Source organism: Amycolatopsis sp. NPDC048633 (assembly GCF_040650695.1).
In the GTDB taxonomy this organism is placed as follows: Bacteria; Actinomycetota; Actinomycetes; order Mycobacteriales; family Pseudonocardiaceae; genus Amycolatopsis.
Genome location: NZ_JBEZHS010000003.1, coordinates 334920 through 439685, shown reverse-complemented (window position 1 = coordinate 439685; position 104766 = coordinate 334920). Strand labels below are relative to the sequence as shown.

Genomic DNA, 104766 nt, shown 5'->3' with positions numbered 1-104766 from the left:
TCGGCGGCCGCCTGGGGCAGCACGCCCATCATGACGAACTCGGTGGTCCCGATGCCGAAAGCTCCGATGGCGAGCGCGAGCAGCGCGACGGGCACAACACTCCTCTTCCCAGACAAGTAAAGGATTACTCGACGAAATGAAAACTGGTCTCCGGGTCCTCAAGCGAGCCGGCAGTCGGACCGCTCTCGCGCGATCCGACTGCCCACGGTTCACTTGGTCAAGAGGACTACGCGCCCGCGTACCTCGCCCTGCTCCAGGCGGCGGTGCGTGTCTGCAGCGTCCGACAGGCCGCGACGCTCGATCCGGTGCGGACGCAAACCACCCTCCGCGAACCGGCGGTTCAGGGTCACCGCAGCGGCTGCGAGTTCGGAAGCCTTCGCGTTCGAGATGGCGAACCCGACCACCGATCGATCGTGCATGTACAGGTCACCCGCAGGCAGCACGGGACGGCTGCGTGCACCGGCGAGCAGGACGATCCGCCCACGCGGGGCCAGCAGCCCCACTGCGGCCTCCAGGTCGTTCCGGCCCGAGGCGTCGATGAAGAGGTCCACCGGCCCGGCGGACGCAAGCTTGGCGGAAAGGTTCTCGTCGCGGTAGTCGAACACCTCGGCCGCGCCCAGTTCGAGGCACCGATCGTGGTCGCGGGGGGAAGCGGTCGCGATGACCTTGGCCCCCTCTGCGACCGCGAGCTCGATCAGCGCCGAGCCGACGTTTCCGCCGCCGCCTGCAACGAGCACAGACTCACCGGCCGCGAGCCCGCCGTGGGTGACCAGCGCCAGGTACGCCGTCGCCGCCGGGTGCACCATCGCGACGACGTCGAGCGGATCAGCGCCCTCCGGCTTGCGGTAGAGGCGATCGGCCGGGACCACGGCACGCTCGACGGCCGCACCCTGCCGGCCACCGTGGCCGAGGCTGTTGCTCCAGACCCACTCACCGGCCTTGAACCCGGCGGCGTCGGAGCTCACGCGACCGACGATGTCACGGCCGAGAGCCAGTGGCAGCGGTACGGGCGTCACGTACAGCCCGGACCGGACGAACGTGTCGACCGGATTCGCCGAGGTCGCCACGACGTCGACCAGGACTTCTCCGAGGCCCGCTGCCGGCTCGGGCAATTCCCCGAACCGGATCTCGTCTACGCTGCCTAGTCGCTCGACATAAGCCGCACGCACGTTTCTCCTCCTTGAGAGCGCCCAGCGCCCGTCGGTTCAGTATCGGCTCAGGCCATCGTCACGAGCATCAGCGCCATGCAGAGCGCCATCAACCCGTCAGTACCGGCGCCGAGGGTTCGGATCACCGGACCGAACGTCCACGCGGCGCCGATCGCGCGAGCCAGGAACGTCAGGCCCGTCACCACGAACAGGACGACCAGCACGACGGCCACGGTGGTCACATCGGCCGGGACCGAGTCGCGGGGCATCGACATCTCGGGCATGGGGTGCATGCCGCCCATCGCGCGAGGCATCACGAACACCATCCACGCCATCGCCGCCATCATGACCACGTGGTGAGCTGCCACCCCGCGCCCTCCGTGGTCGTCGTGTGCCGCCCCGGCGACGGACACGGTCACGAACCACACGGCTGCGAGTGCGAAGAAGACTATCTGCGGTACCCGGGCGACGCTCATCGTCGCCGGCCACGCCATGGCCACCATCGCCACGGACATCACAACGTGCAGCAGATCGCCCATACGGTCGCGGAAACTGACCCGATTCAGGCCGCGATACGCACACAACGCGCCTGTCAGCCCGCACAACGCGGTGACGACCCAGCGCAATCCGACCGCCGTGATCATGCAAGCACCTTCACCCGAGCGCCTCGGCGAAGTGAAACGCCGTGATGTCCAACCGGTGACGGAGGTAGAAGCGGTGCGCGGCGGTGTTCGAGACACCGGAGTCGAGCTCGAGACGAGCGCACCCCGCGCGACGCCCCCGGGCTTCGAGCTCCCTCAGCAGGCCGGCGCCAACCCCCTGCGACCGCGTGGCCTCGTCGGTGACGAGGTCGTCGACGAACAGGAGTCGGCCTCGGCTGGTGACCAGCACGCGGTACCCGGCGGCAGCAAGCGGTCGTCCGGCCGGCGAGTAGGCGACCAGGTAGCGCAGACCCTGGCGGTAGCCGTCGGTGAGCAGCTCCTCGAACAGCTCCTTGGTCAACCCGGGTCGGAGCCGCTGCAGGAGCGGCCACAGGTCCGCGGTCGGCTGCGGATCGCCGCCCGGGTCGAGTTCCCGGATGACCAGTTCGGCCCTGTTCATGCCCACTGCGTCCTTCCTCCTGCCCACCACCGTTCGGATGGGATGTCGCTGCGTCCGCGGGGCGCGTCTCGACGCGGACGCAGCGACAAGTCACATTCGGGTCAGTCCCGACCCGCGAACTCGAGCTTGCTCGCGAGAAGGGCCGGATTGGTGAACATCACCTCATGCGACCCTTCGAGCGTCACGAGGCGGAACACCCCGAGCCGGCGGGCGTTGGCCAGGTATCCGTGCTTGGGGTCGCCCGGCGGCAGGGCCGAGTCTTCGTTGCACAGCACGTAGCTGCGAGGAATTCCGGTCAAGCTGTAGAACACAGTGAGATCGAGCTTCTCGACCGTCGGGTTCAGCGGCTCCGGAGTGAGCATGCCGTAGGTCTCCTGGGCTCGCGCCAGGTCGGCGTCGCCGACGAACGCGTCCCGCCACACCTCGAACGGCAGCATCACCGAGTTGTCACCCGACTGCTTGGCCAAGATCGGGAACAGCTCCTGGTACGCGGGCGGCGCCATATCCAGCACGCTCGACCCGTTCTCGGGGACGAACGCGTTCAAGAAGACCAGCCGCCGCACCCGCTCCGGCATGCGTTCGGCGACCCTGGCGATCACACTCCCGCCCCAGCTGTGGCCCACCAGCACGAAGTCGGTGAGATTGTGGCTCTCGACGTAATCGGTCACCGACGCCACGCAGTCGTCGTGGTTCACGTCCCGGGAGACCCCGGTTCCGTGGCCGGCGACGGTCGGGCTGTGCACTTCGTGCCCGAGCTTCTCCAGGTGCTCGGCGACATCCGCCCAGTGCGACCCGTCGTGCCACGAGCCGTGCACGAGAACGAACAAAGACATTCCAGCTCCTTCAGCGGGACGGGCTACTGCACCGGGTTCAGGATGTTGCTTCGACGAGGCCGTACTTGCCGAGCCACGCCTTGCGGACGTCCGGCTCCGACATGTGGTCGACCGTGTACGCGGGCGACAAGAGCTCGGCCACCTCGCTGACCGCGATCTTCACCGCGTGGTTGCACGGCTGGCTGTCACCATGCGTCGCCCACAGCCACTCGCGGACGAACTCGAAGTCCGGTTCGCCCGGCGAGAGGATCTCGGCCGTCCCCCGGGCACGGATGCCCTTGCGAGCGATGAAGTCCACGATGTTGACCTCGATCGCGGGCTGGTGCCTCAGGTTCTCCACGGTCTGCGGCGAGGCGATGTCCATGAAGATCAGGTGGTCGGGGTCCAGCACCCGCACCGAGCCCTTGGGCGAGACGTTGGGAGTCCCGTCGGGACGGACGGTGGCGACGAACATCAGTTTCGCGTTCTCGATGACTTCGGTCGCTTCTTGACTGATCTTGGGCACGGTACACACCTCTTAACGTTTCGCTCCGGACCTGCAAGACAGTAACCATGTTCTTGCCCAGCGGAACTTGGAATTCTTCTGAGCAGAACTTGATGGTTACCGGCAGGATCCGTGGTCGGCGCCGAGCTCGTCGACTGCCTCATCCCACGTTAGCCAGCAGCCACCGAATTCACCTGGTCCACTTCGGAGCACGTCCGCTGGACCGATTCACCTGACCCGCCGGTGTTCTGCACACAAGAATTGCCCGTCCCGCTGCGCGGACGCATGGTTAGTGTCTGTGGTCAACGCCACTGCCACGTGCGACGAAGATCGTCGGGCCGCACCACCAGCAAGAAAATGACCCATACCAAGCAGAACACGAATGAACTGAACCATGACCACGGCAATCCTGGATCCCGGAGATCCAGGATCGTGCGGGTCGCGCTATCAGCGGCCGGCCAAGCAAGTATCCACCTCCCCCGACTGAATCGAGGATTCCTGTGACCGAGCGCATCAACTACTCCGCCGTCGCGCCGGAGGCCTACAAGTCGATGCTGGCCATGCAGAAGTACCTGGCCACGTCCTCGATCGACTACAACCTCCACGAGCTCATCAAGATCCGTGTGGCGCAGATCAACGGCTGCGCCTACTGCGTCGACGTCCACACACGCGACGCCCGGAAGCACGGGGAGGAGGAGAGCCGGATCTACGCGCTCTCGGTGTGGCGCGAGTCGCCGGCCTTCACCGAGCAGGAACGCGCCGCGCTCGAACTCGCCGAGACCATGACGCTCATCGCGGGCCAGGGCGTCCCGATCGAGACGTGGGAGCTTGCCAACAAGTTCTTCGACGAGAAGCAGGTCGCGGACCTGATCCTCGCCATCATCACCATCAACGCGTTCACCCGCCTGGCCATCACGACCGGCATGGTCCCCGGCCAGTCCAAGCCGGTCCTCTCGAAGTAGCCGCGCGCGAGCCGGACTCTGACTCCAACGAAGGAATCGCCATGTCTATCTCCGCCGCAGGACGAACGACCAGCCCCGAGACGATCAGCATATCGAAAGAGCGGCGAACATCGCGCGCGGCTTTCTACGGCCTCCTCGTCGACTACTGGGAGATCATGCTCCCGGTGATCGCCCTGGGACCGGCGATGGTGTACTTCATCCCGGCCACGCTCTCGCCGCAGACGAAGTCGACGCTCACCTTCCTGACGTTCGCCGCCGCGTTCCTCGGCCGCCCGCTCGGCAGCGTGATCTTCGGCCACCTCGCCGACACGCTCGGCCGGCGACGCACGACAGTCGTGTGCTCGATCGGCATGGGGTTCGCGGTCCTGCTCGTAGCCGTCCTCCCGGGCTACGACGCCGTCGGCCTCTGGGGCCTTGCCGGCGTCCTGCTCCTGCGGCTCCTGGGCGGAGTCTTCATGGGCGGCCAGTACACGGGCGCGAACCCGCTGGCCATGGAATCGGCGGCGAAGTCACGCCGCGGCATCGTCGGCGGATTCATCGCCTCCGCCTGGCCGGTCGCCTACGTCGCGGTGTCCCTGCTGACGGCACTGCTCGTCGCCATCTTCCCGAGCGGGTCCTCTACCTCGGCGTACGCCACCTGGGGCTGGCGGATTCCGTTCGTCGTCGGCGCGGTGATGGCGTTCGTCCTGTTCGCCTACGCCAGGAAAACCGCCGAGTCGGAGGCCTGGGTCGCCAACAAGGCCAGGGAAGAGCAGAAGACGGCACGACCGCGGTCACCCCTGCGAGAACTCTTCCGCGGTGACAACCTGCGCAGCCTCGGCCAGGTCTACCTGCTCATGACCGGCATCTGGTTCGCCATCCAGATGCTCACCGTCGCCCCATCCGGTCTCCTGATCTCCTACCTGCGCATCCCGAGCCAGACCGTCATCTGGGGGATCCTCGTGGCGAACTTGTTCCTGTTCCCCACTTACCTGCTGCTCGGCGTGCTGGGACAGCGGTTCGGGCGCCGGAAGACCTTGATCGTCTTCGGTGTTCTCACGGGAACGGTGTCCGTCGGCTCGGTGATCGGCATGCTCCGGACGATCAGCGACGGCGGGCCGTTCTGGCTGGCGATGGTCTTCTTCACCGTCGCCCTGTGCATCAGCGTCTCGCCGAACGCCGTGCTGATCCCCTACATCTGCGAGCGGTTCCACGTCGGCGTACGCGCGTCGGGGTACGGCATCGGCTTCACACTGGCGGTGATCATCCCGGGCCTGTACTCCTTCATCCTCATCGGACTCGGGAAGTTCATGCGCTACGAGTACGGCGTCGTGGTCCTGCTCGCGGTGGGTGCCGTGTGCACGGTAGCCGGCGCGATGCTCGGCCCGGAGACCAAGGATGTCGACCTGGGTACCGCGGAAGAGTAAAGCGTGATTCGCCGGCTCGGGCCGTCGACCGTCCGGTCCAACCGGGACGGTCGACGGCCTGAACGCGCACTACGCGTTGTTCGCGTCTTCGAGGTCCCGGGCGATGTTCTCGGCCGTCGCGGTCAGGTGGCCGACCCACTCGGGCAGGCGGTCCCGCCGGAAGCGGGCAGTGGGCATGGCGAGGGAGAGGCCTGCCGGGACCGCGCCGGCCGAACCCGCGATGCCGCAGCCGATCGCCGTCAGTCCGACCTCCGTGCGCTGGTCATTCAATGCGAAGCCCTGGCGGCGCACTCGGCGCAGGTCTCGAACCAGCGACTCGACGTCGTCGACTTCCGATTCGGCGTGTCCGTAGAGGTTCCTGATCGCCTCCGCGTCGAGCATCGCCAGGACAGCCCGCCCTCCGGAAGCCAGGTGAGCGGGCAGCATGCGTCCCTCACGATCGCCGACGCGCAGGACCTGATCGCACTCGGCGGTGGCCACGAACCGGGCCTGGTCACCCAGGACGACGATAAGGTTGCTGCTCTCCCGGGTTCGCTCGGTGAGGTTTTCCAGGTGCGGCAACGCGATCCGGCGAAGGTCCGCGACAGGCTCCGCGACCGTCGGCTTGCGCAGGACCGAGCCGGCGACGTAACGCCGATCCTCGTCCTGTTCGGCGAAGTCCCGGTAGACGAGCATCGCCAGGAGCCGGTGCGCGGTCGACCGCGCGACGCCGAGCCGCTCGGCGGCCTCCGTCAGACGCAGGGGGCCTTCCTGCTGCAGAATCGTCGCCAAGTGGAGCGCGTGGTCGACGGACTCGATCCCATAGGCCGGCTTGTTCTTCACAACAGAACTATAGCTCCCGCACAACAGAACTTGTCTAGCGTCGCAATCATGACAGCAACGGCAGAACACCACCCGGTCTCCCCGGTGAGGCTGCGCGCGACCGCCGGCCCCGGGCAGCCGGAACCCACTCCCGACCTCGAAGACCTCTACCGCGGCTTCGAACAGGAGCTGCTGGTCCCGCTCTGGACGGAGATCGGCGACCTGATGCCCACCAGCCCGGCGCCGCAGGCGCGCGGACACTTGTGGCGATGGGCGAACCTGCTCCGTCTCGCGGAGCGCTCCGGCGACCTAGTGCCGGTCGGCCGCGGTGGTGAACGTCGCGCGATCGCGCTGGCCAACCCGGGACTCGGCGGCGCGCCGTTCGCGACACCCACCTTGTGGGCTGCGATCCAGTATCTCAAGCCGAAGGAAGACGCCCCCGTCCACCGCCACACCCAGAACGCCTTCCGTTTCGTGCTGGAGGGCGAAGGCGTCTGGACCGTCGTCGACGGCGACCCGGTCGCGATGCGGCGCGGCGACTTCCTGCTCACGCCCGGCTGGCACTTCCACGGTCATCACAACCAGGCCGACTTCCCCATGGCGTGGCTCGATGGACTGGACATTCCGTTCGCGTACCAGACCGGATCGACGTTCTTCGAAGACGGGCCGGAGCAGGTCAGCGACCATTCGACGCCGGACAGGTCTCGCGCCGAGCGCCTGTGGGCCCACCCCGGGTTGCGGCCGGTGTCGCAGCCGGGCCCGCAGACCAGCTCCCCCATCGCGGCTTACCGCTGGGAGCACACCGACGCCGCCCTGACCGAGCAGCTCGACCTCGAGACCGAAGGACACCCAGGCATCGTCGAGCCGGGGCACGCGGCCGTCCGGTTCACCAACCCGACTACGGGCGGCGACGTCATGCCGACCATCCGCGCCGAAATGCACCGGTTGCGGGCCGGCACGACCACCGCACGTCGGCGCGAGGTCGGCTCCGCCGTCTGGCAGGTGTTCGACGGCACCGGCACCGTCCAGGTCGACGATCGCAGCTGGCACGTCGGACGCGGCGACCTGGTCGCGGTGCCCTCCTGGCAGCAGCTGACGATCGGCGCCGAGACTGGCCTGGACCTGTTCCGGTTCGCCGACACGCCGATCTTCGAGCGCCTCAATGCAGACCGTGTCCAGGTGGAAGGGGCTCCGTCGTGAAGCTCGCGACCCTACGTACTCCGGCGGGCACCCGAGCTGTCCGGATCGAGGCCGGCACCGCGACCGAGATCGGCTTCTCCGACGTCGGCGCCCTGCTGGCCGAACCCGGCTGGCACGAACTGGCCGCGGCCGGCGACGGCCCCCGGCATGACCTCACCTCGGCCGATCTCGCCCCGGTGCTCCCGCGGCCGGGCAAGATCTTCTGCGTCGGGCTGAACTACCGGACCCACATCCTCGAGATGGGGCGTGAGCTGCCGGAGTACCCGACCCTGTTCGCGAAGTTCCCCGAAGCCCTGGTCGGCCCGGCGGACCCCATCTGTCTCGACGACGCTTCGGCGACGGTCGACTGGGAAGCCGAACTCGCCGTAGTCGTCGGTGCGCCGGTGCGACGCGCCACCACCGAGGACGCCGACGCCGCGATCGCCGGGTTCGCCGTGCTCAACGACGTCACGATGCGGGACTGGCAGTACCGGTCCGTGGAGTGGCTCCAGGGCAAGACCTTCGAAGACTCGACACCCTTCGGACCGTTCCTGGTCACCCCGGACGAGCTGCCTGGTGGCACCCGCCCGGAGCTCCAGCTTGCATGCTCAGTCGACGGCGAGACCGTGCAGTCAGCGAACACCGCCGATCTCGTGTTCGACCCGGTGGCGCTGGTCGCCTACATCTCGACGATCCTCACCCTGCAGCCCGGGGACGTCATCGCGACCGGGACACCCGGCGGTGTCGGGCACGCCCGCGACCCGCGGCGGTACCTCACCGACGGCGCCGAGCTCGTGACCGAGATCGAAGGGCTGGGCAGTCAGCGCAACACGGCCAGGCTGAGTGCCGCGGTGCCGACATGACCCTCGTACCGGACGCGCGGGACTGGGTCCGCGCAGGCACCGATCTCCTGCTCGGCGGCCTGGTGCGGCTGAACGACGCCGACCTTCACCAACCGTGCGCACTGCCCGGCTGGACGCGTCGCCAGCTGCTCGCCCACGTGGCGTCGAACGCGGAGGCGCTCCGCCGGCTGCTCACCTGGGCCAGCACCGGAGTCGAGACTCCGATGTACGCCTCGCCGGCCGAGCGGAACGCGGCCATCCAGTCCGGTGCGACCCGTGCCGATCTGCGGCACTGGGTCGCCACGTCAGCCGTCGAGCTGGCGGACTCGGCGGCCGCGATGTCCGTGGAGGCGTGGTCCGCCGAGGTCGTCACGGCGCAGGGCCGCGTCGTCCCGGCCGAGGAAACCTGGTGGATGCGGGCGCGCGAGGTGTGCGTCCACGCCGTCGACCTCGATGTCGGCACGACGTTCGCCGACCTGCCCGGCGGGTTCCTCGCCGCGCTGCTCGACGACATCGCTGCCTGGCGTTCGTCACGACCGGGGCCCGCGGTCCTGCTCACCACCCCGGACACCCACCACGAGATCACCGGCGACGGCACGCCGGTCAAGGTCGACCTCCCGCTCGCAACGGCCGCCGCCTGGCTCTCCGGACGTCACCGCGAGGTCGGCCTTCCCACCCTTCCGAGCTGGCTGTGAGGAGACGACAGTGACTCACTCGATCGTGCAAGCGGACACCAAGCCGGACGTCGATGCCGTCGTTGTCGGCGGCGGCATCGGCGGACTCGGCACCGCCCTGGCCCTGACCCGGTCCGGCTACTCCGTGCGCGTGCTGGAACAGGCCTCGGAGTTCGGTGAGGTCGGAGCCGGCCTGCAGATGGCTCCGAACGCCACCCGCATCCTTCGCGACTGGGATCTGCTCGACGAAGTCACGGACCTCGGGGTCGTACCGCGGCGGCTCGTCATGCGCGACGCGCTCGACGGCGACGTGCTCACACATCTCGACCTCGCCGAAGCCGGCCGGCGCTACGGTGCCCCGTACGTCGTCATCCACCGAAGCGACCTGCACGCGATCCTGGTGCGAGCTTGCCGTGCCGCAGGCGTCGACCTCGTTACCGATGCCTGCGTCGTAGACGTGCAGAACGATGCGGACGGAGCGACCGCGATCGGCGAAAACCGCCGCGACGCCGGCCGGGTGGTGGTCGCGGCCGATGGCCTCAAGTCGCGGCTGCGCGGCCGGCTCAGCGCGGATGAACCGATCAGTTCCGCCTATGTCGCCTACCGCGGCGCCGTTCCGCTCGACGAGGTGCTCGACACCAGCGGTATCGCGCTCGAAGACGTCACCGTCTACGTCGGACCGGGCTGCCACCTCGTGCAGTACCCGTTGCGCCGCGGCAAGATGCTCAACCAGGTGGCGGTCTTCCAATCCCCCAAGGCCCTCGCCGGCGACGACGACTGGGGTACCCCTGACGAGCTCGACACCGCCTTCGCCGCCACCTGTGCCCCGGTGCGCGCGGGCCTGCCGCACCTCTGGCGGGACCGGTGGTGGCGGATGTACGACCGCGAGCCGATCTCCTCTTGGGTCGACGGCCGCCTCGCCCTGACCGGAGACGCCGCCCACCCGATGCTCCAGTACCTCGCACAGGGTGCCTGCCAGGCCCTCGAGGATGCAGCCGGACTCGCCGAGCAAGCGGAGAAGTACGGCAAGGACGACCACGGGAGCACGGACTGGAACTCGGCGTTGCGCGACTACGCCGCGGAAAGGACCGTGCGCACCGCGCGCGTCCAGCGCACCGCCCGGCAATGGGGCGACCTCTGGCACTGCGACGGTCTCTTCCGCGCAACCCGGAATGCGCTCCTTCGCGACCGCGCCGAAGACGACTACCGCTACCTGGACTGGCTCTACGGCCGCGACGTTTGAGTGACCTGAGTCACTCAACGGGCCGACCTGTCACGCCAGAACTGCGCTGCGCCGTCGTCCATCTGCCCCCATGGCACAACGAAAAGGAGAACCACCGTGCCGGAACGCTTGCTGATGGCGAAGGTCGCACCGGAGGCGTACAAGAAGGTCTTCGAGCTGCACGCCTACTCCCAGAAGACTGTCGATCCCGCCCTGCTCGAACTGATCAAGCTTCGCGCGTCCATGCTCAACGGCTGTTCCTACTGCGTCGACCTGCACAGCAAGGACGCGCTCAAAGCCGGCGAGTCCTCCCAGCGCCTGTTCGCCGTCTCGGTCTGGCCCGAGTCGCCGTTCTTCACGACTGGAGAACGCGCCGCCTTGGCCTTGACCGACGCTGTCACCAAGATCGGTGAGGCCGGCGTTCCGGACGACGTGTGGGACGCGGCCGGCGAGATTTGGTCGGACAAGGAGGTCGCTGACATCGTGATGGCCATCATCATGATCAACGCCTTCAACCGTATCGCGATCAGCACCCACCAGTTCCCGACCCTGGACGCGTGAACACCACCACCGCACAACTCCGGGCGGCTCGCGACGAGCGGGCCGCCCGGAGCGTCGTTTCCTACACTGGCGCCGTGAAATCCGACACGGAAAGCGCCAGTTCGGTCTTCGAGGAACACCGGCCGGTACTCCTCGGGGTCGCCTACCGGATTCTCGGCAGCCTCGCCGACGCTGAAGACGTCGTTCAGGAAACCTGGCTGCGGTGGTCAGGCGCCGACCGCTCGGTCGTCGAGGTCCCGCGCCAGTTCCTGATCAAGGTCGTGTCCCGGCTGGCGATCGACCGCCTGCGCCTCGCGCACCGGTGGCGGGAAACCTACGTCGGCACTTGGCTGCCCGAACCCGTGCACACCCAGGCGGAGCACCCACTCGGCCCCGCCGAGAGCGCCGCGCAACGCGACACCCTTTCGCTGGGCACCCTCCGGCTCATGCACCGGCTCTCCGCGCCTGAGCGCGCCGTCTTCGTGCTCCGCGAGGCTTTTGAGCTGCCGTACGAAGAGATCGGCCAAATCCTCGGGCTCAACGAAGCCCACGCACGACAGCTCCACCGGCGCGGCTCCGCGCACCTGACCTCGGGCCGCGACCGGTTCGGCGACGACCCTGACGTGCGCCGCGAACTCGTCGACCGGTTCGTCGCTGCTGCCCGCACCGGTGACCGGCGTAGCCTGCAGGGGCTCCTTGCCCAGGACGTGACGTTGTGGGGCGATGGCGGCGGCAAGGCCCGTGCCGCTCTACGACCAGTCTCCGGTGCGGACCGGGTCGGGCGGTTCGTCGTCGGCACGATCGACAAGTACTCCGACGTCGAGTTCCGGACGACCGAGGTCAACGGACAGACCGCACTGCTGGTCAAGCTCGCTTCGCACTGGCAGGTCTGCTCTTTCGAAGTCCGTGACGGGCTGATCACCGGGATCCAGTGGATGTCCAATCCGGACAAGCTCAGCCGAATCAACCCGATCGAGTGAATCTTGAATACTTGAAGGGCACCCCGCGACCACCGCGGGGTGCCCTTCGTCGATCTCGGCTACTTGCGCAAGTGGCTATCGAGCCAGGCGATGACGTCGTCAGCGGCGCCACCCTCACTTCGAGGCGCGAGCACACCGTAGTGGTCCTTGCCCGGGTAGAGCTTGAACTCGGCCGGGGTGCCGGCCGCCCGGGCGTTGCGGACCGCCTGGTACGTCACGGCCTTCTTGATCGACGGGTCGGCAGTGCCCTGCAGCAGCAGCATCGGGCCCGGTGTCTTGCCCCGTGGCACCGACTGCTCGTCCAGCCAGTCCTGCAGCTTCAGCGCAGCGATGTCGTTCTGCGGCACGAACTGCCAGTCGGTCAACTTGTCCCCGAAGTTTTGGGAGAACTCGTTCCAGATGTCGGTCGTGCACTCCTGCGCCACCTTCGGCAGCATGGCCAGCGCCTGCTTGCCGAGCAGCTGGTCGAACTGCAGTTCCGGGTGGACAGTCTTCAAGCCGTCCAGGGCCAGCAGGTAGAAACCTCGGTCTATTGGGCCGGGGTTTCCCCACATGTAAGCCGCCGCGACGTTCGTCACCGGGGCAAGGCCCACCGTGCCGCGGAAGTCCAGGCCTCGGCCATAGGTCTGTGCCATCTCGCCGGCTGCGATGGCGGCCTGGCCACCCTGCGAGTGCCCCAGATCGACATACTTCCGCGAAAGCGTCGGCTCGGCCTCGATTGCTGCGCGAACGGCGTCGATCACGCCGCGCCCTTCGCTGTCCGCGACGATGTATGGGTGCTCGCCCGGAGTCCCCAGGCCTTCATAGTCGGTTGCCGCGACCGCGTAGCCGGCCTTCAGCATCTGCGCGACGAAACTGCCGTAGCCGTAGAGGTCGATCTTGCCGTTCTGGTTCGGCACGCTCGACGGCGCGCACATGTCACTGATGCCGCTTGATCCGTGCGCGAACGACACGACCGGCCACCCGTCCTTCGGGGCTCGACCCTTCGGGGTGAAGAACGCCCCGCTCACCACGACGTCCCGGCCGGCCACTGACCGCGATCGATAGGTGATCCGGTCGGCTCGTGCCGACACTGAAGCCAGCACCGCATCGAGGTTGGCGATCGGCTTGTCCGACAACAGTTTTCCGGCGCCGTCCGGGCCGACCACCGACTGGGTGACCGCTGCGGTGGCGACCGCGGGTTCGGTTCCATAGTGGACGGCCACGGGGGCGGCAACGGCGGCGACAGCCACTGCTGCGACAGCTCCGCGCCGAACTTTGTTCCTTCGCATGATGTTCCTCCTTCGTTGTCGCAGTGAAGACGGGACGGCACCAGCCAGGCGTGACGCCTTTTTCCGTGAGGGCGAACACATCCGTGAATGGACCACCCCACCGGAAATCAAGTGGACCACGTCCGTCCACGGTCGCGCGGTTAGCGTGGAGATGTGCGCCATTCCCCCACAATCAGGACAGCTTGGGTCCCGTTTCCGCTCGAAGAGTTCGATGACCTTCCCGCGGATCTCGACTACGTGACGTGGGACGGCCGGCCGGACCTTCCGTCCGATCCGGAGCGAGCTGACTTCTACGCGCACCCGTTGATCCAGGATCCCGAGGTGATCACCCGACCGCTGAAGCGGATGAACCGGCTCAGCGCGGTGCAGGCGCTCAGTTCGGGCACGGACCACCTCGTGCCGCTGCTGCGACAACTACCCCGGCCGGTCACCCTCTGCAACGCGGGTGACGTCCACAGCGGAAGTACCGCGGAACTGGCGCTCACCCTCATCCTGGCTTCGTTGCGCGGCATCCCCGGCTTCGTCCGGGCGCAGGACCGCGAGTTGTGGCACCAGGAGCTCCGGCCCTCCCTCACCGGCGCACACGTGCTGATCATCGGTTACGGCGCCGTGGGCTCCGCTCTGGAGGAACTGCTGGTCCCGTTCGAATGTTCGGTGTCACGCGTCGCACGCGGACGTCGGCAAGCCCTTCACGGCATCGTTCACTCCACTTCCCGGCTACCCGAACTCATTCTCGGAGCCGACGTGGTCGTGCTCGCCACCGCAGCGACCCGGGAAACCCACCACCTCGTGGACCACAGCCTGCTCTCCCGCATGAAACCAGGCGCGCTCCTGGTCAACGTGTCCCGCGGGACCGTGGTCGACACCGAGGCACTGAACACGGCACTGGCTGACGGACGGATCACCGCTGCCCTCGACGTCACCGATCCCGAGCCCCTGCCGCCGGGGCACCCTCTGTGGTTCGCGCCCGGCGCCGTCGTCACCCCGCACGTCGGCGCGTTCACCTCCACGTTGCGGTCACGCGTCCGAACTCTGATCCAGGGCCAGCTCTGGCGGTTCGCGCGGAACGAACCGTTGCGGAACACCGTGTCGTACGCGGGCACTTGAGCCGAGAAAGGACATCCCATGGCAGCTTCAGCCGTCGAAGTCGCGCGATCACTCATTCCACTGCTCTCCGCCGAGGCAGGCACCACCGACCAAAATCGCCGCATCACCGAGAAGAGTGAAGGGGCGATGCGAGACGCTGGTCTCCTCCGCCTCGGCACGCCGACGCGGTGGGGCGGGCGGGGAGCCGATCTCCGGACCGCGGTCGAGGTATGCCTCGAGCTGGCCCGCGGCTGCGCGGCGAGCTCGTGGATCGCCGGCATCGCCTACGGCGGGAACCTCTTCGCCGGCCAGCTCGCCGAGCCGGTCCGCGAAGAGCTCTGGGGAACCGACCCTGATGCCTTCGTGTGCGGCACGGCGAACCCGGCGGGCACCGTGACCCGAACGTCGACGGGACTCGTGCTCGACGGGGAGTGGCCGTGGATCTCGGGCATCCACCACGCAGGATGGACCCTGCTCGGCATCGCCTGGGACGAGGACGGACGGACGGAACGGGGCATGGCGCTGGTCCCGACCGCAAAACTGGAAACCATCGACGTCTGGCACGTTGCCGGGATGCGCGGCACGGGGAGCAACACGGCCGTCGCGGCGGACCTGGCCGTCACCGACGACTGGGTGGTCTCCCTCTCCGTGATGGCGGACGGCGTCTACCGGAGGCACCACCCGGAGGAGGCGCGGGTGACCTTCTACCTGTCCATAAACCTGCCGCTCGTCGGGACCTGCGTCGGCATCGCCGAAGCCGCGCTGGAAAAGGTGGTCGGCGCGGCCGCGCGGGGTAAGAAGCTGAGTTCGCCGTTGTACGCCACGGTCGCCGAGTCGCCGGCCCACCAGGTGAACGTCGCCAACGCCGCGGTCCTGATCGACACCGCACGGCTGCACCTGGCGCACGCAGCGGACGAAGTCGACGCTCATGCCCGCGCCGGCAACCGCCCGGACGTCGACGCTCGCGCCCGGCTGAGGATGAGCGCGAGCTACTCCACCCGGTGCGCCCGCGATGCGGTCGGCCTGTTGCTCGACACGGCCGGCGCGGGCAGCTTCGCGGATAGCTCATCCCTTCAACGCGCCTGGCGGGACATCGAGACCGCGTCCCGGCACGCTGCGTTCAGCATGCCGAACCACGCCGAGATGTACGGCCGTGTGTTGCTCGGTGCCGAGCTGCCGCAGAGCCCGGCCCTGTGAGGGCGATGATGGACGATCAGGTCGCTTTGGTCACCGGCGCGGGCCGCGGTCTGGGCGCCGCGATCGCAACCCGGCTGCACGAAACAGGCATGCGAGTGGCCCTGCTCGATCGCGACGGGATTTCCGTTCGCGCCGCGGCCACGGAGCTCGACCCCAGCGGCACCACGGCCCTCGCGATCAGCGCCGACGTGGGTGACGTCGCCTCGCTTGAAGCGGCCGTCCAACACGTCAGCTCGACATGGCACTCACCAGACGTCTTGGTCAACAACGCGGCCCGGACGGTGGCGGGATCCGTGTGGGACATCCCGCTGGACGAGTGGGACAGCGTGTTCGCCACCAACGTGCGCAGCGTGTTCGCGTTGACCCGGCTCTGTGCTGCTTCCATGCGTGAACGCGGCTGGGGACGGATTGTGAACCTCGGTTCTCTTGCCGGTCAGCAGGGCGGCTCGGTCGCCGGAGCACACTACTCGGCGGCAAAGGCCGGTGTACTCACGCTGACGAAGGTCTTCGCCCGGGAGCTCGCCTCGTCTGGCGTGACGGTCAACGCGGTGGCGCCGGCGGCCGTGTGGTCACCGGTCATGGACGAACTCCCCGCGGACGCCGTGGACGAACTCGCGGCCACGATCCCGGTCCGCCGGCTGGGCGACCCCGGCGAGGTCGCCGAGCTGGTCGCCTACCTCGTCAGCGACTCGGCCGGGTACGTCACCGGAGCGACCTTTGACATCAACGGCGGATTGTTCATGCGCTGATCGGAGCAGGACATCTCGGCAGCGGCTCGCTGCACCCTTCGAGAGACTACCGCCCGGCTTAGATGGCTCTCCCCAGCTCAGGCACGACGGCAGTGCGGCACGGTCGTCCGGTGGTTAGTCGTGCGCGTCGGGCCCAGGTGGCCCTGACCACTGAGGCTGATACGCCAGGTTACGAGCCAATGCGAGGCCAATTCCATTGGCGTTGCTCATCCGCCGCTGAGGTAGGGGAAATTCTTGTTCGCTGGCTCTCCTGAAGAGCTGCTGGTAGATGTCGTCGACGGTGAGGAGTTCACCGAGGCCTGGGATGCCTTCACGGAGGACCTCGATGAGTGATCCGGTGAATTGCGTGTAGCTGCTGTCAGCTGGTGCAAATGCAGCGCGGTTACTGCTCGTTGATGTGATCACATAAGTGGCGGGGATCGCAGTGAGACCATCCAATGGCCCCATAGCTTCCAACGCTCGACCCGAGAAGCAGCTGTCCAGGATTACAACAGACCTATGTGCTCGACTGTTCGAGATCAAGTCCCTGACCGTCTCATACGGGGCGGCAGTGAAAGTCCGGTCGGCCTTGGTCTCAGGGGTGGCTAATAGCAATTCTCCTTTCTGGGAGACAAGCCCGTGTCCGGAAAAGTAGACAAGCAACGTGTCGGAGGCGCGCTCTGATGCTCTTTGCACTGACTCAAATAGCTGGAGTGTGCTGGGATTGTGCAGCGTAGTGATGTTCTCGTTGAGAAACACGCCCCCAGGCTCAGCAAGAAGACGATGGAGTTCGTCGGTGCCAGCTGTGACGACCGGAAGGTCGGGAAGATACGTGTCGTAATACCGGGAGACCCCAGCGAGAACGACCTGGGAGGTCCTAAGGTCGGGTAGAACTGGGCTACGGCTTCGCAATTGGGGGCCGCTGACGGAAGCTGATCCCTCGCGGTAGGTTCGCCTCTCAGCTGCGTAGTTGACAGCGCCATGATCGGCGGTGCCGGTCGGCGGCTTAGCGCTGTTGACCAGATCAGATGAGCTAGGGCGGTTGCCCGGAGGCAACTGGGTCATCCCGGTCCCCGGCGGAGTCGGCAGGTCGAGCAGGTGAGCCCGGGTGGCTGGACGCCAGAGCTGGTCGAGCTCGTCCAAGAGCGCGTCCTCGTCTACGCGTCGGTGCCGGTTTCGATTATTGAGGAACTTTACGAGCTCGAATAGCAGATCGCCGTTCGTAGGCAGCTTGCGTCCCGCCAGTAGGGCATGGATGGTTGTATGGCTGCAGCGGACCTCGCCATTGGTCGCTTTGAGCACGCCGTCTGCGATGTCTCGAGTGGAGGGCTCTCCTGCAAGTTGATGAAGCCCGTGCAAGAAGAGCAGCAGCTCCTGATGAGGCCCCTTGGGCAGGTCCGGGAACCGAAGTCGACGAGGCACGGGGTTCTCCGTTCGCCCATGGAGCCTGTTGGAAACCAATGTAAACCTTTGGCAGCCTCCACGCTAGCCGGGCTGACCATGGGAGGGTCCTCAAACATCAGCCCAGAGAGGGTTGCGACCATGGCCAGCCACTCACAGTCGAGCGCGAGGCAGCCTCGGTCTGATGTCTCGGCGAGGCAGATCGGCCGGGAGTCTGGTCCCGCCCCGCTCACAGGTCACTCGGCCATCGTCGGCCCCGCTCCAAAAGATACATCCCGCGACACTGACGCCCAGGATGAACGGTGTCCGACCTGCCAGTCCCCCAAGTGTCTGGCCCTCGTCCGCGCGGGCGAGCCTCCTGCGGATTGGAAGGACCTCGTGCACCGCCTCGCCATGTTGTTTTGCAGTGGCCACTGGACGTGGCATAAGACCGCGAACCTGGTAGTGACCTCGAGCTGTCTGGCTCTGCTGTTCTATGCCTGCGCGGGGAACAGGATCCCACTGGTGATTGAGTATCTGGGCGCATCTCCCTTTCGCTGGGGGTCGGTCTCAGGTTGCTGCGTGCTCGCATCCGCAGTTGGGCTCTGGCGCGTGCGCCGACGACGAGTTGCCACCGACGATCGGGAACGTCACAGCCGGTTCCACTAGCAAGCCAACAAGCGGACAACTACGAGCCCGCGGTATCACAGCCGTGTTCTCCAAGCTTGCCGATCAAGCCGCATGCCAGAAACACCGGGCTCCTGCAGTTGTCACCCAGCGGCGTTCGACCAGATCGCCTGCCGGGCCGCAACGTTGTCGAACCTGCTCAGACAATGGTGCGGTCTGACCACCAATTGCGAGAGTTCGGGTCATCATCTGCCGCGATCCTCTTCCTCACCGTGGTCGCCTGGAACAAGGCATAGTCATATACGCCCTAGCCCCGAGCGATGTACCGCTCGAGATCGTCGAGGTTCTCCCTCACCACCGCGAAGGCGTCCTCGACACTCGCGACGGCCGATCCACGCCCGTCCGGACGGCGTAGCCCGGCGACAGCCGTCTCCGCGAGCTGCTCCGAGACGGCTTTGACGTCGTCACCAGGCCTGATCCACCAGGCGACCCAGTTGCACATACCGAGCACGCCCAGCGCGGCCGTCCGGGCGTCGACCGGCCGGAACTCACCCTGCGCGATCCCGGCTTCGATGACCTCGACGAATGCGGCCAAGAGTCCGCGCCGGCCGTCCCGGTGGGTCTGCGCCACGACCTCAGGCAGGTCACCCTCCGACATCACCAGCAACCGGAACTGCCCGGCGTGCTGGGCGACCCACGCTGCGGTGCTGCCGGCCAAGGTCAGCAGTTTCGCCGCGGCGTCGAGGTCGTCGCGGCGGACCACCGCGGCGGCGTTCGCGACGCCCATCTCGGTGGTGTCGCGCACCAGATTCGTCAACAGCTCCTCCTTGCTGCTGACGTAGTGGTAGAGCGCCGGACGCGTCATGCCGAGTGCGCTCGCGATGTCGTTGAGTGTCGTCTTCACGAACCCGCGCTCGGCGAACAGCCGAGTCGCGTTTTCGTAGATCTCGTTGAGCACCAGTGCCCGGCGCCCGGAGTCGACCGGGCGCTGGGTCTCGGCCGTGCTGTCGTTCGACGCGTCCATGCCGGTCAGGATAAGACCGGCGGCACGAGCTGCTCTGCCGCCGACCCGCCGGCGAACCACCCGCGGATCACCTTCTTGTCGACCTTGCCCACCGCCGTGCTGGGCAGCTCGTCCACGAGATGCAGCGACTCGGGCCACTTGAACTTGGCGACCCCGCGGCCCTCGAGGTAGGTGCGGATGGAGTCCAGGTCCACATCGGTGCCCGGCACCGGCACGACAACCGCGCAACCCCGCTGGCCCAGCCGCTTGTCGGGCACGGGAACGACGGCGACCGAAGCGATCTGCGGGTGACCGTTCAGCAGGCCCTCCAGCTCATCGACATTGATCTTCTCACCGCCGCGGTCGATGACGTCCTTGATGCGCCCCTCGATCGAGAAGCAGCGGTAGCCGTCTTCAATCCTCGCGACGCCGAGGTCACCGGTGCGGTAGTACCCATCGCTGGTGAAGGCCCGCCGATTGTGCGCCTCGGTCTTCTCGGCTTGGCCCGGTTCGCGGGCGTCGTAGTAGGCCGTGATCGTGTATGGGCCACGAACGCACAGTTCGCCGAGCTCGCCGTCGGCCAGGCGCTCTTCGGAGGCCGGATCGAGGACGAGAACTTCGTCCAGCGGGCTGATCGGCACGCCCACGGAGTTACGGCGGGCCGCGCCGGGCGCATCGAGCGGAGTGGCCACGAACATCCCCTCCGCCATGCCGTAGAGCTGGCCGGCCCAGATCCCGCCTTCGTCGAACGCCTCGTACATGCCCAGCGGCGGGCGGGCGCCGGACATGACGACCCGGCGGATCGTTCCCGACGCCACCATGAGCGGGATCAGCGGAATGAGCGGGGCGCCGGCGATCATGTCCGTGATGCGCTCATGGGTGAGTGCGGAGACGACCACCTGGCCAACAGGAGTGAGCAGCACGCAGGTACCGCCCACGGAGTGTGGCGCATGCAGGGCGCACACGACGCCGGCGTTGTGGATGATCGGCGCGCCGTGAGCGACTCGGACCGTCTCGTCCCAGCCCAGTACGTCGGCGTAGGCACGCGCGTTGTACCAGTACTCGTGATGGCGTCGTGGGATGAGTTTCGGCGTTCCGGTCGTGCCGCCGGACAGCTGCAGCACAGCTACCCCGTCCGGATCCAGAGCCTGCTGCACTGCGTCGACCCGGGCACGCGCGGCGGCGGCGTCGCCTTCGACGAGGTCTTCCAGCCGCATCCCGGCCGATCCCGCCGAGGCACCGACGGTGACCAACAGCTTCAGCTGCGGGATGCGCCGTGCGGTCTCCTCCGCGAAGGCGATCATGTCGAAGTCATCGCTGGATTCGACGATGTGCACCGAGGCACCCGACCGCATGGCGATCTCCTCGATCTCGTGACGGCGGTGCGCCGCAAGCGTGCAGACCGGCACCAGCCCGGCCTTGAGCACCCCGTACCAGGCGAGGACCGTCTCCAGGCGGTTGGTGAGCTGGAGCAGGGCGCGGTCACCGGGCGCGGCGCCCGCGCTCAGCAGTCCCGCGGCGATCAAGTCGGTGGCGCGCGAAAGTTCGGCGTAGGTCATCCGGTTCTCGCCCGCAACGACGGCCTCCCGGCCGGCGTGGGTGTCGGCGACCGCCTGCCACTCCTGGATCAGGGTGCGGTCGGTCCACATGCCCTCCGCCCGGAACTGGTCGGCGAGCGGGTGCACGGCGGTGTGCGTGGTGGTCATGGCGTCTCCTCGGCTTCAAGGATGTGGCAGGACGACGGAGGTGTCAGGTCAGGTGGACAAGGTCGGTGCGGCCACTGAGCACCGCACCGACGGCGACGCTGCGCAGGGCGCGGGGCAGGTCGATTCCCACCGGAACGGCGAGCTCGAGGCGGACGCGTTCGGCGAGACCGAGCCGGGCGTGCACGGCGGCGGGTGTATCGGGCCCGGTGAGCCACGCCCCGTCGGCGCCGTCGGCCACCAGCTCCTTGATCGCCTCGAGAGCGACCTGGGCCGTGACGGTCAGGGGAAGATGGAAGAGGGCGACCGACACGCCGTTTTCCGCGCACCAGCCGACGCGATCGGCCGTCTCCACGAGCCGCCGCGGCAGCGCACTGGTTCCGGCAGCCGGCAGGGGCGCGCCCAACACCGCCGCGGCGAGCCGCTCGGGGTCCGCCGCATCGGCCGGCGTGACGTCGATGCCGAGGCCGACAGCCGCGGCGATGACGGCCTCGGGCCGGCTCGAGGCGAACTGTTCGACCGATACGTTGCCCGAACGCGTCATGAACGAGGTGACGAGCACCGCGGCCGGGAGGCCGATCCGGCGGGGGAAGTCCTTCCACCACTGCTGGCTGCGCTCAGCGATCGCCTGGAGCCGCTCGACGCGGGGTCGCCGCCGCCGTTCGTACTCGGCGAAAGCCTCGGCAAGATCCGGGATCCCGGTGACGGCGTCCGCAAGCGCGATGGCGTCTTCGAGCGCCAGCTTGGTGCCCGAGCCGATCGAGTAGTGCGCGGTGTGCGCGGCGTCCCCGAGGAGTACGACGTTTCCGTGCGACCACCGTCCGGCCCGGACCGTCGCGAACTGCTGCCATCGAGTGGCGTTGCCGAGCAACCGCGAACCGCCCAGGACCTGCGCGAACGCCGCGGACAGGAAGTCGAGGCTCTCCTCGTCGGACTCCCCTGTCGCGACCTCGCGGTCGAACCCGGCTGCCCGCCACGTGGCCTCGTCGGTCTCGATGAGGAATGTGCTGTGTTCATCGTCGTAGGGGTAGCTGTGTGCGACGAACGTGCCGTAGTCGGTGGTCGCGGCCGTGAACGTCGCCGCCGGGAGTGCGAAGCGCGCGCCGCACCACAGGTAGCGCACGTCGTCGACGCGAACCTCCGCCGCCAGTTCGACACCGAGCTTGTCCCGGATTCGGCTGCGCACGCCGTCAGCGGCGACCACCACATCAGCGTCGACGTCGGTCAACTCGGCGTGACGCATGACGATCCGTACACCGGCATCTTCGGCATGGGCCCGGAGCAAGCCCAGCAGGGTGGCTCGCCCGATCGCGATGTCGGCGCCGGATCCGGCCATCCGGAAGGCGTCGCCGACCAGCATGTCCATCCGGCCACCGCGATGCCCGGCCGCCTGGATCGTCTCGGCCGATTCGGGATCGGCTGCAGCCAGCGCTCGCAGGGTGGTCTCGGTCAACCCGACGCCGAAGCCGAACGTGTCCGCCGCGGCGTTGTGCTCGTAGACGGTGACGCGCCACTCCGGCTTGGCTCGCTTGATCAGCCGCGCGACGTAGAGGCCGCCCGGCCCGCCGCCGACGACGGCGATGTGTCGTGATGTCACGTTCCGGCTCCTCGAGGGTTTGACGCTCTTGACTCAAGAGTCGCATACTTGCCTCACGAGTCACCAGCCCCGGTTTCACCTCAGGAGGACCCATGTCCGACCAGCGGCATTCCGTCCGCGGCGTCGACCACGTCGCGTTTCCGACCTTCGACCCGGCGGGGACCGTCCGGTTCTACCGGGACGTCCTCGGCTTCCCGGTCGTCCACTCGATCTGCGCAGCCGGCTGGGGTCCGGCTGATCACCCGGACTTCATCCACTTCTTCTTCGACATCGGCAACGACGACAGGATCGCGTTCTTCTACTACTTCGGGCTCGAACCTTCGGTAGCCGGCGAAGGCGCAAAGGGCGACTCCTACGCCCGCTTCGACGAGGAGGTTCCCGACTTCTTCGTCAACTCGCGGCACCTGGCGATCCACGTGGACAGCGAAGAAGACCTCCTCGAGTACCGGAACCGGATGGATGCCAGCGAGTGGCGCTGTGAAGCCCGGATCCAGCACGAGACGATCGAGTCGATCTACACCCACGACCCGAACGGCTACCTCGTCGAAATCACTCGCGCGATGCGCCCGGTGTTGCCGCAGGAGGACCTCGACGCCACCCTCACCATCGACGCGCTGCTCGACATCCTCGACGGGCCGAACCAACCCACCCTGGCCGGCCTCATGACCCGCAAGGCCGAGCTGATAGTGCAGCGCGCCGAGGCGTGGCAGAACACTCAGCCTGCGGGGGCACCCCGATGACCTGCCTCTACGTACTGGACGTTCCGGAGAACACGCCCTTGGTCGAGCTGAGCAGAGAGCAGGACGACCTCAAGGTGCGCCCCGTAGGTCCTTATTGGGAGATCACGTCCGACGGGCCGATCGTGATCGACCGGCGAGCCACCGGCATGCGTCATGCCGTCTGGTACTCGTGCGTCGCGGGAATCACCCGGTCGCGCATCGCACAGTGGGACAAGAACGCGCTCCGGCTGGAGGAATCATGACCCGCGAGGTCACCACGAGCCTCCACGCGCTGGGCACGGCCGACGGCGCCGGAGTCACGGGCGTTCTCCGTGTGCCCGAGGGCGCCACGACCGTGACGACCCTGATGCACCCCCGCCAGGATTTCACCCACCACCCTTTAGTGCCCGGGCTGCTCGCCCACGGCGTAGCGGTGTGGACTCAGGGCGCGCGATCGGTCAACGACGACATCGCCCTGGTCCACGAGCAGGCCTTGTTGGACTTTGCCGCCGGCCAGAGGTTCCTGCGTGACCGCGGTTTCAGCTCGGTCGTCACCGTCGGACACTCCGGCGGCGCGGCATTGTCGGCGTTCTACCACCAGCAAGCCGGGCTGGCCGCGGGAGAACGGCTGGCCACGACTCCGGCCGGCCGCGAGACCGGCTTCGCTCGCGCGGAGATGCCGTTGCCTGACGGTGTCGTTTTCGTGGCCCCGCACCCGGGGCAGGGCCACCTGCTCATGCGGTTGATCGACCCGTCCGTCACCGACGAGGCAGACCCCCTCGCCCGGGATCCTGAACTCGACCCGTACTCGACCGTCAACGGATTCGCGGATCCCCCGGGCAAGACGGTGTACGACCTGGAGTTCGTGGCTCGCTACCGCGCGGCGCAACGAGACCGGGTCGCACGGCTCGACGCGATCGCACTCGAGCGGGTCGGCCAGGCGGCTGCCGCGCGACGCCGATGGATGGACACGCGGAACGCCGAGCACCGGCGGGTGGCCGACGCACCGCGCCTGCTGACCGTCTACCGCACGGACGCCGACCTTCGATCCGTCGACCTCACGATCGACCCGAACGATCGCCCGTACGGATCCCTGTTCAAGCAGCGGCCGGACCTGAGCAACTTCGGCCTGCCCGGCTTCGGCCGGATCACCACGCCTGATGCCTGGCTCTCGACCTGGTCCGGCCTTTCCACCAACGCCAGCATGATCGGGTGCGCGCCCGGCGTCACGGTACCGGCATTGCTGATCGAACTCACCGGCGACCAGGCCTGTTTCCCCGCCGACATCCGGGAGATGGCCGACGCCATGGGCTCCCGCGAGCTGACCGTTGCGCGAGTGGAAGGCACCCACTTCGGCGGCCCGATCACGCCGGGCCGCCCCTCGGGTATCCAGCTGGCCACGAAAGAGATCTCGGCGTGGCTGGAGAAGTTCTTCCCCGCTGTCTGATCAGGCGACCTGGATCGAACGGATCGAGTTGTTCCCGACCATCCGGTCGATGGCCGTGATCGTCGTTTCAGGGCGGTCCGCCGCCCCGAGCGTCAGCAGCAGCGGAACGAAGTGTTCAGCCGTGGGATGGGCGACATCGGCACAGGGCGCCTTGACCCGGTAGTCGGCGAGAGTGTCGACATCTCCCCTGCCGAGGGCTTCCGCAGCCCACGCGTCGAAGTCCCGCATGGGCCCTGCGAGTTCGGGCCTGCGCAAGGCCTCGAAGCTGTGGGTCATGAAGCCGGAGCCGATGACGAGCACCCCTTCTTCGCGCAGGGACCGAAGGCGCTGTCCGAGTGAGAACAGGGCGACCGGGTCGAGGCTGGGCATGCTGAGCTGGACCACCGGCACGTCAGCCGCGGGATACATGGCCATGAGCGGGATGAACGCGCCGTGATCGAGCCCGCGACGGGCGTGCTGGTGCACCTCTGCCGTCTCGGCCAGCTTTCCGACGACCCGCCGAGCGAGAGCGGTCGCGTCCGGCGTCGGGTAGAGCAGCTTGTAGTACAGGGGATGGAACCCGGTGAAGTCGTAGTAGAGCGGGGTGCCGATGGCCGGGTTGGTGACAGCGAGCGGCGCGTCTTCCCAATGCGCGGAAACGATGACGACACCTCGCGGCTTGGGCATGGACTGCGCCCAGGTGAACAGGTCATCCAGCCAGACCGGGTCGTCGAGGGTGGGCGGGGCCCCGTGGCTGACGAACAGGGCTGGGAGGGCCCCGTCGTCGCTCGTCCAAAGGCGCTGCGCGTAGGCCTCAGGCAGGACACGGGACACCAGCGCGCGGTAGGCGCCGGCCGGGCTCTCCGGGTAGTGCGGGTCGTAGGGCATGGGGTGTTCCCTTTCTCATGAGATGAACGAATCAGCCGGCGACGACGAGCGCGTGACGGAACCAGCCCGCGTCCGAAACCGACGAGAGCAGCCGCTCAGCGACGTCGGAGCGCGTGACCGAGGTCCGCAGGCGGAGCGTGGCCGACGCGGGAACCACGCTGGTCCGGCCGGCGGCGCGCCCGTTCGTCAGCCGGACCGCGTGCACGACCGTCCAATCGAGCTCGGAAGCTCGCAGCAGCTCCTCAGCGGTCGCCTTGTCCCGCAGCATCTCGCCCATGCTCAGTGCCGAGACGAGCTTCGCCACACCGCTCAACCGCGCGCGGAGCACCGCGAACGACGACAGCACCACGACGCGGCGCACGCCGCTCTGATCGGCTCCGGCGATGATGGCGCGGGTAGCGTCCGTCATGACGCTGCCTTTCGCCGCACCCAGCGTGCTGATCACCACGTCCATCCCCGCCATCGCGTTCCCGACGTCATGGGGATCCGTCGCCTGCCCCGTCACGACCTCCAGGTCCGGATGCGTGAGCGACAGCTTCTCGGGCGAACGCACCAGCACCCGGACGCGGTGGCCGGCGGCGAGCGCCTGGTCGACGAGCAGAGCGCCGGTCGCGCCGGTGGCGCCGAGCACCAACATCTTCATGACAGCCTCCTTGACTTGCAACTTTAAGTCAGAATACGGAGGCATGACTTAAAGTTGCAAGTCATCAGAACCGTGTCTCAGTTCACGCTTTAACTCACATGCGCTAAGATTCCCGCCATGACGAAGGCATCGACGACACCGGAAAGTCGAGACGACGGCGAAGAAATTCGCTGGCTCACCGCGGAGGAACGACGAGCTTGGTTCGCCCTCGCCAGCCTTGTCTCCCGGCTCGACTCGGCTCTGGACACCCAGCTCCGGCGCGACTCCGGGATCAACCATTTCGACTACGTGGTGCTTGCCACGCTGTCGGACGCTCCCGACCGGACGATGCGCATGAGCGACCTCGCGTCCCTCTCTTCCGGCAGCCTTCCCCGTCTGTCCCAGGTGGCGGCCCGCTTGGAGAGCCGCGGGTGGCTGCGCCGGACACCCGACCCCACCAACGGCCGGTACACACTGGCCGTGCTCACCGACGCAGGCCAGGCGATCGTCATCGGCGCCGCTCCCGGTCACGTCCGCGAGGTCCGACGGCTCGTCTTCGACCCCCTCACCAAGGCCCAGGTGCAGCAGCTCGCCGCGATCGGCCAGCGCATCGCCCGAACGATCGATCCCGCGGACCACTGGCTGGCCCGGTCGACGGAGGCCCCGCAGCCCACCGGTGAATGAGGCCCGATTGGGCTGCCATCCCACAACCGAGCACCGGATTTGCGTCGCCGTCGCGGCTTCGAAGAATTGCCGGGGAGAATTTCATACGTTGCCTGTCGTCATTGTCACTGTGCATTGTCACTCACCGTCGAGGCGGCTCAGGATGACGTCATGAATGGACTGCAGCTTCCCGAAGGCGTGGGGCTCACCGCGCTGTTCGCCGCTTACGCTCGCGCGCAGGAGACCCGCCGCACCGATCGGCTGTTCGCTGATCCGCTGGCCGAGGAGTTCGTCGTGCGCGCCCTGGGCGTCAACGCGGAAGGCAGATCCCTCCCCCGGCTCGGTCCGGCTCGGGAAGACGACTCATCGCACCTCTGGAACGGGCTCTACAGCCTGTTCTCGGCCCGCACGGGCTTCTACGACAGCTACCTCCTCGACCGGGTGACGGCGGACTGCCGACAGATCGTCCTGCTCGGCGCCGGACTCGACACGAGGGCGTTCCGCCTTTCGCTCCCTGTCGACACTGTCGTCTACGAGGTCGACACGCCCGGGGTTCTGACCTTCAAGGACAAGGTGCTGGCCGACGTCGGCGCAGAAGCCGCGATCCGGCGGGTCCCGGTCGAGACCGATCTGCGCGACGACTGGCCCCGCGAGCTGCTGGCGGCCGGTTTCGCCCCGAAGACCCCGACAACCTGGCTGGCCGAGGGCCTCCTGATGTACTTTCAGCCGGCGGAGACCGACCGGTTCCTCGACGAGATCGGCAAGCTCTCCGCCCCTGGCAGCTCACTGGCGGGCGAGTACCTCACCCGTCGCACCCGTCTGACCGACATCCCGATCTCCGACGACAGCGACCGCGCGGTCGCGACCGTCTTCGTCTCGTCCGACCAGGGAGGACCGGAGCTCTGGCCGCCGTCCGAGTGGCTCAGGGCCCACGGCTGGACCGGCGACGGCCCGGATCTCGTGGACGAGCTGAACATCGCCGGACGCCCCGTCCCGGAGCTGTTCAATCCACACAAGCCAGACGCTCTGCGACTGCGCCTCTTCAGCGCGGCCCTGAACCCACGCGACGATCGGCCAGGCACCGCCAACAGGTAGGTAGCTCCTGACACTCGCACGTCGAGAACGGCAACCTCCTGGTCAGCGTTCGCGCGCGCGATGCTGCGCTGCGACGTGGCGCGCGGCGTCGATGAACGCGAGGCACGCGGGGTCGGTCTCGTCCGAGTGCCAGGCCAGAGCCACCCGGCTGGGCGGCAGGCCGGTCAGCGGGACGTACTCCACTCCCGGTCGCGGGAAGTAGACGACGGCCGCGGCGGTCGTCAGGGTGATCGCCCGGCCCGCCGCCACCGCGAGCAGTTCCTCGTCGACGTCGCCGACCTCGATGAGGCGTGGCGCGGGCCGGTCGCCGCGCACGGTGCCCGCGTACCAGAACTCGGCCCACACGGGATCGGCGGTGCGTCGGACGACGACAGCCTCGTCGAGCAGTTCAGCCACGTCGATGCTTTCGCGGCCGGCAAGCGGGTGTTCCGAGGGAAGTCCTGCCACGCGCGACTCTGAGAGCAAGGGCAGGAGCCGCAAGCCGCGCGAACGGAACGGCGGGCGGACGAAAGCGAGCTGGACGTTCCGGCTCTGCAAACCCGCTGAAGGATCTTCCCAGCCATGCCGGCGCAACTCGACGTCCACACCTGGGTTCCGGGTGCGGAACCGGTCGACGATGGCCGCGGTCAGCTCCCCCGCAGCCACCCCGTAGAACCCGATCCGCAGCACCCTGCCGTGTGCAGATTGCCGACACTCCCGCTCAGCGTCGCCCATCAGGCGCAGGATCTCCCGTGCGCGCTCGGCGAAGCGTGCACCCGCCTCCGTGCAAGACACCGATCGGGTCGTCCGTTGGAACAGGGCGACGTCAAGGTGCCGCTCGATCGCTTTGATTCGCGCGGACAACGACGGCTGTGACATGTGCAACTGTTCCGCTGCGCGGGAGAAGTTGAGCGTGTCGGCCACCGCCACCACGTACCGAAGGTGCCGCGCCTCGAGATTCATAACCACACGCTACTGAATCCTTTGCGTTCGGTCTTTCCCTTGTGGACCTTTCCACTCTTAATGTCGACCTCGAACATGAGGGAGAACCATGACTACTTCCACCACGAGCGGCGCTCGGATATCGGCGCACGTTCACCATCCCGATGACAAGCCCGCGAAATGGCAGCTGGCCGTGTTGTCGTTCATCGGGCTCTACCCGCTTGTGATGCTGGCTTCCTGGGTCAGCTCGGCCTGGCTGCCGCAGCTCATGCTGCCGGAACGGACGCTGCTGGTGATCGCCCTCGTGGTCCCGACGATGACGTACCTGGTCAATCCCCTGCTGCACCGCCTCGCTCATCCATGGCTGCATCGCGCTCGTCATGCCGCCCGACCGCCCGCAGCGCACGGCTTCTCGCCGGACAAGGAGTCCTGATGTCCTGGTTGCACCAAGCGCATCGCCAGCTGGAGCACGCTCCGCACCGCCAGCCGGTTTGGACCGCTGCCACCGTCTTCGCCCGCATGACCCTGTCTCCGGGATTCCTGTCGGCCGTGGCCGACCGGCTGGGCGTCTGGGGGCCGGCCGACACCGGATCGGTCACCTGGGGAGACTTCGCATCCTTCATCGAATACACGCAGAAACTCGCGCCTTACTTGCCCATCGGGGTGGTCCAACTCACCGCGTGGGTCGCGACGGCCGTGGAGCTGGTCCTGGGCTTGAGCTTGCTGGCCGGCGTGGCCATGCGGTGGTCGGCTTGGGCCGCGACTGGACTTCTGCTCGTGTTCGCGCTGTCGATGGGCATCTTCGTCGACTGGGAAGCACCGCTGAGCGCCTCGGTCTTCCCTGCCTGCGCCGCGGCCGCCCTGCTCGCCCTCGCACCCGTACGCACCTTCGCGCTCAGCCTCGACCGGCTTCGCACCGCGAAACGAGAAGCCCAGCCGATCGAGATGGCCTGACCAGTACACCCCACGCGAGCAGACCGAGCCGCTGGAGCCATTCGGCGCGGGCTCGGTCCACACCGACAGCACCTTCAGCGCGCTCTGCGCAGTTCGAGGTGTCAGCCGGGACCGTGCGCGCCGGTCATGTGCGCGGCGAGGTCCTCCGGCATGACGAATGACGACGGAGGCGGTGGGCCCCAGCTGTAAAGGCTCTTGGCGCCCTCCCACACCCCCGGCTCCCACGATGATTCGTCCACGATGCAGTCGAGGTCCGAGTAGTACTCGGAGAAGTTGCCCGCTGGGTCCTTCAAGTACCAGAAGAAGTTCGACCCGACGAAGTGGCGGCCGAGTCCCCAGATGTGCCGGCCCGGGTCCTTCTCCAGCATCGCCGCCGCACCGCGACCGACCTCGTCCACGTCGTCGACCTGCCAGGAGGTGTGGTGCAGGAAGTTCACCGGGGCCTGCTGGACGAGGATGTTGTGGTGGTCGGTCGAGCACCGCATGAAGACCGCGATCGAAGGTACGACATCGGAGATCTTCAGGCCGATGCCATGGGTGAAGAACTTCTGAGTGGCGGCCTGGTCCGTCGAACCGATCACCAAGTGCCCGAGTTTCCGCGGCCGCACCCGTTTGTTCCGCAGGCCCCCCGGCGCCCGCGAGGTTCCGCGGTCGGCCCGGCCCGGCCCGTTGTACAGGACGGCCGGAGCCGGCACCTGCACGAGGGGCGACATCACCTGGACCACGGCGCGGAAGCCCGCGATCGGCTCCACAGCTTCGACGCGGCCGTCGCTCACCGCGCAGGCCACACCGATGTCCAGGACTTGGCGGGCCACCCGCTCGATGTCGTCCTGGTACTCGGCGCCGAAGACGATTTCGGTGACCTTGCGCCGAGGCGCGTAGACGAGCCGCAGCTGCTCGCCGCCGTCCGTGGTGGCGAAGCGGTGGTCGCCGAGGTGAACGAGGCCGAATTCCTCGTAGTACGCCGTGGTTTCGTCGACGTTAGGGACGCCGATGGTGACAGATCCCAGCCGGTGTAGCGCCATACCCTCGTTACCTTCGAACCAGGTCCGATACGGTCAATGCTCACCGTTGCGGCGCGCTCGCTCGACTGCCGCCGTCTCTTCGACAGGATCCGGCGTCAGCAACGACCCTGGCACGGCGTGCCCGGCTGCGCCCAGCTGATTCATCCGCTTGGGCACCGTTGCGCCCTGGTACTCCAGCGGAATCGGATGACCGTGGTCGTCGACCTCACCCAGCGGCTGGTGGATCTCAAGGTACCCGCCGGAAGGCAGACGTGTGATGATGCCCGTCTCGACGCCGTGGTCCAGCACCTCCCGGTCCGCGCGCTGCAGGCCGATACAGATCCGGTACGTGACGAAATACATCAGCGGTGGCACGACCAGTATGCCGATCCGGCCCGCCCACGTCGTCGCGTTCAGCGAGATGTCGAACTGGTCGGCGATGATGTCGTTGAACCCGGATAGCTCGGCGACCATGAACAACCCAAACGCCATCATGCCGAGTGACGTCCGCACGGGTGCGTCGCGCGGCCGCTGCAGAATGTTGTGGTGCGCGGTGTCCTTGGAGAGCCGCCGCTCGATCCACGGATAGGTCAGCAGCAGGGTGAACAACAACGGCATGCCGATGGCACCGGGGAAGAACACGGCCGGGATCGTGTAGTTCCCGAGGTAGACCTCCCAGGCGGGCCAGATTCGCAGCAACCCGTCCGCCCAAGCCAAGTACCAGTCCGGTTGCGAACCGGCCGACACCTGCGACGGATTGTACGGCCCGAGGTTCCAGATGGGGTTGATCTGGAACAGTCCGGCGAGTAAAGCGAGTACGCCCGTGACGATCACGAAGAAGGCAGCCGCCTTCAGTGCGAAGGCGGGGAAGATGCGGATGCCGACGACATTCGTTTCCTTGCGCTTCACACCGGGAAACTGCGTGTGCTTCTGGTACCAGACGATTCCCAGGTGCGCCGCGATCAACGCGAGCATGATGCCGGGCAGGATCAGGATGTGGATCGTGTAGAGCCGCGGGATGATCTGGTTGCCGGGAAACTCGCCGCCGAACAGTCCCCAGTGGATCCACGTGCCGATCACCGGGACCGAGAGGATGATCCCGGAAAGGGTGGCGCGGATGCCGGTGCCGGACAGCAGGTCGTCCGGGAGCGAGTAGCCGAAGAAGCCCTCGAACATGCCGAGGATCAGCAGGGTGGCGCCGATCGCCCAGGTCCCCTCGCGTGGACGGCGGAACGCGCCGGTGAAGAAGACGCGGCACATGTGGACCGACATGGCGGCGACGAAGATGAGCGCGGACCAGTGGTGCAGCTGGCGCATGAACAGGCCACCGCGGACCTCGAACGAGATGTCCAGCGTGCTCTGGAACGCACGCGACATCTCCAGGCCCTGCATGTTCGTGAACGTGCCGTGGTAGACGACCTCCTCCATCGAGGGATCGAAGAACAGGGTCAGGTAGATCCCCGTCAGCAGCAGCACGATGAATGCGTACAGCCCGATCTCGCCGAGCAGGAACGACCAGTGCGTCGGGAACGCCTTGTTGAACTGGTGCCGCAGCCCCTTCGAGACCCGGTAGCGCTGGTCGACCCAGTTCGCGGCGGCACCTGCGGCCTCCAGTGCGTGCGGGTCGCCCTTCGTCGGCGTAGTCAACGAGCTCATGAGATCCGCACCCTCCTGCGGAGGACGGCGTAGGCCAGCGCGGTGCCGAAGAGCTCCAAGATCGCCAGCAGGACGGCCGTGAGGTCGAACGGCATCGCCCAGCTGCCCGCGGTCGCGGAGTGGACGTGCCGGATGTTGTCTTCGGTGTCGGCGAGGAAATGGAAGTAGGCGCCGAAGATGAACGCACCGGCCATCGAGATGACCAGGAGCACGGCGCCCGCGCGGCCAGGATGCCGGTAGTGGCGGTAGCTCCCGTACAGGGACATCACGATGACAGCGGACGCGTACACCAGCTGCCCGATGTCCGACGCGACTGATCCACCGAGGTGCGCGACTCCGTGCAGGCCCGCGAGGACGAACTGGACGATGACCACGGCGAGCATCAGGCGGTCGATCCTCGCGACCAGTGGCGGGTCCTTCACCACGGCCTTGCCGTTGATCCGGGGTACGACCCCGGAGCCGTGTTCGGTCATCGGTTGTCCTTTCGAGCAGCCATCAGCTGCGGGCGTACGCGCGGCGCGCCACGTCGGCGATCGTCGGCGCGTGAAGCTCCGCCTCGGCTTTCACGTCCGCGATGGTCTGCGAGGCCAGAGACCTGCGCCACGCCAGTTCAGCGCGCTGCATCGCCCCGTTCACCGCGCAGGGGTGGCGGAACGAGGTCTCATCCCAGCCGACCCCCATACCGCGCCGGCGGATCTCCGTGCACTGGAAGAGCGGCTCCGGTCCCTCGATCGCCGTGACCACGTCCATCAAGGTGATCTTCTCGGCGGGTCGCGCGAGCCGGAAACCCCCGCGCGCGCCGGGGAGTGACTCGAGAAGCCCCGCTTTGACCAGGGTCTGCAGTTGCTTGTTCAGGTAGGCCTGCGGCAGTTCGTAGCTGGCCGACAGCCGCGCCGAGGGGACGGGTTCACCGCCCTCGACCCAGGCGAGCGAGAGGAGCACGTGCACGGCCCACTCCACGCCCTGGTTCATCTTCATGAACCTGGATATTAAAGATCCTGGATAACAGGTGTCAATATTACGACGCCCACCAGAGTGACACAAAGACAACTATGCAGTGACCGGCGTCATGGGAACCACTCGATCGGGCGACCTGCCGGGAACGCGGCTGCCAGCCGGGATGCCGGCAGCCGCGTCGCACTACCGGAAGTCACGCTCCCGGCCCGTCCGAGACGGCGGACGGATGCGGAGCCAGCGGCGTGACTTCAATACGCATGTACTTGAACAACGGAAGGTTCCACAGCAGCTCGTGCAACTCGGCGTTGCCCTCGACGTCGAACACGCTGAGGTTCGAGTACTCGCCGACCACCCGCCACAGGTGTACCCACTGGCCAGTGCGCTGCAGCTCCTGACTGTAGGCCTTCTCGGTGGCGAGAAGCTCCTCTCGGAAGCGAGGATCGAGGTCCAGCGGCAGGTCGACGGCCATCCGCACGGCGAACAGCATCCCGACCTCAGGCGGGGTCGAGGACGAAGTCGTAGCGGACCTGCTCGCCGCCACCGTCGGCCGGCGTCGGGTCCAGGATCAGCGCGTCCTTGACCGCGGACGCGATGTCGTCCTTGACGTGCTCGCCACCGTTGAAGTATAGCTGTGTGGTGATCAGCTGGTGGCCCGGCGCCGAAACCTTGACGTGCAGGTGGGCCGGTCGCCACGCGTGCCACCCGGCGGCGGAGATCAGCGCGCCGGTCGCTCCGTCCGTCGGGATCTGGTAGGGCGCCGGGTGGAGGGTGTCGATGGCGTATTTGCCCTCGGCGTCGGTGCTGAACCGGCCGCGGAGGTTCCATTCCGGGATGCCGGGGGCGAACTGCGAGTACAGGCCAGCGTCGTCAGCCTGCCAGAAGTCCACCTCGGCACCCGCGATCGGCTGACCGCCGACACTGCGGACCTGGCCGAAGAACTTCAGCCGCACACCGGGCTCGTCCGCACGCATCGGCAGCGGGCCCGCCGAACCGAACTCGGGAGCACCCTCGACGTAGTAGGGGCCTTCGATGCTGCCCGCGGTCCCCTCCCGGCTCGCGCTGGCCACGTCCTCCACCTCGTGCTCGAGGAACACATCGAGGAACAGCGGCCACTCGCCGTCCGCGCCGACTCGGATCATCCACGCCTTGAACGCGTTGTACTCGTCGTAGGTGACCCCGTGCTTCCGGATGACATCCCGCAGGGCGGCGAGCGCGTCGGACGCGATGGCGTTGACGCGCGCCCGGTCTGTCGCGGCACCGGCCTTCGCGCGTTCCTGGAAGGTCTTGGTCGCCGACGCGCCCGAGCCCGCGGCGGTGGGTGATGCAACCTCGGTCATGACATTTCCTCTCTTCGTGGTGGCAGGAATCAGTCCTGGCGGTAGTGGGCGAGCTTGGCCTCGTCGAGCTGGATGCCGAGGCCATGACCTTCGGGGACGCGGAGCTCACCGTGCTCGATCCGCAAGGGCTCGGCGAGCAGGTCGTCGGTCATGTCCAGGAAGTTCGACAGCTCGCCCGCCCGCCGGGAGGAGAGCTCGAACGCCGCACCGAACACCGCGGCGCACAGGGAGCCGATCTGGCCGTCGATCTGGTTGCCCATGACGACCTCGACGCCGAGCCCGGCACACTGGCTGAGCACTCGCTGCGAGTAGGTGAACCCGGTACGGGCCGTCTTGATGCTGATGCCGTGTGCGGCCTCCGCGAGGAGCTCGCGGGTGACCTCACCGGGCCGGGTGACGCTTTCGTCGGCGTAGAGCGGGATTCGGCTCTGGCGCGCGAGCCAGCGTCGGCCCAGCACGTCGTCGGCGGGGCACAGCTCTTCGGCGAACAGCAGACCGATGTCTTCGAGCGCCCTGAGCGCGGCCGCGGACTCGGACGCCGTCCACCCGCGGTTGCCGTCGATGTAGAGCTCGACTCCGTCTCCGAGCGCGGCACGCAGCGCTCGGCAGACGTCGACGTCGAGTTGGAAGGGCCGGCGCCCGACCTTCACCTTGAACGTCGTTACGCCGTACGTCTCGCGGATCCGCTCCGCTTCGTCGACCATCTCCCCCGGCTGTGCGAACCCGACCATGTGGCTTACGCGCATGCGATCGGTGTAGCCGCCGAGCAACTCGGTCACCGATACACCGAGGCTCTGTCCGATGAGGTCCCACAGGGCCATGTCGACCGCACTCTTCGCGGCCGGATTGCCGACCGTGCGATCGAGCTTGGCGTGCACGGCCTCCCTCGCGAGCGGGGAAATCCCGGTCAGCTGCGGAGCGAAGATCGTTTCGATCACCGCTTTGATCGAGCTCTGGGTCTCCCCGTAGGTGAAGGGCCGCGGTGGCGCCTCGGCCGTGCCGACCAGTCCCGTGTCGGTGTGGACTCGCACGAGGATGTGCTCGGCCGCGTCCACCTCGCCACTCGCGAACCGCAGCGGTTTGCGATAGGGAATGGCGAAGGGGATGGCTTCGACTCTGGTGACTTTCACTGATTACCTCTCTGGCTGCCGGATCAGCGCCGGATCAGGGGGCTGCGCACGACGTTGGCGCCCGCGGCGCGGTCGGCCGAGTCGAAGAAGTCCTCCCGGTAGATGTCCCGCGGGAACAGCCGGGCCTTCATCAAGGCCTTCATCGTGTCCTGGACCATGGCCGGGCTGCCGCAGATGTAGGCGACGTGGCCGCCGGCCCGGGGATAGTCCTCGGCGAGCAACGCGGGGACGCGCCCCGACCTGCCTTCCCACTCCTCCTGAGACAGGGCTGGCCGGTAGGTGAACCAGTCGTTGCTCGCGGCCAGGCCCTCGAAGAACTCACAGTCGTAGAGGTCGGCTTTTGTGCTCACGCCGTGGTAGAGGGTGACCTGGTGCTCGCCGCCGTTCTCGGCGATGTGCTTGACCATCGACTTGAGTGGAGCGAGACCAGTGCCCGAACCCAGGAGGAGGATCGGCTGCGTGCGCATCGGCCGGAATGAGAACCGTCCGTACGGCCCGGACAGCGTGACCTCGTCGCCGGCACTCAAGGTCGAGAACACCCACCGCTCGGTGGCGACTCCGTTCTCCGATCGCTTCAGGTGCAGCTCGATCCGGTTGCCGTCGGTCGGGGTGCTCGCGATCGAGTACGGCCGCTGGTGTCCACCCGGCACGTTGAGCAGGACGTACTGCCCGGGGTTGAACGAAAGCGGCTCATCGAGCACGAGCACCAGACGCCGGACGTCGCGGGCGACCTCCTCGAGGGTGTCCACCCGGCCGCGAAAGTCGCGTACCGGGTGGACACCGACACCCTCGTCCATGTCGACCTCGCCCTCGACCACCACGTCGCTGCGCGGTTGGGCCACGCAGATCAGGGCCGCACCCTCGTCCCGTTCGCTCTCCAGCAACGCATAGGGCGAGGCGTCACCGAGGTCGACTTCGCCGTCGAGGATCTGGGCCTTGCAGGTGCCGCACGTGCCGTGAGTGCACGCGTGCGGTAGCCAGATTCCTTCTCGTAGACAGGCGTCGAGCACCGTCTGGTCCTCACGGCACGGGACGTCGACGCCGAGCGGTTCGACGCGAATGGTGTGGGTCGTCACGAAGTGTCTCCGTTCAGGCGGTGAACTTCAGCAGCGTCTTGTGGCCGATGCCGAGTTCGGACAGCGACTTGTCGCCAGGTTCACCGAGCGGCTGCCCGTCGACCTGCCAGTCGCGCACGGCCTCCGGCTCGAAGTCCGGATCCGACGCGGCCCACGGCCCGACGACGTTCTGCACGAACTCCGGGAAGGGCGTCGCCTTCGGAACGCGGAAGCAGGCGGCCGAGCAGAACAGCGGGTTGCCTTCCCAGTGCACGTAGACGAGTTGGTCGTCGCCGAAGAGCTCGGATCGGTCGGCAGAGGGGAACTCGTAGTCGTAGAGCGCCTTCACAGCCATATCAGACTCCCTGTTCCACGCCGCCGTTGTGCCAATCTGCCCACGACTTCTGGTCGGGTGAGCCCTTGTACTCGCCGTTGTCGCCGTCCTGGATCCCGTACCACTCCAGAACCTCCGGGACCGATGGGCCACCGCAGTTGCCCTGGTAAATCTGGTGCACCGGCAGCCATGCCTGCACGTACTTCTCGGGCTCCCGCTCAAATATCCACTGGCACCCGTCGCTGCAGGTGTGGAACTTCTCACCGCGGAACTCGCTGACGCGGAAGGAGATCTTCCCCGGGTCGTCCTTCTCCGTGAACGCCATCGGGACCTGGCAAATCTGGCACAGCTGCGGCAGGCCCTGGAAGAACGTCCGGCCGCCGCCGGCCTCGATCCGGTGGTGTTTTTCCCAAACCGGCCGGTAGTGCTGGTCGAAGGTTTCCGGGTACTGCTCGGAGAGCCAGCGCATGTGGGACTCACTCGGCGCCTGCGTGGTGAAGGACGCGGCGAAGGAGAAGTTGTGGAGGACCTTGTAGACCTCGTGTGAGAGCTTGTCCTTCTCGGCGATGGCGTCCTGAACGTGCTTGGGCGGACGGATGCCGTAGAACTCCAGGTCCGGGAAGAGCCCACCGAGCATCTGGTCCTCGAAGTAGAGCTCGAACGCCTCCTTCCAGCTCATCACCGGCTTCGGCAGCATGTAGTCCATCATCCCGGCGACCAGCGCGGACATCCGGTACGCCCGCCAGAACCACTTGTCGATCCATTCCTGGATGATCGGCACGTTGCCTTCGTCCTGCTCCAGCAGGAACTTGATGGCCTCCAGGCCGAGCGTCATGTGCCGGCTTTCGTCGGACTGGGCCGAGAAACCGAACGACATCGTCGGCATGTCGCCGTTGAAGCTGGCACCGCTCATGAACGGGACGAAGAGCAGATTGGTGAGGAGGTACTCGAAGCTGAAGGAGATCGAGATGAGGAACTCGAAGGGGCCCGCCGTGATCGCGTCGTCGAACAGCGACTTGGGCACCGACAGGTACCAGACCCGGTCGTGCATCTTCGACCAACTGTGGAAACCGCCGTAGTACTTGTTGTAGCTGCTGATCGTGTGGATCTGCGTCTGGCAGTGCCGGAGCTCGTCCACGCTCTGGCACAGCGCGGCGAAGCGCGGCGCCGGCCCCTCGAGGAATCGGGCGAGGTAGGCGAAGTGCCGGTGCGCGGCGTACTCCAGCGGCGTCACCCCCTGGATGAACAGCCGGATGGCGTTGAGGTAGCTGGCATCGGCCAGACCCAGGTGCCCCTGGCTCTGAGCGAAGCCGTCCATCACAGCGTAGAGCCGCTTGTCCTTTTCGGCCTGGTACTTGTAGTAGGCGTCCACCGTGAGCCGGAACGGGTCTTCCCAGCCGTCCCAGTCGTGGACCTTGATGCCCTCGTAGCTGGTGTGCGGGAAGAGCTCCTCCTTCGTGACGTAGCTCGGTTCCCAGTCCAGATCACGGGTGAGCAGCGAGTAGCGTTCCTTGAGCGGCAGCTTGCGGCGCGGTGCGGTCTGAGTCATTTCCTAGTGCTCCCACTTCACGATGATCCGGTCGTCGTCCCATTCCGAGAGGTTCCCGGCGAAGGACACGATGGCCAGCTGGAACTCGCCGGTCTCCCATTCCCGGCCGAGCTCGCGCTCGACGGTCTCGCGGTTGATGACGATCTGTCCGGCGGCCTGGATCTTGACCAGTCCCGGCAGGTGCCGGACGGTCAGCTCCGGGTTGTCCGCTCGGATGGCCGCGACGAGCGCCCGGTTCTCCTCGGACTCCTGGATGTCGATGCCGACTTGGCGCAGGGTCTGGCTCACGCCGCACCTCCGGTGACCTGGGCCCAGCGCTGCTCGGCCGTGGTGGTCGTCCGGGCGAGTGCGGCGACGGTGCCGGCCTCCGGCAGCTGGTTGTCCACCACACGGGCCAGCTCGGTGGCGGCTTCGTGGGCGAGCGGGTTCCAGGTGGCCACGATGCGGGCGAGGTGCTCACGGTTCGCCTCGCCGTGCTGCTCGTCGCTCGCCCACGCCGAGATCAGCGCGTCGAGCCACTTCCGCTGGTCCTTGAACCAGGCGTGGAAGTACTGAGTGAACAGGCTGTACGCGCCGGCGCCACCGGCGAGCGCGACCTCGTCGAGCTCCCGGTACAGCACGGGGTAGACCAGCGAGTCGACGAGATCGACCGCGACCAATCCCTCGGCCCAGTCCGCCGTCGCCATCGCTTCTTCGGTGAACCGGCGCAGGGGTTGCAGCGGATCGCTCTCCAGCCACTCCCGTTTGGCGACCTGCAGCAGGTCACCGGTTCCCGCCGCCAGGGCGATCCCGACTCGCGAGAGCATCTGCGCGTTGCCGATGCGGTCGAACGCGGCGAAAGTGCAGCATTGCTCCAGCGAGGTTCCATAGGCGAACCGCGCCCCGCCGACGCTCACCATCTGCGCGCCCGATTCGAAGTGCCGCAGCGGCAGGACCACCGACGACAGCACCGTGCGCCACGCCGACGGAAGCTTTGCGAGCAGCTCACGCTCTTCGAGGTAGCTCAGCTGCTTGTTGAACTCGTCGTGGAGCGCGGCGCGGTTGGTGACGTACGGCGTGTAGTAGAACTGCCGCGGGTCCGTGTAGCTGTAGGGGTCGCTCAGCTTCAGCGCGCTGTAGTCGGCGTCGTAGATCTCGCGGGTCGGGTCCCAGGTGGGCCGGTAGTGAAAGTTCTCCCTCGGCTGGACGTCGAGGGTGGCTTCCAGGTAACGGCTGGCCGGCTGGTCCCCCAGCCGGTCGATCACGTTCTGGTAGGTCTGCCGCTTCGGCTCGATGACCTGATAGCGGAGTTCGTATTGCATGGGTCCTCTTCCGGGTCAGTGGTGCACGGGAGCAGTCAGCAGGCTCAGCAGGAGCGCCCGGAGTTCTTCTCCGCCGGCCAGCCGCTTGGGTTCGGGATCGAGCTGGTCACCGATCATCAGTTGGGCGACGCCTTCGCGGCCGGCGATCGCGGTCCGGATGCGCGCGCGACGATCCGCGAAGCCGACGGTGAACGCGAGCTCGCCGTCGCCGCTGTCGTCGACCAGGCTGAAGACCTCACCACGCTCGCGGAGGATCGCGTTCGCCTCGGAGACCATCTGCTCGGCGAGGGAGCGGATGATCACCTGTTCGTCGGTGGCTTCGGCCACCGAGCGCGCGGTGGCCGGTTCGGTGGCCGGCTCGGGAGATTCCTCCCCGTCCAGCAACGACTGGACCTCCAGCATGAACGGGGTCACGGCTCCTCCTCGAGTCCGGGAACGAATGAATTCGCTGTTTCCTGATTCAATCCGACGGATTGCGAATGCGGAAGTACCAGGATCGGCAGAATCGATACGAAGGACGTACGAGTCAGCGCGGCCCGCCGACGAGCGAGTGGGTGCGCGAGAGCACCTTGGCGACGTGAGGCGAGCAGTCTCCTTCGCGCACTGCTACTGCCAGCTCGACCTCGCGGGTCGTGCCGGCCAGCGGCCGGTACTGGGCCCCGGTGATCTGCAGGTGCCGCACGGACGCCGGCACGAGTGCCACACCCACACCGGCCGCCACGAACGAGACCAGCGTCGCCGTCTCGCCCACTTCCTGCACCACGGACGGTACGAAGCCGGCGTACTGGCACGCGTCGAACACGGCGTCGTACACCACGGACCGGTGGCGAGACGGGTAGCAGACGAACGGCTCGTCGCGAAGGTCCGCCAGCCGCACCGTGGCGCGTTCGGTCAGCGGGTGATGCGCGGGCAACGCCGCGATCAGAGGCTCGCGGCGCAGCACGCGGACCACCAGTCCGGGTTCCCGGACTGGTGGTCGGAGGAAGCCGATGTCGAGCGACTCCTCCACCAGCATCGCGACCTGGACCGGGGTGAGCATCTCTCCCTTCAGGTCCAGCTCGATGCCCGGCATCTCCTGGCGCAGCACCCTGGCCAGGGAGGGCAACAGCTCGTAGGTCGCCGAGCCGGTGAACCCGATCGCGACCCGCCCGACCTCGCCGGCAGCTATCCGGCCGGCTTCGACCCCGGCCGCCTCCACTGCAGCGAGGACGGCACGGGCCCGGTCGAGGTACTGCCGGCCGGCCGAAGTGAGCTGCACCCGGCGAGTGGTGCGGATCAGCAGCTCGACACCGAGCTCGGTCTCGAGCTGTTTGATCTGGTGGGACAGCGGAGGCTGCGCCATGTGTAGCCGGTCCGCCGCCCGCCCGAAATGGCACTCCTCGGCGACGGCGACGAAGTACCGGAGATGCCGCAGCTCCATCGGACTTCGCCGTCAGCCGGCGAGCTGCTCTTCAGGTTCGTAGTCCGGGAATTCCGCCTGCGGACCCGCCTGGTTCAACAGTTCCACCGGATCGTCGACCGGCGGGTAGATCCATTCCGTGTTGATGGTGTTCTTGAGGTGCTTGGCCTGCTGTTCCGTCATCTGCACCTCCCGGTCCCAGCCCGAAGTCACGACGGCGCCGGCTGGGCCGAGTGCGAGGCAAGTGACGTACGGCGCCGGCTGGAACGTGACGAGCTGCTCGCCGAGGAGGTCCGCGGCCACGTTGTGCCCGGCGAACTTGCCTTGCGGAAGAGCGTGCTGGCAGCTCTGCATGACGACGCGCCCTTCGGCGGGCGAGACGGCCGCGGCGGTGTCTCCGGCGGCGTACACGTCCGCGAGCCCACGCACCCGCAGGTATTCGTCGACGTCGAGGCGGCCGAGCCGATCCCGTTGTCCGGGGATGGCGGCCGTGAGCGGGCTGGCCGTCATGCCCGCCGTCCACACGACGGTGGCAGCAGGGAGCGTGGTGCCGTCCGAGAGCTGCACCTTGTCGCGGGCAACCTCTTCGACGCTGACGCCGAGCCGTACTTCGACCCCGAGATCGGCCAGCGCCTTCTCGATCGCGGGCCGGGGTCCCTCCCCGAGTTCGGGCCCGACGACATCCAGGCGCTCGACGAGCACGACCCGGATCTGTTCCCGGGGTGCGAGCTCTTCGAGACGGCCGACGAGCTCCGTCGCGATCTCGAGGCCGGTGAAGCCGGCACCCACGACCACCGCCGTGTACTGGCCGCGCTCCGCTGACCGTTCGGGCAGGCGGCGCAGGTGTGCCTCCAACGTCGCCGCGCCGGTCATGGTGTCGATGTCGAAGAGGTGCTCCGCGCCCGGGAACTTCGGGCGGACGACCTGGCTGCCCGACGCGAGCACCAGCCGGTCGTAGTGGATTCGGTCCGTCGTGCCGTCTCGCCGGATCGCGGTGACGTGCCGGTAGGCGGTGTCGATGTCGGTCACCGTTCCGGCGATCCGGCGCACCCCGATCGGTCCCAGCACCCGGTCGAGCGGCACTCGCATCCGATCCGGGTCGGCTTCGTAGAGACGTGGGCGGATGACCATGTCATCACCCGCGCTGATCACGGTGATCTGCAGGTCTCGCTCGGACAGTCCGCGTTCTTGGCGCAGCTTCGCCGCGCTCGCCGCACTCCACACCCCGGCGAACCCGCCACCGACAATCAGGATATTTGACATCCAGGTTCTCCTTCCAAACCGGCCCTGGCTCCACGGCCGACGAGCTGGAACACTAGGAACCTGGATATTTGATGTCAAGGTTTCACCGGTCGTCCGACCAGGTGACAACTGCCTGGATCGAATCAGGTGCCAAGCCGGGAGCACACCATGAAACTGACCACGATCCGTGCCGGGACCGGCACGCGAGCGGCTCGCGTCGAACCTGACGGGACACTGGTCGAACTCGCTTCGCCCGACGTCGGCGCCCTGATCAGCCTCCCGGAATGGCGCACCGTAGCGAGCGCTTCCGGCGGAGCTCGGCACGAAGCCATGCTGAGCGTTCGAGCTCCGATCATCCCTCGACCGGGAAAGATCATCCGGGTCGACTTCGGCCCCTGCCTCGCGGCAGCCTCCATCGAAGGCCGGGGACCTCTCGTCGGCTCCAAGGATGATGTCGTCCTCGCTCAGGGTTCGGTTGCGGCCGGCTGGAACGCGCGACTTGCCGTGGTGATCGGTTCGCGACTGCGGTCAACCGCGCGAGTCGATGCCGAAGCGGCGATCGCCGGTTTTTCGTTGCTGACCGACGTCAACGCCCACGTCCCACACGGCTGCGACCCCGAGGCTCCGCGACGGCAGTCGTCGTCGTTTGGGCCGACGCTGGTCACGCCGGACGACCTGCCGGGCGGTCTCCGGCCACAGCTGTCGCTGCGGGCCCACATCGAAGGTCACCTCGTCCGGGAAGCGAACGTGGCGGCCGTGACCTTCGATCCGGTCGCCGCGGTCCGACACGTCTCGCAACTCGTGCACCTCGAGCCGGGAGACGTGATCGCACTCGCTGCTTGCAGCGAAGCTTGGCGTCACGGAAGTCCGACCCAATCTGACAACAACTCCGTGCTGGAAGTCGAACTCGACGGTATCGGCTTCCAGGAGAACGCGATCCGCCTCAGATCCGCCCTTGTTCCAGCAGCTCGGCACCCGAGTCGGTCAAGCTGAGCGGGCGCCCCGCGGTCTCCGCGAGGTGACCGGAGCTCACCAGGTCCGCGCAGGCCTCTGCGATCCAGAGCGGCACGGCGCGCCCATCATCGGTCACCAGCCGTTCATATCGACGGAGCGTCCCTCGTGCGGCCCGGCGCAGGGCCAGCCACGGGACGAGCCCAGCCGAGGTCGCCGCCGGAATCACCACCCCGATCGTCCACCCGTTGCCGAGAAGGACAACGCACGAGCGGACGCCAGGAGCACTGCCTGCGCAGGCAGTTCGAGAGGCACCGACCGGTCGGTCCAGCGCCACAAGCCGAGCAGCTCGGTCTCCGGGCTCGGAAGGACCACCGAGGCCTCATCGCCGACGACGTTGACCCCGATCGGGAGCAAATTACGAGCGTTGTCCGGCCCTACGCTTCCCGGGCCGGTGAGGAACGTCCACCGCTTCCCGCCAGGGTGCGCCACAGCCGGCGCCGGAAGGCTCTGCAAGCGCAAGGCGACGGCGACGCGGTGCGCAAGGTCGGCGGGCATGGTGACCGCGCCGACGAGCCCATCCAGGCGAACGACGATCCGGCTACCGTGGACCACCCGCGCCGGTAACCCGCACACGGTCGAGTAGTGCCTGCACCGTTCGATCGCGGTACTCCCCGCATCGAGCGGGATGGAGCCGACCTCGACGGACACGTCAACCAGTCCCTTCAGGAGCCCACGTCACCCACATCGAATTCATGGATATTAGACATCCAGGATATTTGTGGTCAAGGATTACCGAAGACTGGACCATGAGGTTGTTACCAGGTAACCATTTGTGACGAGAACCCGGATGGGTGATGTCCCGAATCATACCCGGCGGAGGTAACCTCAGCTCATGATTCTCAAACCTGGCACCGGCAACACCTACGAAAACCTGCTGACCCAGACGCCGCCGTTCGTACCCGAAGGCGCACACTTCATGGTGGGCGTCGTCACCGTCCCCCCAGGCGACCCTGGCGCCGGCCCTCACCGCCACTCGGGCCCCGTGTTCGGCTATGTCCTCGAAGGCGAAATCCTCTTCGAGCTCGAGGGTCAGGAGCCGTACCCGATCAAGGCCGGCGAGGCGTTCTGGGAGCCCGGTGGCGAAGTCGTGCACTACCAGGCCGGCAACCTGCGCGACGACATCGCGAGCAAGTTCGTCGTCTGCATGGTCTGCGCGCCCGACATCCCGATGCTGACCTTCCTCGAGGACGACGAGATCCGTGAACGGGACCACCTGCGCCACCCGTCGGCCCGCCAGGCGACTTCGGGCTGACCTCTTTCATCGCACCCGGATCGTCCTGCTGTCTCCGGTACGGCGCCGGCCGGAGACGGCAGGCTCCGGTGCCGCCCCATCCGATCGGCTGACGCCGGGCGCGGGAACCATGACGACGTGGAAGATGTTCCCACGCCGACTGCGAAATCGTCACACCCCGAAACTGAGGTGATCCCTGTGGGAACGGACCGTCCGCGCACCCCGCTGGGCATCGATCTGCTCATCGACGTCGGCGCCGACGGCGAGCCGCGAGCGCGGTCGATCGAATTGGCGCTGCGTCAAGGAGTCTCTTCCGGCCGGCTACCCGCCGGAATGCGCCTGCCCAGTACCCGGAGCCTCGCCGACGACCTCGGGATCGCGCGCGGAACGGTCGTCGCGGCCTATGCCCAGCTGGCAGCCGAAGGGTGGCTCGTCAGCGCCACGGGTTCCGGCACCCGCGTCGCGGAAGTCCACCGCCCGCCCACGACATCGACGTCCCCGACGGCCGGCCCACCGGCGCTGGCACGCGGGGTGATCGATCTCCGTCCCGGACGGCCGGACCTCAGTCTCTTCCCGCACACACTGTGGTCGGCCAGCGTCAAGCGGGCGCTGGCGACGGCGGGCGCCGACAGCATGGACTACGGCGACCCGGCGGGCCTGCGAGCTCTCAGGGAGGCGGTCGCAACCTACGTAGCCCGCGCACGCGGAGTGCATGCCGAGCCCGAAGCGGTGGTCATCACGAGCGGTTTCAGTCACGCCCTGGCACTCGTGTCACGCGCGCTGCGCGAGTTAGGGGTCAGTGTGATCGCCACAGAAGAACCGGGGCTCGCTCACCACCGGCGTCTCGTCCGCGGCGCCGCCGTGGAGACTGCCCCGCTGCGGGTCGGACCGAACGGCGCCGACCCGGCCGCCGTCCCGGCGCGGGCGGGGGCGGTCCTGCTGACCCCCTCTCACCAGCATCCCCGCGGCGTGGTGCTGAGCCGCGAATCGCGTGCCGCGTTCCTCCACTGGGCCGACGCCCATGACGGCTTCATCATCGAAGACGACTACGACGGCGAGTTCCGCTACGACAAGCAGCCCGTCGGCGCGATGCAGGCGCTCGATCCCGGTCGGGTCATCTTCGCGGGCAGCACCAGCAAGGCGCTGGCTCCCGGACTGCGGATCGGCTGGCTGGTGCTGCCTGAACGGCTCCGCATCCCCGTGCTGGACGCCCTGACGGTCTCGGGCGCGACAGTCGGCGCGCCCGACCAGCTGGCGCTCGCCGATCTGCTCGAACGCGGGGACTACGACCGACACGTACGCCGGGCACGTCTGGCGTACCAGAAGCGCCGGGCCGAGCTGGCCGGCCGGCTCTCCGACGTCACGAAGGTGCCCTTGGACGGTGTTCCGGCCGGGCTCCACGCGCTTCTCCCCCTGGCCTCGAACCAGGAGGAGAAGCGGCTGGTCGACGCCGGTCTCGCCGCCGGTGTTCACCTCATGGGCGTGCAGGCCGGCGGCTACTGGCAGTCCGCCGAACGCGGGAAGCCCGGCCTTATCATCGGGTACGCAACGCCGCCCCAACACTCGTGGCGCTCCGCGCTCGATGTACTCACCCGGTTGCTCCACGGCGCGGCTGTCACGCCCTGGTGAATCCGTCACGCCACGACGGCCTGCCCGGCACCCAGTCGAGCTCCTTGCGCGCGTACCTGTTGTCGGCGCCGCGTGCCCAGCCCGTCCGCTCGGCGTCAGCACGCGTCGGCTCCGACGCTCCCACGGCGGCGCAGAACACCGGGACCCACTCGTGGCCCGCAGCCGGCTCGTCGTCGCAAACGTTCACCGGGCCCGAGGGCCAGCTCAGGGCGGCCACGGCGGCCGAGGCAGCGTCGTCGACGTGCACGAAGCTGGAAACGTCCGCGTTGGCCGGAACGTGCCCCGCCTGGGCCAGCTGCGCCATCAGGCCACCTCGCTCGTACCAGGTTCCCGGTCCGTAGAGCGTGCCGTAGCGCAGCACGACCCATTCGGGCAGCTCGGCGACGGCCATCTCCAGCGCCGCGATACCTTCGACTGTGGCGACCCGGTCGGGAGCGCCGTGCAGATCCAGTGGCGTGTCCTCGACCGCCGGCTCGTCACCGGGCTCGTAGGCCCACGCGATGCTCTGCGCGACGATCCTCCGCACTCCGGCGGCCTTGGCCGCGTCGACGAGGTTGCGGGTACCGACCACGCGAACCTTCGCGTTGGCCGCCCGGTCGCCGGAACCGAGGTCGGTCAGCTGATGCATGACGACATCGGGCCGCACAGCGCGGACCGCCTGCGTGAGCGCCTCTGCGTCGTAGACGTCTCCGACGACAGCCGCCGCACCGAGCGCTTCGATCCTGTCGGCCGAGTCCTTGCTCCGCGTCAGCCCGACCACCTCGTGGCCCTGGCCGAGAAGTGCGGGCACCGTCCGGCGGCCGATGGCGCCGGACGCGCCGGCGAGGAAGATCCGCATCATCGTCTCCTGTTCAGTTCTGCGCGGCCGGCCGCGGCGCGCGCCGGTCGGCGCGTTCGGCCAGCTCCTCCGGGCTGACGAACGTCAGCATGTCCTGCCCCGGCGCACAGATCATCACCACGACGAACCGGCTCCAAGCGTCGGCCAGGCTGTTCGCCGCCTGGTAGTGGATCACGTCACCACCCGGCTCCCAGAAGGCTTCGCCGGCCTTCACCACGCGCTCGGGTTCGCCCTCCAGCTCATAGATCATTTCGCCTTCCACCATGTAGCCGAAGACGGGACCGGAGTGCCGGTGCGGCGGAGTACCCGAATCGCCGGGCGGGAGCTCGATCGTCGCGGTCATCACGTGCGCACCAGCCGGAATGTCCGGCGTCTGGGAGAGCAGCATCGAGATGACAGAGTTGGTCTTGGGCTGTGTTTCGGTCATGTCTTCACGCTAGGTAAGTCCGGGGGTGGACGTGTAGTCCACTTTCCGGTTCTCCCGATGGACCGATTCACCCGGTGGCTCGGACCACACCCGGCGAATCTCGGAAAGGGTCGTGCACCAAACGTCCCCGAAGCCACGGAGGTACCGCAGAAACTCCTCGAGCGCAGCCACGTGGTGGGCCCGGCCGATGACCTGCGGACGAATCGTGAGCGTGTAGACGCCGTCCTGAACGCGGAGGTGTGCGTAGTCGAAGATCTCCCGCCATCGCCGGAACACGGGCCGGTGATCTTCGACGCACGGCCAGTCGTCCAAGTACCAGGACACAGGTATCTCCAGCACACCGGATTCGTGACCGCTCGGGCGATAGGGCTCGAACTCCGTCCCGGCCAGGGAACTGTCCCAGGCGAACCCCGTGTCACCGAGAATGCCCAGGGTCGCATCGGTGAACGCCCACTCCGGGGCACGGAAGCCGGACGGCGCGCGACCGACCACTCGATCGTGGCGGCGCAGCCGGGTTCCCATGAGTTCCCGCTCGCGGTCCGGCTCCGGCACGCCGCCCTCGTGATGACAGCCGTGCAAGGCGATCTCGTGTCCCTCGTCGAGTACGTCTTCGACGACATCCGGGAAGTCGACGAGGTCGTGGTCGGACGTCGGCCACGTCGTGACGACATCGAGGTCACGGAAGAGCGCGAGCAGGCGAGGTATGCCGACGTCGACTGCGAAGCGGCGCGTCGAGGAGGCATGGTGCCCGACTCCCGCAATGGTTCCCGGGCGCAGCGCGTCGGTGTCGAAGTCGACCGAGATGGCGACCGCGATCCGTACGCCCGTAGGCAGGTGCACAGCCATGGCAACCCCTTTCCGGGCGGACAACGTCCACCACTGGGACAAGGGCCACACTAGGCGCGCACGAAGCGGCGAGACTGATCCATTCCCGGACTTCTGATGTGGACCGGTTGGCGGCAGCGAGCTGGAAGCAGCAGTCGCCGCCGGTCAACTGGCCCAGGAAATCTACAGTGGACTGGACCAGATCCGAGGTCAGGACTCCAGTACCGTTGGGTGCACATCCTGATGAACACCGCAAATTGGCCGCCAGCCTCTGCGGCGGCTCAGACTCTCCGGGACCGCGACCCACTCCCTTCGTCGCCGGAGAGTCGCCGGTCCGGTGGGTGGTGAACCCCCAGCACCACCCACCGGTTCCCGGGTAGGCATTGCGGCGCTCACAGAAGAGCTGGGCGCGGCGCCCAGGTCCCCACCGGGCGCCACGCCACCTCCCCGGATGCGCTCCCCAGCGCATCCGTCCCCTGTGGCGCCCGGTGTCCCCGCCGGGTACCGCAGTCGTCCGTCGTGCGTGCCAGGCCCCGAACCTCGATCACGCGTACCGCCGGACTTTCGCGGCGAGCTCTCCGCCGCTGGTTCCCAGTCAACCAGGGAACCCGTATGTGTCTCGTGCGCTACCAGCACAGAGATCGGCAAGTCACCTGAGTCGGCGACCCAACCGCCTCACCTCCGCGTCGAACGCGCGGCCTTGAAGTATTCCCGGTTGAGGGTCGCGATGCTCGCGAACGGGATCCCCTTCGGGCACGACGCCACGCACTCACCGGTGTTCGTGCAGCCGCCGAACCCCTCGGCGTCCATCGTGTCGACCATGTCCAGCACCCGCTGGGTGCGCTCCGGCTGCCCCTGCGGCAGCAGGCTCAGGTGCGTCACCTTCGCCGCGGTGAACAACATCGCCGAACCGTTGGGGCACGCCGCGACGCAGGCGCCGCAGCCGATGCACGTCGCGTTGTCGAACGCCAGGTCCGCGTCCGGCTTGGGGACCGGGGTCGCGTGCGCGTCCGGGGCGCTGCCGGTCGGGGCGCTGACGTACCCGCCCGCCTGGACGATCCGGTCCAGCGCCGAACGGTCCACCACCAGGTCCTTGATCACCGGGAACCCATGGGCACGCCACGGTTCGACGTCGACCACCTCGCCGTCTTCGAACGACCGCAGGTGCAGCTGGCAGGACGTCGTGCGCTCCGGTCCGTGCGCCTGCCCGTTGATCACGACCCCGCACGAGCCGCAGATGCCCTCCCGGCAGTCGTGGTCGAAGGCCACCGGCTCCTCGCCGTTCGCGATCAGCTCCTGGTTGAGCACGTCCAGCATCTCGAGGAAGGACATGTCCGGGCTGACGTCGCCTACCGGGTAGGACACCAGCCGGCCCTCCGTGGCCGGGCCGGCCTGCCGCCAGATACGAACGGTGAGTTTCACTTGTAGCTCCGCTGAGTGGGGTGAACGTGGTCGAAAGTCAGTTCCTCGCGGTGCAGCACCGGCCCTGTGTCCGGCCCGCTGTATTCCCACGCCGCGACGTAGGAGAAGTGCTCGTCGTCGCGTTGTGCCTCACCCTCGGGGGTCTGGTGTTCTTCGCGGAAGTGCCCGCCGCAGGACTCCTCGCGAGTGAGAGCGTCGATCAAGAGCAGCTCGGCAAGCTCGAGGAAGTCGGCGACCCGTCCGGCCTTCTCGAGCTCCTGGTTGAATTCCGCACCGGCGCCGGGGATGCGGACGTCGCGCCAGAACTCGTCGCGCAGCTCGGGAATCCGGTCCAGAGCCTTGCGCAGGCCTTCGCGACTCCGGGACATTCCACAGTGGTCCCACATCAACAGCCCGAGTTCTCGGTGGAACGAGTCCACGCTTCGGGTGCCCCTGACCGCCAACAGCCGGTCAAGTCGCTCTTGTACCCCGGCCTCGGTCTGCGTGACGGCGGTGTCATCGGCCGCGACCTCGCTGAGACCGCCGCGCCCGATGTAGTCGTTGAGCGTGGCCGGGAGTACGAAGTAGCCGTCGGCGAGGCCCTGCATCAGCGCCGACGCGCCGAGCCGGTTGGCGCCGTGATCGGAGAAGTTCGCCTCCCCGATCACGAACAGGCCGGGGACAGTGCTCTGCAGGTCGTAGTCCACCCACAAGCCGCCCATGGTGTAGTGGATCGCAGGATAGATGCGCATCGGCACCTCGTACGGGTTCTCCGCCGTGATGCGCTCGTACATGTCGAAGAGGTTGCCGTACTTGGCCTCCACCGCGGCACGGCCCATCCGGGCGATCGCGTCCGCGAAATCCAGATAGACACCGAGCCCGCCCGGCCCCACACCGTATCCCGCGTCGCACTGGTTCTTGGCCGCCCGCGACGCGATGTCCCGCGGTACCAGATTGCCGAAACTCGGGTACAGCCGCTCGAGATAGTAGTCGCGCTCGTCCTCGGGGATCTCGGCCGGCGGCCGGGTGTCGCCCTTTTCCTTCGGCACCCAGATGCGCCCATCGTTGCGCAGCGACTCGCTCATCAGCGTCAGCTTCGACTGGTGCTCCCCCGACCGAGGGATACAAGTCGGATGGATCTGGGTGAAACACGGGTTCGCGAAGTATGCACCGCGCTTGTGCGCCCGCCAGATCGCGGTCGCGTTCGACCCTTTGGCGTTGGTGGACAGGTAGAAGACGTTGCCGTACCCCCCGGTCGCGAGCACCACCGCGTCGGCCAGGTGCGTGCGGATCTCACCGGTGACCAGGTCACGCGCGACGATGCCGCGAGCCCGCCCGTCGACCACGACGAGGTCGAGCATCTCCGTCCGGGGGTGCAGCTCGATGTTGCCCGCGTCGATCTGGCGCGAGAGCGCCTGGTACGCGCCGATCAGCAGCTGCTGGCCCGTCTGGCCGCGGGCGTAGAACGTCCGCTGCACCTGGACACCGCCGAAGGATCGGGTGTCGAGCAGGCCGCCGTATTCGCGGGCGAACGGCACCCCCTGGGCCACGGCCTGGTCGATGATCTGGGCCGACACCTGAGCCAGGCGGTACACGTTGGACTCCCGGGAGCGGAAGTCCCCGCCCTTCACGGTGTCGTAGAACAGGCGGTACACCGAGTCGCCGTCGTTGCGGTAGTTCTTGGCCGCGTTGATCCCGCCCTGCGCCGCAACCGAGTGCGCGCGGCGAGGCGAGTCCTGCACGCAGAACTGCACCACGTGGTAGCCCTGCTCGGCCAGCGTCGCCCCGGCCGAACCGCCGGCCAGCCCGGTGCCGACCACGATCACGCGATGCTTGCGCCGGTTCGCCGGGTTCACCAGCTTCGCCGCGAACTTCCGTTCATCCCACCGGTTCTCCAACGGAACTGTGGGTGCTTTGCCGTCGACGATCGGGTCACCGGTCACGTACTCGGCCATGGTCAGTCCACCAGTCCCGTCATGATGCTGATCGGCACGAGAGCGAATCCGGCAGTGATCACCACGGCCATCCCGCTGCCGAAGATCTTGATCGCCCGCTCGCGCCGCACACTGGTGACGCCCAGCGTGCGCGCGGCGCTGGCGAACCCGTGGTTGATGTGCAGGCCCAGCATGGCCAGGGCGACCAGGTAGAGGATGTTCACCCACCAGACCTGGAAGTCCGCCACGAGATTGTGGTACGGGTCGCCCTCCACGAAGTCCTGGTTGACCGTGCCCACCGTCAGGTCCAAGAGGTGCCACACGACGAACAAGGCCAGCGTCGCGCCGCCCCAGCGCATCGTGCGTGTTGCGAAGGTCGCGCGCACCGGCCGCCGGTGGACGTAGCCCACCGGCCGCGCCCGGTGGTCACGGCGGACCAGTTGCACCGTGGCCGTGATGTGCAGGACGACTGCGACGATCAAGCCGGCCCGCAGGATCCACAGGAACCAGGCGTAGTGGAGCACCGGCTCACCGATCGTGCGCAGCCAGTGGGCGTACCCGTTGAGATCCTCGGGGCCGAAGAAGGTCTTGAGATTGCCGATCATGTGCGCGACCACGTACGACAGCAGGATCGCGCCACTGATCGCCATGACGATCTTCTTGCCGATAGTCGAGTCCCAGAACTGCCTGACGGCTGTGCGGCGCCGCCGCGCTGCGGGTCGGTTTGCGAGGTCATTTACCACGAAACTGACGCTAGAACGGGAACTTTCAGAGGTCAAAGACATCAAAACTCTACTTTGAATAGCCATAGCCTATCGTGGGTGCATGCAGCTGCAGCAGCTCACCTACTTCGTCGCCGTGGCCGAGTACCGGCACTTCACCCGTGCCGCCGAGCAGGTTCGAGTGGCGCAGCCCTCGTTGTCCCAGCAGATCCGCGCTCTGGAGCACGACCTCGGCGCCCCGCTGTTCCATCGCATCCGGGGCAATGTGAGCCTCACCGAGGCAGGCGAGACACTGCTGCCGATCGCCCGGCGGATCCTCGCGGACGTCGAGAGCGCTCACCGAGCCATCCGGGAGCTCGACCAGCTCGACCGCGGGCGCGTCCGGCTCGGCGCCCCGCCCAGCCTGTGCACAGGCCTGCTGCCCGCGATGCTCTCGGCATTCCGCCGCCGGTATCCGGGCATCCAGCTGGAGCTGCACGAAAGCGGCTCCGGCGACCTGCGGGAACGGCTGTCCGACGGCGCTCTGGACCTCGCCCTCCTCGCGGGTTCCCGCAACCCCGGTGATCAGCTGTCGCTGACGCCGCTGTTCCTCGAGGAACTCGTCGTGATCTCCCACGGCGACGTATCGCTGAGCTCGGCAGGCTCGCGCTTGGAGGTTCGCGACCTCGCGGACGTTCCGCTCGTGATGTTCCGACGCGGCTACGACGTGCGAGAGGCGACGGTGAACGCCTGCCGCACCGCCGGGTTCGACCCGTCATTCGCGATCGAAGGCGGCGAGATGGACGCGGTCCTGGAACTGGTGCGGGCGGGCGTGGGCGCGGCCGTGGTGCCGAGCACCGTGGCGGGCGATCGCTTCCGGATGACGCGCTTCGCTCCGGACGCGGGTATGACACGCATCGTGCAGCTCGCCTACCGGACGGACGTCGGACCGACCCGGGCGGTCCGTGCCCTGCGTTCCGCGATCGTCGGTTTCGTGGCCGACCCGGCGCGCCGGGCAAGTCTCCCGCCCGGAGTCGAATCACTTGTGGACGGAGCGGCCAGGACAACCTCATCGAGCTGAGCTCGTGCATCTCGGGGTGGCCTTCCTCGCTCCGGACAGGGCATGACCACCGACCCTAGCTGCGCCGGAACCCCGGAGACTGGTCCGATCTTCCGTTGTCCCACTGGACCACTTGACGGTAATGTAGATATCGAATGTCCAGTATGATCGGATCCCAACCGGCCGGAGGGAGCGTCACGCGATGCCCGAACAGATCGCCGACGAACTCGACGAAGCGGTCTCGGCGTTCGAAGCGACACGGGCCCGGCTGTTCGGGATCGCTTATCGGCTGCTCGGCACGTCCGCCGACGCCGAGGACGTGGTGCAGGACACGTGGATCAGGTGGCAGGGCGCCGACCGTACCGAGATCCGCAACGTCGAGGCATTCCTCGTGACCACGGCCAGTAGGCTGGCCTTGACGGCCGCCGGGACGGCGCGGGCACGTCGTGAACTCTACGTCGGCCCCTGGCTGCCCGAGCCGATTCCCACCGCCGATGACGCAGTGATGGCGGTGGAGCGAGGAGAGGCGCTCGAACTGGCTGTCCTGCTCCTCTTGGAACGACTCAGCCCGATCGAACGCGCGGTCTACGTCCTGCGCGAGGCCTTCGACTACCCGTACCGGGAGATCGGCGAGTTCCTCGGTATCTCGGAGGAACTCGCGCGCCAGAAGGGCCACCGCGCTCGCGCCCACGTCGCTCGCGAGCGCGGTAGCCGGGTCGCCCCGGCCGAGCGCGACCGCCTGCTCAACGCCTTCTTGGCCGCGGCGCAGCGAGGCGACCTCCGCGGGCTGCGGAGCATGCTGTCCGAAGACGCGATGTCCTGCTCGGACGGCGGCGGCGTGGTGACCTCCGCGCGCAAGCCGATCGTGGGCCGTGACCGCGTGGCTCAGTTCCTCCTGCGCACCATCGATATCCACGGCAAGGACGCCGAGGTCAAAATCGTCGAAGCGAACGAGCAGCCGATCGTCGTGGTGCTCCGGTCGGGAACACCCGTCGCGGCCTGCTGGGTCGACGCCACGTCGGAGGGCATCGACCGGATCTGCATGGTCACGAATCCGGAGAAGCTGGCCGCACTGGCGGCGGCGATCGCTCAGTCCCGCCCGTAAGCCTGCCGGGCGAGACGCGCGGCAGACGGCGCATGGGCCTCCGCCGCAGCCTTGACGTCAGCGATCGTCTGGCCGGCCAGGGACTTCCGCCACTGCAGCTCCGCACGCTGCATCGCCGCATTCACCGCACAGGTGTGCCGGAAGGCGCTCTTGGGAGCGTCCTCCCCCATGCCCTGCCGGCGGATCTCCAAGCACACGAACGCCGGCTCCTTGCCTTCGATCGCGGCGACTACATCCATCAGGGTGATCTTTTCCGGCGGCCGGGCGAGCAGGAATCCACCGTGCGCGCCGGGGAGGGACTCGACGATCCCAGCGCGAGCGAGCGCCTGCATCTGCTTGTGCAGGTACGCCTGTGGGAGGTCGTAGCTGCCGGCGAGCTGCGCCGTGGGTACCGGGCGCTCGTCACCGGCCCACGCGAGGGAGAGCAGAACGTGCATAGCCCACTCGACGCCCTGGTTCATCCGCACGTCGCGATGCTAGGCAACCTGGACATCGAACGTCAACTTGCACGGTCACGGCAGCACTGCCTCCAAAGCGGCCAGGGCGCCCGCCCACGCGCTGGCGGACGGGGTGGCGTAGCCGACGACGATGGCGTCGCGATCATCCTGCCCGCGCGGGTGTCGGAACCGGGAGATCCCGCACAGGGCCAGTCCGTCCGCTTCCGCTGCCCCGATGATGGCCGCTTCACAGCCGCTCGGGACGTTGACGATCGCGTGCAGGCCGGCCGACGCTCCGGACAGCCGGGAGCGCGCGCGTCCGGCCAGCATCTCGGAAAGCTGTTCCCGCCGCCGGCGGTACCGCGCGCGCATCGCGCGGACGTGCCGGTCATACGCGCCGGACCCCAGGAGCTCCGCGAGTACCAACTGGTCCAGCGTGCCGCACATCCCGAACTCACCGAGCGCGCGTGACAGCTGGTCGGCGAGGATTTCAGGAACGACCAGCCATCCCAGCCGAAGGCCCGGTGCGAGCGATTTGCTGGCCGTGCCGAGGTATGCCACGTGCCCCGGATCGAGCGCCTGCAGCGATCCGACCGGCGGATTCTCGTACCGGAACTCGCCGTCGTAATCGTCCTCGACGACCACCGCGCCCGTGTTCCGCGCCCACCGGATCACCGCCGCTCGCCGGTCCCCGGAAAGCACCTCACCCGACGGGAACTGGTGCGCGGGGGTGAGCACGACCGCCCCCGCGCCCGAGGTCTGCGCGAGCAGGTCCGTACGCGCGCCGTGCCCGTCCATGGGTAGGCAAGGAGTTCTCAAGCCCGACTCGGTAAGCAGGCGACGGTGGAGATCGAGGCCGTACCCCTCGGTGAACACGGAGTCGGTGCCGCGGGCGCGTAGGGCCGTGGCCAGGAGGCGGAGTCCGTGCGCTGCCCCTGCGCAGACTACGATCCGCTCCGGGTCGGTCCGCACCCCTCGCGCTCGGGCCAGGTAGGCGGCCAGCGCGGTCCGCAGTTCTTCGGTTCCGCGGACGTCCGGGTAGCTGAACGCCCGGTCCGGCGCCCGGTCGAAGACCCGGCGCGCGGCCCGGAGCCATTCGGCGCGCGGGAACGCGGCGACGTCAGGGGTGCCCGGCCGCAGGTCGTGAAGCGGACGAGCCGGGTCGGGGTCGGCACAGGCCCGGTCCGGTGGTGCGGCGCCGTGCGCGGTCGCCACCCGTGTCGCGGCTCCCTGACGTGAGCTGAGCCAGCCTTCGGCGACCAGTTCGGCGTAGGCAGCCACGACTGTGTTCCTCGCGATGCCGAGATCGGCGGCGAGGGATCGCGTCGACGGGAGCCTCGCACCCGGCGTCAGCCGGCCCGACCGCACGGCCTCGCGCAAGGCCTCCTTCAGACCGGCCAGGACGCGGGGGCCCCGCACCTCGAGGTGCAGGTCGGCCCCGCTTCCCGGCTCGGCCGCCAACTCGGACATGAGAGATCCTGGATATCTGTTGTCGATGTATAAGGCCTGCGGGTCCGGCCTTGTCCTGGTCAGACGGCGGCCGCTACGCCCGGCAGCCGATCGGCACCGGTCGTCCACAGGTCGGGCCCGAAGACCTCGATGTGGACATTCTCCCCGGAAACACCGCGGGCAAGCAACGCGGCACGAATGTCGCGCATGAACGGGACCGGACCGCACAGGTGTGCGGTCACCCCGTCGGGTACGTCCACCGAATCGAGCCGGACGGGGCCCCTCGTGACATCCGTGGGTGCATCGGTGTCGTAGAAGGCCAGGTGCCGGAACGAGGTCAAACGGGCTCCGTGGAACTCGATGTCGTGGAACAGGGCGTACCGATCCGGGTGACGCTCGGCGTGGACGACGGTGACCGGCCGCCGCGGCTGGTGCCGTGCGACGTGTTCCAGCAGCGCCGCTGTCTGCGTGATGCCGATGCCCGCACTGGCCAGCAGGAGCGGACGGTCGTCATCGGCGAGCACGGCATCACCGAATGGGTGACTCACCCGAACTTCGTCGCCGATGCGCAGGTCGCGGGTCAATGCTGTCGACACGAGACCGTCCGGCGCACCGCCCGCGCCGCGAACTCGTCGTACCGAGATTCGCAGCTCACGATGGCCCGCGGCTCGGGAGACCGTGTACTGCCTGGCCTGGCGACCTCCTCCGGGGAGGTCGACGTCGACGGTCACGAACTGCCCGGGCAAATGCGGCGGGACCGTCCCTTCGACGGGAATCAGGAACAGGGAGACGACGTCGCCGCCTTCGTCGCGACGAGCGGCAACGCGCCAGCGGTGAGCCGGGTCGGCGAGGTCGACCCCCGCCTCTTGGTAGAGCCTGGCTTCAGTCTCGATCAGCCGGACGGCCATCAGCCAGTACACCTCGTCCCATGCCGCCGCGACGCCCGGCGTGACGGCGTCGCCCAGCACGGTCGCGACGGCGGTGAGCAGGTATCGCCCCACGAGCGGGTACTGGCTCGGCCGGATGCCGAGCGAAGCGTGCTTGTGCGCGATCCGGCCGACCACGGACCCCATCGCCACCACGCCGGCTCCCGTGGCGTGCTCGGCATAAGCCACGACGGCACCCGCGAGGGCACGCCGCTGGTCACCGTTGGCTTGGTTGCCCCTGTTGAAGAGATCGAGCAGCTCCGGGTGGTCGGCGAACATCGTGTCGTAGAAGACGCCCGCGATGGCGACGATGTGCTGCTTGACCGCCGGCAACGTGGCGCGCACGACCTCGGCGGACTTTCGGGAAAGCAAGGGAGACCTCCTAGGTGAGGGACAGGAGAACCGGCCCGGTCGGCGGTGCGACCAGGGCTGTAAGCGGCACCTCGTCGAGCGACGCGAAGAAAGCCTCTTGGGCGACGTGGAGCGCGCCTCGCAGCCGGCAGACGTCGCGCAGCGGGCAAGGTGGCTCGTCACAGTTCACGACTTCGGCGTCGCCCTCGAAGTACCTGACCACGTGCCCGGCGGAGGACGAGAGCACGCCGTCGGCGAGCCGGACGCCGCCACCGCGACCTCTTGCGGTGACCACGAAACCGTGATGCTGCAGTCGCTGCACGACCTTGGCGACGTGGTTGCGCGGCAGGGCCATGGCCGCAGCCAGTTCGTCGATGGTGACCTGACTTCCCCGTGCTCCCGCGAACATCAGGATGCGCAGCGCGATGTCGGTCGCCCGGTTGAGGTGCATGAAGAACATCGTAAGACAAAGAGGTATCTGCAATACCCATTTGTGCCGACGGTCACCAAGTCATTGCCGCACAAGGGAATAGTCGTCAACAGCAGACTGGTACTACAATTCCCTATGATCATGCGGAATTTCTTGGTCCACTTTCCGCGCCACCGGCGAGCACTCCCCTGCACCGCCAAAACGACGAAGCCGTTTGCGCGAGTGCCGGGTGATGACTGCTCGCCATCACCCGGCGCTCACGTTCGCGTAGTCGGCTGAGAACGGACCCCGTCACGCGGAAAACTTCCTCTCCGGGACCCAGCCCCACCGTTCCGCGCGACGCGAAGACACAAATGTCGCAACTGCGCCAGTTCAGCCTGGGTGAAGCCGGCGAAGACCGACCTCATCGCCTGGCGTGCCGGCTTGCGCAACGACACGAGCAGCTCCGCCCCCGCCCTCGTGATCGTGACCCGGAGCGACCGGCGGTCCTGCAGGTCACGTTGTCGGCTCGCCAGGCCCTCCTGACTCAGGAAGTCCACCAGCCTGCTCACCCGATAGGGCGGCAACTCGATCGACCTGGCCAACATTCCCATGCTTAGCCCGGCCGGCGCGACGTTCAGTCGTAGGAGAACCTCGACCGATCCCGTCGGCAGCCCTGTCCCGGCCGCGCCGGTCCAGGGAGTGCGCCCGACCAGCTGCATCGCCGCACTGAGCGCCACCGCTGCTTCCATGGCGGCGGTGTCACCTTCCTCCGCCAGCCCGCGCAGCAAGACACGCGTGCGCGGGTCGTGCAGCAGGCCTTCTTCGTCGACATCACCGGCACCGTCGATGGCAAGTCTCGTCATGATCCGTTCGCTCTTCATGGGAATCGTCCGGACGGATCGGCTCGTGCCGCCCCCTTCGAACCTACCCACTTGGTCGCGAAATCCCTGGACCACTTCGAACATCGATCAGTGGTCCACGTGATTCGCCGACAGGGAAACAAAAACGCGAATCTGCCACGATCGCTGAGGCGCTGACGTCTCGCCTCGGGCGATTCAGAGACCGGCGATAAACGCGAGAAGCGCCTCCTGGACCTCGGCCGGCCGCTCCTGTTGGATCCAGTGCCCGCAGCCGTCGAGGTCCAGAACACCCCGCAGGTCGGTCAATACCTCGGGCAGCTGTTCGAGAAACCCGGGCGGGGCGATCATCCGGCTGACATCACGGCCTGCCGTGACGTAGAACGACGGAGGCGTGATCTTCGCGTCCTGCCAGGGAGCGGTCAGCTCCCAGTTGCGGTCGAGGTTCCGATACCAGTTCAGCCCGCCGGTGAACCCGCTGCGCGCGTACGCGGCAACGACAGCGTCGAAGTCCTCTTTGGACATCCAATCAGGGTGCCCGTTGGTGTCGAGGGCATCGAGGATGCCCCCACCCGGCGGGACGACCGGGACCAGCTTCTCCGCCGATACCGCTGTGGACTTCTTACCGAAGAACCCGAGAAGTGCATCTTCCGGGTTGCTGTCCAGCTCGGCGTCGGCAACGCCGGGCTCCTGGAAGTAGATCTGATAGAAGCCGCGACCAAAGCGCTTTTCCGCCAAGGTCATCGGCGGCGCCGGCGGGCGACGCGGTGGCGCCACGCTCAGCGCGGCGACACCGCGAACCACGTCGGGCCTCATGAGCGCCACATGCCAGGCGATGATCGCTCCCCAGTCGTGTCCGACGAGCACAGCTTCTTCTTCGCCCAACGCGTGGATCAACCCGACGACGTCGCCGACGAGGTGGAGGATCGTGTACTGGTCGATCGCCTCCGGACCGACGGTGCCGCCGGCACCCCGCAGATCCGGCGCGACGACGTGGTGGCCCGCGTCGGCAAGCGGCCCGATGTGGTGCCGCCAGGAGTGCGAGGTTTCCGGAAAGCCGTGCAGCAGGATCACCAGGGGGCCGCTGCCCTGTTCGGTGATGTGGATGGAAAGGTCGTTGACCGCGATCAAGCGTTCGGTGGACATGATGGAACTCCCAAAGTAGCTGGAACGCCAGGAAGCCTTTCCTGGCGGAGATCGAGCGTCAGCCCTCCACGGGGGCGAGCATGCTGCGAACATCGTCGCGGCGTGCGGTGAGCAGATCGAGCGCCGCGGCCGCGGCCAGCGCCGCGGAATCCGCCTGGACCGGTGGGTCGAGCAACGCCTTCACGGTCGCCTCGAAAACGGACTTCCGGCCGGCGATCAGCTCGGTGCTGTTCCCGGTTTCCAAAGTGAAGAAGCCGGCAAGGACCGCGCGCAGGGCATAGGCCTGCTCGTCGAAAGCCCAATCCCGGCGGGCCAGGCCGTGCTCCCGCCACAGCTCGAGCAGGCTGCGTGACAGCATCCCGGGCCCGAGGAGGTCGAGCAGGCGACGGGTGCCCTCATGCTCGGTCAGGAGGCCGATCGTGGAGACGTCACCGACCTGGACGGCCCGGACGAAGGGGTGTTCGAGTGCGGACCGGAACAACGTCCAGCACATGCGATGCGGAAGTACAGCACCGGTGTCGGTCTCGATCAGCGCGAGGTACTCGCCGGTGATGGCGAGGAAGTCGCGGGCGACCACTTCGGCGACGAGCTCTTCTTTCGTGCGCCAGTAGAGGTAGACGGTGCCCTTGCCGATGTGCGCGGCCCGGGCGATTTCGGCAACGCTGATCCCGCGCGCTCCGTGTTGGAGCAGCGAATCCCGCGTCACCCTGAGGATCCGCGCCGCCTTGGCGGGGTCGTGGCGGGCCGGCTCCGCCACCGGCCCTTCTCGCTCAAGCGGCTGCGGCATCGAAGTTCTTTTCCGCCATGGTCCGCATGCGCTTCCGCCGAATCACCGGGCCGATGATGGGATAGGTTCGACCGCGCGCGGTCAGCCGTCGCTTCAAGACCTCACGTCGCCCGTCCGGGTTGAACAAGATCCGCATCGGACCCGCGCACTCCTGCCAGGCCTTGATGGACGGTCGCAACTGGGTCTCCCACTCCGTCAGCGCACGCTCCACGTCGACCGGGTGCCGCTCAAGCATGGTGCCGAGCAGGTCCGCTCCACACAGGCCCGCCGAGACGCCCATTCCGGCATAAAGCGTAACGCACCAGGCCGAGTCGCCGACGAGGACTACGCGGCCGCGATGCCAGGAGTCCATCCGCACCTGCTCTACGGAATCGAACAGGATGTTCTCCGCCCTCTCGGCCTCATCGAGGACGGTGCCGAGCAGCTTGCCGGTCGGCTGTGACCCGAACACCTCTCGCAGCCGCTGCGCCGGCGGCCGGATGAACTCCGCGTCGATGTCGTCGGACTCGTAGGAGAGCATCACTGTCGGGATCCGGTCCTGGAAGCCGAACACCCACATCGACCGTGCTCGTTCGAGGAGTGCCACCCCGTCTTCCTGCGCCAGGCCCGGCAGGGGTGCGGACACCTGGAACGCGCAGGTGATCCTGCCCATCCGGTGCAGGTACCGCTCGTGGGGTCCGAAGGCCAGGCTGCGGACGGTCGAGCGCAGCCCGTCCGTTCCCACGACGAGGTCGAATCGCTCCGCGGAGGTTTGACCACTCGCCGTGTCGAGCAGTGTCACGTCGACCCCGTCGCCGTCCTGCTGGATCTTCGAGGGAATGGTCCCGAAGCGGATCTTGATGTCGCTGGGCAGGGCGTCGAAGGCGGCGTTTTCGACGTCGCCGCGCAGCATGCGATGCGGGCCGAGCGGGTGGTCGGAGAAACTGGGCACGCGGGTGCGGTTGCCCATCCGGTCGATCTCGTAGTGAGCGCCGTCGCGAGCGGTGTGATCGGGCATGTTCACCAGGAAGCCGAGGCGCTCGGCGGCCGACCGCCCGGCGCCCCAGAGCAATACGAAGTAGCCACCTGTCCGCCGTTCCGGCGAACGTTCGATGATCTCGGGTTCCCAACCGGCCTGGCGCAGGCGGATGGCCGTCGAGATGCCGCTGATGCCGAGGCCGACGACCAGTGCGCGACGCCTCTGTTCGTTGTTGTCCATACTTCAAGACTAGAACCGACTGACCACTTCGACCAGATGGTCAGTCAAGGTATGGATCACACCTCTGACCTGTCACGAAACGACGACCCATCCAGTCTCGCGGGTACGCGACGGTACCCGCATTATGGACATATGACAATATTATCGAGCCCACGTGCTCTCGTCTCGGCTACCCGACTATATTGACAAGCGACCATTTAAGTCATCTCACGGGGGTACCTCCCATGACCACCACGCAGACGTCCGCCGGGTTCACCTGGCCCGCAGCTCGGAGCCGCCGCTCCACGGTCGAAGCTCAGTTCGGCTCGACCCGCGCGGACCTGATCCAATCCGCCCTGACTGTCGGCGATCCGTTGGCGGACGACGTCGTCACCGAGATCCACGAACACGGCCGCGACGTCCGGGTCGCCCTCAACGAGGGCATCGAACACGGTCTCGATTCCCTGACTGACCCTCCGCCGGCCGTCGCCGCGCTGCTCAAGCACGTCGAGGCGACGCCGGACTACGTCGACGACGCCCTTCTCGACGAAGCATCGCTCCCCTTCTTCACCAAGCCCGCCGCGGTGACCGCGATCTCCCTTTCGGCCGGGGCGCTGGTGCGGTCCTACCAGTCCCCGTCGATCTCGACGGTGCTGGCGATGACCGGGCGGCTCGTCGAAGGCGCTCCGCGACGGCTATACGAAACCGGCCAGTGGCTCAATGCCGCGATGCTTCCGGGGGCGATGCGCCAGGGCGAGCACGGCTACGTCAGCACGCTCCAGGTGCGCATCCTGCACGCCGCGATGCGGCGACTGGCCCACAACCGCGGGTACGACGACGTCGCGCTCGGAGCCCCGATCAACCAGGTCGACATGGCACGGACGTGGATGGACTTCACGCTCACCGCGCTCACCGCGGAGCAGCTGATGGGCTTCGACATCACCACCGCCGAGCAGAACTCCTTCTACCGTTACTGGTGGTACGTCGGGCATGTCATGGGCGTCGAGCCCCTGCTGGTCGAAGGCATCACCAGCAGCGAAGAGGCCAAGCGGGTCGACGACCTCCTCCAGACGGTCACCGGCCCGCTGATCCCGGAATCGACCGTGCTCACCGAGGCCACTCTCGCCTCACTCTCCAACCGGCTCCACACCCTGCTCAAGCTGCCCGAGCCGATCACGCTTGTCCTGCTGCGATCGCTGACCCGCCGGATCCACGGTCTCACCTTGAGCCAGGAGCTCTCGATCCCGCCCACCCGGCTGGCCGACAAGCTGCTGAGTGCCGCCGTTCCGATCATCGCGGCCCGCCGGGCCAGGCTTCGCGCGAACCCGGACGCCTGGAACGCCGCAATGCTCAAGAACATCGAGGTGTCCCGTGCGCGTGTGGCCAATCCGGACGGCCGCACCGGCTACCAGCACCACGCCGCCGAATGACGGACCCCGGGAAGCGGCCGATGACGCTCAGTACGATTCCGGCGTGACCGAGGCGAGCCCGAGACGTCCCGGCCGCCCCCGCAAGGGGGCGGCCCCGGCATCCACCGAGCGCATCCTGGCCGCGGCGTTGCACGCCTTCGCGGTCCAGGGCTACCACGGCGTGTCCATCCGCGATCTCAACCGCGAGCTCGGCGTCAGTCACAACGTGGTCCACCAGCGGTACGGCTCGAAGGACGGGGTCTGGTACGCCGCCGTCGACTGGGGCTTCGGGAATGCGGTCGCCCAGGTCGCCGCGTCGGACCGGCCCGACATCGTTCCCAAGGAGCGACTGCGCACGATGATCCGGACGTTCGTGAGCTTCGCCGCAGGCAACCCGGATCTCGGCTGCGTGATGAACAACGAAGCCCGCCAACCGAGCGAACGTCTCGAGTACCTCCTCGACCACTTCGTACGGCCGATGCTCGAGACGTTCCTCCCGGCGTACCGGGAAATGACCGGCCGCGGGCAGCTCGAGGGAGTGCCGCTGCACACGCTGTACTTCCTGATCACAACGGGCGGCGCGGCACCTTTCACCAACGAGGGCATGACCCGGCGACTCTTCGGCGACGCACCATTCCGCAAAGCCGAGATCGAGCGACACGCCGACGCGATCGCGGACCTGCTGACCAGCGGCCACTGACAGGTCAGCGGGCCTCGGCCGATGCGAGAACCGGGGCACCGATCGTCTCCGCCAGGTGCAGCGCCACCTGCAGCCTGAGGTGATCCTCCTTCAGCGACCGGTCCAGCAGCTGCTCAGCCTTGCGCACCCGGTAGAGGACGGTGTTCTTCGCGACGTGTAGCTGCTCGGCGGCGGCGCCGACCCCACGGGCGTGTTCGAGGTATGCCTGCACGGTGGACCTCAGCTCGGCCGACGCGTCGTCGGGCGAGGAAAGTGGTCCCAGGTGCCGCAGAACGAAGTCGCGTGCCCGGCTCAGGTCGTCCGACATCAGGAGCGGCAGATCCAGGTCCGCGAAGTCGAAGAGCCGTCGTTCCCGAGGCAGCAACCTTGACATCCGCTCGGCCAGCGCCGCTTGCCGGTGGCTTTCCCGGAACCCGGCGATGCCGCCGGCCGGCAGCCCCGCGGCCACCCGGAAGTCCGTGACGTCGGGCGCGGCCTGCGGACGACGAGGGGCCTGGCGAGCTCGGCTGCCCCAGGCCCACAGCTTCGCCGGGCCGACGAAGACCAGCAGCCGCGCCGTGCAGCCCGCCTGGTCGAGCAGCTGGACCGCGGACCGCTCGAGCAGCTGCGGATCCTGCTCACTCCCGTCCGATGCCCACAGGATGAGGGCGACATGCTGTTGCGAAAGGTCGTAGCCAAGGCGCTCCAGCGACGGCTCGCGGTCGATGGTGCCGTCGAGCACCGATTCGACGAGGTCTCGACGCACATAGGCGGCGCTCTCCAACCACCGCTGGCGCTCCGCCGAAAAGTTCTCCACAAGGATCTCGGTCAGGCTGTCCAGCCAGGCCAGCAGGTCGGAAACGGCCTGCCGGCCCGCCGGCGTGATCCGGTTGCTCGGAAGCGTCCGATCGGCGAAGGCGAACAGCTCCGCCGTCAAGTTGTTCACTGTCCGCTGCAAACCCTGCATGATCTGCTCGACACTGAGTCCCCGCGGCACGGCGTGCCGGATCGCGTTGGTCGCCTCGGAAAGCAGGGTCTCCGTCACTGGTCGCCCGGTGCACAGGCACAGCACGGCACTGAGCACGATCGCCTCGGGCACTGAGCGGGCCATCCGGTAGTCGCCGAACGGCGCGGTCCAGCCGACCCGCTCGAAGAGCGTCTCGCTGCGCTCGACCGCCCAGCCCACAGCGCCTTCGCCGATCATCTCGGAGAGCTCAGCCACCAGCTCCGGCCGGCTCGCGGCGCCCGCAAGGATGTTCTGGTCGTCCGGGCGCAGCGCGCGAAGCCAGGAGCGATCCGCAGAGTAATTCACGTGATCGATTGTAACCACGTGAATACCCACGCCGACTGGACCAGAAAATGAACACCGGTCCATTGATTTTTGTGGGCCACCTCGGTCCCGCCCCGCGGAAGTTGTCCTACAACGGCAAATAAATGGACTTCAGGTGCTGGTAAGCCGTGAGGCCCTCGGGGCCGAGTTCGCGACCCAGCCCACTGTCCTTGTAGCCACCGAACGGGGCGCCAGGGTCGAGCGAATAGAAGTTGACACCCACACTGCCGGTCTCCATCCGCCGGGCGAGATCGATCCCCTTGTCCACATCGGACGTCCACACCGTACCGCCCAGGCCGTAGTCCGAGTCGTTGGCCAGTACGACAGCTTCGTCGAGCTCGTCGTAGGGCAGCACCACCAGGACCGGCCCGAAGATCTCCTCACGGGCGATCCGTGAACCGGCGTCCACACCCGCGAACACCGTCGGCCGCACGAACCAGCCTCGGTCGATGTCCGGACGATCGCCGCCGGCGACCATCTTGGCGCCTTCGGAAACACCTAGGGCGATGTAGGACTCGACACGATCGCGGTGACGGCTGCTGACCATCGGCCCGATCTGGGTCGTGCGGGCGAGCGGCTCCCCGACCGTCAGCGAGTCGGCCAGCCCCGCGACCGCGTCGACGACTTCGTCGTAGCGACTTCGCGGCGCGAGGATCCTCGTCGAGATGTAGCAAGTCTGGCCGTTGTTGAGCAGGGATACACCGGCCAGGCGCTGCGCCATGGCCGCCACGTCCGCGTCGTCGACGACGATCGCCGCCGACTTCCCGCCGAGCTCCAGGGTGACCGGGCGCAGGAGCCTCCCACAGACTTCGCCGATGCTCCGGCCCGCGGCGGTCGAGCCAGTGAAGGCGACCTTGTCCACTCCCGGGTGCGCGACGAGGTAGGACCCGATATCGGCCCCGCCAGGGACGACGTTCAGCACACCCGGGGGCAGACCGGCACGGTCGGCGGCCGCGGCGAGCTCGAACGCGTCGAGGACGGTCTCCGGCGACGGTTTAAGCACCACAGTGCACCCCGCAGCCAGGGCCGGGGCGAGTTTGAACATGGTGAGCGTCTGCGGGAAGTTCCACGGCACGATCGCCGCGACGACGCCCACCGGCTCCCGCCGGACGACGGTCGTCCCGCGACCATCCAGCCGGGGCCGGCACTCCTCGACCGGCTGGTTGCGGATCATTTCCGCGTAGTAGCGCAGGAGCCCGACCGGCAGTTCTCCTTCCGCGGGGAGCGCGACGGAGATCGGCATGCCGTTCTGTTTGCTGGTCAGGGCAGCCCGCTCACTGAGGTCGGCGACCAGTTCGTCGGCGAAGCGGGTGATCAGCTCGGCCCGGCGCTCGGGGTCGAGTCCGGCCCACTCCGCCGAGCGCAGAGCTCGTCTCGCCGCGGCGACAGCGGCGTCGACGTCTCCCGGGGTCGCGGCCGGCACCGAGCCGATGAGCTCCTCAGTGCTCGGCGAGCGCACTTCGATCGAAGGGTTGTCCGCCGCGGTGCGCCATTCGCCACCGATGTAGAGGCCTTCGTGTACCAGCATGTCGTGTCACCTTTTCTCGGGTTCGCGGCGGACCGCTCCACCTCACGATCACACGGCGCCACAGGTCGCCGCCTGCGCTCACGTCACAAATTCCGCTCACCAGACTGCACTGACAACGCGGAGATCGCCGATTCCAGGTGACATTTGATTTCTTCTTTGTAGGCTACGCCACTCTAAATTGTGACGAGCCTTCATCGGAGATACCTTGAAGTCCGCGGGAACACAGGTTCCGTTTCAGGAAATATCTCATTCACTCACCTTCTCAACGGAAGGAATAACCTTGCGCACTTTTATGAAGCGCTGGCAGTTGACGGCAGCGGCAGTTGCCGTCGCGACCGCGGTCTCACTCACCAATGCGCCTGCCGCTCTCGCCAACCCGCCAGGCGAGAGCAACTCGTGGCAACCGGAGAAGGTCGGTGGTAACGACCTCTACTCGAGCGACACGATGGACGAGGCCAGCCACGGCACGGAGCTCGTCCAGGTCTACCGGAACAACGATTTTGTGTGGTTCAGCTTCAACCACGGCGCGGCGTTCCGAGTCGGCGTCGCCAACACGCAGGTCGCACCCAGGGTGATCACGACCCGCGAAGGCTACGCCGCCTTCCACACGGGCATCGATGGCAACATCTACTGGTCACGGACGACCCAACGGCCCGAACTCATCCGCGGCGCGCCGGGCACGTGGGGCCCGTGGACCCGGATCGGCGGACAGACCACGAACCAGTCGGTGTCGGCTGTGGCGACCAACCAGGGCATCATGATGGTGTACCGGGGCTCCGGAAACGACACCCGGGTCTTCCAGAGCTGGTTCGACTTCGGTTCCGGCCAGTGGCAGGCTGCCGCGCAGATCAACGGGGGGAACAGTCCGTCGGCGCCGACGGTGACGTACAACCCCGTGTTCGGCGAATTCGCCGCTGTCATCCGGGGACAGAGCGACAACCGCGTCTACCTTTCCTACCAGCACTTCGGTCAGCCTCAGTGGACTCCGTGGTCGCGGGTGCGGGATGTCACGGTCGCCAGTTCTCCGACCATCGCCGCGACGGCGAACGGTGACATGATCATCGTCGGTCGCGACACCGCCGGCCACCTGCACTTGACGACCGTCAACCGCTCCGGCGGTTTCGAACAGTGGTCTGACGAGTCCACGCATTGGCAGGCGCTGACCCAGCCCTCCATCACGGTGCTCGCCAACCTCGCGTTCCTGATCCTCACGGGCCTCAACCACCAGGTGTTCTACAAGCAGGTCTACAAGAAGTGATCCCGGCTCGGTGGGCGGCGTCGCTCCAGGACGCAGCGCCGCCCACCGAGGCGGAAGATCCGTTCGTCAGAGCAAGTCAGGTCAGCTTCGCCGGCACGTTGTACGCCTCGACGGACAACCGCGGCTGCTTCACTGTCCGCTGAGGGTTGATCCCCACTACGCGACTCTCCCCTGGCAGCAACCAGAAGTAGTTGTCGCCGTACAACGTCGGGAGCACGCGGTCAGTCCCGTTCCGCTCCCGCAGCGACAACCGGACCATGGCGGCCACCGTCCGACCGGTGTTGCGGATCGTCGCGGTGTAACCGTCCTTTCCGGACGAGCGCAGGTCGGCCGAGAGTTGCGTGCGGGAGAGCTGATTGAGACCACGCATCGCGGTGTCGGTCCGGTACCTCCAGTAGGTGTTCTCCGACAGCACGGCACCGTGCGCGTCGGTCAGGGTCAGCCGCAGCAGGTGGAGAGCAGGCAGAGCGTCGGCGAACGGCACCACGAACGCCTTGCCGGCCGCGACCGGTGCCACATCGACGGTTTGCCGCTGCGGTGCCGCGAGGCTCTTGCCGTCCAGGCCGAGCAGCTGCGCCGTGACCACGGCTCCACTCAGGGCGCTCGGCGTGTGGTTGACCGCCGTCACCTGCCATGTCGACAGGTCAGCTTGGACGTGGTGGTGCTCGCAGCCCTTGCGCGCACCGTAGTAACTGCCGTTGACATCGAGGTCGTAGTCGTAGGTCTGCCACACCGTGCTGTGCCACGCCGGGTGCGACATCCACAGCAGCACACCGGTGGCGTCGTTCCACAGCCTGGTGTTCCACCCTTCGAAGATCGCGCGCATGCTCTCGTAGTTGACGAACTGCGCCTTGCGGCAGAACTCCGCCAGGCTGGACGAGGGCGCGAGCCGCGCGTCGATCGCCGCCAGGTAACCCTGCGGTGACTGATTGCCCTTCGTCGACCAGTCGTGCAAGAACCAGGAGGCGCCGATCGGCCAGCCCGGGTCGTCCTTCCCGACCAGGTTGCGCATGCTCTCGACCACCGACACGCCCGGCAAGCCGATCTCGCTCCAGAACCCGTACTTGCCTCCGGTCGCCTCGCCCGTGAAGTACTGCTTCGGGTCCAGCCAGCGATACGGCCCGTCGCCGGTGATCACGCCTCCGGCGGAGTTACTCTGGTAGAGCAGGTCAGTGTTCGTGGTGACGATCTCTCGCAGCGCGTCGTCGATCACGGTCGGCGGGCTGCCCTCGTTGCAGCCGAACCAGACCGTGGCGCAGGCGTGGTGGCGGTAGCGCAGCACGGTGTCCTTCGCCTGCGCCAGGAAGATGTCGTGGTTCGCCGGATCACCCGACCAGCCCAGCCAGAACTCGTTCCAAAGCAGAATGCCGTACTTGTCGCAAGCCGCGAACAGCTCCTCCCGATACGAGGAACCGACCCAGTTGCGGATCAGCGTGAAGTTCATGTCCCGGTGCATCGCCACGACCGCGTCGGCCCGCTCAGCCGGCATCCGGCGCAGCAGCTCGTCCCAGCCCCAGGCGCCGCCTCGGGCGAACACCTTGACGCCGTTGACGACGAAGGTCAGTGGCTTCGGGCTGTTGTCCACCGACGCGGCGTCGATCCAGGTCTCGCCGTCCTGTGACACCTGGATCTTGAATGTCAGGGCATACGCGGTTTCCCAGGTCAGCACGACCTGGTCGAACGACGTCACGGCGCCGAGGTCGACCTGCAGCCACTGGTTGTCGTCGTAACCGGACGTCCAGCGACTGTCCGGGTCGCCGTCGAAGGCCCGCTCGGGCGGGTTGCCGTCAGCCACTGAGGACGACGTCGCCGTCTTGCCCTGTGCCAGATCCGTACTCGGAGTCTTGCTGTCGACGACGGCCATCGTCCACAGCGAGAAGCCCCAGCTCGTCGCCCGCTTGAGGCCCTGCATCCGCACGTACCGCGCGGTCTGCGGCGCCAAGTCGACCGTCTGGGTCGCGCGGTTGGCGCGAATGACGATGGGTAGGTCGTACTGATACCCCATCTGCCGCAGCCCGATCTTGATGTTCCGCTTGTCACTGACCGACGCGCCGATCGCCGCGTTCACCGTCAGGTCGTGGAGCGTCGGGTCGCCGTAGCCGTTGGGCCACCACAGCTTCGGATTCTTCATCCGCAGCTGCGGGAACGCCGACGGGGCGAAGACGACGTCGATCGCCTGCCCGGCCGGCACGGTCACCGTCGCCGAGACGTTCACCTTCTCGAACGCCGCGGTGACCTTGACCCGCTGGGCCGTGGCGGCCGCATTGCGGACCGGCACTGTCAGGGTGACCTCCGCGGCGCCGGTGTCGGGCAGGTTCGGCAGCTTCGTGTCGACGCGGACGTCGCCGAGCACGGCGGCGCCGGTGGACCGCAGGCGCACGTGGTCCCAGATTCCCGACGCGCGGTCGCGCACCGCGGGCATCCAGTCCCAGCCGGACACCGCGAGGTAGGTCGGCGAGTTCTGGAACATCGTGCTGTCGGCGGCGACGAAGCCGTAGCCCGCCACGCTCTTGTCTCCGGGGCTGCCTGGCAATGGCATGGGCGAAATCTTCACGGCCAGCGCCTGGTCGCCGGAGCGGCGCAGGGCCGCCGTGACGTCGAGAACACCGCGCCCGAACGGGTGACTCAGCGTGCCGAGGTTCGCGCCGTTGAGCCAGACCTGGGCCTCGTGGTTGATCCCGTCGAACTCGAGCCAGACGTGCCGACCGGCCGACGTGTCGAGACCGCGCGGGATGCCGAACACCCGGCGGTACCACCAGCTGTGCCGGGAAAGGGCCTCGGGGATGTGCATGTTGTTCATCCCGAAGACGGGATCCGGCAGCTGGCCCTGCTCGACCAGCGACGCCAGCACGGTGCCCGGCACGGTCGCCGGCAGCCAGCCGCGCGTGTCGACGTTCGCACCGGACAGCACCGCCCCGTCCGTGCTCGGCGCCCAGTCCTGCATGGTCAGCGCCCAGCCGGACTCGAGCGGAACGGTGCCGTCGGAGACCACGGACAGCGCGGGCGCCCGATCGTGGTCGCGTACCGGGAAGCTGGTCCAGCCGCGCGCGGCGGGCCGGTTGTCCCGGCTGGTGCCGTAGACCTGGAACCCGTTCAACCCGAGGGGGTTGGTCGTCGATCGCTGTGAGGCAGAGAACCGCACCCAGCGCGCGGACACGGCGCCGGCCAGCGGGATCGTCACCACACCCCCGGCGCCGGTGTCCGTCGAGTACACCGTCCGCCACGACCGGCCGTCCAGCGAGACGTCGAGGTCGAACACGGTTGCGTAGCTGGAGAGGACCTCAGTTCCGGTGGTGTGGCTCCGGGACGCCCCCGCGTCGAAGGCGGGATCACCCGGTCGGGCTTCGAAGGTCAGCACCACCGAGCTGACCTGACAGCGCCCCTGCAGGTCCACGATGATCCATTGCCCGTCCCCCGAGGCCGCCCGCCAGCCCGAGCCCTGTGCGCCGACCTGGGCGAGCCCATCAACGGCGAATTCGGCTGGAGTCGCGGCGTAGTCGGTCGAAGAGACTTGGACGGGCCGGAACAGCGCTAGGTCGTTCGCCCGTGTCGCATCGACCGCAACCGGATCCCCAGGCGCCGCCGTGGCCACGCCTGGAAGCAACGCGGCCAAGCCGAAGCCGGCCAACAGACCGGTACCGGTCGTCAGGAGGTGCCGCCGCGAAACCGCCGACTCGTCAGATCTGCCGGTGAGGTCCTGGGCCATGGTGACTCCGCTCTGCAGTCCGTCATCGGACGCGTGCGGCCGGCGTCGACGATGACGGTGGGTGACAACGTTGCCAGGAAGAATCCGGGTCGCTCGCCAGCAGGTCAAGGCGACAAAGCAGACAAGAATCCTCGTGATTGACATCGATGTCACGCGACCTGCGAAAACGTATGCCCTCTGTCTCCGGCGCGGTTTCGCACTGGTCCAGCAAGTGGCGCGAGAACCGGACCCGAAACGTGGTCAGGTCAGCCCGGGCTTTACCCATCCGGGTGGTCCAGTTCACGGAGCGCCGCTTCCGACGACACCATCCGCTGTGACGGCCGACGCAGGCTGTCACGTTCCACCGGGCCACCCGGTCTGGTGGGAGACCGACACGAGACGAAGGGGCAACGGATGCGAGTGGCAGTGGCCGGCGGAACCGGTCTGATGGGCAAACTGGTGGTCCGCGAGCTGACCGAGGCCGGGCACGAGCCCGTCATCCTGGCACGTTCACTGGGCATCGACCTCATCACGGGAAACGGCCTCGCCGCCGCACTCGCCGGCTGCGAGGAGCTCATCGACGTGAGCAACATCGTCACGGTGCGGAAGAAGGCGGCGGTCGAGTTCTTCGACGGCGCCGCACGCAACCTCGTCGAAGAGGGTGCGAAGGCGGGCATCCGCCAGATCATCACGCTGTCCATCGTCGGGATCGACGATGTCGAACTCGGCTACTACGCCGGCAAGCGCGCGCAGGAGGAACGCGTCCGGACCGGCCGCGTGCCGTGGACCATTCTGCGCGCCACGCAGTTCCAGGAGTTTCCCGACCCGCTGATCGATGACGCCTATGGCCCGTTCGTGCCGGTGCCGTGCCAGCTGACCCAGCCGGTCGCCGCGTCCGATATCGCGCGCGCCCTCGTCGCGCAGGTCGGACAGAGCCCGGCCGGCTACCTGCCGCCCCTCGCCGGGCCCGACCAGCTGCAGATGGTCGACATGGCCCGCCGACTGATCAAGGCGCGCGGCGTACGGAAGATCGTCGTGCCCATCCGGATGCCTGGTGCAGTCGGTAAGGCGATGACCAGCGGCGGTCTGCTGCCCGTCGGCAAGCACCGCGAAGGCACCCGCACCTTCGCCGAGTACGTGCGGCAGGTCGAGCAACACGCCGAGCGAGCCTGAAGCGATGAACCCGACCAAGCCCCATCGGGTGGCAATCCTCGTTCTCCCTGGCACGGTCGGTGTGGACCTGGCGGTGCCTCTGGAGGTCTTCGGCCCGTGGCCGGCCTTCGTCACCGCCGAGGTGCCGCGGTTGCGCAACCCGTACTCCGTGACGCTGGTCGGGCCCGATCCTGAACCACCGGTCGGCGCCGGGCTGGTGGCGACCCAGGTCGAACCGCTGTCCGCGATGGCGGACGCCGACACCGTGATCGTCCCGGGCCGGCAGCCGGTCACCGAGCCGCTATCGGCCGACGTGCGTGCGGCACTGCGAGCCGCGGGCGCACGGGGCACGCGGATCATGTCGATCTGCATCGGGGCGTTCGTACTGGCGGCCGCCGGGTTGCTCGACGGGCGACCGGCGACCACCCACTGGCGCTGTGCGACAGAGCTACGCCGCCGATACCCGCAGGTGGACGTCCGCGAAGACCGGCTCTACATCGACGACGGCCGGATCCTCACCTCGGCGGGCTTGCTGGCCGGCGTCGATCTGTGCCTGCACGTGCTGCGCGCCGACCTGGGAACCACGGCGGCCGACACGATCGCCCGGTTCCTCGTAAGCGCCCCCCATCGTGAGGGCGACCAGCCGCAGGTACTCAGCCGGCCCGTCGGCTTCGCCGGTGACTCCCTCGATCGCACCCGGAACTGGCTGCAGGAGAACCTCGCGGACTCGCACACGCTCGGCTCGATAGCCGCCCACGCCGGCGTCAGCGTGCGCACGTTGACGCGTCGCTTCCAGGCCGAGACGGGGATGACGGTGATGGCCTGGCTCACCGGGCGGCGCATCACCCAGGCCCGCCGACTGCTGGAGATCGGCGACCGCCCGATCGGCCTGATCGCCCGGGACGTCGGCTTCGGTTCCGACGAGATGTTCCGGACTCACTTCACCACCGCGACCGGGACGACGCCGGCCCGCTACCGCCGCACTCACCGGCACCTCACCGCAGTTCCGGCATGAGCCGAAAGGACCCCGATGAACAACCTCGCCATCCGGCTGACGCTGGTGATCCCGTTCTACGAGCAGCTGATCGTGGGCGGGTGGAACCAGATCGCGCCCCGCAGCTTCTACGACAACTTCCCCACCGTGGACCTGAACCCGCCATTCAGCGACCACCTCTCCCACGACTTCGGCGGCGCAACGCTGGGTATCGCACTGCTGCTGGGGATCGCTCTGGTGAAGCCGAAAACCCACTACGTCGTGCCGGCTGCGCTGGCGTTCTCGATCTGGCAGGTGCCCCACTTCTTCTACCACCTGTTCAACACGGAGCCTCCGACCGTCGCCCAGACGATCCTCCTGAACGTTGCCAACGCCTTCGTCGCGATCCTCGGTCTGGTTCCGGTCTTGTTGGCCATACTGCGTGACCGACGTCAGGCCGGCGCGACCGCAGGCGCGGCCTAATCGCGGGCACGGTAGCGGACGCTACGCAACGTGCCTCCGGGCGCACGCGACCATTGGATTCCCTGGCTGTCGACGAAAGTGACCGTCACCTGGGTCAGGAGCAGCATGTACCGGGTGAGGTTCTCGTCCAGACCAGACTCGTCGGCGCCTCGGGTATCAGCAAATCACGCAGGAGCGGCCTGTACTCCGACACCGCGTCTTCGATGAAATCTCGCAACCTCGTCGGTTCGTTTCGGAAGACTGTCGGGCTCGATGTGGGGCACACTGTCAGCTGCCTTTCCTCGAATCCGCTTCCGGCCATCGGAACGTCAAGGCTGACCCTGACACGGACATCCTGGACGGGCAGGACCGAGCTGGTGGACACCTGAGGTCGATCCAGACTGCGAACTTCGAAGCCTGTTCTTGCCGCCGGTCGTCTTCACGTTCGCGCCGAGCGCGCTCCCATCCTTCGAGCGCGATCCACACAGAACGATGGCCGCGGCGATGGAGCCCAGACCGCCGACCCACTGGCCGGCGGATGCCCACCAATCGGTTTCGCGGTTGTAGCCGGCACCGAAGACCACGAGCACCAGCAGGCTCATGATCGCGACGAAGACGGCCAGCATGCCGCCCGGTCCGAGTCTCATGCGAGAGGCATCGCGCGAGGCACTCCTGATGTTTCGCGGGGCCGGTCATGCGAATCTCTCAGAACCGAGCACGCGTTTGCCACCACACTGGCACCATGTCGATCATGCCGAACTGGGGAGGGGCCGGCGTCGGCCGCTACAAGACGCGATGCCCGCCGGGCGTCTGCCAAGTGGATCCGGTGCCAGGGACGTCGAAGCTCGAGGCTGAACTCTTCAACCAGCTGAACTACGTTCTGGGCGACGGCGTCCAGCATTGGAACTTCTTCGGCCGCAAGGTCGACATGATGTTCAACATCGACAGTCACGGCCTTATCGTCGAATACGACGGCGCATACTGGCATCGCGGACGCGAGCGCAGTGACCGGGAAAAGGCTGAACTGCTCTCCGAGTACCGCTTGACCGTGATCCGCGTCCGCGAAGACCCGTTACGTCCACTTCGACACGAAGACCTCTGGGTCCCCAAAGGAGCCGACGCGATCCTGTGTGCGCGGCTCGTCCTGCTGCACGCCATGCATCTGTTGAGGTGGCGCATGCCGCAACGAGCCGAGGGCTTCCTCATCGCAGCTGCCGCTCCCCTCGACCGGGAACAGGTTCCCTGCCGCTCGTGCTGGAGTCTCGCACGGCGCTACCGACGACGCGGTGACGCGGCGATTTGAAGAAGCTGCCTGTGGCCGATGGATCTACTCGGGCAGCCCCGTTGCCCTGTATGCAGAGCTGCGGCCAGCGAGCCGGACCGACTCACAACGGACGCAGCAGCAGTCTGGCCGCGCCCGTCACCGGGTCGTCGACGAGTGTCCCGCCGACGCCGAACACCTCGCGCAGCACCTGGGGCTCGAAGACATCTCGAGGCGGGCCCGACCGGTGAATCCGCCCCGCGTCCAGCACGAGCACCGTGTCCGCGTACTGCGCGGCAAGGTCGAGGGAATGCAGAGCCGCGAGCACGGTGACCCCCAGGGACGTGGCCAGTTCCAGCACGGCGATCTGATGCCGGGGATCCAGGTGGTTCGTCGGCTCGTCCAACACCAGCAGCCGTGGCCGTTGCGCGAGCGCACGTGCGAACAGGACCCGTTGCCGCTCGCCGCCCGACAGCGTCGCCAGTGACCGGTCAGCCAGGTGCCCGCAGCCGCAGCGCTCGAGGGCCTCGTCCACGATCTTCGCGTCCGCCGGCCCGAGCCGGGCGAACGGACCGTGATGCGGGTAGCGGCCGAGGGCGACAGCCTCCCGGACCGTGAAGTCGAAGCCGCCCGGCTGGTCCTGGCCGAGGACAGCGACCGCGCGTGCGACATCGCGTCGCGGTGCGCGCCACAGGTCGTCGTCGCCGAGGACCACCTGCCCGGCCGACGGTTTGAGCGCCCGGTACACGGTTTTGAGCAAAGTGGACTTCCCGCTGCCGTTCGGCCCGACCAGCGCGACGAACTCGCCTTCCGCGACGCTCACGTCGACATCCCGGACCGCCGGGACGTCCGTGTATCCGGCGCCGACACCGGCGAACGCGAGCTTCACGAGAGGCCCGCCGTCCCGGTCGCGCTGCGGCGCAGGACCAGGAGGAAGACCGGTACGCCGAACACCGCAGTGAGGATTCCGATCGGCGTCTCGGTCGGAGCCAGCACCACTCGTGCGGCGGTGTCCGCCCAGACCAGAATCAACGCGCCCAGCAACGCACCGACCGGGACGGCGCGGCGGTGGTCCGCGCCGACCAGGAGCCTGGTCAGGTTGGGCACCACCAGCCCGAGGAAACCGATACTGCCGGCGACCGCGACCGCGGTGCCGGTCAGCAGCGTCACCAGCACCAGCAGCACGAGGCGCAGCCGTGACGAATTCAAGCCCAGCGCGGCCGCGCCGTCATCCCCGAGAACCAGCAGGTTCAAGCGGCTCGAGACAGCGGCGGCGGCGACGATCAGGAGACCGATCGCCACCGCGCCGACGGTACCCAACGCCCACTGCGTCCCGGCCAGGCTGCCGAGGAGCCAGAACAAGACTTGCTGCTGGGCGTTGGAGTTGCGCGTGGTGAGCAGCAGGAACGAGACCACGCCGGACAGCAGCTGCGCCAGTGCGATCCCGGTCATGACCAGGCGTGCCGGTGGGGTCCGCGTGCCGGCGCGCGCCAAAGCGAAGACGACCGCGGCGGCGGCGAGGGCTCCCAGGAACGCGGCCGCCGGCACGGTGAGCAGACCGAGCACCGCCGACCCGGCGGTAGTCAGGACGAGTACCGCCCCGACCGCGGCACCGGACGACAACCCGAGCACGTACGGATCGCCCAGGGGGTTGCCGGTCATGGCCTGCGTCAGCAGCCCGGCCACTGCCAGGCCCGCACCGACGAAGGCGCCCTGCAGAACGCGAGGGACCCGCAGTTCCCAAACGATGAAGTCGTAGCGTCCGGCCGCCCCGGAGCCGCCGAGGTGCCGGGTCAGCGCGTCGACGACGTCGCCGACCGGCACCGACACCGGGCCGATTCCGATCGCGACCGTCATGGACAGGACCAGCGCGGCAGCGAGGACGACACCGAGCGCGGGCAGGGGCACGCGGCGCAACAAGGGCGGGCGGTCGCGCGCCGCTACCCGTACGGTCATGCCGCGGGCCGCTTCAGCAGATCGGTCACCGAGCGGACCGCTTGTCCGTTGAGGACGCTCGGCGTCAGCGCGATGCTCTGCGGGAGGACAGCGATGCGGTTCTCCCGGACGGCAGTCGTCCCGGCCAGGAGCGGGCTCGCCCGAACACCCGCGAGCAGATCCGCGTCGGACGTCTTGGCGAAACCGGACAGAACGACGATCGCCCGCGGATCGCGCTCGGCGATCGACTCGGCGCTAAGCCCTGCGAACGCGGCGGCGATGTCCTCGGCGAGGTTCCGGCCACCGGCTTGGGCCACGACACCGTTGATGAGCGTGCCGCCACCCCGCGTCGATACGGGAGTTCCCGGAGCCGGAACCCCGGTCAGTACCAGGATGGGCACCGGATCTCCGCCGGTAGCGGGGTTTCCGGCCTCCGCCCGGATGCGGTCGGCCAGCTTCGCGCCGGCGTCCGGTACGCCGAGTGCGGTCGCCGCGTCGGTGACGAATTTTGTGGTCTGGCCGATGTCCCGGACCGGGGAGGGCTGCGTCTGGCAGGCAGCGAGCGCCTTGACCCCTGCTTTTTCGAGCACCTCGACCGTCGGGGTGCCGTCGAACCCGCCGAAGCTGAGGTTTGAAGTGCCGACCACGACGTCCGGACGAGCGTCGAGCACCTTTTCCGTGCTTCCCCGGTTAGGGTCGAGGACCGGGATGCTGTCGAGTTTCGCGCGCTGTTCCCCGGAGAACGGAAGGAAGTAGTCGGTCGCGGCCGTGCCGACGATGCGGTCGCCGAGCCCGAGCTCGACCAGGATCGCCGCCGCACCGCCGTCCATCGTGACGATCCGTTGTGGTGGCGCCGACAGCACCGGTAACGGCGGACACCCCGGAGTCGGCCGTCCGCCCTGCCCGGAGCCGGCGCGCGACGATGTCGCGGTGGCCGGTGCATCGGCCGCCGGAGCCGCGCTGCAGCCGGCGGCCAACAGGCACGCGCCCACCATGGCCAGGACGATCGGGGGACGGGGATCAGGCACGGTGGTCACCTCTCGACTTCTGCTCGTCAGCAGTAGTCGGGGCGACCGGCTCGGAAGTTCCCGCGGGCCGGAACCGTTCGTACTCCAGGACTTCCGCGGCCCGATCGGCGGCTTCGCGGCCCGCGATCCGCTCCACCAGCCACAGGCCGAGGTCGATGCCGCTGGTGATGCCGCCGGCACTGATCACGTCGCCGGCGTCGACGACACGCTCGGCGACGACGTTCGCTCCCATTCCGCGCAGGCGCTCCATCGAGGCGTGGTGGGTCGATACCGGCCGGGTTCCGAGGACACCGGCCCCGGCGAGCAGGAGCGCGCCGGTGCACACCGACACGAGGGTGGTTCCCGACTCCATGGCCGTCACGAGCGGTTCGTACCAGTCACCGCTGCTCAGCTGGGCCCCCACACCGCTCGAGCCACCCGCGCCGCCACCGGGTACGACCAGGTAGTCGGCACCAGGACGATATTCGCCGCCGGGCATGATCCGGACACCGTGGTTGGTGACGACAAACTCCTGCGCGGCGAGCGTAACGATGCTGATCTCGAGCGGAGCGCCTCGCTTGCGGGCGATCCCCAGGGCTTCCAGCGGGCCGAACACGTCGAGGTCGTCACAGCCGTCGAAGAGGACGACGTCCACCCGAATGGGGCGTGGGGATGTGGTCATGGTTTCCGATGGTGCCGGGCCGGGCCCTGGCCGGACACCGTCGGCACGGCCGGCTTTCCCCGGGATCGGGCCAACCTGTCCGGCGTCACGGTTAACCCTGCCCCTGAGGATCCAGGATGTCCAACATCCGGTTCCCGTTTGCGGGAACTCCATCGCGGTTCCATCCGACCAGTGTGCGGAAGGGCCGAGATCCGAGGAGGTCAGCGATGCGGAGCCGTTCCGCGCGGCGTTGGGGTGTCGCTGCCGGCGGTGCGGCGGTCGCCCTCGTGGTCATGATCGTCGCCCTGACGCCGGACGTCCACCGCCTCCTCGGCGACAGCGAACCGGGGTGGTGGACCGACGTCGGTGCGTCCGTGTTCCGGCTGCTGGCCGACGTCGCGGCAGCGGTGACGGCCGGTGGCGCGCTGTTCGCCGCCTTCGTGGTACCTGGCCCGGCGTCCGGGATCGTCTCGCCAGCCGCCTATGCCGCACTGCGTCCGGTCCGGTACGCGGCGGCGACCTGGGTCGTGGCTGCCGCCGCGATGGTGTTCTTCTCCGCCGCGCAGGCTTCGGGGCGGCCGGTGACCGACGCGTTCGATCCCGCTCTGCTCCCCGACCTCGTCGGACCGGCCGAAGAACCGAAGGCGTGGCTCGTCACGCTGGTCCTGGCCGCGATCGCCGTGGTCACCGCCCGGATCCTGGTGACCTGGCGCCCGGCCGCGCTGATAGCCCTGCTCGGCGTCGCGGCGCTGCTGCCGCCGGTCGTCGTCGGGCATGCGGAAGTCGGCGCCTGGCACGACGTGGTGACCAACAGCATCGTCTGGCACGTCGCGGCGGCGTCATTGTGGACGGGCTCGGTCGTCGCGCTGGTGCTCTGGGCCCGCCGCGGCGGGCGCGACGAGCTGGTGCTGCGCCGGCAGCGGCGGCTCGTCCTGGTCTGCGCGGTCGTGACTGTCCTTTCCGGTGGCATCAGCGGATACGTGCTGACCGGTCCGGACGGCTTCGCCAGCGGCTACGGGATCCTCGTGCTCGCGAAGCTCGCCGTCGCCGCCGTTGTGCTGACGGTCGCGTACTGGGCTCGTCGCCGTTGGGGGGCGACGTCGGTCGTCCGAATCGCGGGTATCGAGCTGACGCTCCTCGCTGTCACCATGGCCCTCGCGGCCGGCCTGGCCCGCGTACCGCCGCCGACCTTCTTCTCCAGGCCCCCCTCCGCGCAGAACACCATCCTCGGATACGAACTGCCGACACCACCGGAGCTGAGCCGGCTCCTGCTCGACTGGCGACCTGACCTGATCTTCGCCGTCATCGCGGTCCTCGCCGTCGCCGCCTACCTGGCCGGTGTCTGGCGCTTGCGCCACCGCGGCGACACGTGGCCCGCCGGCCGGGTGCTGACCTGGACGTCCGGCTGGTTGCTGGTCCTGGCCTCGACGTCATCCGGCCTGGCAGTCCACGCTCCTGGCTCGTTCAGCCTGCACATGATCGTCCACATGCTGCTGAACATGCTCGCGCCGGCCCTGCTCGCGATCTCGGGTCCGGTGACGCTCGCCCTCCGCGCACTGCCGGCGACCGGCCGCGACGCCCCGGCGGGTGCCCGTGCGTGGGTCGTCGCGGTCCTCCACGCCCCAGTCACCCGGTTCTTCGCGCATCCGCTGGTCGCGTTCCCGGTGTTCATCGGCTCGTACTACCTGCTCTACTTCACGGGCCTGTTCCCCGCGGTGATGCAGTACCACTGGGCCCACCAGCTGATGAACATCCACTTCGTCGTCACCGGCTACCTGTACTATTGGGTCGTGGTCGGCATCGACCCCGCGCCGCGGCCACTGCCGCACGCGGCGAAGCTCGGCATGCTGCTCGCCGCGTCGCCGTTCCACATGTACTTCGCCGTTCTGGTCCTCAACCGGGATTCACTGATCGGAGAGCGGTTCTACCGCTACCTGGATCTGACCTGGCAGACCGACGCGCTCGGGGACCAGCGGCTCGGAGGCGGGATCGCCTGGGGCGGCGGGGAGCTGCCGCTGCTGGTCACGGTAGTGGTCCTGCTGGTGCAGTGGAGCCGCCACGACGATCGTCTCGCGCGCCGTCGGGGACGGACCGCCCTGGACGACGACCATGACGCCCTGCTGGACGCGCTCGCCCGTCGAGTGGCCCGCTGACCTCCTCGAGAAAGCTCCCGCGATGAAGACGAGTACGGCACCCCTGCGACAGCGGACTGACCTGGTGATCGGCGGCATGACGTGCGCCGCATGCGCCGTCCGGGTCGAGCGGGCTCTCAACCGGATCGACGGGGTCGAGGCCACGGTCAACTACGCGACCGAAAAGGCGACCGTCCTCCGGCCGCCGAACGTCAGCCGCGAGGCGCTTGCGTCCGCGGTCGGCGCCGCCGGCTATTCCGTCGAAGCAGACGAGGTCGAGTTCGACGACGACCGCCACGGGACCCGTGCGCGGAATCTGCGGCGGCGGATGACCGTCGCCGCCGTGCTGACGTTCCCCCTGTGCGACCTCTCGATCACGCTGGAGCTGGTGCCGCGGTTCCAGTTCCCGGGCTGGCAGGTGCTGTGCCTCCTCCTGGCGGTTCCGGTGGTTTTCTGGTGTGCCGCGCCGTTCCACCGCGCCACGCTGCGCAACCTCCGGCACGGCTCGTCCAGCATGGACACCCTCGTCTCCCTCGGCGTACTGGCTGCCTTCGGCTGGTCCGCGTGGGCAATCATCACCGGCGGCGCGGACACGCTCTACTTCGACGTCGCCGCCGGTGTGACGACCTTTATCCTCGCGGGCCGGTACTTCGAAGCCCGCGCAAAGGGGGGTGCAGCCAGCCTGCTCACAGCGCTGGAGGCGCTCACTGCAAAGCAGGTGCGAGTCGTGCGGGGGGACGCCGAAGTACTGCTGGACGTCGAAGATCTGCGCCGCGGAGATCTGTTCGTGGTGAAGCCGGGTGAGCGGCTCGCCGCGGATGGCGTGGTGGTCGACGGCCGGTCAGCGGTCGACACGAGCGCCATGACCGGTGAGCCGCTCCCTGTCGAGGCGAGCGTCGGTGACCGGGTCGTGGGCGGCACGACAGCATTGGACGGACGGCTCCTGATCTCGGCCACCCATGTGGGTGCGGCGACTCAGGTGTCTCGGATGGCCGCCCTGGCGGAGCGGGCTCAGGCCGACAAGGCGAACGTACAGCGCCTGGTCGACCGGGTGTGCGCGGTGTTCGTGCCGCTGGTTCTCGCCGCCGCTCTCCTGACGATGGCGGGTTGGGTCGTCCTCGGTTCCGAGCTTGGCACGGGGTTCGCTGCAGCGGTGTCGGTCCTCATCGTCGCGTGCCCTTGCGCGCTCGGCTTGGCGACACCCACGGCGCTGATGGCGGGCATCGGCCGTGGGGCCCAGCTGGGGATCTTGGTCAAGGAGATCGGCGCGTTGGAAGCGAGCCGCGCGATCGACACGGTCGTTCTCGACAAGACCGGGACCTTGACTTCCGGTCGCATGACCGTCACCGGAGTGCGCACGATCGCCGGTACATCGCGTGAGGAGGTGCTTAGGCTCGCCGCGGCAGTAGAGTCGGGCTCCGAGCACCCAGTCGCCGCAGCCATCGTGGCCGCAGCCGGCGAACGGCTCCCCGACTCGACCGAGTTCCGTGCGCTGCCGGGCCTTGGCGTGTACGCGGTCGTGGCCGGATCGACCGTGACGGTTGGCCGTGCTGCTCTGCTCGACGGTCTCACCATTCCACGAGAACTGGTCCACGCCGCCACGGACACTGCCGTCTTCGTCGTGCGTGGCCAGGAAGTCCTCGGTGCCGTCGAGCTCACCGACGAACTTCGGGGCTCCGCCCATGCGGGCGTAGAAGAGCTCCACCGGCTGGGACTGCGGACGGTGCTGCTGACCGGCGACCACGAACGCGCAGCGCGAGCGGTAGCGGAACTTCTCAGTATCAACGACGTCCGCGCCGGCGTGCTGCCCGCGGACAAGGCGAAGATCGTCCGCGAGCTGCGGGATGCCGGCCACTGTGTGGCCATGGTCGGCGACGGGATCAACGACTCGGCCGCCCTGGCGTCGGCCGACCTCGGCATCGCGCTTGCCGACGGCACGGATCTCGCGCTGAAGGCGGCTGACGTCATCCTGGTCCGGGAGGATCTGCGCGCCGTGGCCGATGCCGTCCGGCTGGCCCGGCGCACCCTCGCGACCATCCGCGGGAATCTGGTGTGGGCCTTCGCCTACAACGTCATCGCGCTTCCCCTGGCCGCTATCGGATTGCTCAACCCCCTCATCGCGGGAGCGGCGATGTCCCTGTCATCGGTACTCGTGGTGGGGAACAGCATGCGGCTCCATTCGTTCCGTCCAGGTGAGGATCAAGTTGCCCAAGAAGTGAGTCAAGCAATGGACCAGACAACTAGGTGATCTTGACGTTACCGTTCTGGCACCGAAGCCTCAGCCATCGCCCTCGCTTCGACCCCCGCGTCCGCCGTGAGCGGGGCGCTCGTCCTCTGCGTCGACGCCAACTACGGCAAATGCGGGGTTCTCGTCGTCGCTGACGGCCATATTCCGGTTCCCGAGCTGCGGAACATCCACACCGGAACCGTGTCCAGTTTCGCGGACGACATCTCCTCGCTGCACAATCAGACCGACACCGGCATCTGCCTCTACACCAACAGCAACTACTGGGGGAACTTCCTCTGGGTGGCCAAGGGCGTCAAACTCGCCCAGCTGGCTTCGCCGTTCCAGGACTCACTTTCCTCCGTGCGCTTCGGCTCCAGCGCTTGCTGATCATCTTCCCCACTCGCCGGAACCGGCGCGCAGGACACCCCACCGCCGGTTCCGACACAGCAGGTGACCGGAAATGCCGAGAACCAAGCCATACCCGCAAAGCAGCGAAGGCTGGCGTTTTCGGCCACAACGTTCTTCTTGACACGTCCACAGTGGATTGTCACCGGTACCGACCTCGCAGCTCGCCCGCGACCGGCTTCTCGGTCGACGCACCGGGAAGCACGGCAGCGAAGTCGAACTTCCACGGAAGCCTGAACCGGCTGACCAGGCCCGCGGACGATCCCCGCCGCGGTTCGACGATGACGGGCGCCGCCGGGTACAGAACCTCGGTGTCCTCGTTCTCTTCCAGGTGGATGTCCGTGCCGCCCGGGGTGACGAGTTCGCTGCGGCCGACGAGGAACAAGTAACCATCTTCGTCCAGGTAGCCGAGGTCCCCACCCGTAGCCCAGGTCGGGCACCACGGGTGCCGACTCTGCTGCGTCTTGCCCTTGTCGTTCCGATAGCTGAACGGCGTGTCGTCGAAATACACGAGGCCGACCTGCCCTGGCGGCAATTCGGTGCCGTCGTCACGGCAGACGTGCACTGCCCCGTCCCAGGAACGCCCGACCGAGCCACGTTTGAGGTTCCACTCGAAGCTGTTGATGCAAGTGATCCCGATGCACTCGGTCGAGGAGTAGTGCTCGTGGACGATCGGGCCCCACCAGTCGATCATCGCCTGCTTGACAGCCACCGGACACGGTGCTCCCGCGTGGATCGCCATCTCCAGGCTCGAGAGGTCGTACTTGTACCGAACCGGTTCGGACAGCTGCAACAACCGGGCGAACATCTCCGGCACCCACTGGCCGTGGGTCACCCGGTAGCGGTCGATGATCGCCAGGGCCGTCTCAGCGTCGAACCGTTTCATCAGCACGACGGTGCCACCCCGCGAATGAACGTACTCACAGAAGCGCAGCGGGGCAGCAGCGTGGATCGGCCCAGGTGACAAATAGACCGTGTCCGAGTCGAAGTCGTAAAGCAGGCTCAGTTCACGACCGATCGGGTCGTCTCCTTCGTCGACTTGGACATCCGGCAATGAAGTCACCACCCCCTTCGGACGACCGGTCCTTCCCGACGAGTACGGCAAGGCACGCCCCCGCGGCTGCGACGGCAGGGATCGGTCCGACGCGGACTCAAGCGCCTCGTCGTAGGAGTCGTGCCCGAGGACCGGACCGCCCAGCGCCAGCCGGACCCGCACACGCGGGGTCTTCGAGATGACCCGGAGGGCGAGTTCCCCGAACTCCGCGGCGACGACCAGGGCCTGCGCTCCGCAGTCGTCGACAACATAGGCGGCCTCGTCGTAACCCGAGTGGCAGTTGACGGCCGTGACGTACAAGCCAGAACGCAGCGCCGCCCAGTAGATTTCGAAGGACCGCGGGTCGTTCCCGACGAGCATGGCGATGTGGTCGCCTCGCCGGAGTCCCGTTTCCCCGAAGAACACCGCCAGCCGCAACGAGTTTCGGTCCAGCTGCTCGTAGGTGATCCGTTCGCCGGTGTCGGCCAGGACTACGGCGGGCTTGTCCGGAAAGGATTCGGCGTGGATTCCCGGGTACATGTCTCTCCTGTCGGCGATCGCGTCTTCCAAGGAGACGATCGCACTTCCGTCACAGGATTTACCTGCGTCCGGGTACCAACTCACCGCGTGACGGCTGCACTCCAGACGCGAAGCCCCGTTTCGGCCGGACATCCTGACCCACTGGAAGAGTGATCGGCTCTCGACCACTGGACCAGCGAAACCGGCTCAATCCGTCTCGGGTTCTTGGTACACAACGGATTCACACTGACCTGTCCGGACAGGCGGTGGGACATTCCTTGACCGGCGGTTGATCTCGTCGACACACTCGCGCCGACCACCCCGGCGGACGACGGAGGCACACGGTGGGTTCACGCTGGTTGAAACGATCGCTCGTTCCGGTGCTCATGGCGCCACTGTTCGCGCTACCGGCCGGCACCGTGGACGCGGAACCCGCAGGCACTCCCCGGCCGATCTACCTCGACACGCGCTACTCCTTCGAGGAACGGGCCGCCGACCTCGTGTCACGGATGACTTTGCCCGAGAAGGCCGCGCAGCTCGAGACGACCGCGCCGGGCATCCCGAGGCTGGGCGTCCAGGAGTACAACTACTGGAGCGAGGGCCAGCACGGCGTCAACTCCCTTCACGACGACCTCAACCACGGGAGCCAGCCGGACGGGCCGCCGATCGCGACGAGCTTCCCGACAAACCTCGCGTCCACGATGTCCTGGGACCCGGGCCTGATCTACGAGGAGACAACCGCGATCTCAGACGAGGCCCGCGGATTCCTCGACAAGTCACTGTTCGGCGTGGCTCAGAACAACCTGGGTGATTCGCGGGACAACTACGGCCACCTTACCTACTGGGCACCGACGATCAACCTCGACCGCGATCCCCGGTGGGGCCGCACCGACGAGGCCTTCGGCGAAGATCCGCACCTCGTGTCGGTCATGGCGAACGCCTACGTCAACGGCTACCAGGGCCAGACCATGCAGGGCGCACCCCAGACGCCGTACCTCAAGGTCGCCGCGACCGCCAAGCACTACGCGCTCAACAACATCGAACACGACCGGACCGGGATCAGCTCCGACGTCGGAGACGCCGCGCTGCGCGACTACTACACGGCCCAGTTCCGCAACGTCATCCGCGACTCCCACGTCGCCGGCCTGATGACGTCGTACAACGCGATCAACGGCACCCCGTCGGTCGCCGACACCTACACCACGAACCAGCTCGCCCAGCGGACGTACGGGTTCGGCGGGTACATCACGTCCGACTGCGGCGCGATCGGCACCACATACAAGACGTTCCCGCAGGGCCACGACTGGGCGCCGCCCGGCTGGGCCAGCGACGGCAAGGGTGAGGCCGGCACCTGGACGAACACCGCTACGGGCGCCAAGGTCCCGGCCGCAGCCGGCGGCCTCGCGTACGCCCTTCGGGCGGGAACCGGGCTGGACTGCGGAGGTCTGGAAAACACCGTCACCAACATCCAGGCAGCGATCGACGCGGGCATCCTCAGCGTCGACGTGATCGACACCGCGTTGATCCGCGCCTTCACGATCCGGATGCGCACCGGCGAGTTCGACGGCCAGAGCGCGCGCAACCCGTACACGAAGATCACCAAGGCCGCCATCGAGAGCCCGGCCCACCAGCAGCTCGCTCGCCGCGTTGCGGACAACTCGCTGGTCCTGCTGAAGAACGACAAGCCGGCGAACGGCGGCGCTCCCCTGCTGCCCGTGCGTCCGCAGTCGCTGCGCAAGGTCGTGATCGTCGGTGACCTCGCCGGAAAGGTCACCTTGGGCGGCTACTCCGGCAACCCCTCCCAGCAGATCAGTGCAGTCACCGGCATCACGGAGCAGGTCAAGCAAGCCAACCCGGGGGCCGAGGTCCTGTTCGACGCTGCCGGCACTTCGACGACTGCCACGACGTCCGCCGTGCTGAGCGACAAGACGAAGGCCGACATCCGCGGCGCCGACCTCGTCGTCGCGTTCACCGGCACCGACACGACGATCTCCGCCGAGGACACCGACCGGCCCGGCATCGCCCTGCCCGGCAACTACGGCTCGCTGCTCGACCAAGTCGCCGACGTCGGCAACCCCCGGACCGCCCTGGTGATCCAGGCCGCTGGGCCGGTCGCCATAGCTGACCGCCAGGCACGGTTCCCTTCCATCCTCTTCAGCGGGTACAACGGCCAGAGCCAGGGCGCCGCGCTCGCGGACGTCCTCTTCGGTGCGCAGAACCCGGACGGGCACCTGAACTTCACCTGGTACGCCGACGACACCCAGCTGCCCGCGATGTCGAACTACGGGCTGACGCCCGCCGAGACCGACGGCCTCGGGCGGACCTACCAGTACGCGACGACCACCCCGACCTACCCGTTCGGCCACGGCCTCAGCTACTCGTCCTTCGGCTACTCGGACGTCCGGGCCGACACCGACCACGTCTCGGCGGACGGCCAGGTCGCCGTCTCGATGACCATAACGAACACGAGCAAGGTGGCGGGGTCCACCGTGGCACAGCTCTACGCGGCCGCGTCGTTCTCCGTGCCCGGGGTCGAGCTACCGAAGGAGCGCCTGGCCGCATTCGGCAAGACGGGCGTGCTGAAGCCGGGCGCGTCCCAGCGCATCACCCTGCACTTCAAGATTGCGGACCTGGCGTTCTGGGATGCCAAGGCGATGCGTTCGAAAGTCCTACCCGGACGCTACGAGCTGCGGGTGGCAAGCGACTCGGCCCACGTCGTCGCAACCCGCTCGGTCGCCGTCTCCGGCACGATCACGCCACGGGTCACCACGGTGACCGTCCAGCCCGAGGCCACCCGGTACACGGTGGGCCAGAGCGTCGACCTGACCGGGCGCAACCGCTGGATCGCCGACGACACCATCGCCGAGCGCGAGCACCGTGACCTGTCCGTCCAGGCCGACCACGTCGTCGAGGCCGTCAACAACGACGGATCCTTCGCCGACCTGCGCAGAGCCGACATCCGCTATCGCAGCAGCGACGAACGAGTCGCCCGGGTTTCCCGCGCCGGCGTCGTCACTGCAGTCGGCACCGGCGTCGCGACCATCTCGGCGACGGTCGGCGGGGTCACCGGCAGCGCCCCGTTCGTGGTCGGGCACACGTTGACAGTCACGGCCCCGCAGGTCGTCGGCACGGCCGTGCCGGTCGACGTCACCACGACGTTCAGCAACCCAGGAGGCCAGACCGTCCGCGACGTCACGATGGCGCTCACCGTGCCGCCCGGCTGGACCGCAACGCCACGGACGTCACCGGAGTTCGGGCAGGTGCCCGGCCGAAGCACCGTGAAGACGACCTGGTCCGTGCAGGCTCCCGCAGGTGCGGCAGGCGGCGACATGACGCTGACGGCGGACGCCACGGCCGGTGGTGTGCACGACAGCACGGCCAGCACGAGCACGGCCGTGGCCTACTCTCGGCTGGCCGCGGCCGCCGACAACACCGGAACCAGCCCAGACGCCTCCCACGGCCAGGGCAACTTCGACGGCAATGGGACGAGCTTCTCCGTCGACGCGCTCGCGGCCGCGGGGATCACCCCCAGTGGGACGGTCACGCACGACGGCTTCGCCTTCACGTGGCCGGACGGTGGGCCGGACAACGTCGCCGCGGGTGGGCAGACCATCGCCTACGCGGCGGGCGGGACCGAGCTCGGCTTCGTCGGCGCCTCAACGTACGGAACGCAGTCGGGAACCGTCACGCTGACCTACACGGACGGCTCGACCGAGCGGCAAACCCTCGCGCTCGCCGACTGGTACGGAGCGACGCCGGCACCCGGAAGCGACGTCTTGGGGACCATGCCGTACGTGAACACCAGCAGCGGCACCAACCAAGGCGACTTCAGCCTCTACTTCGCGTCCGTGCCTCTGAACCCGGGCAAGACCTTGGCGTACGTCACCCTTCCGGACGTCAGCCACGGCACCTCCGGCGGTCGGCCGTCGATGCACGTCTTCGCGATGGCGGCCAAGAACGAGTCGCTCGGCGTCACCGCCCCCGCGATCGCGAATCCCGGCGGAACCGTCACCGCGACAACCACGTACACGAACACGAGCGCGAACGCAGTGCACGGACTCACCCTCGGCCTCACCGCCACGACCGGCTGGACCGCCACGGCCACGTCTCCGGCGAGCTTCTCGGACGTCGCACCAGGCCTGTCGGTCCGCACGGCCTGGCAGATCCAGATTCCGTCGACTGCCACCCCAGGTCCGACTCACCTGGTCGCCGGCGCCACGAGGACCGGAGGGCCGCAGGCTCCCCCGGCGCTCGCCCAGGTCGCCGTTCCGTACCCGTCCTTGGCCGCGGCGTTCGGCAACCGCGGAGTCAGCGCCGACGCCACACCGGATGACGCGGACTTAGACGGCGGCGGAGCGAGCTTCTCGGCCGAAGCGCTCGCCCAGGTGGGCATCGTGCCGGGTCGCACCATCGAACACGACGGCGCGACCTTCACCTGGCCCGCGACGAAGTCCGGCCAGGCGGACAATGTGGTCCCCGGCGGTCAGACGTTCCGGCTCTCCGGCACGACGGCCAAGCTCGGCCTTGTCGGCTCCGGGACGTACGGCACGATCGCCGGCACCGGTCGGGTGACGTACACGGACGGCACAGTCCAGCCGTTCACGCTGTCGTTCGCCGACTGGTACGGCGTCACCCCTCAGGCCGGCGGCGACGTCGTCGCCTCCGCGCCGTACATCCACCGACCGCTGAACTCGCAACCCGGGTTCAGCGTGTACTACAGCCCGGTCGACCTCCTACCGGGCAAAACACCCGAGTACGTGACCTTGCCCGACCTCGGCGACCGTGCCCAGCCTTACCGGGCGACCGGGCACGTCTTCGCGATCACCGGCTCGTAGGCGCAGGCGGCCCGGCTCGGCCGACATCCGGCCGAGCCGGGCCCACGGCGTCACTAACGCTTTTCGGGGATCAGGCACTTCAGCTGCTCGAGGCTGGTTCCGCGCGACTTCTCAGATGATCCCTGAGCTGGTCCATCAGGTAGACGGCGTCGAAGGCGGCACGCTGCTGCATGGACAGACACCACCGGAGTTCGAGTTCGCTCCAGTCCTGGTCGCCGACCAGACTGATCACCTGCATCCATTCACCACCGCCGGTCTGGTAGTCGACCCAGCTGTAGCCGACTCGCGCCGTGCCGTGGACGGCCTTGTTCCTCGCCTTGATCGCTCTCGCGATGTCGTCGAGATCGGCGTCGTGGTACTCGTGGAGGAAATCGAGGGGAATCAACAATTTCCGGAGCTTGTTCAGCAGCAGGCCGGCCGCGATGTCGACCTTGGCGTTCGGGTCGAGCATCCGAACCATGACCCCCAAGACGGCTTCGACCTCCGCGGCCTGCGCCATGACCAAACCACGCCACCGGTTCAGCTCGGCTTCGGCTCGTTCCTCGTCGGGCCCTTCACCGCACGAACCCTCGATCGTCGAGTCGTCTGCGGAACGGCCTTCGTCATCCAGCCTGTGCCAAGCGACGACACGCTCACCGAACTGCGGCTGCCGCCGCTCGTCCTCCGAGAATTGGAACTCCGCGGGTTCTCCCATGCCGGCCAGTATCGCGGGACCGATGTTCTCTGCGCCACATCTTTGCCAGCCCGCTTGTGACGCCCGTGCTCAACTGATTGAAGTTGTCGGCGCCACAAGTGGCAGATTCCCCACCGCATCTGCCTCTACACAGACAGTGCCGACAGCGCGTCCATCGCCGCGAGGCTTGTGATGGCAGCGCAGGAAACCTACGCACGCCCGATGCGAACCTTGGGGCATACACCCGAGAATTCGTCTCGGCGATGGCAAGTCCGTGGAGATCCTGTGCGCAAGAAATCCGTTCTGGTCGCGATCCTCATCGCGTATTCGACGGCCGCCGCCGCACCGCCCCCGCCGGGGCCCGTCTTCGAGGATGGTCAAGCCCAGCCCGTCTACGAACCGGTCGACATCGCGCGGGAGAAACTGTGGGTGCAAGCGCAGTCGACAGCCACCACGCCGGGTACCGGTAGTTCTCGACGCCAGCGTACAAAAACGGCTACACCGGCGTTGTGAACCACAACGTATCTCCTCGCCCGTGGATTCGCCGTCGCGTTCGCCGACTCGCTCGGCACCGCGCAGTCAACCAACCGCCCCACCGTGGGCGGTCGCGCCGAGATCACCGACGCACCACTTCCTGGCCTAGTCGCCATAACCTGTGAAAGGAAACCATGCGAACAATCACACTCAGCAACGACATCCGGGTCGACCGAAGCTCGGAAACGGTCTACGACTTCGTGACGAACCCCGCGAACTGGGTGGACACCCACCCGGTCACCACGGAAATCCGGGATGCACCCGCCGGCAGTGCCACCGCCGGTAGCCGATGGATCGAGGTGACCGGAGCGGTGGGCAAGCTTGCCGATGGCGACTACGACACCGCATGGCTCGCGACCACGGCAGTACCCGGCCACACCTGGGTGATCGAAACCGACCAGCTGCGGTTCGAAGGCGTCCGCTGCCAGATCGTCTACACGTTCGTCACGGAAGGAACAGGAACCCGCTTCCGCCGTGACATGACGGTCCTGATCGCCGACGAAGCCGACGTCGACCCGGCCTTTGAGAAGGTACTCACCGAGGCCGCCTCCGACCCGGACGTCACGGTCAACGCTGGCTACTTGACCACGGTCAAGACGGCTCTCGAACGCTAGTTACGACAGTTGGAGCGGCCCTCGGCAGGCTTCGTTGATGGCGAGTGGCTCTCACGCTCGCCATCAACGGAGGTACCCGCAGGGCTTCAATCCGCCTCGGCCGCCGCGACCACCGGCTGTTCGACCGTCTTCGTGCGACGAGACGATTCGGTCACCAAGAACACCGAAACGAACGACACCGCCGCCATCAGGGCAAGGTAGAGGGCGATCGCGTTGGCCGTGTGGAATTCGGCGTGGAGCGACGTCGCGATGATGGGCGCCAGCGCGCCGCCTGCCACCGCGCCGATCTGGTAGCCGACCGAGACGCCGGAGTAGCGCACGCGTGCACCGAACATCTCGGAGAACAAGGCGGGGCAAGGGCCATACGTGAGGCTGAAGATGAGCTGAGCCACTACCAAAGCCACCGTGATCAGCACCGCCGAACCGGTGTTCACGAGCCAGAACATCGGGAATCCCCACACCGCGAGCAGCGCAGCACCGCTGAGGAACACCCGGCGCCGGCCGATGCGATCGGACAGCGCCGCGGCCGCCGGGATCGTCAGGCCCGAAGCGACCGCGGACACCAGGACCCCGGTGAGAATCGTGCCGCGTGAGACGGCCAGCACCTGCGTCGCGTACGACAGGATGTAGACCGTGAGCAGGTAGTAGGCGCCACCGTTGATCACGGTCGCGCCGGCGGCCAGCAGGATCTGCTTCGGGTGCGAGCGCAGCAGTTCGAACAGTGGCGCGCGGTGGCTTTCGGCCTCGTCTGCAACAGACACGCTCGTCTCCGAAGCGCGCGATTGCGCATACAGGCCGACCCCGATGAGCAAGACGCTGAGCAGGAACGGGATCCGCCAGCCCCAGGCCAGGAACGCATCCTGGGACACCGTGGCCGACAGCACCAGGAACATCACGTTGGAGATGATCAGCGCGATGGGCACGCCCAGCTGCGCGAAGCTTCCGTAGAACCCACGTTTGCCCTCGGGCGCGCTCTCCGTGACCAGCAGCACCGCACCTCCCCACTGGCCGCCAAGGGCCAGCCCCTGGATCAGACGCAGCACGACCAGCAGGATCGGCGCGGCCACACCGAGAGTGGCGTACGGCGGTAGCAGGCCGATCGCGGTCGTCGCGGCGCCCATGATCATCATGGCGGTCACCAGTGTCGGCTTGCGGCCGAACTTGTCGCCGAAGTGCCCGAAGACGGCCGCGCCCACGGGGCGGATCAGGAAGCCCACGGCGAAGGTGCTGAACGCGAGCAGGGTGCCCGCGACGGAATCAACGGACGGGAAGAAGAGCTTGTTCAACACGAGCGCCGAGGCCGACGCGTAGATGAAGAAGTCGTACCACTCGATGGCGGAACCGGCGACGCTGACGAAGATGTTCATCCTCAGTTGCCGCGCAGTCGGCGGCAGTGAAGGCAGCTGACTCATGGGAACTCCGAAGGTCCGGGGCGGGGAGAGAAGGCGGCGGTCACCTACCAGGCGAGGCGACCACACGGCTGACCTCGATGAGGGTCACGAGGCCTTCGACGACGGCAGTGAGGATCTCTACGGCAGGTGAGCCGATCGGGAGTTCGCCGGCGGCCAAGGCCTGCTGTGCGTGGGGCAAGACGAACTCGGGCTGGCCCACCGTATTCGCGTTCATCTTGTGCAGCACCTGCCGCAGGCTGAGCTGCGCGCGGATGGAGCCCAGCGGGCCCTGCGAAGCGCCGATCACGGCGACCGGTTTCCGATCGAGCACAGGACCGTCGTCGATCGGACGGGAAAGCCAGTCCAGTGCGTTCTTGAGCACGCCGGGCAGGGAGCCGTTGTACTCCGGGGTGGCGATCAGCACCCCGTCGGCGGCGCGGATCCGGCGCCGCAGGTCGGCGACTGCCGGCGGGGCCGGGTGTTCGGTGTCTTCGTTGAACGGCGGGATCGCTGCCAGGTCAAGGAATTCGTCGAAGGTCAGATCCGGCGCGACCTCGGCCGCCGACTTGAGCAGACGAGTGTTCAGGGATTCCTTGCGCAGGCTTCCGGACAGCGCGAGGATCGTCAGGTCCGACACTTTGCCTCCCATAACGGGGTTTAGCCGGCTTCGGGCGCCATCGACCAAAGCTCGGTGAAGGGAACCTCGGTGGCCGTCTCGGCCAGCCAGCCAAGACCGCTTGTGCCGTAGTAGCCGGGCCGGTGGCCGAAGGTGCGCCGGGTGGCCACGAGGTGGAGGTGCTTGTATTCGGCGTAGCCTTCTGCGATCCGCATCAAGGCCTCGCCGCAGGATCGCAGGTCCGCCAGGGCGGGGTCGCCGCTGTAGAAGACCGTGGTCCACGCCTGTTCGATGTCGGGGTGCGACTGGTGGTGCACCTGCGGGTCGCGCTGCAGCACGACATCGGGGACGGGCAGTCCACGTCGGCTCAGCAGCGCCAGCACGTCGTCGTAGATGCTCGGCTCTCCCAGAGTGTCCAGAAGCGCCTTGTGCTCAGCGGGCATCGTCGCCACTGGCTCGGCCAGTTCGGGCGGCCGGATACCGAGGAGAAACACCAGCTCGCGGTACTTCCACGACTGCAATGACGACGACTTGCCGTGCGTAGCACCAAGACCGGCCTTGATCGGCAGGAAGTCACCGACGCTCATCCACTCGAGCGACTTCCACGACGCGTTGAGTCCGGTGAAGTGGTCAGCCGCCCGGCGCAGCGCGGTCACTGCTGCTGCGGTCTCACCATCACGCAAGTGCTGTGCCGCGAACCTCAGCTCGGTGACGACCAGGCCGAAGTAGAGCTCCTGCACCTGGCACACCACGAGGAACGATCGTTCGCCCTCGGTGTCGGTGACCGGTGCTTGCAGGGAGTGCAGGACATCCGCCTTGAGATAGGAGTTGTAGGCGCTCATCTCGCGACCTCCTCGGGAAGCGACAGGAACCTCGCGGCGTTGCCGCCGAGCAACAGTTCACGAGCGGGCTCGGACAAAAACTGCGCCTTGCGCACGACCTGCCCGACCGGTCGCTCGCCGAGCGGGTACGGGTAGTCACTCCCGAGGAGGACGTTCTCCACTCCGAGGACATCGACGAGCAGCCGGAGCGCTGATGGATCGAACACCACGGAGTCGACGGAGAACCGGCCGAGGTAGCTCGACGGCGGTTGCTCGGAAACCCCGACGAGGTCCTGCCGCTCGTACCAGGCGTTCTCGAGCCGTCCAAGCCAGAAGGCGAAGGACCCGCCGCCATGCGCGAAGCAGATTTTCAGGGTGTCGGGCACCTTGTCGAACGCGCCGCCCAGGATCATCGCCAGCAGGGACAGGTGCGTCTCCGCCGGCATCCCGGTCAGCCATTGCGCCATCCAGCGATTCAGCCGCGGCGAGTTCGGCATGTCCCACGGGTGCACGAACACCGGCACCCCGGTGGACGCGCAGTGCTGCAGGAAGGTGACGATGCCAGCGTCGTCGAGGTCACGGTCGCCCACGTGGTTCCCGATCTCCACACCTCGGTGGCCCGCGGCGAGGCACCGTTCCAGCTCCGCACACGCCAGATCGGGGTCCTGCAGCGGAACCTGGCAGAACGGCACGAGCCGTCCGCCTGCCGGCTCACAGATCTCCAGTGCCAGGTCGTTGAAGACCTTGGCGATCCGTACCCCGTCGGCCGGAGTGCGATCGTAGGAGAAGAACACCGGCGTTGGCGAGACCACTTGCACGTCGACCTCGTCTTCGGCCATCTCCTCCAACCGTGTCTCGGCGTCCCAGCAGTTGGCGAGGATCCGCCGGAACTCACTCGACCCGACCATGATCGTCGCTTCGCGCTCGCTCTCGAGCCGCAGCCACGGGGCAGTCCCATCTTCGCCGAGCCGTGGCCAGCCTCGGGGAACGTAGTGCGTGTGGACGTCGACGACCCGAGCCATCAGGCGGACCTGCCGGGGTGCACGGTGCCGCAGTTCGGACACTTGCGCACGGTCTCGTCGGTGTAGAACTGCTCGAACACGGGCGGCAGATCCGCGACGATGTCACGCACCTGAAGTTCGACCTCGTGCACGAGGTGCTCGCACTCCAGGCAGTACCACTGGAACTTCTCCAGCGTGCCCTCTTCACGCACGCGCTCGATCACGACGCCGATCGAACCGGCGGTGGGTCGCTGCGGCGAATGCGGCACATTGCCCGGCAGCAGCCACATGTCACCCTCACGCACGTGCACGGTCTTGAGGCCGCCGTCAGTCACGACGTTCACGTGCATGTCGCCCTTGACCTGGTAGAACCACTCCTCGTAGGGGTCGACGTGGAAGTCGGTCCGCTGGTTCGGCCCACCCACGACCTGCACGATGAAGTCGCCGGTCGTCTCCCACATCTGCTTGTTGTTCACCGGCGGCTTGAGGAGGTGCTGATGGTCTTCGACCCACTTCGCGAAGTTGAAGACGGGGTTGATGTCGGTCATGGCGATCAGTTCCCTCCGGTGGTTTGACGAGGCACGTACGCGACAGCCTGGATTTCGATGAGCAGGTGCGGGTGCGGCAGCTGGTGCACGGCGACGGTGGTGCGCGCCGGGCCCGATTCGTCGAAGTAGCGCCCGTAGACTTCGTTGTAGCCGCCGAAGTCGTTCATGTTCACCAGGAAGCTGGTGACCTGGACGACATCCGCGAGGGTCGCTCCGGCGGAGCCGAGGATGTCGCCGATGTTGTCGAGAACGGCAGCAGTCTGCGCGCGGATGTCGAGGGAGGTCGTGCCGAACTCGTCAGCCTCTGCTCCGGCAAACGTGTTGTCCGGTCGGCGGCTGCTCGTACCGGACACGAACACGAGGTCACCCGCACGTTTCACGTGCGGGAACCGGCCCCTCGGCGTCGCCTTGCCCTCGACGGTCACAGCTTCAGTCATCACTACCTCCCTGATCGGTGACGGAGAACCGCGCCCGGCCGAGGCCGGATACGGTGGCGCACACCTGCGTGCCTGCTTGCAGGGCCACGGCAGCAGTCGCCGCCCCGGCGAGCAGCACGGTCCCCGCGGGCAGCGGGATTCCGTGCTGGTGCGCCATCCGTGCGGCCGCGGTCAGCGCCCGCAGCGGGTCACCGAGGATCGCGGCGGTCGAGCCTGCTCCGGCGAGCCGACCGTCGACCTCCAGGAGGACACCTCGGTTGCCCAGGTCGGCATCGAGCCGACGCCATGGCCCCAGCACTACAGCGGCGGCAGACGTGTTGTCGGCGACGACGTCGGCAAGGGAGAACCGGAAGTCGCGGTAGCGCGAATCGATGACCTCGATCGCGGGCGCAACGGCCTCGACGGCCTCCGTCCCCGGGATTTCTCCCTCCGCGATGTCGCGGCCGAGCCGGAACGCGACCTCGGGTTCGGCCCTGGGGTGGACGAACGCGGCGAGATCGAGCTCGTCGCCGTCGGCGAACACCATGCCCGACGTGAGCCGTCCGACGATCACATCGTCGACACCCATCTGAACTGCCTTCGCCCTGCTGGTGAAACCCAGCTTCACCCCGAAGTCGCGCTCACCCCGTCCGAGCCGCAGTTCGACCAGCGCGCGCTGCACGGCGTAAGCGTCCTCGAGTGAGATGTCGCGCTCGGCCGACAGCTGAGCGCACGGTGTTCGTGTCCTCGCTGCTTCGTCGAGCCGCGCCGCGAAGTCGTCGATCACGGTCATGCCGTCGCCGCCTCGCGGTCACGGCCGGCCAGCAGGTCGAGCGCGACGTCGACGAGCATGTCCTCCTGGCCACCGACCAGGCCGCGGCGCCCCGCTTCGAGGAGGATTGCACGGACATCGAGCCCGTAGCGGCCGGCGGCGCGTTCGGCGTGCAGCAGGAAGCTCGAGTAGACGCCGGCGTACCCGAGCGTCAGCGTCTCCCGGTCGACGCGGACTGGACGCGTCTGAAGCGGGCGCACGAGATCTTCGGCTGCATCCTGGAGGGCGAACAGGTCGCACCCGTGGTCCCAGCCGAGCAGGTCGGCGACCGCCACGAACGCCTCGATCGGTGTGTTGCCGGCACCAGCGCCCTGACCGGCGAGAGAGGCGTCGACCCGGTACACGCCGTGGTCGACAGCGGTGACGCTGTTGGCCACCGACAAGGACAGGTTCTCGTGGGCGTGGATGCCGATCTGGGTTGCCGGGTCGAGGACCTCGCGGTACGCGTCGATGCGGGCTGCGACGTCGCGCATGGTCAGACGTCCGCCGGAGTCGGTCACGTACACGCAGTGCGCGCCGGCCTGTTCCATCACCTTCGCCTGCTCGGCGAGCCCGGCCGGGTCGTTCATGTGGCTCAGCATCAGGAACCCGGCCACGTCCATCCCGTTGTCGCGGGCCCAGCCGATGTGCTGGATCGCGATGTCGGCTTCGGTGCAGTGGGTCGCGATCCGGACGCTGGCCACGCCCAGGTCCCGTGCGGCGCGCAGGTCGTCGATGGTGCCGACGCCCGGCAGCAAGAGCGTGGTGAGCTTGGCCCGGTCGACCACTTCGGCGGCGGCGGCGATCCAGTCGGCGTCGGTGGCCGCGCCGTGGCCGTAGTTCACGCTCGAGCCGGCCAAGCCGTCGCCGTGCGCGACCTCGATGGCACCCACTCCCGCGGCGTCCAGCGCGGCGGCTATCCGGCGTACCTGGTCGACGGTGTAGCGGTGCCCGACCGCGTGCATGCCGTCCCGCAGCGTCACGTCCTGGACGTAGATCCCTTCGGTCATCGGATCGCCCCTTCCACGGGCACACGCACGAGTCGCTCGGCGGTCCGCAGGGCGGCCGAGGTCATGATGTCGAGGTTCCCGGCGTATTCGGGCAGGTAGTGCCCTGCGCCGGACACCTCGAGGAAGACGGACACCTTCACACCGCGGAAGGCACGCCCGAGCGCCGGCAAGAACGGCTCGTCGACCCGGTCGAACTGGACGCGTTGCTTGAGCCGGTAGCCCGGCACGTAACCCAGTACCCGCGCGACCATCTCCTCCACCGACGCACCGACGGCCTCCTCGTCCACTTCGGACTGGTCGAGCAGGCAGAAGACGGTGTCGCGCATGGTGATCGGCGGGTCGGCCGGGTTCAGCACGATGATGGCCTTGCCACGGTCTGCTCCGCCGACCGTCTCCAGAGCCCTGGCGGTCGTCTCGGTGAACTCGTCGATGTTCGCGCGGGTACCCGGGCCGGCAGACTTCGCCGAAATCGTCGCGATGATCTCGGCGTAAGCCACCGGGGCCACCGCCGACACCGCGGCCACGATCGGCGTCGTCGCCTGGCCGCCGCAGGTGACCATGTTGACGTTCCTCGCGTCAAGGTGGTCTTCGAGGTTGACTGTCGGCACCACGTACGGACCGATGGCCGCGGGCGTCAGGTCCACCAGTTGCTTGCCGTGCGCGCTGAGAACCTCGTTGTTGTACCGGTGCGCGCCGGCGGAAGTCGCGTCGAACACCAGGCGGATGTCCGCGAACTCAGGCAGAACGATCAGCCCCTCCACGCCGTCGTGCGACGTCGCGACACCGAGCCGGCGCGCCCTTGTCAGGCCGTCCGAGGCGGCATCGATCCCCGCCATCGCGGTGATCTCGAGCTCACTGGAGAGCCGTTTGACCTTGAACATGAGGTCGGTACCGATGTTGCCCGACCCGATGATCGCCACCGGAGTGCTCATGATCGTTCTTTCCCTTCAGCCGGCCCTGCGGTGAAGCTCACGCGGACCTCTCCGATGTCTTCGAACCGGGCCAGGTAGGTTCCCGCCCCGGCGACGGGCACCATCGGCCCCCATGCGCCGGCGAGAACGACTTCCCCGGCCCGCAGCGGCTCGCCGCGGCTCGCGACTTCGCGCGCCAGCCAGGCGACGGCACACGCGGGCGAGCCCAGGCAGGCAGCGCCGACACCGGTCGAGATCGGCTCGCCTCCGTGCTCCAGCACCATGCCCAGTCCTGACAGGTCCACCGCGGACAGTTTCCGTGGTCGTGTCCCCAGTACCAGTGCACCACTGGAGGCGTTGTCTGCAACGGTGTCGGTGATCCGGATGTCCCAGTCCGACACTCGCGAGTCGACGATCTCGATGGCCGGAAGTACGAAGTCCGTGGCACGGAGCACATCCACGATCGTTGCCGCCGCAGGTAGGCCCGCCCCGAGCACGAAGGCCACCTCACCTTCCACCCGCGGCTGGCAGAATCGGCCGATCGGGATCTCCGCACGGTCGCCGAAGACCATGTCGTCGAGCAGTACGCCGAAGTCGGGTCGGTCCACGCCAAGTTGAAGCTGCACCGCCTCGGAGGTCAATCCGATCTTGCGGCCCACAACGCGCCGCCCGTTCGCGATCTTGCGGGCGACGATCCGGCGCTGCACCTCGTAGGCGGCATCGATGTCGTCCTCGCCGAGCACATCGCGCACTGGCACCACGGGGACCCGGTCGTGCTCGGCCCGGGCTAAGCGCTCGACTGCCGCCTCGATTCCCGCGTTCACAGCGCCACACAGACGTTGGTGGGCTCGGTGTAGAAGTGCAGCGAGTGCACTCCGCCTTCGCGGCCGATACCCGAGAGCCCCACGCCGCCGAAAGGCGAGCGCAGGTCGCGCAGGTACCAGGTGTTCACCCATGACATACCGACACGCAGCGCGCCTGCGACCCGGTGGCCGCGTTCGAGGTCGGTGGTCCACACGGAGCCGGCCAGGCCGTAGTCGCTGTCGTTGGCCAGCCGGATCGCCTCGTCCTCCGTGTCGAAGGGCACCAGCGCCGCGACCGGGCCGAAGATTTCTTCCCGCAGCGTCCGGTGTGAGTTGTCCAGTCCGGTCCACAGTGCGGGGCGCACCCACGCTCCACCTTCGAACTCGGGCCCGAGGTCGGGGATGCCGCCGCCCGCGAGAAGTTTCGCTCCTTCTTGCTCTGCCAGCTCGTAGTAGGAGAGCACCTTCTGCCGGTGCTGACGGGAGATCAGAGGTCCCGTCGTCGTCTCCGGATCGGAAGGCTTTCCGAAGCGCAGGGCGTCCGCATGTTCGGCCAGTCCGGCGGCCACCTCGTCGAACACCCCGCGCTGCACGTAGATCCGCTCGGTGCACAGACAGATCTGGCCGGTGTTCGTGAAGGTCGAACGCGCGAGACCCGCCACAGCTCTGCCGAGATCGGCGTCGTCGAACACCACGGCCGCGTTCTTGCCGCCGAGCTCGAAGGACACCGGCAGCACACGTGGCGCCACCGCCTGCATGATCGCCGAACCCGTGCGGGACTCCCCGGTAAAGGTGACGGCGTCGATTCCGGGATGGCTCGTGAGGAACTCCCCCGCGGAACCAGGTCCGAAACCGTGGATGACGTTGTAGACGCCGTCGGGCGCCCCGGCCTCGGTGATGATCTCCGCGAGGAGCGTCGCACTCGACGGCGTCTCCTCGGACGGCTTGACCACGACCGCATTCCCGGCGGCGAGGGCGGGCGCGACCTTCCAGGTCAGCAGGAGCAGCGGCAAGTTCCACGGCACGATCACCCCGACGACCCCGAGCGGCTTGCGGATCGCGTAGTTCAACGCACGTCCGGCGGGGCTCTCGGAAAGGAACGAGTCGAGGCCGGCCCCAGCGACGGTGTCCGCGGCGGCACGGAAGTTCGCCGCGGCCCGGGACACGTCGAGACGGCGGGCGAGGTCGAATGGCTTGCCGGTGTCGGCGACCTCCGCGGCGAGCAGGTCATCGAACCGCTCGTCGATGCGGTCGGCGATTCGGCGCAGCACGGCGACACGATCCGCGTCCGAAGTACGACCCCAAGCTCCGTCGAGCGCCACACGGCCGGCACGGACAGCTCGGTCGACCACCGCTTGGTCGGCCTCCTCGACCCGGGCGACGACCGTCCCGTCGACCGGGCTGACGTTGTCGAACAGGTCGCCCCCACCGGCGGTGAACTGCCCGCCGACGAAGCTCCTGAGCACCGTGATGTCCTTCATGTCCGCCTTCCCGGTCCCCGATTGGGTCTGCCCCTATCGTCGCCACCTGTAGCTATGCCTGACAAATGCCAATACGTTGAGTTGGTATGCTCATATGGCTATGCTGCTGTTCGGAGCACAGGGAGGCCGAATGGCATCGACCGAGCCACCGCGGCTTCTGGACGGCCGGATGAAGTTCCGGCACCTCGTGCTGCTCGACGCCATCGCACGGCGCGGCACGATCGTCGGAGCGGCCGCCGAGCTGCACGTGACGCAGCCAGTAGCCACGCGCGGCCTGCGCGAGCTGGAGGAGATCCTCGAGGTCGAGTTGTTCGAACGCGGCCCGCGGGGGCTCACGCCGACCGTCTACGGCGAAGCGTTCACCGAACACGCGCGCGCGATCCTCGCGCAAACCCGCCAGGCCGCCCGCCACGTGGCCGAGCTGGCGGGTGCCGAACGCGGCACCGTCGTCGTCGGCACCCACTTGTTCGGCTCGAACGTATTGCTACCGCGCGCCATAGCCGCGTTGAAGGCCGAGCGGCCACGCCTCACCGTGGCCGTGCGCGACGGCACCCCCGAGTCACTGGTGGTCGAGCTAAGCGCGGGACGGCTCGACTTGATCGTCGGGCGGCTCACGCAGATCTCCGACGAAGGATTTCTCCGCCGGAAGCTCTACGACGAGTCGGTGGTGCTGGTGGTGCGCGAGTCGCATCCGCTCGCCGGCGAGGACGTCGTGGATCTCGCGACGCTCGCCGGCTACCCGTGGATCCTGCCCGGCCCGGAGACGGCGTTGCGGCGAGAGCTGGAGGACCTCTTCCACAGCAACGACGTTCCGATGCCGGTCGACCGTGTCGAGGCGACGTCGTTTCTCACCGTGCGCCAGCTGCTGCGCGACACCGACATGGTGGTTGCTCTGCCTCGGATGATCACCGAGGAAGACCCCGGCATCGTGTGCCTGCCGCTGTCGCTCGAACCCATCGGCCACAGTGTCGGCATCACACTGTCGGCGTCCCGCACACCCACTCCATCGGCACAGGCTCTGATCGACAAGCTCGTGGCCGAGGCCGGCGAAGTGAACCGCGGGCTCACCCCCGACTCGGGCGGCCCTGCCTGACCAGCTGCTCACCGAGGTCGTGGTACTGCGACTTGTGCCAGACGAGTGGCACCAGGTCCTCGCGCGCAGTGGAACCGTATTCCAGCGATTCACCTACGAAGATCGTGTGATCGCCACCGTCGTAAGCTGCCCACTTGCGGCACACGAACCACGCGAGGGCGCCGCCGACAGTGGGGCATCCGTGCTGCCAGTCCATTTCGACGTCGAGCGCCACGCTCCACGGTTGCCGAGCGTAGAAATCGGCGATCACCCCTTGGTCTTGTCCCATGATGCTCAGCCCGAAGAGACCGTCGGTCCCTCGCAGCAGCTCGTGCATGCGCCCCGGCTTGTTCACGCTCACCGCGCACAACGCCGGGTCCAGCGACACGGAGGCGAACGAGCTCGCCGTCATCCCGTGGACGCCATCCCCGTCGACGACGGTCACCACCGAGACACCGCTCGGGAAGTGCCGCAGCGCCTTGCGGAAGTTCAGTGCCCGGGGGTCGCTGGGCGCATACGTGCTACGTGGTGTTCCCACAGGACGTCCTCCTCGTTCGGCCGCGTCACCCCCACGACCAGCGGCGATGATCCACCTATCGTCGCTGGTAGGGCCATGTCCGTCCAATGCCGATCCGGGCTCCTGCCATACCCGTACGGATATACACCTGGATTGCGAGCAACAAGCCAGCACGCGGCGCTCGGTCGTACCTGAAGCAGCGAACCACGGGTGCCCCCGATCACGACATGGGTCATCGTGTGCACCCGCGGTCTCGCACATGGCTGGACCGTCAGTCCCGACCAGCCTCGACGATCTTTTCGGCGAGGCCCCGAGGGTTGCTGAACATGACCT

The 104766-nt window shown here is 67.8% G+C and carries 104 protein-coding genes (1 of these 104 cut by a window edge); 37 read left to right on the top strand and 67 right to left on the bottom strand.

All coding sequences use genetic code 11. The annotated features are described in order from the left end of the window. Positions 1–209 precede the first annotated feature (209 nt). The 5 genes from AB0C38_RS10750 to AB0C38_RS10730 form a co-directional block, all read right to left on the bottom strand. Positions 210–1067 (bottom strand): zinc-binding dehydrogenase, encoded by an 858-nt coding sequence (locus tag AB0C38_RS10750; protein ID WP_360669920.1) that lies wholly within the window; start codon positions 1065–1067, stop codon positions 210–212. Positions 1068–1216: 149 nt separating this feature from the next. Then, positions 1217–1792: a DUF5134 domain-containing protein gene (locus tag AB0C38_RS10745; RefSeq protein WP_360669917.1), complete on the bottom strand. Its 576-nt coding sequence runs from the start codon at positions 1790–1792 to the stop codon at positions 1217–1219. Positions 1793–1802: 10 nt separating this feature from the next. After that, on the bottom strand, positions 1803–2249 hold the full coding sequence (locus AB0C38_RS10740; RefSeq protein ID WP_360669914.1) for a GNAT family N-acetyltransferase: 447 nt from the start codon (positions 2247–2249) through the stop codon (positions 1803–1805). 101 nt (positions 2250–2350) lie between these two features. Further along, positions 2351–3082 (bottom strand): alpha/beta hydrolase, encoded by a 732-nt coding sequence (locus AB0C38_RS10735; protein WP_360669911.1) that lies wholly within the window; start codon positions 3080–3082, stop codon positions 2351–2353. Positions 3083–3119: 37 nt separating this feature from the next. Beyond that, entirely contained in the window at positions 3120–3587 is a 468-nt protein-coding gene (locus AB0C38_RS10730; protein WP_360669908.1) for a pyridoxamine 5'-phosphate oxidase family protein, read from the bottom strand. A gap of 479 nt (positions 3588–4066) precedes the next feature. Here AB0C38_RS10730 and AB0C38_RS10725 point away from each other — a divergent pair, with 479 nt between their 5' ends. Beyond that, on the top strand, positions 4067–4528 hold the full coding sequence (locus AB0C38_RS10725) for a carboxymuconolactone decarboxylase family protein (protein WP_360669905.1): 462 nt from the start codon (positions 4067–4069) through the stop codon (positions 4526–4528). Between the two features lie 41 nt (positions 4529–4569). Next, positions 4570–5934 carry an MFS transporter gene (locus AB0C38_RS10720; RefSeq protein ID WP_360669902.1) on the top strand — a complete coding sequence of 455 codons (1365 nt, stop codon included), beginning with the start codon at positions 4570–4572 and terminating at the stop codon, positions 5932–5934. A gap of 69 nt (positions 5935–6003) precedes the next feature. On the opposite strand, the gene AB0C38_RS10715 is transcribed toward AB0C38_RS10720, so the two are convergent. Then, a complete protein-coding gene (locus tag AB0C38_RS10715) occupies positions 6004–6756 on the bottom strand; it encodes an IclR family transcriptional regulator (protein ID WP_360669899.1) in 753 nt (250 codons plus the stop codon). A gap of 48 nt (positions 6757–6804) precedes the next feature. Between AB0C38_RS10715 and AB0C38_RS10710 the strand changes: the two genes are divergently transcribed. The 6 genes from AB0C38_RS10710 to sigJ (AB0C38_RS10685) all read left to right on the top strand — a co-directional run bounded on the left by AB0C38_RS10710 (position 6805) and on the right by sigJ (AB0C38_RS10685) (position 12172). Then, positions 6805–7935, top strand: coding sequence for a cupin domain-containing protein (locus AB0C38_RS10710; RefSeq protein WP_360669897.1), 1131 nt, complete (start codon positions 6805–6807; stop codon positions 7933–7935). After that, complete coding sequence (locus AB0C38_RS10705; RefSeq protein ID WP_360669894.1) at positions 7932–8777, top strand: fumarylacetoacetate hydrolase family protein; 846 nt, start codon at positions 7932–7934, stop codon at positions 8775–8777. Before AB0C38_RS10710 ends, AB0C38_RS10705 begins: the two co-directional genes overlap by 4 nt. Further along, the gene (locus AB0C38_RS10700; protein WP_360669891.1) at positions 8774–9451 is read left to right on the top strand and encodes a maleylpyruvate isomerase family mycothiol-dependent enzyme; all 678 of its coding nucleotides are present in this window, start codon (positions 8774–8776) and stop codon (positions 9449–9451) included. Before AB0C38_RS10705 ends, AB0C38_RS10700 begins: the two co-directional genes overlap by 4 nt. Positions 9452–9461: 10 nt before the next feature. After that, positions 9462–10673, top strand: a complete 1212-nt coding sequence (locus tag AB0C38_RS10695; protein WP_360669887.1) for an FAD-dependent monooxygenase — start codon at positions 9462–9464, stop codon at positions 10671–10673. A 96-nt stretch (positions 10674–10769) separates the two neighbouring features. Further along, on the top strand, positions 10770–11213 hold the full coding sequence (locus tag AB0C38_RS10690; protein ID WP_360669884.1) for a carboxymuconolactone decarboxylase family protein: 444 nt from the start codon (positions 10770–10772) through the stop codon (positions 11211–11213). A gap of 74 nt (positions 11214–11287) precedes the next feature. Further along, positions 11288–12172, top strand: coding sequence for an RNA polymerase sigma factor SigJ (gene sigJ / locus AB0C38_RS10685; protein WP_360669881.1), 885 nt, complete (start codon positions 11288–11290; stop codon positions 12170–12172). Between the two features lie 59 nt (positions 12173–12231). On the opposite strand, the gene AB0C38_RS10680 is transcribed toward sigJ (AB0C38_RS10685), so the two are convergent. After that, positions 12232–13404, bottom strand: coding sequence for an alpha/beta fold hydrolase (locus AB0C38_RS10680; protein WP_360669878.1), 1173 nt, complete (start codon positions 13402–13404; stop codon positions 12232–12234). 360 nt (positions 13405–13764) lie between these two features. Here AB0C38_RS10680 and AB0C38_RS10675 point away from each other — a divergent pair, with 360 nt between their 5' ends. Genes AB0C38_RS10675 through AB0C38_RS10665 form a run of 3 tightly spaced genes read left to right on the top strand, consistent with a single transcriptional unit; the run spans position 13765 to position 16475 of the window. Continuing rightward, positions 13765–14550, top strand: coding sequence for an NAD(P)-dependent oxidoreductase (locus AB0C38_RS10675; RefSeq protein ID WP_360669875.1), 786 nt, complete (start codon positions 13765–13767; stop codon positions 14548–14550). Between the two features lie 18 nt (positions 14551–14568). Next, a complete protein-coding gene (locus AB0C38_RS10670; protein WP_360669872.1) occupies positions 14569–15726 on the top strand; it encodes an acyl-CoA dehydrogenase family protein in 1158 nt (385 codons plus the stop codon). 26 nt (positions 15727–15752) lie between these two features. Then, positions 15753–16475, top strand: coding sequence for an SDR family NAD(P)-dependent oxidoreductase (locus AB0C38_RS10665; RefSeq protein ID WP_360669869.1), 723 nt, complete (start codon positions 15753–15755; stop codon positions 16473–16475). A gap of 114 nt (positions 16476–16589) precedes the next feature. On the opposite strand, the gene AB0C38_RS10660 is transcribed toward AB0C38_RS10665, so the two are convergent. The 4 genes from AB0C38_RS10660 to AB0C38_RS10645 form a co-directional block, all read right to left on the bottom strand. Beyond that, positions 16590–17756: a caspase family protein gene (locus AB0C38_RS10660; protein WP_360669866.1), complete on the bottom strand. Its 1167-nt coding sequence runs from the start codon at positions 17754–17756 to the stop codon at positions 16590–16592. Positions 17757–18768: 1012 nt separating this feature from the next. Then, complete coding sequence (locus AB0C38_RS10655; RefSeq protein WP_360669863.1) at positions 18769–19485, bottom strand: TetR/AcrR family transcriptional regulator; 717 nt, start codon at positions 19483–19485, stop codon at positions 18769–18771. Between the two features lie 5 nt (positions 19486–19490). After that, positions 19491–21170 carry an AMP-binding protein gene (locus AB0C38_RS10650; protein WP_360669860.1) on the bottom strand — a complete coding sequence of 560 codons (1680 nt, stop codon included), beginning with the start codon at positions 21168–21170 and terminating at the stop codon, positions 19491–19493. 43 nt (positions 21171–21213) lie between these two features. Next, a complete protein-coding gene (locus tag AB0C38_RS10645) occupies positions 21214–22764 on the bottom strand; it encodes an FAD-dependent monooxygenase (RefSeq protein WP_360669857.1) in 1551 nt (516 codons plus the stop codon). 92 nt (positions 22765–22856) lie between these two features. Here AB0C38_RS10645 and AB0C38_RS10640 point away from each other — a divergent pair, with 92 nt between their 5' ends. The 3 genes from AB0C38_RS10640 to AB0C38_RS10630 are packed head-to-tail and all read left to right on the top strand — an operon-like array spanning position 22857 to position 24930. Beyond that, a complete protein-coding gene (locus tag AB0C38_RS10640; protein ID WP_360669854.1) occupies positions 22857–23504 on the top strand; it encodes a VOC family protein in 648 nt (215 codons plus the stop codon). Next, positions 23501–23746: a hypothetical protein gene (locus AB0C38_RS10635; RefSeq protein ID WP_360669851.1), complete on the top strand. Its 246-nt coding sequence runs from the start codon at positions 23501–23503 to the stop codon at positions 23744–23746. The genes AB0C38_RS10640 and AB0C38_RS10635 overlap by 4 nt, the downstream gene beginning before the upstream one ends. After that, positions 23743–24930: an alpha/beta hydrolase gene (locus AB0C38_RS10630; RefSeq protein ID WP_360669848.1), complete on the top strand. Its 1188-nt coding sequence runs from the start codon at positions 23743–23745 to the stop codon at positions 24928–24930. Before AB0C38_RS10635 ends, AB0C38_RS10630 begins: the two co-directional genes overlap by 4 nt. On the opposite strand, the gene AB0C38_RS10625 is transcribed toward AB0C38_RS10630, so the two are convergent. Together AB0C38_RS10625 and AB0C38_RS10620 are read right to left on the bottom strand one after the other, a co-directional pair. Continuing rightward, complete coding sequence (locus AB0C38_RS10625; RefSeq protein ID WP_360669845.1) at positions 24931–25797, bottom strand: class III extradiol ring-cleavage dioxygenase; 867 nt, start codon at positions 25795–25797, stop codon at positions 24931–24933. Positions 25798–25828: 31 nt separating this feature from the next. Then, positions 25829–26440 carry an NAD(P)-binding oxidoreductase gene (locus AB0C38_RS10620; RefSeq protein WP_360669842.1) on the bottom strand — a complete coding sequence of 204 codons (612 nt, stop codon included), beginning with the start codon at positions 26438–26440 and terminating at the stop codon, positions 25829–25831. Positions 26441–26557: 117 nt separating this feature from the next. On the opposite strand from AB0C38_RS10620, the gene AB0C38_RS10615 reads away from it, so the two are divergent. Further along, positions 26558–27103 carry a MarR family transcriptional regulator gene (locus AB0C38_RS10615; protein WP_360669839.1) on the top strand — a complete coding sequence of 182 codons (546 nt, stop codon included), beginning with the start codon at positions 26558–26560 and terminating at the stop codon, positions 27101–27103. Positions 27104–27217: 114 nt separating this feature from the next. Beyond that, positions 27218–28177 (top strand): SAM-dependent methyltransferase, encoded by a 960-nt coding sequence (locus AB0C38_RS10610; protein ID WP_360669836.1) that lies wholly within the window; start codon positions 27218–27220, stop codon positions 28175–28177. Positions 28178–28219: 42 nt separating this feature from the next. Here AB0C38_RS10610 and AB0C38_RS10605 read toward each other — a convergent pair whose 3' ends face one another. Continuing rightward, complete coding sequence (locus AB0C38_RS10605) at positions 28220–29119, bottom strand: LysR substrate-binding domain-containing protein (RefSeq protein ID WP_360669833.1); 900 nt, start codon at positions 29117–29119, stop codon at positions 28220–28222. 88 nt (positions 29120–29207) lie between these two features. Here AB0C38_RS10605 and AB0C38_RS10600 point away from each other — a divergent pair, with 88 nt between their 5' ends. Both AB0C38_RS10600 and AB0C38_RS10595 read left to right on the top strand, forming a co-directional pair. Beyond that, positions 29208–29531, top strand: coding sequence for a hypothetical protein (locus tag AB0C38_RS10600; RefSeq protein ID WP_360669830.1), 324 nt, complete (start codon positions 29208–29210; stop codon positions 29529–29531). Further along, on the top strand, positions 29531–30052 hold the full coding sequence (locus tag AB0C38_RS10595; protein WP_360669827.1) for a DoxX family protein: 522 nt from the start codon (positions 29531–29533) through the stop codon (positions 30050–30052). The genes AB0C38_RS10600 and AB0C38_RS10595 overlap by 1 nt, the downstream gene beginning before the upstream one ends. Positions 30053–30153: 101 nt before the next feature. Here the strand turns inward: AB0C38_RS10595 and AB0C38_RS10590 are convergent, their stop codons facing one another. The 15 genes from AB0C38_RS10590 to AB0C38_RS10520 all read right to left on the bottom strand — a co-directional run bounded on the left by AB0C38_RS10590 (position 30154) and on the right by AB0C38_RS10520 (position 43037). After that, entirely contained in the window at positions 30154–31077 is a 924-nt protein-coding gene (locus AB0C38_RS10590) for a VOC family protein (RefSeq protein WP_360669824.1), read from the bottom strand. Positions 31078–31110: 33 nt separating this feature from the next. Continuing rightward, positions 31111–32712: a cytochrome bc complex cytochrome b subunit gene (locus tag AB0C38_RS10585; protein ID WP_360669821.1), complete on the bottom strand. Its 1602-nt coding sequence runs from the start codon at positions 32710–32712 to the stop codon at positions 31111–31113. Further along, positions 32709–33185, bottom strand: coding sequence for a hypothetical protein (locus tag AB0C38_RS10580; protein ID WP_360669818.1), 477 nt, complete (start codon positions 33183–33185; stop codon positions 32709–32711). Before AB0C38_RS10580 ends, AB0C38_RS10585 begins: the two co-directional genes overlap by 4 nt. Before the next feature lie 22 nt (positions 33186–33207). Next, on the bottom strand, positions 33208–33690 hold the full coding sequence (locus tag AB0C38_RS10575; protein WP_360669815.1) for an Rrf2 family transcriptional regulator: 483 nt from the start codon (positions 33688–33690) through the stop codon (positions 33208–33210). Between the two features lie 172 nt (positions 33691–33862). Beyond that, positions 33863–34156 (bottom strand): muconolactone Delta-isomerase, encoded by a 294-nt coding sequence (catC, locus tag AB0C38_RS10570; protein ID WP_360669812.1) that lies wholly within the window; start codon positions 34154–34156, stop codon positions 33863–33865. A 7-nt stretch (positions 34157–34163) separates the two neighbouring features. Beyond that, positions 34164–35006: a catechol 1,2-dioxygenase gene (gene catA, locus AB0C38_RS10565; RefSeq protein WP_360669809.1), complete on the bottom strand. Its 843-nt coding sequence runs from the start codon at positions 35004–35006 to the stop codon at positions 34164–34166. 29 nt (positions 35007–35035) lie between these two features. Further along, the gene (locus AB0C38_RS10560; protein WP_360669806.1) at positions 35036–36136 is read right to left on the bottom strand and encodes an enolase C-terminal domain-like protein; all 1101 of its coding nucleotides are present in this window, start codon (positions 36134–36136) and stop codon (positions 35036–35038) included. A gap of 23 nt (positions 36137–36159) precedes the next feature. Continuing rightward, the gene (locus AB0C38_RS10555; RefSeq protein WP_360669803.1) at positions 36160–37212 is read right to left on the bottom strand and encodes a 2Fe-2S iron-sulfur cluster-binding protein; all 1053 of its coding nucleotides are present in this window, start codon (positions 37210–37212) and stop codon (positions 36160–36162) included. 13 nt (positions 37213–37225) lie between these two features. Beyond that, a complete protein-coding gene (locus AB0C38_RS10550; protein ID WP_360669800.1) occupies positions 37226–37546 on the bottom strand; it encodes a phenol hydroxylase subunit P4 in 321 nt (106 codons plus the stop codon). A gap of 1 nt (position 37547) precedes the next feature. After that, positions 37548–39074, bottom strand: coding sequence for a YHS domain-containing protein (locus AB0C38_RS10545; protein ID WP_360669797.1), 1527 nt, complete (start codon positions 39072–39074; stop codon positions 37548–37550). Between the two features lie 3 nt (positions 39075–39077). Continuing rightward, the gene (locus tag AB0C38_RS10540) at positions 39078–39362 is read right to left on the bottom strand and encodes an MmoB/DmpM family protein (protein ID WP_360669794.1); all 285 of its coding nucleotides are present in this window, start codon (positions 39360–39362) and stop codon (positions 39078–39080) included. Next, positions 39359–40375, bottom strand: a complete 1017-nt coding sequence (locus AB0C38_RS10535; protein ID WP_360669791.1) for a phenol 2-monooxygenase — start codon at positions 40373–40375, stop codon at positions 39359–39361. Before AB0C38_RS10535 ends, AB0C38_RS10540 begins: the two co-directional genes overlap by 4 nt. Positions 40376–40390: 15 nt before the next feature. Further along, the gene (locus AB0C38_RS10530; protein WP_360669788.1) at positions 40391–40789 is read right to left on the bottom strand and encodes a hypothetical protein; all 399 of its coding nucleotides are present in this window, start codon (positions 40787–40789) and stop codon (positions 40391–40393) included. Positions 40790–40901: 112 nt separating this feature from the next. After that, positions 40902–41795, bottom strand: coding sequence for a LysR family transcriptional regulator (locus AB0C38_RS10525; protein ID WP_360669785.1), 894 nt, complete (start codon positions 41793–41795; stop codon positions 40902–40904). A gap of 12 nt (positions 41796–41807) precedes the next feature. After that, complete coding sequence (locus AB0C38_RS10520) at positions 41808–43037, bottom strand: FAD-dependent oxidoreductase (RefSeq protein WP_360669782.1); 1230 nt, start codon at positions 43035–43037, stop codon at positions 41808–41810. Between the two features lie 147 nt (positions 43038–43184). On the opposite strand from AB0C38_RS10520, the gene AB0C38_RS10515 reads away from it, so the two are divergent. After that, positions 43185–44009: a fumarylacetoacetate hydrolase family protein gene (locus AB0C38_RS10515; RefSeq protein ID WP_360669779.1), complete on the top strand. Its 825-nt coding sequence runs from the start codon at positions 43185–43187 to the stop codon at positions 44007–44009. 183 nt (positions 44010–44192) lie between these two features. Here the strand turns inward: AB0C38_RS10515 and AB0C38_RS10510 are convergent, their stop codons facing one another. Next, entirely contained in the window at positions 44193–44678 is a 486-nt protein-coding gene (locus AB0C38_RS10510) for a hypothetical protein (protein WP_360669776.1), read from the bottom strand. Between the two features lie 184 nt (positions 44679–44862). On the opposite strand from AB0C38_RS10510, the gene AB0C38_RS10505 reads away from it, so the two are divergent. Both AB0C38_RS10505 and AB0C38_RS10500 read left to right on the top strand, forming a co-directional pair. Then, on the top strand, positions 44863–45282 hold the full coding sequence (locus AB0C38_RS10505; protein WP_360669773.1) for a cupin domain-containing protein: 420 nt from the start codon (positions 44863–44865) through the stop codon (positions 45280–45282). A 177-nt stretch (positions 45283–45459) separates the two neighbouring features. Then, positions 45460–46890 carry a PLP-dependent aminotransferase family protein gene (locus tag AB0C38_RS10500; RefSeq protein ID WP_360669770.1) on the top strand — a complete coding sequence of 477 codons (1431 nt, stop codon included), beginning with the start codon at positions 45460–45462 and terminating at the stop codon, positions 46888–46890. Here AB0C38_RS10500 and AB0C38_RS10495 read toward each other — a convergent pair. The 6 genes from AB0C38_RS10495 to AB0C38_RS10470 all read right to left on the bottom strand — a co-directional run bounded on the left by AB0C38_RS10495 (position 46877) and on the right by AB0C38_RS10470 (position 52965). Then, on the bottom strand, positions 46877–47728 hold the full coding sequence (locus AB0C38_RS10495; protein WP_360669767.1) for an NAD(P)-dependent oxidoreductase: 852 nt from the start codon (positions 47726–47728) through the stop codon (positions 46877–46879). The genes AB0C38_RS10500 and AB0C38_RS10495 overlap by 14 nt on opposite strands. Before the next feature lie 13 nt (positions 47729–47741). Next, the gene (locus AB0C38_RS10490) at positions 47742–48155 is read right to left on the bottom strand and encodes a cupin domain-containing protein (RefSeq protein WP_360669764.1); all 414 of its coding nucleotides are present in this window, start codon (positions 48153–48155) and stop codon (positions 47742–47744) included. Positions 48156–48164: 9 nt separating this feature from the next. Next, entirely contained in the window at positions 48165–49001 is an 837-nt protein-coding gene (locus AB0C38_RS10485; protein WP_360669761.1) for a polysaccharide deacetylase family protein, read from the bottom strand. A gap of 654 nt (positions 49002–49655) precedes the next feature. Continuing rightward, positions 49656–50402, bottom strand: a complete 747-nt coding sequence (locus AB0C38_RS10480) for a succinate dehydrogenase/fumarate reductase iron-sulfur subunit (protein WP_360669758.1) — start codon at positions 50400–50402, stop codon at positions 49656–49658. Then, a complete protein-coding gene (locus AB0C38_RS10475) occupies positions 50399–52336 on the bottom strand; it encodes a fumarate reductase/succinate dehydrogenase flavoprotein subunit (RefSeq protein ID WP_360669755.1) in 1938 nt (645 codons plus the stop codon). Before AB0C38_RS10475 ends, AB0C38_RS10480 begins: the two co-directional genes overlap by 4 nt. Positions 52337–52338: 2 nt before the next feature. Next, positions 52339–52965 (bottom strand): succinate dehydrogenase cytochrome b subunit, encoded by a 627-nt coding sequence (locus tag AB0C38_RS10470; protein ID WP_360669752.1) that lies wholly within the window; start codon positions 52963–52965, stop codon positions 52339–52341. Between the two features lie 175 nt (positions 52966–53140). Between AB0C38_RS10470 and AB0C38_RS10465 the strand changes: the two genes are divergently transcribed. Beyond that, complete coding sequence (locus tag AB0C38_RS10465) at positions 53141–54097, top strand: LysR family transcriptional regulator (protein WP_360669749.1); 957 nt, start codon at positions 53141–53143, stop codon at positions 54095–54097. 181 nt (positions 54098–54278) lie between these two features. After that, positions 54279–55181, top strand: coding sequence for an RNA polymerase sigma factor SigJ (gene sigJ, locus AB0C38_RS10460; protein ID WP_360669746.1), 903 nt, complete (start codon positions 54279–54281; stop codon positions 55179–55181). Here the strand turns inward: sigJ (AB0C38_RS10460) and AB0C38_RS10455 are convergent. The 8 genes from AB0C38_RS10455 to AB0C38_RS10420 all read right to left on the bottom strand — a co-directional run bounded on the left by AB0C38_RS10455 (position 55166) and on the right by AB0C38_RS10420 (position 62744). Beyond that, the gene (locus tag AB0C38_RS10455; protein WP_360669966.1) at positions 55166–55642 is read right to left on the bottom strand and encodes an Rrf2 family transcriptional regulator; all 477 of its coding nucleotides are present in this window, start codon (positions 55640–55642) and stop codon (positions 55166–55168) included. The genes sigJ (AB0C38_RS10460) and AB0C38_RS10455 overlap by 16 nt on opposite strands. Before the next feature lie 51 nt (positions 55643–55693). Next, entirely contained in the window at positions 55694–57088 is a 1395-nt protein-coding gene (locus AB0C38_RS10450) for a PLP-dependent aminotransferase family protein (RefSeq protein WP_360669744.1), read from the bottom strand. 59 nt (positions 57089–57147) lie between these two features. Beyond that, positions 57148–58272, bottom strand: coding sequence for a globin domain-containing protein (locus AB0C38_RS10445; protein WP_360669742.1), 1125 nt, complete (start codon positions 58270–58272; stop codon positions 57148–57150). A 103-nt stretch (positions 58273–58375) separates the two neighbouring features. Next, positions 58376–58795: an Rrf2 family transcriptional regulator gene (locus AB0C38_RS10440; protein ID WP_360669739.1), complete on the bottom strand. Its 420-nt coding sequence runs from the start codon at positions 58793–58795 to the stop codon at positions 58376–58378. 236 nt (positions 58796–59031) lie between these two features. Continuing rightward, positions 59032–59721 carry a MarR family transcriptional regulator gene (locus AB0C38_RS10435; RefSeq protein WP_360669736.1) on the bottom strand — a complete coding sequence of 230 codons (690 nt, stop codon included), beginning with the start codon at positions 59719–59721 and terminating at the stop codon, positions 59032–59034. Between the two features lie 90 nt (positions 59722–59811). After that, the gene (locus AB0C38_RS10430; protein ID WP_360669733.1) at positions 59812–60759 is read right to left on the bottom strand and encodes an alpha/beta hydrolase; all 948 of its coding nucleotides are present in this window, start codon (positions 60757–60759) and stop codon (positions 59812–59814) included. Between the two features lie 58 nt (positions 60760–60817). After that, complete coding sequence (locus tag AB0C38_RS10425; protein ID WP_360669730.1) at positions 60818–61546, bottom strand: helix-turn-helix domain-containing protein; 729 nt, start codon at positions 61544–61546, stop codon at positions 60818–60820. Beyond that, entirely contained in the window at positions 61530–62744 is a 1215-nt protein-coding gene (locus AB0C38_RS10420) for an FAD-dependent monooxygenase (RefSeq protein WP_360669727.1), read from the bottom strand. Before AB0C38_RS10420 ends, AB0C38_RS10425 begins: the two co-directional genes overlap by 17 nt. A 224-nt stretch (positions 62745–62968) precedes the next feature. Here AB0C38_RS10420 and AB0C38_RS10415 point away from each other — a divergent pair, with 224 nt between their 5' ends. Continuing rightward, positions 62969–64153 (top strand): oxygenase MpaB family protein, encoded by a 1185-nt coding sequence (locus tag AB0C38_RS10415; protein ID WP_360669724.1) that lies wholly within the window; start codon positions 62969–62971, stop codon positions 64151–64153. A gap of 43 nt (positions 64154–64196) precedes the next feature. After that, positions 64197–64832, top strand: coding sequence for a TetR/AcrR family transcriptional regulator (locus AB0C38_RS10410; RefSeq protein WP_360669721.1), 636 nt, complete (start codon positions 64197–64199; stop codon positions 64830–64832). Between the two features lie 4 nt (positions 64833–64836). On the opposite strand, the gene AB0C38_RS10405 is transcribed toward AB0C38_RS10410, so the two are convergent. Together AB0C38_RS10405 and AB0C38_RS10400 are read right to left on the bottom strand one after the other, a co-directional pair. Further along, entirely contained in the window at positions 64837–66153 is a 1317-nt protein-coding gene (locus AB0C38_RS10405) for a helix-turn-helix domain-containing protein (protein WP_360669718.1), read from the bottom strand. A 76-nt stretch (positions 66154–66229) separates the two neighbouring features. Beyond that, on the bottom strand, positions 66230–67669 hold the full coding sequence (locus tag AB0C38_RS10400) for an aldehyde dehydrogenase (protein WP_360669715.1): 1440 nt from the start codon (positions 67667–67669) through the stop codon (positions 66230–66232). Between the two features lie 292 nt (positions 67670–67961). On the opposite strand from AB0C38_RS10400, the gene AB0C38_RS10395 reads away from it, so the two are divergent. Next, a complete protein-coding gene (locus AB0C38_RS10395; RefSeq protein WP_360669712.1) occupies positions 67962–68927 on the top strand; it encodes a hypothetical protein in 966 nt (321 codons plus the stop codon). A gap of 76 nt (positions 68928–69003) precedes the next feature. Here the strand turns inward: AB0C38_RS10395 and AB0C38_RS10390 are convergent, their stop codons facing one another. Continuing rightward, positions 69004–72321 carry a discoidin domain-containing protein gene (locus AB0C38_RS10390; RefSeq protein WP_360669709.1) on the bottom strand — a complete coding sequence of 1106 codons (3318 nt, stop codon included), beginning with the start codon at positions 72319–72321 and terminating at the stop codon, positions 69004–69006. Positions 72322–73026: 705 nt separating this feature from the next. Here AB0C38_RS10390 and AB0C38_RS10385 point away from each other — a divergent pair. Genes AB0C38_RS10385 through AB0C38_RS10375 form a run of 3 tightly spaced genes read left to right on the top strand, consistent with a single transcriptional unit; the run spans position 73027 to position 75220 of the window. Continuing rightward, on the top strand, positions 73027–73785 hold the full coding sequence (locus AB0C38_RS10385) for an NAD(P)H-binding protein (RefSeq protein ID WP_360669706.1): 759 nt from the start codon (positions 73027–73029) through the stop codon (positions 73783–73785). Positions 73786–73789: 4 nt separating this feature from the next. Continuing rightward, entirely contained in the window at positions 73790–74779 is a 990-nt protein-coding gene (locus tag AB0C38_RS10380; protein WP_360669703.1) for a helix-turn-helix domain-containing protein, read from the top strand. 15 nt (positions 74780–74794) lie between these two features. Next, on the top strand, positions 74795–75220 hold the full coding sequence (locus AB0C38_RS10375; protein ID WP_360669700.1) for a hypothetical protein: 426 nt from the start codon (positions 74795–74797) through the stop codon (positions 75218–75220). A 308-nt stretch (positions 75221–75528) separates the two neighbouring features. Here AB0C38_RS10375 and AB0C38_RS10370 read toward each other — a convergent pair whose 3' ends face one another. After that, positions 75529–75825 carry a hypothetical protein gene (locus AB0C38_RS10370; protein ID WP_360669697.1) on the bottom strand — a complete coding sequence of 99 codons (297 nt, stop codon included), beginning with the start codon at positions 75823–75825 and terminating at the stop codon, positions 75529–75531. Positions 75826–75941: 116 nt separating this feature from the next. Between AB0C38_RS10370 and AB0C38_RS10365 the strand changes: the two genes are divergently transcribed. After that, the gene (locus AB0C38_RS10365) at positions 75942–76502 is read left to right on the top strand and encodes a hypothetical protein (protein WP_360669694.1); all 561 of its coding nucleotides are present in this window, start codon (positions 75942–75944) and stop codon (positions 76500–76502) included. A gap of 82 nt (positions 76503–76584) precedes the next feature. On the opposite strand, the gene AB0C38_RS10360 is transcribed toward AB0C38_RS10365, so the two are convergent. From AB0C38_RS10360 to AB0C38_RS10345, 4 genes are read right to left on the bottom strand one after another with little or no spacing between them, the layout of a single operon-like run. Then, the gene (locus AB0C38_RS10360) at positions 76585–77349 is read right to left on the bottom strand and encodes an ABC transporter ATP-binding protein (protein WP_360669691.1); all 765 of its coding nucleotides are present in this window, start codon (positions 77347–77349) and stop codon (positions 76585–76587) included. Next, positions 77346–78416: an iron ABC transporter permease gene (locus AB0C38_RS10355; RefSeq protein WP_360669688.1), complete on the bottom strand. Its 1071-nt coding sequence runs from the start codon at positions 78414–78416 to the stop codon at positions 77346–77348. Before AB0C38_RS10355 ends, AB0C38_RS10360 begins: the two co-directional genes overlap by 4 nt. After that, on the bottom strand, positions 78413–79423 hold the full coding sequence (locus tag AB0C38_RS10350) for an ABC transporter substrate-binding protein (RefSeq protein WP_360669685.1): 1011 nt from the start codon (positions 79421–79423) through the stop codon (positions 78413–78415). The genes AB0C38_RS10355 and AB0C38_RS10350 overlap by 4 nt, the downstream gene beginning before the upstream one ends. Further along, the gene (locus tag AB0C38_RS10345; RefSeq protein WP_360669682.1) at positions 79416–80084 is read right to left on the bottom strand and encodes a DJ-1/PfpI family protein; all 669 of its coding nucleotides are present in this window, start codon (positions 80082–80084) and stop codon (positions 79416–79418) included. The genes AB0C38_RS10350 and AB0C38_RS10345 overlap by 8 nt, the downstream gene beginning before the upstream one ends. A 206-nt stretch (positions 80085–80290) precedes the next feature. Here AB0C38_RS10345 and AB0C38_RS10340 point away from each other — a divergent pair, with 206 nt between their 5' ends. The 3 genes from AB0C38_RS10340 (at position 80291) to AB0C38_RS10330 (ending at position 84809) form a co-directional block, all read left to right on the top strand. Further along, the gene (locus AB0C38_RS10340) at positions 80291–82216 is read left to right on the top strand and encodes a cytochrome c oxidase assembly protein (RefSeq protein ID WP_360669679.1); all 1926 of its coding nucleotides are present in this window, start codon (positions 80291–80293) and stop codon (positions 82214–82216) included. 22 nt (positions 82217–82238) lie between these two features. Continuing rightward, complete coding sequence (locus AB0C38_RS10335; RefSeq protein WP_360669676.1) at positions 82239–84443, top strand: heavy metal translocating P-type ATPase; 2205 nt, start codon at positions 82239–82241, stop codon at positions 84441–84443. 66 nt (positions 84444–84509) lie between these two features. Continuing rightward, a complete protein-coding gene (locus AB0C38_RS10330) occupies positions 84510–84809 on the top strand; it encodes a hypothetical protein (protein ID WP_360669673.1) in 300 nt (99 codons plus the stop codon). A gap of 160 nt (positions 84810–84969) precedes the next feature. Here AB0C38_RS10330 and AB0C38_RS10325 read toward each other — a convergent pair whose 3' ends face one another. Continuing rightward, positions 84970–86400: an AMP-binding protein gene (locus AB0C38_RS10325; RefSeq protein WP_360669670.1), complete on the bottom strand. Its 1431-nt coding sequence runs from the start codon at positions 86398–86400 to the stop codon at positions 84970–84972. A 365-nt stretch (positions 86401–86765) separates the two neighbouring features. Here AB0C38_RS10325 and AB0C38_RS10320 point away from each other — a divergent pair, with 365 nt between their 5' ends. Then, positions 86766–91214 carry a glycoside hydrolase family 3 C-terminal domain-containing protein gene (locus AB0C38_RS10320; protein WP_360669667.1) on the top strand — a complete coding sequence of 1483 codons (4449 nt, stop codon included), beginning with the start codon at positions 86766–86768 and terminating at the stop codon, positions 91212–91214. 79 nt (positions 91215–91293) lie between these two features. Here AB0C38_RS10320 and AB0C38_RS10315 read toward each other — a convergent pair whose 3' ends face one another. Beyond that, positions 91294–91908, bottom strand: a complete 615-nt coding sequence (locus AB0C38_RS10315) for a hypothetical protein (RefSeq protein WP_360669664.1) — start codon at positions 91906–91908, stop codon at positions 91294–91296. 264 nt (positions 91909–92172) lie between these two features. On the opposite strand from AB0C38_RS10315, the gene AB0C38_RS10310 reads away from it, so the two are divergent. After that, complete coding sequence (locus AB0C38_RS10310; RefSeq protein ID WP_360669660.1) at positions 92173–92400, top strand: hypothetical protein; 228 nt, start codon at positions 92173–92175, stop codon at positions 92398–92400. Between the two features lie 242 nt (positions 92401–92642). Next, on the top strand, positions 92643–93035 hold the full coding sequence (locus AB0C38_RS10305; protein WP_360669656.1) for a hypothetical protein: 393 nt from the start codon (positions 92643–92645) through the stop codon (positions 93033–93035). Positions 93036–93121: 86 nt separating this feature from the next. On the opposite strand, the gene AB0C38_RS10300 is transcribed toward AB0C38_RS10305, so the two are convergent. The 11 genes from AB0C38_RS10300 to AB0C38_RS10250 are packed head-to-tail and all read right to left on the bottom strand — an operon-like array spanning position 93122 to position 102844. Next, positions 93122–94447 carry an MFS transporter gene (locus AB0C38_RS10300; RefSeq protein ID WP_360669653.1) on the bottom strand — a complete coding sequence of 442 codons (1326 nt, stop codon included), beginning with the start codon at positions 94445–94447 and terminating at the stop codon, positions 93122–93124. A gap of 40 nt (positions 94448–94487) precedes the next feature. Continuing rightward, the gene (locus AB0C38_RS10295; protein WP_360669650.1) at positions 94488–95063 is read right to left on the bottom strand and encodes an NAD(P)H-dependent oxidoreductase; all 576 of its coding nucleotides are present in this window, start codon (positions 95061–95063) and stop codon (positions 94488–94490) included. Positions 95064–95083: 20 nt separating this feature from the next. After that, the gene (locus AB0C38_RS10290) at positions 95084–95884 is read right to left on the bottom strand and encodes a tryptophan 2,3-dioxygenase family protein (RefSeq protein ID WP_360669647.1); all 801 of its coding nucleotides are present in this window, start codon (positions 95882–95884) and stop codon (positions 95084–95086) included. Then, positions 95881–96885 (bottom strand): amidohydrolase family protein, encoded by a 1005-nt coding sequence (locus tag AB0C38_RS10285; RefSeq protein WP_360669644.1) that lies wholly within the window; start codon positions 96883–96885, stop codon positions 95881–95883. Before AB0C38_RS10285 ends, AB0C38_RS10290 begins: the two co-directional genes overlap by 4 nt. Beyond that, positions 96885–97412: a 3-hydroxyanthranilate 3,4-dioxygenase gene (locus AB0C38_RS10280; RefSeq protein WP_360669641.1), complete on the bottom strand. Its 528-nt coding sequence runs from the start codon at positions 97410–97412 to the stop codon at positions 96885–96887. The genes AB0C38_RS10285 and AB0C38_RS10280 overlap by 1 nt, the downstream gene beginning before the upstream one ends. Positions 97413–97417: 5 nt before the next feature. Continuing rightward, on the bottom strand, positions 97418–97849 hold the full coding sequence (locus AB0C38_RS10275) for a RidA family protein (RefSeq protein ID WP_360669638.1): 432 nt from the start codon (positions 97847–97849) through the stop codon (positions 97418–97420). After that, a complete protein-coding gene (locus tag AB0C38_RS10270) occupies positions 97842–98621 on the bottom strand; it encodes a fumarylacetoacetate hydrolase family protein (protein WP_360669635.1) in 780 nt (259 codons plus the stop codon). Before AB0C38_RS10270 ends, AB0C38_RS10275 begins: the two co-directional genes overlap by 8 nt. Then, positions 98618–99649: a 4-hydroxy-2-oxovalerate aldolase gene (gene dmpG, locus AB0C38_RS10265; protein ID WP_360669632.1), complete on the bottom strand. Its 1032-nt coding sequence runs from the start codon at positions 99647–99649 to the stop codon at positions 98618–98620. The genes AB0C38_RS10270 and dmpG overlap by 4 nt, the downstream gene beginning before the upstream one ends. Then, entirely contained in the window at positions 99646–100581 is a 936-nt protein-coding gene (locus AB0C38_RS10260) for an acetaldehyde dehydrogenase (acetylating) (RefSeq protein ID WP_360669629.1), read from the bottom strand. The genes dmpG and AB0C38_RS10260 overlap by 4 nt, the downstream gene beginning before the upstream one ends. Then, positions 100578–101384, bottom strand: a complete 807-nt coding sequence (locus AB0C38_RS10255) for a fumarylacetoacetate hydrolase family protein (protein ID WP_360669626.1) — start codon at positions 101382–101384, stop codon at positions 100578–100580. Before AB0C38_RS10255 ends, AB0C38_RS10260 begins: the two co-directional genes overlap by 4 nt. Further along, positions 101381–102844 (bottom strand): 2-hydroxymuconic semialdehyde dehydrogenase, encoded by a 1464-nt coding sequence (locus AB0C38_RS10250; RefSeq protein WP_360669623.1) that lies wholly within the window; start codon positions 102842–102844, stop codon positions 101381–101383. The genes AB0C38_RS10255 and AB0C38_RS10250 overlap by 4 nt, the downstream gene beginning before the upstream one ends. 130 nt (positions 102845–102974) lie before the next feature. Between AB0C38_RS10250 and AB0C38_RS10245 the strand changes: the two genes are divergently transcribed. Continuing rightward, positions 102975–103937: a LysR substrate-binding domain-containing protein gene (locus AB0C38_RS10245; RefSeq protein WP_360669620.1), complete on the top strand. Its 963-nt coding sequence runs from the start codon at positions 102975–102977 to the stop codon at positions 103935–103937. Here AB0C38_RS10245 and AB0C38_RS10240 read toward each other — a convergent pair. Both AB0C38_RS10240 and AB0C38_RS10235 read right to left on the bottom strand, forming a co-directional pair. Continuing rightward, complete coding sequence (locus AB0C38_RS10240; protein WP_360669617.1) at positions 103909–104694, bottom strand: flavin reductase family protein; 786 nt, start codon at positions 104692–104694, stop codon at positions 103909–103911. The genes AB0C38_RS10245 and AB0C38_RS10240 overlap by 29 nt on opposite strands. A gap of 10 nt (positions 104695–104704) precedes the next feature. Next, on the bottom strand, positions 104705–104766 hold the 3' end of the coding sequence (locus AB0C38_RS10235) for an alpha/beta fold hydrolase (protein ID WP_360669614.1). The gene runs 664 nt beyond the window's last position; the window shows 62 of its 726 coding nt (coding positions 665–726); its start codon lies beyond the right edge, outside the window — the gene reads right to left on this strand; the stop codon is at positions 104705–104707.

Coding starts and splice junctions, on each gene's coding strand:
- AB0C38_RS10745 (WP_360669917.1), bottom strand. CDS start 1,792: ATGATCACGGCGGTCGGATTGCGCTGGGTCGTCACCGCGTTGTGCGGG.
- AB0C38_RS10740 (WP_360669914.1), bottom strand. CDS start 2,249: ATGAACAGGGCCGAACTGGTCATCCGGGAACTCGACCCGGGCGGCGAT.
- AB0C38_RS10735 (WP_360669911.1), bottom strand. CDS start 3,082: ATGTCTTTGTTCGTTCTCGTGCACGGCTCGTGGCACGACGGGTCGCAC.
- AB0C38_RS10720 (WP_360669902.1), top strand. CDS start 4,570: ATGTCTATCTCCGCCGCAGGACGAACGACCAGCCCCGAGACGATCAGC.
- AB0C38_RS10710 (WP_360669897.1), top strand. CDS start 6,805: ATGACAGCAACGGCAGAACACCACCCGGTCTCCCCGGTGAGGCTGCGC.
- AB0C38_RS10700 (WP_360669891.1), top strand. CDS start 8,774: ATGACCCTCGTACCGGACGCGCGGGACTGGGTCCGCGCAGGCACCGAT.
- AB0C38_RS10670 (WP_360669872.1), top strand. CDS start 14,569: ATGGCAGCTTCAGCCGTCGAAGTCGCGCGATCACTCATTCCACTGCTC.
- AB0C38_RS10655 (WP_360669863.1), bottom strand. CDS start 19,485: ATGGACGCGTCGAACGACAGCACGGCCGAGACCCAGCGCCCGGTCGAC.
- AB0C38_RS10650 (WP_360669860.1), bottom strand. CDS start 21,170: ATGACCACCACGCACACCGCCGTGCACCCGCTCGCCGACCAGTTCCGG.
- AB0C38_RS10640 (WP_360669854.1), top strand. CDS start 22,857: ATGTCCGACCAGCGGCATTCCGTCCGCGGCGTCGACCACGTCGCGTTT.
- AB0C38_RS10635 (WP_360669851.1), top strand. CDS start 23,501: ATGACCTGCCTCTACGTACTGGACGTTCCGGAGAACACGCCCTTGGTC.
- AB0C38_RS10630 (WP_360669848.1), top strand. CDS start 23,743: ATGACCCGCGAGGTCACCACGAGCCTCCACGCGCTGGGCACGGCCGAC.
- AB0C38_RS10625 (WP_360669845.1), bottom strand. CDS start 25,797: ATGCCCTACGACCCGCACTACCCGGAGAGCCCGGCCGGCGCCTACCGC.
- AB0C38_RS10620 (WP_360669842.1), bottom strand. CDS start 26,440: ATGAAGATGTTGGTGCTCGGCGCCACCGGCGCGACCGGCGCTCTGCTC.
- AB0C38_RS10615 (WP_360669839.1), top strand. CDS start 26,558: ATGACGAAGGCATCGACGACACCGGAAAGTCGAGACGACGGCGAAGAA.
- AB0C38_RS10605 (WP_360669833.1), bottom strand. CDS start 29,119: ATGAATCTCGAGGCGCGGCACCTTCGGTACGTGGTGGCGGTGGCCGAC.
- AB0C38_RS10600 (WP_360669830.1), top strand. CDS start 29,208: ATGACTACTTCCACCACGAGCGGCGCTCGGATATCGGCGCACGTTCAC.
- AB0C38_RS10595 (WP_360669827.1), top strand. CDS start 29,531: ATGTCCTGGTTGCACCAAGCGCATCGCCAGCTGGAGCACGCTCCGCAC.
- AB0C38_RS10590 (WP_360669824.1), bottom strand. CDS start 31,077: ATGGCGCTACACCGGCTGGGATCTGTCACCATCGGCGTCCCTAACGTC.
- AB0C38_RS10585 (WP_360669821.1), bottom strand. CDS start 32,712: ATGAGCTCGTTGACTACGCCGACGAAGGGCGACCCGCACGCACTGGAG.
- AB0C38_RS10580 (WP_360669818.1), bottom strand. CDS start 33,185: ATGACCGAACACGGCTCCGGGGTCGTACCCCGGATCAACGGCAAGGCC.
- AB0C38_RS10575 (WP_360669815.1), bottom strand. CDS start 33,690: ATGAAGATGAACCAGGGCGTGGAGTGGGCCGTGCACGTGCTCCTCTCG.
- catC (WP_360669812.1), bottom strand. CDS start 34,156: ATGCTGTTCGCCGTGCGGATGGCCGTCGACCTGCCGCTGGACCTCGAT.
- catA (WP_360669809.1), bottom strand. CDS start 35,006: ATGACCGAGGTTGCATCACCCACCGCCGCGGGCTCGGGCGCGTCGGCG.
- AB0C38_RS10550 (WP_360669800.1), bottom strand. CDS start 37,546: ATGGCTGTGAAGGCGCTCTACGACTACGAGTTCCCCTCTGCCGACCGA.
- AB0C38_RS10545 (WP_360669797.1), bottom strand. CDS start 39,074: ATGACTCAGACCGCACCGCGCCGCAAGCTGCCGCTCAAGGAACGCTAC.
- AB0C38_RS10535 (WP_360669791.1), bottom strand. CDS start 40,375: ATGCAATACGAACTCCGCTATCAGGTCATCGAGCCGAAGCGGCAGACC.
- AB0C38_RS10525 (WP_360669785.1), bottom strand. CDS start 41,795: ATGGAGCTGCGGCATCTCCGGTACTTCGTCGCCGTCGCCGAGGAGTGC.
- AB0C38_RS10520 (WP_360669782.1), bottom strand. CDS start 43,037: ATGTCAAATATCCTGATTGTCGGTGGCGGGTTCGCCGGGGTGTGGAGT.
- AB0C38_RS10515 (WP_360669779.1), top strand. CDS start 43,185: ATGAAACTGACCACGATCCGTGCCGGGACCGGCACGCGAGCGGCTCGC.
- AB0C38_RS10505 (WP_360669773.1), top strand. CDS start 44,863: ATGATTCTCAAACCTGGCACCGGCAACACCTACGAAAACCTGCTGACC.
- AB0C38_RS10495 (WP_360669767.1), bottom strand. CDS start 47,728: ATGCGGATCTTCCTCGCCGGCGCGTCCGGCGCCATCGGCCGCCGGACG.
- AB0C38_RS10490 (WP_360669764.1), bottom strand. CDS start 48,155: ATGACCGAAACACAGCCCAAGACCAACTCTGTCATCTCGATGCTGCTC.
- AB0C38_RS10485 (WP_360669761.1), bottom strand. CDS start 49,001: ATGGCTGTGCACCTGCCTACGGGCGTACGGATCGCGGTCGCCATCTCG.
- AB0C38_RS10475 (WP_360669755.1), bottom strand. CDS start 52,336: ATGGCCGAGTACGTGACCGGTGACCCGATCGTCGACGGCAAAGCACCC.
- AB0C38_RS10470 (WP_360669752.1), bottom strand. CDS start 52,965: ATGGCGATCAGTGGCGCGATCCTGCTGTCGTACGTGGTCGCGCACATG.
- AB0C38_RS10465 (WP_360669749.1), top strand. CDS start 53,141: ATGCAGCTGCAGCAGCTCACCTACTTCGTCGCCGTGGCCGAGTACCGG.
- sigJ (WP_360669746.1), top strand. CDS start 54,279: ATGCCCGAACAGATCGCCGACGAACTCGACGAAGCGGTCTCGGCGTTC.
- AB0C38_RS10455 (WP_360669966.1), bottom strand. CDS start 55,642: ATGAACCAGGGCGTCGAGTGGGCTATGCACGTTCTGCTCTCCCTCGCG.
- AB0C38_RS10450 (WP_360669744.1), bottom strand. CDS start 57,088: ATGTCCGAGTTGGCGGCCGAGCCGGGAAGCGGGGCCGACCTGCACCTC.
- AB0C38_RS10445 (WP_360669742.1), bottom strand. CDS start 58,272: ATGTTCGCCGACCACCCGGAGCTGCTCGATCTCTTCAACAGGGGCAAC.
- AB0C38_RS10440 (WP_360669739.1), bottom strand. CDS start 58,795: ATGCACCTCAACCGGGCGACCGACATCGCGCTGCGCATCCTGATGTTC.
- AB0C38_RS10435 (WP_360669736.1), bottom strand. CDS start 59,721: ATGTTCGAAGTGGTCCAGGGATTTCGCGACCAAGTGGGTAGGTTCGAA.
- AB0C38_RS10430 (WP_360669733.1), bottom strand. CDS start 60,759: ATGTCCACCGAACGCTTGATCGCGGTCAACGACCTTTCCATCCACATC.
- AB0C38_RS10425 (WP_360669730.1), bottom strand. CDS start 61,546: ATGCCGCAGCCGCTTGAGCGAGAAGGGCCGGTGGCGGAGCCGGCCCGC.
- AB0C38_RS10420 (WP_360669727.1), bottom strand. CDS start 62,744: ATGGACAACAACGAACAGAGGCGTCGCGCACTGGTCGTCGGCCTCGGC.
- AB0C38_RS10415 (WP_360669724.1), top strand. CDS start 62,969: ATGACCACCACGCAGACGTCCGCCGGGTTCACCTGGCCCGCAGCTCGG.
- AB0C38_RS10400 (WP_360669715.1), bottom strand. CDS start 67,669: ATGCTGGTACACGAAGGCCTCTACATCGGTGGCGAATGGCGCACCGCG.
- AB0C38_RS10395 (WP_360669712.1), top strand. CDS start 67,962: ATGAAGCGCTGGCAGTTGACGGCAGCGGCAGTTGCCGTCGCGACCGCG.
- AB0C38_RS10385 (WP_360669706.1), top strand. CDS start 73,027: ATGCGAGTGGCAGTGGCCGGCGGAACCGGTCTGATGGGCAAACTGGTG.
- AB0C38_RS10380 (WP_360669703.1), top strand. CDS start 73,790: ATGAACCCGACCAAGCCCCATCGGGTGGCAATCCTCGTTCTCCCTGGC.
- AB0C38_RS10375 (WP_360669700.1), top strand. CDS start 74,795: ATGAACAACCTCGCCATCCGGCTGACGCTGGTGATCCCGTTCTACGAG.
- AB0C38_RS10370 (WP_360669697.1), bottom strand. CDS start 75,825: ATGCTGGCCGTCTTCGTCGCGATCATGAGCCTGCTGGTGCTCGTGGTC.
- AB0C38_RS10365 (WP_360669694.1), top strand. CDS start 75,942: ATGTCGATCATGCCGAACTGGGGAGGGGCCGGCGTCGGCCGCTACAAG.
- AB0C38_RS10355 (WP_360669688.1), bottom strand. CDS start 78,416: ATGACCGTACGGGTAGCGGCGCGCGACCGCCCGCCCTTGTTGCGCCGC.
- AB0C38_RS10345 (WP_360669682.1), bottom strand. CDS start 80,084: ATGACCACATCCCCACGCCCCATTCGGGTGGACGTCGTCCTCTTCGAC.
- AB0C38_RS10340 (WP_360669679.1), top strand. CDS start 80,291: ATGCGGAGCCGTTCCGCGCGGCGTTGGGGTGTCGCTGCCGGCGGTGCG.
- AB0C38_RS10335 (WP_360669676.1), top strand. CDS start 82,239: ATGAAGACGAGTACGGCACCCCTGCGACAGCGGACTGACCTGGTGATC.
- AB0C38_RS10325 (WP_360669670.1), bottom strand. CDS start 86,400: ATGTACCCGGGAATCCACGCCGAATCCTTTCCGGACAAGCCCGCCGTA.
- AB0C38_RS10320 (WP_360669667.1), top strand. CDS start 86,766: ATGGCGCCACTGTTCGCGCTACCGGCCGGCACCGTGGACGCGGAACCC.
- AB0C38_RS10315 (WP_360669664.1), bottom strand. CDS start 91,908: ATGGGAGAACCCGCGGAGTTCCAATTCTCGGAGGACGAGCGGCGGCAG.
- AB0C38_RS10300 (WP_360669653.1), bottom strand. CDS start 94,447: ATGAGTCAGCTGCCTTCACTGCCGCCGACTGCGCGGCAACTGAGGATG.
- AB0C38_RS10290 (WP_360669647.1), bottom strand. CDS start 95,884: ATGAGCGCCTACAACTCCTATCTCAAGGCGGATGTCCTGCACTCCCTG.
- AB0C38_RS10285 (WP_360669644.1), bottom strand. CDS start 96,885: ATGGCTCGGGTCGTCGACGTCCACACGCACTACGTTCCCCGAGGCTGG.
- AB0C38_RS10280 (WP_360669641.1), bottom strand. CDS start 97,412: ATGACCGACATCAACCCCGTCTTCAACTTCGCGAAGTGGGTCGAAGAC.
- AB0C38_RS10275 (WP_360669638.1), bottom strand. CDS start 97,849: ATGACTGAAGCTGTGACCGTCGAGGGCAAGGCGACGCCGAGGGGCCGG.
- AB0C38_RS10270 (WP_360669635.1), bottom strand. CDS start 98,621: ATGACCGTGATCGACGACTTCGCGGCGCGGCTCGACGAAGCAGCGAGG.
- dmpG (WP_360669632.1), bottom strand. CDS start 99,649: ATGACCGAAGGGATCTACGTCCAGGACGTGACGCTGCGGGACGGCATG.
- AB0C38_RS10260 (WP_360669629.1), bottom strand. CDS start 100,581: ATGAGCACTCCGGTGGCGATCATCGGGTCGGGCAACATCGGTACCGAC.
- AB0C38_RS10250 (WP_360669623.1), bottom strand. CDS start 102,844: ATGAAGGACATCACGGTGCTCAGGAGCTTCGTCGGCGGGCAGTTCACC.
- AB0C38_RS10245 (WP_360669620.1), top strand. CDS start 102,975: ATGGCATCGACCGAGCCACCGCGGCTTCTGGACGGCCGGATGAAGTTC.
- AB0C38_RS10240 (WP_360669617.1), bottom strand. CDS start 104,694: ATGTGCGAGACCGCGGGTGCACACGATGACCCATGTCGTGATCGGGGG.